The organism is Pedobacter cryoconitis, assembly GCF_003259615.1.
Lineage (GTDB): Bacteria > Bacteroidota > Bacteroidia > Sphingobacteriales > Sphingobacteriaceae > Pedobacter > Pedobacter cryoconitis.
Genome location: NZ_QLLR01000016.1, coordinates 1 through 115343 on the forward strand (window position 1 = coordinate 1; position 115343 = coordinate 115343).

At 39.3% G+C, this 115343-nt stretch carries 118 protein-coding genes and 1 tRNA gene (1 of these 119 running past the window's edge); 28 read left to right on the plus strand and 91 right to left on the minus strand.

The window, feature by feature from the left end; all coding sequences use genetic code 11:
• Positions 1-173: 173 nt before the first annotated feature.
• The 6 genes from LY11_RS15135 to LY11_RS15160 all read right to left on the minus strand — a co-directional run bounded on the left by LY11_RS15135 (position 174) and on the right by LY11_RS15160 (position 6402).
• Positions 174-953 (minus strand): DUF1963 domain-containing protein, encoded by a 780-nt coding sequence (locus LY11_RS15135; protein ID WP_111634512.1) that lies wholly within the window; start codon positions 951-953, stop codon positions 174-176.
• A gap of 469 nt (positions 954-1422) precedes the next feature.
• A complete protein-coding gene (rfbB, locus tag LY11_RS15140) occupies positions 1423-2472 on the minus strand; it encodes a dTDP-glucose 4,6-dehydratase (protein WP_111634513.1) in 1050 nt (349 codons plus the stop codon).
• Between the two features lie 34 nt (positions 2473-2506).
• Positions 2507-3073, minus strand: coding sequence for a hypothetical protein (locus tag LY11_RS15145; RefSeq protein ID WP_111634514.1), 567 nt, complete (start codon positions 3071-3073; stop codon positions 2507-2509).
• A complete protein-coding gene (gene galE / locus LY11_RS15150) occupies positions 3074-4096 on the minus strand; it encodes a UDP-glucose 4-epimerase GalE (protein WP_111634515.1) in 1023 nt (340 codons plus the stop codon).
• Between the two features lie 6 nt (positions 4097-4102).
• Complete coding sequence (locus LY11_RS15155; protein WP_111634516.1) at positions 4103-5092, minus strand: UDP-glucuronic acid decarboxylase family protein; 990 nt, start codon at positions 5090-5092, stop codon at positions 4103-4105.
• Complete coding sequence (locus tag LY11_RS15160) at positions 5092-6402, minus strand: UDP-glucose dehydrogenase family protein (RefSeq protein ID WP_111634517.1); 1311 nt, start codon at positions 6400-6402, stop codon at positions 5092-5094. Before LY11_RS15160 ends, LY11_RS15155 begins: the two co-directional genes overlap by 1 nt.
• Positions 6403-6582: 180 nt before the next feature.
• Here LY11_RS15160 and LY11_RS15165 point away from each other — a divergent pair, with 180 nt between their 5' ends.
• Complete coding sequence (locus LY11_RS15165; RefSeq protein ID WP_111634518.1) at positions 6583-7803, plus strand: 3-deoxy-D-manno-octulosonic acid transferase; 1221 nt, start codon at positions 6583-6585, stop codon at positions 7801-7803.
• 2 nt (positions 7804-7805) lie between these two features.
• Here the strand turns inward: LY11_RS15165 and hemH are convergent, their stop codons facing one another.
• The 4 genes from hemH to LY11_RS15185 all read right to left on the minus strand — a co-directional run bounded on the left by hemH (position 7806) and on the right by LY11_RS15185 (position 11415).
• Positions 7806-8831, minus strand: coding sequence for a ferrochelatase (gene hemH, locus LY11_RS15170; protein ID WP_111634519.1), 1026 nt, complete (start codon positions 8829-8831; stop codon positions 7806-7808).
• A gap of 123 nt (positions 8832-8954) precedes the next feature.
• Positions 8955-9803, minus strand: coding sequence for a 4-hydroxy-3-methylbut-2-enyl diphosphate reductase (locus LY11_RS15175; RefSeq protein WP_111634520.1), 849 nt, complete (start codon positions 9801-9803; stop codon positions 8955-8957).
• Between the two features lie 60 nt (positions 9804-9863).
• Entirely contained in the window at positions 9864-10904 is a 1041-nt protein-coding gene (locus tag LY11_RS15180; protein WP_111634521.1) for a glycosyltransferase family A protein, read from the minus strand.
• A 1-nt stretch (position 10905) separates the two neighbouring features.
• The gene (locus LY11_RS15185; RefSeq protein WP_111634522.1) at positions 10906-11415 is read right to left on the minus strand and encodes a phosphoribosyltransferase family protein; all 510 of its coding nucleotides are present in this window, start codon (positions 11413-11415) and stop codon (positions 10906-10908) included.
• A 132-nt stretch (positions 11416-11547) separates the two neighbouring features.
• On the opposite strand from LY11_RS15185, the gene LY11_RS15190 reads away from it, so the two are divergent.
• Entirely contained in the window at positions 11548-12261 is a 714-nt protein-coding gene (locus LY11_RS15190; RefSeq protein ID WP_111634523.1) for a head GIN domain-containing protein, read from the plus strand.
• Positions 12262-12319: 58 nt separating this feature from the next.
• Here the strand turns inward: LY11_RS15190 and LY11_RS15195 are convergent, their stop codons facing one another.
• The 7 genes from LY11_RS15195 to kbl form a co-directional block, all read right to left on the minus strand.
• On the minus strand, positions 12320-12718 hold the full coding sequence (locus LY11_RS15195; protein WP_111634524.1) for a hypothetical protein: 399 nt from the start codon (positions 12716-12718) through the stop codon (positions 12320-12322).
• 10 nt (positions 12719-12728) lie between these two features.
• Positions 12729-14144, minus strand: a complete 1416-nt coding sequence (rlmD, locus tag LY11_RS15200; protein ID WP_111634525.1) for a 23S rRNA (uracil(1939)-C(5))-methyltransferase RlmD — start codon at positions 14142-14144, stop codon at positions 12729-12731.
• A 147-nt stretch (positions 14145-14291) separates the two neighbouring features.
• Positions 14292-14408 carry a phenylalanyl-tRNA synthetase subunit alpha gene (locus LY11_RS15205; protein WP_068406897.1) on the minus strand — a complete coding sequence of 39 codons (117 nt, stop codon included), beginning with the start codon at positions 14406-14408 and terminating at the stop codon, positions 14292-14294.
• 102 nt (positions 14409-14510) lie between these two features.
• Positions 14511-15086, minus strand: coding sequence for a TetR/AcrR family transcriptional regulator (locus tag LY11_RS15210; protein ID WP_068406893.1), 576 nt, complete (start codon positions 15084-15086; stop codon positions 14511-14513).
• Positions 15086-15511, minus strand: a complete 426-nt coding sequence (locus LY11_RS15215) for a Rieske (2Fe-2S) protein (protein WP_111634526.1) — start codon at positions 15509-15511, stop codon at positions 15086-15088. Before LY11_RS15215 ends, LY11_RS15210 begins: the two co-directional genes overlap by 1 nt.
• A 9-nt stretch (positions 15512-15520) precedes the next feature.
• Complete coding sequence (gene pheS, locus LY11_RS15220; protein ID WP_111634527.1) at positions 15521-16558, minus strand: phenylalanine--tRNA ligase subunit alpha; 1038 nt, start codon at positions 16556-16558, stop codon at positions 15521-15523.
• Between the two features lie 132 nt (positions 16559-16690).
• Positions 16691-17881: a glycine C-acetyltransferase gene (gene kbl, locus LY11_RS15225; protein ID WP_111634528.1), complete on the minus strand. Its 1191-nt coding sequence runs from the start codon at positions 17879-17881 to the stop codon at positions 16691-16693.
• 276 nt (positions 17882-18157) lie between these two features.
• Between kbl and LY11_RS15230 the strand changes: the two genes are divergently transcribed.
• The 3 genes from LY11_RS15230 to LY11_RS15240 all read left to right on the plus strand — a co-directional run bounded on the left by LY11_RS15230 (position 18158) and on the right by LY11_RS15240 (position 20292).
• The gene (locus LY11_RS15230) at positions 18158-18844 is read left to right on the plus strand and encodes a S24 family peptidase (RefSeq protein ID WP_111634529.1); all 687 of its coding nucleotides are present in this window, start codon (positions 18158-18160) and stop codon (positions 18842-18844) included.
• A gap of 105 nt (positions 18845-18949) precedes the next feature.
• Positions 18950-19708, plus strand: coding sequence for a type I methionyl aminopeptidase (map, locus tag LY11_RS15235; protein ID WP_111634530.1), 759 nt, complete (start codon positions 18950-18952; stop codon positions 19706-19708).
• A gap of 131 nt (positions 19709-19839) precedes the next feature.
• Positions 19840-20292: a nuclear transport factor 2 family protein gene (locus LY11_RS15240; protein ID WP_245952789.1), complete on the plus strand. Its 453-nt coding sequence runs from the start codon at positions 19840-19842 to the stop codon at positions 20290-20292.
• A 431-nt stretch (positions 20293-20723) separates the two neighbouring features.
• Here LY11_RS15240 and LY11_RS15245 read toward each other — a convergent pair whose 3' ends face one another.
• The 8 genes from LY11_RS15245 to LY11_RS15270 form a co-directional block, all read right to left on the minus strand.
• Positions 20724-21638 (minus strand): bestrophin family protein, encoded by a 915-nt coding sequence (locus LY11_RS15245; RefSeq protein ID WP_111634531.1) that lies wholly within the window; start codon positions 21636-21638, stop codon positions 20724-20726.
• A gap of 20 nt (positions 21639-21658) precedes the next feature.
• On the minus strand, positions 21659-23197 hold the full coding sequence (locus LY11_RS15250; protein ID WP_111634532.1) for a SulP family inorganic anion transporter: 1539 nt from the start codon (positions 23195-23197) through the stop codon (positions 21659-21661).
• Positions 23198-23368: 171 nt separating this feature from the next.
• Complete coding sequence (locus LY11_RS27185; RefSeq protein WP_262510930.1) at positions 23369-23503, minus strand: hypothetical protein; 135 nt, start codon at positions 23501-23503, stop codon at positions 23369-23371.
• Between the two features lie 180 nt (positions 23504-23683).
• A complete protein-coding gene (obgE, locus tag LY11_RS15255) occupies positions 23684-24706 on the minus strand; it encodes a GTPase ObgE (RefSeq protein ID WP_068406814.1) in 1023 nt (340 codons plus the stop codon).
• Between the two features lie 77 nt (positions 24707-24783).
• Positions 24784-25353, minus strand: a complete 570-nt coding sequence (locus LY11_RS15260) for an adenylate kinase (protein WP_111634533.1) — start codon at positions 25351-25353, stop codon at positions 24784-24786.
• Positions 25354-25777: 424 nt separating this feature from the next.
• Complete coding sequence (locus tag LY11_RS26920; RefSeq protein WP_211321563.1) at positions 25778-26029, minus strand: hypothetical protein; 252 nt, start codon at positions 26027-26029, stop codon at positions 25778-25780.
• On the minus strand, positions 26026-26952 hold the full coding sequence (locus LY11_RS15265) for an MFS transporter (RefSeq protein ID WP_211321564.1): 927 nt from the start codon (positions 26950-26952) through the stop codon (positions 26026-26028). Before LY11_RS15265 ends, LY11_RS26920 begins: the two co-directional genes overlap by 4 nt.
• Before the next feature lie 44 nt (positions 26953-26996).
• Positions 26997-27554 (minus strand): TetR/AcrR family transcriptional regulator, encoded by a 558-nt coding sequence (locus LY11_RS15270; protein ID WP_111634534.1) that lies wholly within the window; start codon positions 27552-27554, stop codon positions 26997-26999.
• A 102-nt stretch (positions 27555-27656) separates the two neighbouring features.
• Between LY11_RS15270 and LY11_RS15275 the strand changes: the two genes are divergently transcribed.
• Positions 27657-27833 (plus strand): DUF1348 family protein, encoded by a 177-nt coding sequence (locus LY11_RS15275; RefSeq protein ID WP_245952790.1) that lies wholly within the window; start codon positions 27657-27659, stop codon positions 27831-27833.
• Between the two features lie 4 nt (positions 27834-27837).
• Here the strand turns inward: LY11_RS15275 and LY11_RS15280 are convergent, their stop codons facing one another.
• The 12 genes from LY11_RS15280 to LY11_RS15335 all read right to left on the minus strand — a co-directional run bounded on the left by LY11_RS15280 (position 27838) and on the right by LY11_RS15335 (position 44924).
• On the minus strand, positions 27838-28344 hold the full coding sequence (locus LY11_RS15280) for a PPC domain-containing DNA-binding protein (RefSeq protein WP_111634535.1): 507 nt from the start codon (positions 28342-28344) through the stop codon (positions 27838-27840).
• Between the two features lie 144 nt (positions 28345-28488).
• On the minus strand, positions 28489-29334 hold the full coding sequence (locus tag LY11_RS15285; protein WP_111634536.1) for an endo alpha-1,4 polygalactosaminidase: 846 nt from the start codon (positions 29332-29334) through the stop codon (positions 28489-28491).
• Positions 29335-29369: 35 nt separating this feature from the next.
• On the minus strand, positions 29370-30719 hold the full coding sequence (locus tag LY11_RS15290; RefSeq protein WP_111634537.1) for a Gfo/Idh/MocA family protein: 1350 nt from the start codon (positions 30717-30719) through the stop codon (positions 29370-29372).
• 4 nt (positions 30720-30723) lie between these two features.
• Positions 30724-31851 carry a phosphotransferase enzyme family protein gene (locus LY11_RS15295; RefSeq protein ID WP_111634538.1) on the minus strand — a complete coding sequence of 376 codons (1128 nt, stop codon included), beginning with the start codon at positions 31849-31851 and terminating at the stop codon, positions 30724-30726.
• 30 nt (positions 31852-31881) lie between these two features.
• Positions 31882-33435 (minus strand): right-handed parallel beta-helix repeat-containing protein, encoded by a 1554-nt coding sequence (locus LY11_RS15300; protein ID WP_111634539.1) that lies wholly within the window; start codon positions 33433-33435, stop codon positions 31882-31884.
• Between the two features lie 16 nt (positions 33436-33451).
• Positions 33452-34561 (minus strand): acyltransferase family protein, encoded by a 1110-nt coding sequence (locus tag LY11_RS15305; RefSeq protein ID WP_245952791.1) that lies wholly within the window; start codon positions 34559-34561, stop codon positions 33452-33454.
• 30 nt (positions 34562-34591) lie between these two features.
• Positions 34592-35446 (minus strand): PKD domain-containing protein, encoded by an 855-nt coding sequence (locus tag LY11_RS15310; RefSeq protein ID WP_111634623.1) that lies wholly within the window; start codon positions 35444-35446, stop codon positions 34592-34594.
• A gap of 13 nt (positions 35447-35459) precedes the next feature.
• On the minus strand, positions 35460-36968 hold the full coding sequence (locus tag LY11_RS15315) for a RagB/SusD family nutrient uptake outer membrane protein (protein WP_111634540.1): 1509 nt from the start codon (positions 36966-36968) through the stop codon (positions 35460-35462).
• A gap of 4 nt (positions 36969-36972) precedes the next feature.
• A complete protein-coding gene (locus LY11_RS15320; protein ID WP_111634624.1) occupies positions 36973-40242 on the minus strand; it encodes a SusC/RagA family TonB-linked outer membrane protein in 3270 nt (1089 codons plus the stop codon).
• 333 nt (positions 40243-40575) lie between these two features.
• Entirely contained in the window at positions 40576-41703 is a 1128-nt protein-coding gene (locus LY11_RS15325; protein WP_111634541.1) for a FecR family protein, read from the minus strand.
• 109 nt (positions 41704-41812) lie between these two features.
• Complete coding sequence (locus LY11_RS15330; protein ID WP_111634542.1) at positions 41813-42391, minus strand: RNA polymerase sigma-70 factor; 579 nt, start codon at positions 42389-42391, stop codon at positions 41813-41815.
• Positions 42392-42518: 127 nt separating this feature from the next.
• A complete protein-coding gene (locus LY11_RS15335; RefSeq protein WP_111634543.1) occupies positions 42519-44924 on the minus strand; it encodes an outer membrane beta-barrel family protein in 2406 nt (801 codons plus the stop codon).
• A gap of 109 nt (positions 44925-45033) precedes the next feature.
• On the opposite strand from LY11_RS15335, the gene LY11_RS15340 reads away from it, so the two are divergent.
• Positions 45034-46701 carry a histidine kinase gene (locus LY11_RS15340; protein WP_111634544.1) on the plus strand — a complete coding sequence of 556 codons (1668 nt, stop codon included), beginning with the start codon at positions 45034-45036 and terminating at the stop codon, positions 46699-46701.
• Positions 46698-47399: a LytR/AlgR family response regulator transcription factor gene (locus LY11_RS15345; protein ID WP_211321565.1), complete on the plus strand. Its 702-nt coding sequence runs from the start codon at positions 46698-46700 to the stop codon at positions 47397-47399. Before LY11_RS15340 ends, LY11_RS15345 begins: the two co-directional genes overlap by 4 nt.
• Before the next feature lie 5 nt (positions 47400-47404).
• On the opposite strand, the gene LY11_RS15350 is transcribed toward LY11_RS15345, so the two are convergent.
• From LY11_RS15350 to LY11_RS15390, 9 genes are all read right to left on the minus strand, one after another.
• Entirely contained in the window at positions 47405-49111 is a 1707-nt protein-coding gene (locus LY11_RS15350; RefSeq protein WP_111634545.1) for a hypothetical protein, read from the minus strand.
• 25 nt (positions 49112-49136) lie between these two features.
• Entirely contained in the window at positions 49137-50432 is a 1296-nt protein-coding gene (locus LY11_RS15355; protein ID WP_111634546.1) for an MFS transporter, read from the minus strand.
• Positions 50425-51474, minus strand: a complete 1050-nt coding sequence (locus LY11_RS15360; protein WP_111634547.1) for a glycoside hydrolase family 130 protein — start codon at positions 51472-51474, stop codon at positions 50425-50427. The genes LY11_RS15355 and LY11_RS15360 overlap by 8 nt, the downstream gene beginning before the upstream one ends.
• A gap of 27 nt (positions 51475-51501) precedes the next feature.
• Positions 51502-52986 carry a RagB/SusD family nutrient uptake outer membrane protein gene (locus LY11_RS15365; RefSeq protein WP_111634548.1) on the minus strand — a complete coding sequence of 495 codons (1485 nt, stop codon included), beginning with the start codon at positions 52984-52986 and terminating at the stop codon, positions 51502-51504.
• A gap of 11 nt (positions 52987-52997) precedes the next feature.
• The gene (locus LY11_RS15370; RefSeq protein WP_245952794.1) at positions 52998-56102 is read right to left on the minus strand and encodes a SusC/RagA family TonB-linked outer membrane protein; all 3105 of its coding nucleotides are present in this window, start codon (positions 56100-56102) and stop codon (positions 52998-53000) included.
• Between the two features lie 82 nt (positions 56103-56184).
• Positions 56185-60285 carry a hybrid sensor histidine kinase/response regulator transcription factor gene (locus LY11_RS15375; protein WP_111634549.1) on the minus strand — a complete coding sequence of 1367 codons (4101 nt, stop codon included), beginning with the start codon at positions 60283-60285 and terminating at the stop codon, positions 56185-56187.
• 289 nt (positions 60286-60574) lie between these two features.
• Positions 60575-60648 (minus strand) — tRNA-Arg (locus LY11_RS15380).
• 106 nt (positions 60649-60754) lie between these two features.
• Positions 60755-61219, minus strand: a complete 465-nt coding sequence (locus LY11_RS15385; protein ID WP_111634550.1) for a redoxin domain-containing protein — start codon at positions 61217-61219, stop codon at positions 60755-60757.
• A gap of 31 nt (positions 61220-61250) precedes the next feature.
• Positions 61251-62183, minus strand: a complete 933-nt coding sequence (locus LY11_RS15390) for an SDR family oxidoreductase (RefSeq protein WP_111634627.1) — start codon at positions 62181-62183, stop codon at positions 61251-61253.
• 150 nt (positions 62184-62333) lie between these two features.
• On the opposite strand from LY11_RS15390, the gene atpD reads away from it, so the two are divergent.
• From atpD to ilvA, 13 genes are all read left to right on the plus strand, one after another.
• The gene (gene atpD / locus LY11_RS15395) at positions 62334-63839 is read left to right on the plus strand and encodes a F0F1 ATP synthase subunit beta (protein WP_068406747.1); all 1506 of its coding nucleotides are present in this window, start codon (positions 62334-62336) and stop codon (positions 63837-63839) included.
• A gap of 22 nt (positions 63840-63861) precedes the next feature.
• The gene (atpC, locus tag LY11_RS15400) at positions 63862-64104 is read left to right on the plus strand and encodes an ATP synthase F1 subunit epsilon (protein ID WP_111634551.1); all 243 of its coding nucleotides are present in this window, start codon (positions 63862-63864) and stop codon (positions 64102-64104) included.
• Between the two features lie 610 nt (positions 64105-64714).
• Positions 64715-65605 (plus strand): branched-chain amino acid transaminase, encoded by an 891-nt coding sequence (locus LY11_RS15410; RefSeq protein ID WP_111634553.1) that lies wholly within the window; start codon positions 64715-64717, stop codon positions 65603-65605.
• Between the two features lie 18 nt (positions 65606-65623).
• Entirely contained in the window at positions 65624-67324 is a 1701-nt protein-coding gene (gene ilvD, locus LY11_RS15415) for a dihydroxy-acid dehydratase (RefSeq protein ID WP_111634554.1), read from the plus strand.
• A gap of 32 nt (positions 67325-67356) precedes the next feature.
• The gene (gene ilvB / locus LY11_RS15420) at positions 67357-69096 is read left to right on the plus strand and encodes a biosynthetic-type acetolactate synthase large subunit (protein WP_111634555.1); all 1740 of its coding nucleotides are present in this window, start codon (positions 67357-67359) and stop codon (positions 69094-69096) included.
• Between the two features lie 9 nt (positions 69097-69105).
• On the plus strand, positions 69106-69726 hold the full coding sequence (gene ilvN / locus LY11_RS15425) for an acetolactate synthase small subunit (protein ID WP_111634556.1): 621 nt from the start codon (positions 69106-69108) through the stop codon (positions 69724-69726).
• 71 nt (positions 69727-69797) lie between these two features.
• Entirely contained in the window at positions 69798-71279 is a 1482-nt protein-coding gene (gene ilvC, locus LY11_RS15430; RefSeq protein ID WP_111634557.1) for a ketol-acid reductoisomerase, read from the plus strand.
• Positions 71280-71336: 57 nt separating this feature from the next.
• Positions 71337-72743, plus strand: a complete 1407-nt coding sequence (gene leuC / locus LY11_RS15435) for a 3-isopropylmalate dehydratase large subunit (RefSeq protein ID WP_111634558.1) — start codon at positions 71337-71339, stop codon at positions 72741-72743.
• Between the two features lie 19 nt (positions 72744-72762).
• Positions 72763-73347 (plus strand): 3-isopropylmalate dehydratase small subunit, encoded by a 585-nt coding sequence (leuD, locus tag LY11_RS15440; protein ID WP_111634559.1) that lies wholly within the window; start codon positions 72763-72765, stop codon positions 73345-73347.
• The gene (locus LY11_RS15445) at positions 73347-74819 is read left to right on the plus strand and encodes an ATP-binding cassette domain-containing protein (RefSeq protein WP_211321566.1); all 1473 of its coding nucleotides are present in this window, start codon (positions 73347-73349) and stop codon (positions 74817-74819) included. Before leuD ends, LY11_RS15445 begins: the two co-directional genes overlap by 1 nt.
• Positions 74816-75907, plus strand: coding sequence for a 3-isopropylmalate dehydrogenase (gene leuB / locus LY11_RS15450; protein ID WP_111634561.1), 1092 nt, complete (start codon positions 74816-74818; stop codon positions 75905-75907). Before LY11_RS15445 ends, leuB begins: the two co-directional genes overlap by 4 nt.
• 9 nt (positions 75908-75916) lie before the next feature.
• Entirely contained in the window at positions 75917-77425 is a 1509-nt protein-coding gene (locus tag LY11_RS15455) for a 2-isopropylmalate synthase (RefSeq protein ID WP_111634628.1), read from the plus strand.
• Position 77426: 1 nt separating this feature from the next.
• On the plus strand, positions 77427-78677 hold the full coding sequence (gene ilvA, locus LY11_RS15460) for a threonine ammonia-lyase IlvA (protein ID WP_111634562.1): 1251 nt from the start codon (positions 77427-77429) through the stop codon (positions 78675-78677).
• A gap of 208 nt (positions 78678-78885) precedes the next feature.
• On the opposite strand, the gene LY11_RS15465 is transcribed toward ilvA, so the two are convergent.
• Both LY11_RS15465 and LY11_RS15470 read right to left on the minus strand, forming a co-directional pair.
• On the minus strand, positions 78886-79737 hold the full coding sequence (locus LY11_RS15465; RefSeq protein WP_111634563.1) for a cupin-like domain-containing protein: 852 nt from the start codon (positions 79735-79737) through the stop codon (positions 78886-78888).
• Between the two features lie 167 nt (positions 79738-79904).
• A complete protein-coding gene (locus LY11_RS15470) occupies positions 79905-80786 on the minus strand; it encodes a M12 family metallopeptidase (RefSeq protein ID WP_111634564.1) in 882 nt (293 codons plus the stop codon).
• 514 nt (positions 80787-81300) lie between these two features.
• Between LY11_RS15470 and LY11_RS15475 the strand changes: the two genes are divergently transcribed.
• Complete coding sequence (locus tag LY11_RS15475; protein WP_111634565.1) at positions 81301-81717, plus strand: hypothetical protein; 417 nt, start codon at positions 81301-81303, stop codon at positions 81715-81717.
• A 3-nt stretch (positions 81718-81720) separates the two neighbouring features.
• On the opposite strand, the gene LY11_RS15480 is transcribed toward LY11_RS15475, so the two are convergent.
• From LY11_RS15480 to LY11_RS26715, 12 genes are all read right to left on the minus strand, one after another.
• Positions 81721-82713 (minus strand): ABC transporter ATP-binding protein, encoded by a 993-nt coding sequence (locus LY11_RS15480; RefSeq protein WP_111634566.1) that lies wholly within the window; start codon positions 82711-82713, stop codon positions 81721-81723.
• Between the two features lie 121 nt (positions 82714-82834).
• A complete protein-coding gene (locus tag LY11_RS15485; RefSeq protein ID WP_111634567.1) occupies positions 82835-83659 on the minus strand; it encodes an outer membrane beta-barrel protein in 825 nt (274 codons plus the stop codon).
• A 238-nt stretch (positions 83660-83897) separates the two neighbouring features.
• Positions 83898-84071, minus strand: coding sequence for a hypothetical protein (locus LY11_RS26710; RefSeq protein ID WP_170132698.1), 174 nt, complete (start codon positions 84069-84071; stop codon positions 83898-83900).
• Positions 84059-84253 carry a hypothetical protein gene (locus LY11_RS15490; RefSeq protein ID WP_146610856.1) on the minus strand — a complete coding sequence of 65 codons (195 nt, stop codon included), beginning with the start codon at positions 84251-84253 and terminating at the stop codon, positions 84059-84061. Before LY11_RS15490 ends, LY11_RS26710 begins: the two co-directional genes overlap by 13 nt.
• A gap of 311 nt (positions 84254-84564) precedes the next feature.
• On the minus strand, positions 84565-85113 hold the full coding sequence (locus LY11_RS15495; RefSeq protein ID WP_111634569.1) for a CopD family protein: 549 nt from the start codon (positions 85111-85113) through the stop codon (positions 84565-84567).
• A gap of 85 nt (positions 85114-85198) precedes the next feature.
• A complete protein-coding gene (locus LY11_RS15500) occupies positions 85199-85765 on the minus strand; it encodes a hypothetical protein (RefSeq protein ID WP_111634570.1) in 567 nt (188 codons plus the stop codon).
• Between the two features lie 180 nt (positions 85766-85945).
• A complete protein-coding gene (locus LY11_RS15510; protein ID WP_111634572.1) occupies positions 85946-86290 on the minus strand; it encodes a hypothetical protein in 345 nt (114 codons plus the stop codon).
• Positions 86291-86827 carry a TIGR02594 family protein gene (locus LY11_RS15515; RefSeq protein ID WP_111634573.1) on the minus strand — a complete coding sequence of 179 codons (537 nt, stop codon included), beginning with the start codon at positions 86825-86827 and terminating at the stop codon, positions 86291-86293.
• A gap of 53 nt (positions 86828-86880) precedes the next feature.
• On the minus strand, positions 86881-87261 hold the full coding sequence (locus tag LY11_RS15520; RefSeq protein ID WP_146610857.1) for a hypothetical protein: 381 nt from the start codon (positions 87259-87261) through the stop codon (positions 86881-86883).
• A 2-nt stretch (positions 87262-87263) separates the two neighbouring features.
• Positions 87264-87644: a hypothetical protein gene (locus LY11_RS15525; RefSeq protein WP_111634575.1), complete on the minus strand. Its 381-nt coding sequence runs from the start codon at positions 87642-87644 to the stop codon at positions 87264-87266.
• 19 nt (positions 87645-87663) lie between these two features.
• Positions 87664-88845, minus strand: coding sequence for a hypothetical protein (locus tag LY11_RS15530; RefSeq protein WP_111634576.1), 1182 nt, complete (start codon positions 88843-88845; stop codon positions 87664-87666).
• A gap of 1 nt (position 88846) precedes the next feature.
• Positions 88847-92947 carry an autotransporter outer membrane beta-barrel domain-containing protein gene (locus LY11_RS26715; protein WP_170132699.1) on the minus strand — a complete coding sequence of 1367 codons (4101 nt, stop codon included), beginning with the start codon at positions 92945-92947 and terminating at the stop codon, positions 88847-88849.
• Positions 92948-93051: 104 nt separating this feature from the next.
• Here LY11_RS26715 and LY11_RS15540 point away from each other — a divergent pair, with 104 nt between their 5' ends.
• Entirely contained in the window at positions 93052-93501 is a 450-nt protein-coding gene (locus LY11_RS15540) for a hypothetical protein (RefSeq protein ID WP_111634577.1), read from the plus strand.
• A gap of 50 nt (positions 93502-93551) precedes the next feature.
• Here LY11_RS15540 and LY11_RS15545 read toward each other — a convergent pair whose 3' ends face one another.
• The 14 genes from LY11_RS15545 to LY11_RS15615 form a co-directional block, all read right to left on the minus strand.
• On the minus strand, positions 93552-97070 hold the full coding sequence (locus tag LY11_RS15545) for a phage tail tape measure protein (protein ID WP_111634578.1): 3519 nt from the start codon (positions 97068-97070) through the stop codon (positions 93552-93554).
• A gap of 301 nt (positions 97071-97371) precedes the next feature.
• Positions 97372-97743, minus strand: coding sequence for a hypothetical protein (locus LY11_RS15555; protein ID WP_111634580.1), 372 nt, complete (start codon positions 97741-97743; stop codon positions 97372-97374).
• Between the two features lie 2 nt (positions 97744-97745).
• Positions 97746-98195, minus strand: a complete 450-nt coding sequence (locus tag LY11_RS15560) for a phage tail tube protein (protein WP_111634581.1) — start codon at positions 98193-98195, stop codon at positions 97746-97748.
• 76 nt (positions 98196-98271) lie between these two features.
• Complete coding sequence (locus tag LY11_RS15565) at positions 98272-98715, minus strand: hypothetical protein (protein WP_111634582.1); 444 nt, start codon at positions 98713-98715, stop codon at positions 98272-98274.
• Positions 98716-98722: 7 nt separating this feature from the next.
• Positions 98723-99169, minus strand: a complete 447-nt coding sequence (locus tag LY11_RS15570) for a hypothetical protein (RefSeq protein ID WP_111634583.1) — start codon at positions 99167-99169, stop codon at positions 98723-98725.
• Positions 99166-99489: a phage head closure protein gene (locus LY11_RS15575; protein WP_111634584.1), complete on the minus strand. Its 324-nt coding sequence runs from the start codon at positions 99487-99489 to the stop codon at positions 99166-99168. The genes LY11_RS15570 and LY11_RS15575 overlap by 4 nt, the downstream gene beginning before the upstream one ends.
• Complete coding sequence (locus tag LY11_RS15580) at positions 99486-99971, minus strand: head-tail connector protein (protein ID WP_111634585.1); 486 nt, start codon at positions 99969-99971, stop codon at positions 99486-99488. The genes LY11_RS15575 and LY11_RS15580 overlap by 4 nt, the downstream gene beginning before the upstream one ends.
• Positions 99971-100171, minus strand: coding sequence for a hypothetical protein (locus LY11_RS15585; RefSeq protein ID WP_111634586.1), 201 nt, complete (start codon positions 100169-100171; stop codon positions 99971-99973). Before LY11_RS15585 ends, LY11_RS15580 begins: the two co-directional genes overlap by 1 nt.
• 48 nt (positions 100172-100219) lie before the next feature.
• Positions 100220-100453, minus strand: a complete 234-nt coding sequence (locus LY11_RS15590; RefSeq protein WP_111634587.1) for a hypothetical protein — start codon at positions 100451-100453, stop codon at positions 100220-100222.
• A gap of 55 nt (positions 100454-100508) precedes the next feature.
• Positions 100509-101774 carry a phage major capsid protein gene (locus LY11_RS15595; protein ID WP_111634588.1) on the minus strand — a complete coding sequence of 422 codons (1266 nt, stop codon included), beginning with the start codon at positions 101772-101774 and terminating at the stop codon, positions 100509-100511.
• A gap of 12 nt (positions 101775-101786) precedes the next feature.
• Positions 101787-102428: an HK97 family phage prohead protease gene (locus tag LY11_RS15600; RefSeq protein WP_111634589.1), complete on the minus strand. Its 642-nt coding sequence runs from the start codon at positions 102426-102428 to the stop codon at positions 101787-101789.
• Between the two features lie 232 nt (positions 102429-102660).
• Entirely contained in the window at positions 102661-104103 is a 1443-nt protein-coding gene (locus LY11_RS15605) for a phage portal protein (RefSeq protein ID WP_111634590.1), read from the minus strand.
• Between the two features lie 30 nt (positions 104104-104133).
• The gene (locus LY11_RS15610; protein WP_111634591.1) at positions 104134-105648 is read right to left on the minus strand and encodes a terminase large subunit domain-containing protein; all 1515 of its coding nucleotides are present in this window, start codon (positions 105646-105648) and stop codon (positions 104134-104136) included.
• The gene (locus LY11_RS15615; protein WP_211321567.1) at positions 105629-106129 is read right to left on the minus strand and encodes a hypothetical protein; all 501 of its coding nucleotides are present in this window, start codon (positions 106127-106129) and stop codon (positions 105629-105631) included. Before LY11_RS15615 ends, LY11_RS15610 begins: the two co-directional genes overlap by 20 nt.
• Positions 106130-106375: 246 nt before the next feature.
• Between LY11_RS15615 and LY11_RS15620 the strand changes: the two genes are divergently transcribed.
• Positions 106376-106735 (plus strand): hypothetical protein, encoded by a 360-nt coding sequence (locus LY11_RS15620; protein ID WP_111634592.1) that lies wholly within the window; start codon positions 106376-106378, stop codon positions 106733-106735.
• A gap of 22 nt (positions 106736-106757) precedes the next feature.
• Positions 106758-106979 carry a hypothetical protein gene (locus LY11_RS15625; RefSeq protein WP_111634593.1) on the plus strand — a complete coding sequence of 74 codons (222 nt, stop codon included), beginning with the start codon at positions 106758-106760 and terminating at the stop codon, positions 106977-106979.
• A 53-nt stretch (positions 106980-107032) separates the two neighbouring features.
• On the opposite strand, the gene LY11_RS15630 is transcribed toward LY11_RS15625, so the two are convergent.
• A complete protein-coding gene (locus tag LY11_RS15630) occupies positions 107033-107344 on the minus strand; it encodes a hypothetical protein (RefSeq protein WP_111634594.1) in 312 nt (103 codons plus the stop codon).
• A gap of 89 nt (positions 107345-107433) precedes the next feature.
• Between LY11_RS15630 and LY11_RS15635 the strand changes: the two genes are divergently transcribed.
• The gene (locus tag LY11_RS15635) at positions 107434-107673 is read left to right on the plus strand and encodes a helix-turn-helix domain-containing protein (RefSeq protein WP_211321568.1); all 240 of its coding nucleotides are present in this window, start codon (positions 107434-107436) and stop codon (positions 107671-107673) included.
• 129 nt (positions 107674-107802) lie between these two features.
• Positions 107803-108324 (plus strand): hypothetical protein, encoded by a 522-nt coding sequence (locus LY11_RS15640; RefSeq protein WP_111634595.1) that lies wholly within the window; start codon positions 107803-107805, stop codon positions 108322-108324.
• Between the two features lie 114 nt (positions 108325-108438).
• Here the strand turns inward: LY11_RS15640 and LY11_RS15645 are convergent, their stop codons facing one another.
• The 15 genes from LY11_RS15645 to LY11_RS15720 all read right to left on the minus strand — a co-directional run bounded on the left by LY11_RS15645 (position 108439) and on the right by LY11_RS15720 (position 114722).
• Positions 108439-108831, minus strand: a complete 393-nt coding sequence (locus tag LY11_RS15645) for an HNH endonuclease (RefSeq protein ID WP_111634596.1) — start codon at positions 108829-108831, stop codon at positions 108439-108441.
• A 144-nt stretch (positions 108832-108975) separates the two neighbouring features.
• Positions 108976-109305, minus strand: coding sequence for a DUF551 domain-containing protein (locus tag LY11_RS15650; protein WP_111634597.1), 330 nt, complete (start codon positions 109303-109305; stop codon positions 108976-108978).
• A complete protein-coding gene (locus tag LY11_RS15655) occupies positions 109302-109532 on the minus strand; it encodes a hypothetical protein (protein WP_111634598.1) in 231 nt (76 codons plus the stop codon). Before LY11_RS15655 ends, LY11_RS15650 begins: the two co-directional genes overlap by 4 nt.
• Position 109533: 1 nt before the next feature.
• Positions 109534-109707 (minus strand): hypothetical protein, encoded by a 174-nt coding sequence (locus LY11_RS26720; protein ID WP_170132700.1) that lies wholly within the window; start codon positions 109705-109707, stop codon positions 109534-109536.
• A gap of 273 nt (positions 109708-109980) precedes the next feature.
• The gene (locus LY11_RS15665; RefSeq protein WP_111634600.1) at positions 109981-110307 is read right to left on the minus strand and encodes a hypothetical protein; all 327 of its coding nucleotides are present in this window, start codon (positions 110305-110307) and stop codon (positions 109981-109983) included.
• A 34-nt stretch (positions 110308-110341) separates the two neighbouring features.
• Positions 110342-110542 carry a hypothetical protein gene (locus LY11_RS15670; RefSeq protein WP_111634601.1) on the minus strand — a complete coding sequence of 67 codons (201 nt, stop codon included), beginning with the start codon at positions 110540-110542 and terminating at the stop codon, positions 110342-110344.
• Between the two features lie 31 nt (positions 110543-110573).
• Positions 110574-110849, minus strand: a complete 276-nt coding sequence (locus tag LY11_RS15675) for a hypothetical protein (protein WP_111634602.1) — start codon at positions 110847-110849, stop codon at positions 110574-110576.
• Between the two features lie 28 nt (positions 110850-110877).
• Positions 110878-111675 carry a hypothetical protein gene (locus tag LY11_RS15680; RefSeq protein WP_146610858.1) on the minus strand — a complete coding sequence of 266 codons (798 nt, stop codon included), beginning with the start codon at positions 111673-111675 and terminating at the stop codon, positions 110878-110880.
• Between the two features lie 85 nt (positions 111676-111760).
• Positions 111761-111901, minus strand: a complete 141-nt coding sequence (locus LY11_RS26725; protein ID WP_170132701.1) for a hypothetical protein — start codon at positions 111899-111901, stop codon at positions 111761-111763.
• Complete coding sequence (locus LY11_RS26925) at positions 111894-112367, minus strand: hypothetical protein (protein WP_211321569.1); 474 nt, start codon at positions 112365-112367, stop codon at positions 111894-111896. Before LY11_RS26925 ends, LY11_RS26725 begins: the two co-directional genes overlap by 8 nt.
• A gap of 101 nt (positions 112368-112468) precedes the next feature.
• Positions 112469-112888 carry a hypothetical protein gene (locus tag LY11_RS15690; protein ID WP_111634604.1) on the minus strand — a complete coding sequence of 140 codons (420 nt, stop codon included), beginning with the start codon at positions 112886-112888 and terminating at the stop codon, positions 112469-112471.
• 44 nt (positions 112889-112932) lie between these two features.
• A complete protein-coding gene (locus LY11_RS15695) occupies positions 112933-113292 on the minus strand; it encodes a VRR-NUC domain-containing protein (protein ID WP_170132702.1) in 360 nt (119 codons plus the stop codon).
• A 356-nt stretch (positions 113293-113648) separates the two neighbouring features.
• Positions 113649-113948, minus strand: a complete 300-nt coding sequence (locus LY11_RS26730) for a hypothetical protein (RefSeq protein WP_111634607.1) — start codon at positions 113946-113948, stop codon at positions 113649-113651.
• Positions 113949-114204: 256 nt separating this feature from the next.
• A complete protein-coding gene (locus LY11_RS15715; protein ID WP_111634609.1) occupies positions 114205-114417 on the minus strand; it encodes a hypothetical protein in 213 nt (70 codons plus the stop codon).
• A gap of 77 nt (positions 114418-114494) precedes the next feature.
• Positions 114495-114722 carry a hypothetical protein gene (locus LY11_RS15720; protein ID WP_111634610.1) on the minus strand — a complete coding sequence of 76 codons (228 nt, stop codon included), beginning with the start codon at positions 114720-114722 and terminating at the stop codon, positions 114495-114497.
• Positions 114723-114835: 113 nt separating this feature from the next.
• On the opposite strand from LY11_RS15720, the gene LY11_RS15725 reads away from it, so the two are divergent.
• Positions 114836-115063, plus strand: coding sequence for a hypothetical protein (locus LY11_RS15725; RefSeq protein WP_111634611.1), 228 nt, complete (start codon positions 114836-114838; stop codon positions 115061-115063).
• Positions 115064-115068: 5 nt separating this feature from the next.
• Here LY11_RS15725 and LY11_RS15730 read toward each other — a convergent pair whose 3' ends face one another.
• Positions 115069-115343: the 3' end of a hypothetical protein gene (locus LY11_RS15730; protein ID WP_111634612.1), read on the minus strand. 289 nt of this gene lie beyond the right edge of the window; the window shows 275 of its 564 coding nt (coding positions 290-564); its start codon lies beyond the right edge, outside the window; its stop codon occupies positions 115069-115071.

Below are 115343 nucleotides of genomic sequence, written 5' to 3' on the forward strand. Positions count from 1 at the left end.
GCTAATTGTTAGGTGGCAATAATTGTTAGTTGTTGATGTTAGATGCTAATTGTTAGGTGGCAATCGTTAGTAGCCAGGATGTTATTATTAAATCGTAATTAAATCTGTTTAACAGCTAGTTTTTATGCTAAAATATTGTTGATCTGGTAAAAAGACAGCTGATTATATAACTGTTAGTGGCACTGTAAAGTGAATTCTATTTTTTCAGAAGCTTCGTCATAAAACACATAGATTAATCCAACATCACCCCACATGAGTCCAGCATGCTCTTCCGAGTCAATTTGAAACAACAGTTTCATCGGTTTATTATCATGATCTGGTGTGCCCTCACCCTGAACCCAGTTAGGATAACCACCTATCTGACTTCTATACACCTGTTCACCCGCTAATTTTTCAGCTGCTTTCTGATAACTATCCCACGGTTCATCTTCATTTAGGACACAAGATAATTTCGAAGCATTTTTACTATAGATTTCAATCCCTTCCCAATCCGGTAATGATTGCACTGCTTTAAATGTTACCTCACAAAACTTAGTGAGTTCTGATTCAGTTGATTTATTAAGTTTTATAACCTGGTCAATATTTAATGTTTTATATATTCTCACCAGCCAGCCATCATTTTCAGTATCCCACGGAGACTCTTCCCAATCATAAAAAAACTGAACTAACTGAATATTATCCGGCAGGTTAACCTCACCATTATTAAAAACCTGAAAAATAAAGTCTAATTCCTGACCATCTTTCGTTTTCGGCCATTCTTCCTCCTTTTCAAAATAAGGCTGCCCACCAAAATGAGAAATCAGCTGTGTATTTTCTTTTAATTCTGAAGGTTTTGAAACGTTAATTTTTGTCGCTGACCTAATCAATGGTTTAATCAGATCTTCCAGATCTTTAAACGAAGTCAGGTTGTCCTTACTTAATTCTTCCCTGTATTTATCAAAATGCGAATCCATTTGTCTTTTTCTATTTCTTTTATAATCCCAGCTTTTGCAGCTTATTATTTCTCCTGTTTTTCAATCTAAGAGAACATTTACAAGGGTATAACTCTCGTTTTTACACTTAATTATTTCTCCTGTTTTTCAATCTAAGAGAACATTTACAAGGGTATAACTCTTGTTTTTGCACTTAATTATTTCTCCTGTTTTCCAATCCAACAAAACATTTACAAGGGTATAACTCTAGTTTGCATCATATAGATTATAACTTTTTTTGCATCATATAATTTATCCCGTCTTCCAGGAACACTCCAAATGTACTGAGGGAAATTTCAAAAGGCTATCATCCCGGTATAAAACAGGCTATGTGTGGGGGAACTCTTTGAGCACAAAAAAAAGCAACTACAGTTTCCGGACATTGATCCCGTTTGGGGATCGTCGACCGGAAACTGTAGTTGCTTTTTTTTGTGCCCTATTTCCCTGGTACTTACCTGTTATACTGAGTTTGATAGTACTTTTGATAGTTTCCTGAAGTAACATCACTTAACCAAGTTTCATTCTCCAAATACCACTCCACCGTCTTCTCTAACCCCTCTTCAAACTGCAAACTCGGTACCCAGTTCAACTTCTCCTGTAACTTCGTAGAATCAATCGCATACCTTAAATCATGACCCGCGCGATCCGTCACAAACGTAATCAGCTTTGCCGACTCACCCTCTGCCCTGCCTAACTTCTGATCCATAATCTTGCACAACAAATGTATCAGATCAATATTTTTCCACTCATTATGTCCGCCGATATTATAAGTTTCCCCGGTTTTAGCCTCATGGAAAATAACATCAATTGCACGTGCATGATCCTCTACCCATAACCAGTCGCGGATATTCTCTCCCTTACCATATACTGGTACGGGAAGGTTATTCTTAATATTATTGATAGCTAAGGGGATCAGTTTCTCAGGGAAATGGTGGGAGCCATAATTATTTGAACAGTTTGAGATTACTATATCAATACCATAAGTATCATGATAAGCTCTTACAAAGTGATCTGAAGAAGCTTTAGAAGCTGAGTAAGGACTATGAGGATCATATCCAGTGCTTTCAGTAAACATACCTGTATCACCTAATGCACCATATACTTCATCTGTTGAGACATGATAAAAACGTTTTGTGTTATAATCGCCTTTCCAGTATTCTCTGGCTGCATTTAACAGGTTAACAGTACCAATTACATTGGTCATTACAAATGCTGTAGGGTCAGTGATTGATCTGTCCACATGAGATTCTGCAGCAAGGTGAATCACCGCATCAAAGTTTTCCTTTTGGAATAGGGCATTGATCTCTTCTGCATCTGTAATGTCAGCTTTAACAAAACTGTAATTTGGGTTTGCCTCTATATCAGTTAAGTTAGCAAGGTTTCCTGCGTAAGTTAATTTATCCAGGTTTACGATTTGATAATCAGGATATTTATTAACGAACCTTCTCACCACGTGAGAACCGATAAATCCTGCGCCTCCTGTTATTAAAATTTTCTTCATTGTCTTATTTATACTTTTTTTTCTAGGTATGTCTTTATAATTCTTTTGGCAAGCCCAGCTCTGAAGCTGCCCTTGTCAAGTCGTACTGATCGAGTTTCTTTAAAACGATATTGAATTCTTCCTTCAGATCGTATTGCAAATCTTCGTGCAGCTTTATGTATTTTTTGTACAGTGCCAGTGTTGTTCTTAAAAAGTAGGTTTTCAGCCGGTCATTAAATTTTGCCATCGGTGAAAGCACACTCTCATTATATCCTGCTGGTATAGTCTTCAGTAAGTACAGTCTCAGTTCCGCTTCTGTATTAAGGTCTTTCGTCACTTTATAGTGATGGTTGACCCTGCCATTCAGCTTCCGGAGAATGAGCAGTGCATCTTTGGAAGTTGCCTTTCTCAGTTCGTTCAGCCACGCTACAGATTCATCAATTTCCTCTTGAAGTAATTGATGTCTTTCTTCCAGATCAGACTCATCTTCCAGGAGTTTAAAGTGGAGGTGCTCTGTCAGTACTTTATCTTTTGCGATCAGACGCAGCAGTAACTTATCCTTTTCTTTATCAGGAATAGCTGTTATTGCTGCTTTAAGGTCTTTATGATCTTTTAATAGCATTTAAAATGGGTTATCTTTGATGTAATTTTCCCAGGCCCATGCTGATGACATCATTTGATTAATGTCGAGTTCTGCTTTCCAGCCCAGTTGTTCGCTGGATTTAGTCACATCACCCCAAACCTGTTCAATATCGCCTTCTCTTCTTGCGCCTATGGTATAGTTCAATTGAGCGCCTGTAGATTTTTCAAAAGCACCGATGATTTCCAGTACCGAAGTACCTTTTCCTGTGCCCAGATTGAATACTTCATAGTTACTTTCTGCTTTACCGCTTTCCATGCGCTTAATTGCTGCAACGTGCGCTTTTGCAAGATCCACTACGTGGATGTAATCTCTGATTGCACTCCCGTCCGGGGTATTGTAATCGTTTCCGTAAACGGTAATCGGGCCGCGCTTACCTATAGCAGATTGTGTGATAAATGGAATCAGATTTTGAGGTACACCAATCGGCAATTCACCAATCAGCGACGTTTCATGCGCACCAACCGGGTTAAAATAACGCAAAGAGGTCACTTTTAAGCCTGGGGTAACGGCACAGGTTTCAGTCAGGATTTCTTCTGCGATCTGTTTGGTATTTCCGTAAGGTGATTCAGCTCTTTTAACAGGGGCATCTTCAGTTACAGGCAATTGATCGGGCTGTCCGTATACGGTGCAGGATGAAGAGAATACCAGGTCTATTTTACTATCAAATGCGTTAATCAGATTGATCAGTGAATAGAAGTTGTTTCTGTAGTATTTAAGTGGCTGTTGTACGGACTCTCCTACTGCTTTATAGGCCGCAAAGTGAATCACACCTGTAATATCAGGATGCTGGTCAACAAATTCCTTAACTTTCGCTTCATCACAAAGATCAAGTTCTACAAATTCTGGCTGCTGACCAAGGATAGTTTCCAGTTGTGTGAGAATCCTCCGGTTGGAGTTAGAAAAATTATCTACCAGGATGATTTCATAGCCTGCGTTGATCAATTCTACTGCGGTGTGAGAACCTATAAATCCTGTTCCTCCTGTAACTAATATTTTTCCCATTTCTAATTAGCGGTTGTATGTTGTAAAATCTTTATGTTCTTTATTTATCAATGCTTCAGCTGGCAGGCTTTTGAAATAAGCATAAGTAATTTTCAAACCTTCTGCACGGCTTATTTTTGGCTCCCAGTTCAGTAAGGCTCTCGCTTTAGTAATATCCGGTCTGCGTTGTTTAGGGTCATCCACCGGCAAGTCTTTGTAAATAACTTTTTGGGTAGTCCCGGTCAGCTTAATAATTTCTTCAGCAAACTGGCTGATCGTAATTTCATCAGGATTCCCAATGTTTACGGGCTGTGCGTAATCACTTAAAAGTAAGCGGTAAATACCTTCTACCAGATCGTCTACGTAACAGAAAGAGCGGGTTTGTGAACCATCACCGAAAACGGTAAGATCTTCTCCTCTTAGTGCCTGGCCAATAAAAGCTGGCAATACACGGCCGTCATTCAGACGCATCCTTGGCCCGTAAGTATTAAAGATACGAACGATACGTGTTTCAAGTCCGTGGAAGGTATGGTAAGCCATAGTCATCGCCTCCTGGAAACGTTTAGCTTCATCGTATACACCTCTCGGGCCTACAGGATTTACATTTCCCCAGTACTCCTCAGGCTGAGGGTTAACGCTTGGGTCACCATATACTTCTGAAGTAGAAGCAATAATCATCCTTGCTTTTTTATTTTTTGCCAGTCCCAGCAGATTATGTGTTCCTAATGAACCCACTTTCAGGGTCTGTATAGGAATTTTAAGATAATCTATCGGACTTGCAGGGGAAGCAAAGTGCAGGATATAATCCAGTTTGCCGGGTACATATACGAATTTAGAAACATCGTGATGAGAGAACTCGAAGTTCTCCAGGGCGAACAGATGTTCTATGTTCTGAAGGTCACCTGTAATCAGGTTATCCATCGCAATCACATGATAGTCTTCTTTAATAAACCGGTCACATAAATGCGAACCCAAAAATCCGGCTGCACCGGTAATCAATACTCTTTTACGCTCCATTAATCTATTAGTTTACGGCCTATGCTGTTGTAATAATATCCCAAATCAATCATCTTCTGTAAATCGTATAAGTTACGACCGTCAAAAATGACTTTGTTCGCTAATTTCTCTTCCATTCTTTCGAAGTCAGGATTACGGAAAACTGACCACTCTGTAGCAATCAGCAGGGCATCTGCACCTGTCAATGCTTCATATTGGTTAGGGGCATACTTCACTTTATCCCCAATCTGAGCTTTCACATTTTCCATTCCTTCAGGATCAAAAACGGTAACTGTAGCGCCGTGTTTAACCAGTTCATCGATAATGTATAAGGCTGGTGCTTCACGTATGTCATCAGTCTCCGGTTTAAAAGCAAGCCCCCACAATGCGAAATGCTTTCCTTTTAAATCGTCTTTGTAATAACGCAGCAATTTATCAACAAGTACAGTTTTTTGCTTTTCATTAATCTCCATAACTGCTTTCAGAATCTGGAAATCATATTTATTCTCTTCGGCCGATTTAGCCAAAGCCTGCACGTCTTTTGGAAAGCAAGAACCTCCGTAACCAATACCGGGAAACAGAAAACGTTTACCAATCCTGCCGTCAGAGCCTATTCCTTTACGGACAGCATCCACATCAGCCCCTACCAGTTCACAAAGGTTAGCCACTTCATTCATGAAAGTGATCTTTGTAGCCAGGAACGAGTTTGCGGCATACTTAGTCAGTTCTGAGGAACGTTCATCCATAAATAGAATCGGATTTCCCTGACGTACATAAGGTCCGTATAACTCGGACATTAGTTTCTGTGCACGTTCACTTCTTGTACCGATCACTACACGATCTGGTTTCATAAAATCTTCCACTGCCACGCCTTCACGCAGGAATTCAGGATTCGAAACCACATCAATCTGGATAGAAGTGTGTTCAGCGAATACAGCCTGTACTTTATCTGCTGTCCCAACAGGAACGGTAGATTTATTGACAATGACTTTGTATTCAGTTACCAGTTTGGCGATGTCTTTTGCTGCACCAAGAATGTAGGAAAGATCAGCTGCACCGTCTCCTCCGGGAGGCGTAGGCAAAGCCATAAAGATAATCTGCGCAGAAGCTACTGCCACTGCAAGATCAGTGGTAAAGGTTAATCTTTTTTGCTCAATATTTCTAAGGAATAACACGTCTAATCCTGGTTCATAAATAGGTATTTCCCCATTTTGCATTTTCAGAACCTTTGCTTCATTGATGTCAACACAAATCACAGTATTACCTGTTTCAGCAAGACAAGTCCCTGTTACAAGCCCTACGTACCCTGTTCCGATTACGGCAATTTTCATATAGATGTTTTAAAATATATTTAACTCGTTCAAATTAACTTAATGCCTGTCCCATTTGATCATACAAATTTCAACAGGCTCCCAGATACATCACACTAAAGCCTAACGACTTAACATATAATCAGAAAATTTTAAATTTTAATCAAGTATCTTCGGCTAAGATAATAAATAAACAACAAAATGCTTTTGCTTTATAATTTTGGTATCTCGCTTTACAGAGCGGTTATTTTCATCGCTTCATTCTTTAACCAGAAGGCTCAATTATTTCGGAAAGGCAGACAAAATATCTTTGATTTTATCGAAACAAAGGTAGATGGCAAACACAAACATGTCTGGTTTCATTTTGCATCGCTGGGCGAATTTGAACAGGGAAGAACTGTTCTGGAACAGCTGAAGAAAAACTATCCGGATAAAAAAATCATCGTTACTTTCTTCTCTCCTTCGGGTTACGAAATCCGTAAAAATTATGCGCTGGCGGATGGTGTTTTCTACCTGCCACTGGACACCAGAAAGAATGCAAGACAATTTATAGAGCTTATTCAGCCTGAGATTGCCATTTTCACAAAGTATGAGTTTTGGTTCCATTATTTTCAATTGCTTCACGAAAGAAAGGTACCGCTTTTGATTATCTCAGGAATCTTCAGACCTGACCAGTTATTTTTTAAATGGTATGGTGGTTTTTACCGCAGTATGCTTGATTGTGTAACTCATTTTTTTGTACAGAATACCGAGAGTGTGGAACTCCTGAGTGGGTTAAATTATCAAAATGTAAGTTTAAGCGGGGATACGCGTTTTGACAGGGTAGCGGAAAATGTATTAACGGTAAAATCTTTACCCTTGATTGAAAAGTTTTGCGGACAGGCCCCTGTTTTTATTGCGGGCAGCACGTGGCCTCAGGATGAGCAATTAGTAACTGCTTTAATTGCTGCTTATCCGCAATGGAAGTTCATTATTGCACCGCATGAGATTGATTCTGCCCATGTAGAGCAGCTGCTCAGATTAGTACCGGGAGCGTTACGTTATACGCAGTTGAATGCTCAGCTCCCTCAACCAGACAGCCAGGTGATGGTCATTGACAATATTGGCCTGCTTTCTTCGATTTACCAGTATGGAAAGATTGTTTATATCGGGGGTGGCTTCGGGGTGAGCATCCACAATACGCTGGAAGCCGCGGCTTTTGGTTTACCGGTGATCTTTGGCCCTAAGTACGATAAGTTTCATGAAGCAAAGGATTTACTGCGTTTGAATGCGGCGATTACCATCAAGTCGATGGATGAACTTTCTGCAGCTTTTGAAAAGCTACAGAAAGATACCAATGCCGGGCCTGCGGCGAAAAAATATGTGCAGGATAAAACTGGTTCTACCAAACAGATTTTAAGCTATCTGGAACAGTATGTTTAAGATTATTTCGAGTGATGGTCTTTAACCATTTTCACCAGGGCAGCAATCCATTGAGGATGATCGTTTAAGCTGGAAACCAACTGTACTTCTTCTCCTCCTAATTTCTTGAATTCTTCCCCGTATTCTACCGTTACTTCGTAAAGCGTTTCCAAACAATCTGCAACGAAAGCCGGACAGAAAACCAACAGTCTTTTTTTGCCTTTTGCGGCTAATTCTTTAAGGGTATCAGAAGTATAAGGTTGTACCCATGGTTCTTTTCCTAACCGGGATTGAAAACACACAGAGTACTGTGTAGCCGGGATATTCAGTTCGGCAGCAATCAGCCTTGCGGTATCATGGCATTGTGCAGAGTAACAGAATTTATTCACATCTGTTAGCGTAGCACAGCAATCGGCGCTTTTAAGACAGTGCTGACCGGAGTGATCACATTTTTTAAGCTGACGTTCTGGTAAACCGTGGAAACTGAATAAGATCTGATCGTAAGTTTCCGGCTGATATTTCTTTGCATTGTCAGCAAATGTACTGATCATCATTTCGTTATCATGGAAAGAGTTTACGAACGATACCGGCGGAATAGTTTGCCATTTACCGACGATCTCCATGACTTTCTGAATGACTGATCCGGTACTCGCTGAAGCGTATTGAGGGAATAAAGGGATAACCTGGATGCTTTCTACCAGTCCTGCTTTCATGCGCTCTAATGCCGCTTCAATGGATGGGCTTTGATAACGCATAGCCAGTTCTACGTGATAGTCTGAGCCTAGTTGTTCCTGAACTAATGCGGCTTGTATTTTACTGTAATATAAAAGGGGTGAGCCATTTTCATCCCAGATTTCTTTATAAAGTTTAGCAGTTTTTGGACTACGGAAAGGCACAATAACTCCTTTTACTAATAATGTCCTGCTAAATGTGCTAATGTCAATTACGCGTTCATCCATCAAAAACTGATCAAGATATTTACGCACATCTTTTACTTCCGGACTATCCGGAGTTCCCAAATTCACTAATAATACACCCTTTTTTCCCATAGTTTATGTAAAGAATCAGCACTGATATAAATCAGAAGTTGATTTCTGCAGCAAATATACATTATGCCTGATTTGCCTTAGAACGGCTTTTGAATAATTACTTTTTAATGATGAACAATTTAGTTAAAAAGACTCCAGTTTGGCTTTTACCTGCTCCATCAGCCACATCGGGGTTGAGGTAGCTCCGCAAATACCAATTTTATCGTTTACACTAAACCAGCTCATATCCAGTTCTTCTATATTAGAAATGAAGTAAGAGTGTTCATTGTATTTTTTACAAACATCGTAAAGGACTTTTCCGTTAGATGATTTTTTACCGGATACAAAAATTATCCTGTCATAGTTGACTACAAAATTCTCCAGGTCTTCGTAACGGTTAGAGACTTGCCTGCAAATCGTATCATTGGCTTTCACTTCATATCCGCGGCTTAATAGCTGTTCTTTGATGTAATAGAATTTATCTGTGCTTTTAGTAGTCTGACTGTAAAGGGTAAATTTACCGGGTAAATCTACATGATCGAGTTCGGCAAGATCCTGGAAAACGATGGCATTACCATCTGTTTGTCCTTGTAGTCCGATCACTTCTGCATGACCATGTTTCCCGAAGATCAGAATCTGCTCTTTATCGTCATAGGAGTTTTTAATCCTGTTTTGCAGTTTCAAAACAACCGGACAGGAAGCATCAATTAAAATCAGGTCATTTTCCAGTGCCAGCTGATAGGTAGAAGGTGCTTCTCCATGTGCCCTGATCAGTACCTTTTCATTGCGGAGCTGCTGTAATTGTTCGTGGTCAATGATCCGCAGGCCTTTATCGGTTAAACGCTTTACTTCTTCATCGTTGTGAACAATATCACCAAGGCAGTATAAGTAGTCTTCTTCAGCCAAAATATCTTCAGCCATTTCTATAGCATATACTACCCCGAAACAGAATCCTGAGGCTTTATCTATGGTAACGGCTAAATCGTATTTCATGTTCTTTGTTTTCAATTGATACTACAAAATTACACAAAAAGAGTTTCATATCAATGTCAGTTATTTTTTGCGTGGCTGAAAGATCCTGATCGAGATCGCCTTCAGCAAGGAAATGACCAGAAAAATCATTTGTATGGGATGAAGCAAAACATTCCACAGCGCATTTTGGCCGGACAGGAAAGAAATCATAATCCTGCTCAGGAAAATAAGCCCAACCGGAAGGATCAGTAATCTGTAATCATAATCAGCCAGAATATAAAGCGGCCCACCTATAAGCAGCAGCAGGTACAAAAGGGCTACCAAGCTATTATTCCCGAAGTTCCTTAACAGGCGCTGGCCTGTTTTATGAATTAAATCGTTTTGGTTCTCGGACACATAACTATATATCAATTGATTACCAACCAGGGTTTCTGCTTTAAGTTTTTCTTGTTTAACGGCTTTAACGATTTCCAGTGCTTCGGGTATCTCCCCTTTCATCCGGCGGTGCCATTCGTATTTTTTATAGATGGCAGCATCAAAAAACATGCACTGGTTTGTGCCTGCGGAAAATGCCGGGCTGGAAAAAAGACGGATGAGCCTGAGGGGAATTAAATTCAACAGCACAAAGTTATGGAGTGGCAGTAAACAGTAATTGAAGAATCCGCTGATAGATTGGGTAGGAATGATGTTGAGCAGCGTCAGGTTAAAAACTTTAGTCCGGTAAATCAAACTATTGATCAATCCATCGCAAATGATGGTATGAGTACCTAAAAACAAGAAATAATCTCCGGTGGCTTCATCTTCGACTGCACCTGTTTTCTGCTTTCTGAAATTAAAGCGGCGGTCGGCTGCACAAAAACTGGCCAGTGCTGCAGATTGATCTGCATTTTCATGGCGCTGAATAATAACTTCAATGTCGTAGTAGTCTTGTGCTTTAATGGTGTTAAGCAGTTCCAGTAAAACCGCAGTATCGGGTGTAGCTTCAATCAATATCGAAACCTTGTCATCGAAATGCCTGCCATAAATGCCCAGTTTAGGATTAGACAGGAAATTAAATACAGTGACAGAGAACCGAAGGACAAGAAAAATAAGGATGATATAGATCGTGGTGAGAATAAGCATACTAGCTTAAATAAACACCATCCTCCTGCCCTGCTACGTCAAGAACGACATCTACATGCTCTTTTAACACAGTAGCCATCTGCAGACCTACGAAATCGGTCGCTACCGGGTATATTTTATGACTTCTGTCGACGAGCACAACTGTACGGATCTTTTTATGGGGGGTATTCAGGAATACACCAAAGCCATAAGCCAGGGTTTTACCGCTGTTCAGCACATCATCAACAAGGATAATTACTTTATTTTTCACTTTAGCCGGCTCCAGGTCAGTAGTTGCTTTAAGGCAGCTGTTCTCTTTTTCCAGGTCAATTTTAAGCATAGTCACCGTCAGGTCAGAGATTTCCAGTAAAACTGTTTTTAGCCTGAGGGCAAGTTTATATCCTCTGTCCCATATTCCTGCAAGCACAATTTCCTTCTCATTTAAATTGTCCTCCAGGATCTGATAAGCCATACGGTTAATTTTCTGCTGAATTTGTTTTTTATCTAGAATAAGTAATTGTGAATCGGCCATCTAAATTATGATTGTTTTAAGGGACAAAAAGAAGGATTTATTATCTCAACCAAATATCAGAAAAATAATTTCAAATTGTTGCAACGTTTACAAGGTCTGTGCGTCTAATTTGTATAAACTAATAAAACCAAGATGATGAAGTCGAATTTTTTACTCAAACCAACACTGCTTTTACTGATCACTGCTTCTTTCAGTGCATTTACTTTAAAAGCTCAGGATACTAAAAACATAGCTTTAAGTAATGTTTCTGGGGTAAGTGTCCATGCAGGCATTGACTTATTTATTACACAGGGCAATACGGAATCTGCTAAAATCGTAGCCAATAAAGATTTTATCAACGAAGTCGTTGTAGAAAACAATGGCGGAAATGTAAAAGTGTCCTGGAAAGAAAATCGTGGTTCAGATTTTATGAAAAATAAAAGTGCCAAGGTCTATCTTACTTATAAAACACTAAATAGTATAGCTGCAAGCAGCGGAAGCTCTTTAAAGACCGAAAACACTTTAAAAACTGGTTCACTTGATGCTAAGGTTTCTTCTGGTGCAAGTATGACAGCGAGTATCGTTTGTAAGGATCTTCAGATAAAATCGAGCAGCGGGGCTTCCTCTTCTTTTTCCGGAACAGCGTCTAATCTGGATGTTAAAGCAAGTTCTGGTGCTAATGTAAAAGCTTTAGACCTAAAAACTGACTACGCAAATGCAACGGCCAGTTCTGGTGGAGATATTGAAATCAATGTAGCAAAAGCATTGGAAACTACTTCAAGCAGTGGTGGTAGTATCAATTATAAAGGAGGGGCAAGTTTAAAAAACAACTCTTCCAGAAGTGGTAATGTGAACAGGATAAATTAATTTTTGAGTTTTTAAACAGAAAACCCTGACCTATTTGCCATTGGTCAGGGTTTTTTTATTACTTTTTATAAGGGTAAAATATAAAATTGGCTCCTTCGGGAACAATAACAAAGACACACATAAAGTCTTCTGGCTTTTTATAATTCTTCAGAAAGAGTTCTTTAAGCTCAGGTTTTATGATCCCTTTTTCTATAAATTCTTCAAACATCGAAGCCTGGATATTCCAGTTGGTATTCAGTTCTTCTTTGTTTAAAATCATTTCCCCTATAGATACGGTATGCTGGTGTGCTACAAATATCGGATTCTGAGATACTCCTTCAGCAATAATTTCCAATGCAATCTCTCTGATAGATTCTGCGTAAAGTTCCAGATCTTTTTCCAGGCTAACTAACGGGCTAACCTTTTTTTCAGTTTTCCCTTCTTCAGGCTGTTGAGGCAATAACTCTTCTATATCCATCTGTGCTAATTTATTTGATTAGATTTAATAAAACAACGTTTTCTACGTGTTGTGTGTGCGGAAACATGTCAACCGGTTTAATACGGCTTACTTCATATTTCTCTTTCAGTAAAGCCAGATCCCTTGCTTGTGTGGCTGCATTACAGCTTACATAAACAATTTTCTCTGCTTCCATTTCTAATAGTCTTTCGACTACATCGGTGTGCATTCCTGCGCGTGGCGGGTCAGTAATGACCACATCTGGTTTACCGTGTGCTGCAATAAAGTCTGTAGTCAGAATATCCTTCATGTCACCTGCATAGAAAACAGTGTTTTCAATGCCGTTCAATTCTGAGTTGAATTTAGCATCTTCTATAGCTGTTGGCACATATTCTACACCGATAACCTGTTTTACACTGCCTGCAATAAAATTGGCGATTGTTCCTGCTCCTGTATAAAGGTCATAAACCAATTCGTCGCCTTTAAAACCTGCAAATTCTTTAGTGATTTTATAAAGTTCGTGTGCTTGCAGTGAGTTGGTCTGATAGAATGACTTCGCTCCGATCTTAAATTTAAGCCCATTCATTTCTTCGAAGATATAATCTCTTCCTGCATAGGTAATTACCTCCTGATCAAAGATAGTATCGTTCTTTTTCTGATTAAGAATGTAAAGCAGGGAAGTTATTTCAGGGAAATTAACTTTCAGGTGTTCCATTAAACCGTTCACCTGCTCTGGTTCTGCATAAGCAAAAACAACCACAACCATCACTTCTCCTGTAGAAGAGGTACGGATAATCAGGTTTCTCAGGCTTCCTTCGTGGTTACGAAGATCATAAAAGCTTAAATCATTTTTAAGCGCATAAGCTCTTACTTCATTCCTTAAAGTGTTTGATGGTTCTGCTTGCAGGTAGCAATGCTGAATATCAAGGATCTTATCAAAACGCAACGGAACGTGAAAACCGAGTGCATTCATTTCCAGATCATCACGATCTGTCATATCCTGCGCGTTTAACCAGCGTTTGTTGGAAAAAGTATATTCGAGTTTATTACGGTAGTATTTGTTTTCAGCAGAACCTAAAATTGGCTCCATAGAAGAGGTGTCTACTTTTGCAAGACGCTGTAGTGCTGCTTCAACATTTTTTTGTTTGAAGTGCAGTTGCGCGTCATATTGCATGTGCTGCCATTTGCAACCGCCGCAAGTACCAAAATGCTCACAGAATGGATCTGTCCGCAGGTCTGAAGCTGTATGCAGTGTTTCAATAACTGCTTCTGCAAAATTCTTTTTCTTTTTTACGATTTTGACATCAACGATATCACCTGGTACGGCTTTATCTACAAACACAACTAATTCATCTGCTTTGGCTACTCCTTTGCCTTCTTCAGCAATATCAATTATACTTAAATTGGGCAGGATGGTAACCGTTCCAGCTTTTCTATTTCTACTCATTCTGCTGCAAAGCTAAAACTTGTATTTAACAGTTCCTATTTTTTTTAGCTTCCTGAATAGTAAGATGATAAATTTACAACGGATAATCAGGGCACAATGATTTTATCTGGCTATAATTATACCCATCAGCGTGGTGAAATCGACTGGTTAGCTCCCAATTCCGAAAACCTTCAGGATAATTCCTAAAAGGCCTCCGTCAAGGTTAAAGCTAACATCGAACTTCTCTTCTACCAGGATTGAAATCTCTAAAACCTCTTTGCTCATTGTAAATGATGTTACAAAGTAAATATAGAGGTTTATATACCGAAAACCAAATTGGTATATATGCTTGATATTAACAAATTATGAACAGTTTATACCCTGATCCTAAAGTGCTGCTTTAACGAGAAAAGGCAGCATTTCTTTTTGGAAGCTGACAAAGTTCTTACGAACGTCTGAATCGCTTACAGAAGTAAAGGCGAAGGAGAAGACTATACTTTTACTTGCTTTCAATAAAAATGCAAGCCCTTCTCTTCTGGATGGATTATTCTTAAAATGATCCAGGCCAAGGTAGGCGGAAAGCAGTAAGGATTCCAGCTGGTCTGAAAGATGTTTAAGGAACTCTTGTGAATTGGCATTTTCCCTGACAAAATCCCACCCGATAAATTCGTTGCAAACGGTATAGGTGAGCCTGCAGGTTTTCATAACCAATGCTTTAAGGTGTTCTTCTTCATCAACAAACTGTGCTTTGTTTTTTAATATTTCATGCAAATTAAGGTCAAGATAGTCCATCAGAATAGCATCTAATACTTGTTCCTTGCTTTCAAAATATTTATAAATGGTTGCTTTGGCTATTCTTGCTTTTTTTGCAATCTCATTTACGCTGGTTTTATGATACCCGTATTTCCTGAATAGTTCTTTGGCAGCTCTAATGATGCTCTCTTTTATTTTTTCTGGTTCCATCAATTAGTGACTCGGTAACTGTTATTTCCTGAAATAGTTATATTATATGTTCTCAACGCTGCTTTAGCAGGTGCTTTTGTTGGCGTACCGTCTATCAGGGAGTATTTAGCGCCCGAACATGGATCAACCACATTATAAGGATTTTCGATAGTCACTGCGCACCTGTTTTCCGGATTTACAGTACTGCAACGGTCATAAGCTTTATAACTATACCCCCCGCTACCATCAAGACTTACATTGTACGCAATAATCACTCCTGCAACCCCACCATCGATTAAAATTGCACCCTTTGCTTTCAGATCTGATAATTGCCCGGGGGTAAAAAAACCAATAATATCGACACCTACATTAGGCACCAGGTTGGTTTGCTTTCCACATGCGGAAAATAAAAAAAGTACTAAAAGAAGGCCTGCAATTTTTCTCATAGATTGGTTTTAAATCAACGAAGTTTTAAATTGTTTCAGGAAACGCTGATCGTTTTCTGAGAATAAGCGTAAGTCTTTGATCTCAAATTTTAAGTTCGCAATACGCTCGATACCCATACCGAATGCAAATCCACTATATTTTTCACTGTCAATACCACAGTTTTCCAATACATTCGGATCTACCATACCACAGCCTAATATCTCTACCCAGCCGCTATATTTACACAACTGACAGCCTGCTCCTTTACAAATGGTACAGGAAATGTCCATTTCTGCAGATGGTTCTGTGAAAGGGAAATAGGAAGGGCGGAAACGTACTTTAGTACCTTCACCGTATAGTTCCTGCACGAAATAGAAAAGGGTTTGTTTTAAATCTGCAAATGATACATTCTCATCTACGTACAAGCCTTCTACCTGGTGGAAGAAACAATGTGCTCTTGCAGAGATTGCTTCATTACGGTAAACGCGTCCTGGCATTAATGCTCTGAAAGGTGGTTTCCCGGCTTCCATCATCCTTACCTGCACAGAAGAAGTATGTGTCCTTAAGGCAATATCCCCATGCTCTCCGCCTTTTTTTATGAAAAAAGTGTCCTGCATATCTCTTGCCGGGTGTTCTTCTGGAAAGTTTAAGGCAGAAAAGTTGTGCCAGTCGTCTTCTATTTCAGGTCCCTCAGCTACAATAAATCCAAGTTTACTGAAAATATCTACAATCTCTCTTCTAACCAAAGCCAGCGGGTGACGGGCACCTACTTCAAAACCTGCACCAGGAAGTGTTAAGTCCAGGCCAGCGTCCTTTCTGGTCAGTTCTGCTGAGTCTTGTTCTTTAAGTGCCTGGTATTTTGCTTCTGCAAGTTGTTTAAACTCATTCAGAACTTTTCCAAGTGTTCTCTTTTCTTCCGGAGATACGGCTTTAAATTCATCAAAAATATCTTTTATAATTCCTTTAGTGCCAAGGAATTTTATTCTGAACTGTTCTAATTCGTCTGCATTTTCCGTAGAAAAAGCATTTATTTCCGTAGTATATTCTGTAATCTTAGCTTGCAACATGATGCCAAATATACAGCTATTTCATTAATATATTAATAACCGGCAAATGCGAATTATTTTTGACGTTAAAACAAGAAACCGCCATTCCTGCTGAGGGAATGGCGGCTGGTCTTTAGTTTATATAGAATAGACTTAAGAGATTACTTTCAATTCTTTTCCTACTTTAATGAAAGCGGCGATAGCTTTATCTAAATGATGTTGTTCATGACCTGCAGAAAGCTGTACTCTGATACGTGCTTTCCCCTGAGGAACAACAGGATAATAGAATCCAATCACATAAATACCTTCTTCCAGCATTTTTGCTGCAAATTCCTGTGCAAGTTTAGCGTCGTATAACATCACCGGCACAATCGGGTGAATACCTTCTTTAATATCAAATCCGGCTGCTGTCATTTCCTGACGGAAATAAAGTGTATTGTGTTCTAATTTATCTCTTAGTGCTGTACTTTCATTTAAGAGTTCCAATACGGCAACTGAAGCACCGGCAATTGCAGGAGCCAGTGTATTAGAGAATAAATAAGGTCTTGAACGCTGACGAAGCATGTCAATAATTTCTTTTTTCCCTGCTGTAAAACCGCCGGAAGCACCACCTAGTGCTTTACCTAAAGTACCTGTAATAATATCAATTCTATCAATTACGCCACAGTGTTCATGTGTTCCTCTGCCTGTTTTCCCCATAAATCCGGAACAGTGAGATTCATCAATCATAACCAGTGCTTCATATTTATCTGCTAAATCACAGATTTTATCCAATTGTGCAATGGTTCCATCCATAGAGAATGCGCCGTCTGTAACGATAATACGGTGACGGCAGGAAGCTGCTGCTTTAAGCTGCTCTTCCAGGTCTGCCATATCGCTATGTTTATAACGGAAACGTTTTGCTTTACACAAACGTACACCGTCAATGATAGAAGCGTGGTTCAGTTCGTCAGAGATAATGGCATCCTGATCGTTGAACAAGGGTTCAAATACTCCTCCATTGGCATCAAAGGCTGCTGCATATAGTATAGTATCTTCTGTACCCAAGAATTCAGATAGTTTTTGCTCTAATTCTTTATGTACATCCTGAGTTCCACAGATAAAGCGGACAGATGACATTCCATAACCATATTTATCAATTGCAGCTTTCGCAGCAGCAGTTACTCTTGGATCTGAAGACAAGCCCAGGTAGTTATTAGCGCAAAAATTCACCACTTCCTGACCAGTACTTACTTTGATATCAGCTCCCTGAGGTGTGATGATTACTCTTTCCCGTTTGTATAATCCGTCTTTTTCTATTTGTTCTAATTCCTGTTGAAGAACAGGTTGCAGTGTTTTATACATATATGCTAGTTATTTGATGCTTCCAAAGTTATAAAAATATCAATTTAGAAGCCTTTTAATTTTAGCCTTCTCCTATAATCACTAATTAAATTTCCAATTGATCAGGCTTAATGGTTATTTCGGACACTAATTCTTAAGAATGTCCGAATAATAATTCAGGCAGCATACTTTAAAAGAATTTTATTTCGTATCTTGCAATAAATTATAAAGTAAGGATAATTTAGCTTAACTTTATAATCTGCATTAAATTAACAATTAATTATCCCAATTAGATAAATGACTGATAATCAAAGACAATATTTCGGACCCAGATTGAAAGAAATCCGGTTAGCAAAGAAAATGACGCTTCAGGAATTCTATAGCCCGATAGCTAAACACGTAAACAACTTCTCGCCTATAGAAAATGGCTCGAGAATGATAGGTAAAAGGCTGTCAGAGGATGTGATAAAACATTATCATATCAATGAAAACTGGCTGGCCACTGGTGTGGGGAAAATATATTCAATAGACGAACTGCTTAAAGAAACCAATAGCTTAAACACAGCACCAGAAGAAGGTGTTCCTTTTATTAATGTAAATCCTTCAGATTTTGCCTCCGGGGAACTTAATTTTTTAAAGGAGAAGCCCGAATATTATGTGAACTTCCGTCCTTTTAATGATTGTGATGCTTATCTTCCGGTCTATGGAGACAGTATGTACCCAAAGTATTCAAGCGGGGAAATAATAGCCATCAGAGAGGTTGTGAACAAAGACATTATCCAATGGGGAGAAGCCTATTTGATCATGGCAGACGAAAGTGCGAACAATATTACAACTGTAAAATTACTGTTTGAGCACGCTATTCCGGGTAAGATTGTACTGCGCGCAGCGAACACAGACTATAAAGGAGATACGATTCTGGATAAGCAGTCGATTAACCGGTTATTCATTGTCAAAGGGAAGATTACCAGAAATCAGCTATAGGATGAATCATGGCTGTATTTGAGATTAAGGGACAGTTGTCTCCCAACCGTTCGCAGAGAATTATTGTATCTTTGTCTGTATATTTTTAACTAAAAAAAAGACTATATGTCAATCACATCAGCAGATGAATTATTAGGGATGCAGCGGGTAAGTGATGCTGTTGCAAACACACTCAGACAAATGCGTGAATTCGCTCAACCCGGCATATCAACTAAAGAACTGGATGAATTCGGAGGAAAAATACTAGCTGGTTATGGCGCGAAGTCCGCTCCAAAACTAACTTATGGATTTCCGGGATGGACTTGTATCAGTATTAATAACGAGGCTGCGCATGGTATTCCTTCTGAGGAAAAGATACTTGCAGATGGCGACCTGGTTAATATAGATGTCTCAGCTGAACTGAATGGGTTTTGGGCAGACAATGGAGGTTCTTTTGTATTGGGAGACGATATAAATAATCATCAGCCATTAGTGGATGCTTCGAAAGACATCCTTTATAAAGCAATCAGCAAGATTAAAGGTGGGGTTAAGATTGCCGATATTGGCAGGTTGATAGAAACTGAGGCAAGGAAACATGGTTTTACTGTAATCCGTAATTTAGCTGGTCATGGTGTTGGCCGTAGTCTGCATGAATCTCCGGACTGCATTTTGAACTGCTACGATAAATACAATACCCAGAGGTTTAAGAAAAACTCAACGGTAGCTATAGAAACTTTTATCGCCACAACCTCCAACATGGCTATTGAGCAGGCAGACGGCTGGACATTAAAAGGAAATAAAGGCGGCTTTGTAGCGCAGCATGAGCATACGATATTAGTAACTGATGGGGTCCCTGAAATTCTGACCAGCGCTAATAAAATATAATTAAATTATTCAGGAGAAAAGAGGGGCACTTCAGCAGGGGTGCCCCTCTTTTTTTTGTGAAATTCAGTATTAATTAACTAAATTAATGGCACTAAAATAAAATTACTCTTATCAATCTCATACAAGGGCTTATGGTAGCGAAACATGTCATCCTGGTTTTCTTAACAACATTCACATTAATTTCCTGTCACAGTGCAAATCATAAAAATATGGAGCCCATTAACAATGAAAAACTTGTAAGAGTTTATTTTGAACATTTCAATAAGCATGACTGGGTAAAAATGGCCGATATATATGCTGAAACTGCATTGTTCAAAGACCCCTCTTTAGGAAAAGGAGTTGTAACACAAAAAAGAGAACAGACTGTAAAAAAATATAGTGAGCTAAGTCAGCAGTTTCCGGATGTCAAAGACAGCATATTGAATATTTATCCTTCAGGAGATAAAAATATAATTGTAGAATTTGTTTCAAGCGGAACAGCACCCGATAATTCTAAATTTGAATTGCCAATTTGTACGATCTTCACAATTGAAAATGGGTTAATTACCAAGGATTTCACTTATTATGATAATTCTCAGGAATAATAGCTAATTCCCGGGAGTAATAGTTTAATTAAGAACAGACCAAAAACAAGAAAGGGATGTTCCATCCAGACACATCCCTTTTCTAACCAAATATAAACCTGTATGAACGGGTTTTTCTTTTCTGTATCTGAAACAGATACACAGTATTATCTATCTAAAAATTGAGCCAGTTTAAGAAAAGACTTATTTCTTATATATTATAGGGGAAACATCCACTAACTGACCTGATTATGAACATATTCGTATGATTATGAAGTCTAAATGACCTGTTTACTACTCAAATATCACGAAAACAATCAGTTCCTATCTAATAATTAACAATTTTTAACAATAGCCTGATACCAATTGCAATTACTATAGGAAATCGAAGAATTAAACGCTGCTCAAAACCAATTATTGTGATTATTATACAGAAATAGCACGTAATGACACTAATTCAATATATAATCCTTTTCAGGTATTGGTGTTTTAAGTTCACGCTCAGAAAGTTCCAGTAAAGTATTTTCTATCATCCTGCAAAGTGAGTTTAAAGCAAGATCGTTGGGTTCTAATCCAAAAGGGTCTTCCAGTTCATCTGCTACCGCTTCTAAAGCCACAAAAGTATAGGCTATAAAAGAAACAATAACGGGCATCATCCAGCCTAAACTATCTACAAAACCAAATGGCAGTAAGAAACAGTAGATGTAAACAGTGCGGTGGAGCAATACTTTATAAGTGTAGGGGATTGGGGTACTGGCAATCCGCTCGCATCCACCAAGAATATTTGATAGTTCACTTAAATTCTGGTCAAAACTGACTGTAAGAATAGAATCAAGATCACCCTTTAGTCTATGCTTCCTGATCCAAAACCCCATTTCCTTAATCAACATAGCAGGTTTGTATATTGCAGGTTTCAATTTATCAGCTAAGCCTGCTCCCGAGATTTCAGCAATATCATTTGTAGCATCTGTATGACGTAATTGATGCTTCAGCGCATAAGTAAATGAAATCATCAAATCGACAAAGGTGTTGACTTCCTCTGTATTTGCTGTTTGAGACAGGGTCTGCGCTTGCCTGGTCAGGGAACGCGTAGTATTCAATAAAGAACCCCACAATTTTCTGCCTTCCCAAAACCGATCATAACTCACATTATTTCTAAAACCAAAGAAAATAGCCAGTGCAATTCCAAAAAGTGTGAACGGGCCCGGATTCAACTGTATTTTATAGTTAAAGAATGAGCCTCGAAAATAGACGATGACAATAGAGATCAGCAACAAAAGCAATAATCGAAAGAGAATCTGAGGTAAGACAGATCCTTTCCAGATGAAAAGCATTCTTAGCCAGTTTTCCTTTTTCCTGATGATCATAAGTTCCGGTTTTAATTTTTCTATTTTCTATCTGTTGCAATGAGGTAATTTGGGTCTTCCAGAATATTAACTTCAATTACTGCGGCTGCATCTTGTAACAAACGTCTGCAATCTGCACTTAAGTGTCGCAATTGCAAAGTTTTGTTGGCTTCAAAGTACCTTTTTGTTAATTTATGAATAGCATCTATGGCCGACATATCAGCTATTCTGCTTTCTTTAAAATCTATAATGATATGCGCCGGATCTGAAGAAATATCAAACTGTTCATTGAATGTACTCACCGATCCGAAAAATAAAGGACCAAATAGCTCATAATGAACCGCCCCGTTTTGATCTGTATATTTATTGACACGCATACGTTTTGAACTCTCCCAGGCGAAAACGAGTGCTGAAATGATTACCCCAATCAACACGGCCAATGCCAGGTTGTGCAGCCAAACTGTAATCCCGGCAACCAGTATCCCTACAAAAATATCCTGTTTGGGCATTTTGTTTATAATCCTGAAACTCATCCATTCAAAGGTGCCTATTGCAACCATAATCATCACCCCTACCAGTGCTGCCATAGGTACTCTTTCAATAATTGGTGCTCCCCAGATAATGATGACAAGAATAGTAAGCGCAGCAACAATACCCGACAAACGTGCCCTTGATCCTGCCGAAAGATTAACCAGGGTTTGGGCAATCATCGGGCAACCGCCCATTCCAAAAAAGAAGCCGTTTAGCATATTAGCCCCGCCCTGAGCGATACATTCCTTACTGCTGTTCCCTTTTGTTTCAGTAATTTCATCTACCAGGTTCAGTGTAAGCAGCCCCTCTGTTAGTCCTACACCTGCCATAATCAGTGCAAATGGAAAGATTATACTTAGCGTATGCAGATTGAAGGGAACCGAAGGAATATGAAAAGGAGGAAAACCACCACTTACTGCAGCAATATTTCTTACAATTTTAGTGTCAATACCTAATGTCAATACGATAATAAATACAACAATTATAGCGACAAGTGAGGAAGGAACAGCTTTGGTAAGTTTAGGTAATAAAACTACAATAGCTATAGTCAAAGCAACCAAACCAAGCATAATCCAAAGTGGATTACCAGAGAGCCATGCTGAATGTCCATTGACTACAGTTTTGAACTGCTCTATCTGCGACATAAAAATAATAATAGCCAGACCGTTTACAAAACCAAACATGACGGGCTGAGGAACAAGCCTGATAAATTTACCCAGCTTAAAAATCCCTACCAATATTTGAAATACTCCAGCCAATGCAACCGCAGCAAAAACATATTCTATACCCTGAGATTTCATCAGCGCAATCAACACAATTACTGTAGCACCTGCACCTCCTGAAACCATTCCCGGCCTGCCGCCAAAAACAGCTGTAACCAATCCCATAATAAAGGCAGCATATAAGCCTGCCAGGGGAGGAAATCCACCAAGAATAGCAAAGGACAGGGATTCGGGTATCATGGTCATAGCGACCGTTAAACCAGCAAGAATTTCTACTTTATAATCAATCTTTTGGGTAAAGTCGAAAAGATTTAGTTTTGACATCATTATAGGTCAAAGCTAATCAATAAAATTAAAATGAACAGGCGATAGCCTTTCAAGATTAAGGAAAGCAGGAAAAATTATAGAAGACAATTGTATTGCTCAGAAATGAGTTTTTTGTCTTGCAAGAGCGATATGCTGCGTGTAGTAAAACCTGCCATTAAAAAATGGCAGGTTTTACTTAATGACTTTAGTAGCCTGATTATGTGTATTCGGGTTGTGATTTTTTTTCTTGGTGATTTTGTAAGTTCCTAAAATAAGCATCGAAGCTGCTACAACAGTAAAAAGGAAATAAAATGATCTCTTATCCATACATTAAAAATTTAAATTGAAGATGTGCAAAACCTGTGCCTATAATTATTTGCAGGAGAAATTCTATTCTGAATGAGAAGCGGAAGAATTTAGAAGAGCAAATGGTAAGGCACTGATTGTTAACCCTAATTTAAAAATAATTAAGAATAATAACAAATAATTCAACAAAAATCAGAAAATTTATTTTGGTAAAGGAGAGGTCTGATCAGCATCAATCGCTTGCCAAATCATATCCTTTAACTCTACAAGCCCTTTTTGTGCAACTGAAGAAATAAATACTGAAGGAATATTTGCAGGAAGATCTTTCTTAATTTCTGCGACCAGCTCATCATCCAGCATATCAGATTTAGTGATCGCCAGTAAATGAGGTTTTTGCATTAACTCCGGATTATAGTCAAGCAATTCTGATTTAAGAATTTCGTACTCTTCTGTGATCGTTCTGTTGGTATCTGCAGGAACCATAAATAAAAGGACAGAGTTACGCTCAATATGACGTAAGAAACGGTATCCTAAACCTTTTCCTTTAGATGCACCTTCAATAATACCTGGAATATCAGCCATCACGAATGATTTATTCGCACGGTAAGATACAATGCCCAGGTTAGGGACAAGCGTTGTAAAAGGATAGTCAGCAATTTCAGGCTTAGCAGCTGAAACCACAGAAAGTAATGTAGATTTTCCAGCATTAGGAAATCCTACTAAACCAACGTCAGCTAAAACTTTTAATTCAAGTACAACCCATTGTTCGGTACCTGATTCTCCAGGTTGTGCGAAACGTGGTGTTTGTAAGGTAGAAGTTTTAAAATGCCAGTTTCCAAGACCTCCCCTGCCTCCTGCAGTCAGGATTTCAGTTTGTCCGTCTTCGGTAATTTCAAAAAGATCTTCTCCGGTTTCAGCATCTTTAGCGATAGTCCCCAGGGGAACATCAAGATATTCGTCTTTACCAGATTTACCTGTACTGGTAGAACTTGAACCAGGTCCGCCATCGGTAGCAAGAATGTGCTTGCGGTATTTTAAGTGTAAAAGGGTCCAGAACTGGGCGTTGCCTCTCAGGATAATATGTCCGCCTCTACCACCATCACCACCATCCGGACCACCTGTTGAGGTCATCTTATCACGGTGTAAATGCGAAGATCCTGACCCTCCTTTTCCTGAACGGCAGCATATCTTAACATAATCTACAAAATTCGAACCCTGTGACATAACCTTTTATTTTTTCTTACCAATAAAAATAGCGGGAAGAACTTACATCCGTCCCGCTATTCATTATATTATTTTAATTAATATTTATCAAGCACCCCGCACAATTCAGCAAAGATTTCATCAATCTTACCGATGCCGTTCACTTTTCTTAACTTGTTCTGTGCTTCATAATAAGGCAAAACATGAATTGTTTTGCTAAAATACTCATCAATACGCTTTTGTAATTTGTCTGCATGATCGTCAACTCTGTTAGTTAATTTCTGACGTTCGGCAATCCGTTTTGTCAGTTCAACCTGGTCAACGTCTAATGCAATTACAACTGCGATAGAACTTCCTTTACTCACTAAAAACTCATCTAATGCTGCTGCCTGAGCTACTGTTCTCGGGAAACCGTCAAAGATAAATCCCTTAGCTTCAGGATTTTTATCTACTTCTTCTTCCAGCATAGCAATCGTAATCTCATCGGGAACAAGCTGTCCGTCTGCGATAAGCGCGCTTACTTGTTGACCAAGCGGGCTTTGATTTGTGATATGTGCTCTGAAAAGATCACCTGTAGAAATATGTATCAATTGATAACGATCAATCAATTTTTGTGATTGGGTGCCTTTACCTGCACCCGGTGGGCCAAAGAGAACAAAATTTAGCATTTGGGTTGTCTTTAAAATTTTAAAAGCCTTTCCGCAATTGACAGTAAGGCTTTTCAGTTGATTATATTAGCTTCTAAAAAAAGGAGATTTAACCACTGAAAACAATTTATTTATTTTTGTTAATTTAAATCACATTAATCCCTGACTATATCCTCAGCAAATTGTACTGAACAAACAAGAAAAGGTTTAAGTTATAAATCAGCCTTAGCCAAAAAGACGAGCCTTTTGTTCCGATTGACCATTTTCCTTCAGAAGAATTCAGTGCTATTAACAAGAAAATTTCTTCTCTTTATTACAGCTAACTGTAAATCTTTTCAAGGCTGCAAATATATAATTATTAATTTACTATAGTTACTTTTTTTCAAAATACTGCTGTGTATTAGCCCTCTGTTTGTCTTCATTGTTTGTGTTTTATTATATACTATCAGACCTGAAATATTTGCTTATTTTGTGGCTTAGGAGATTCCAGCATTCTTTTAATCAACATCATCACCAATGCTGCTGCGCCAAAAGCAAACATGACCCACGGAGTACTGTGTATACCATGAGCGGCAATAGAGAATCCGCCTACCGCTGTTCCAATTGAAATGCCAAGGTTCCCAAAAGAAATGGAGATACTATTCGCAAATTCAGGTGCTTCTGGTGCAGTCTCTATCATATAAGCCTGGGAGGTCAAAAAACATGGGTTTGAATGAATCCCCATACCGCTATAATCAGTACTGTAGCAACAGACATGGGGCCCGAAAAGTAAATAGGCACAGCAACGACCGTCAATGCAATCAGAAAAATTGCAGTGATCTTTGTGATATTCTTCGTTAATAATTTACCTGCAATATAATTTCCTAAAACACCTGTCAATCCAAATAGTAAAAGCATCAGACTTATTGTTTGTTCATCCATTCCATTGACCTTGCTCAGGTAATCAGCAAAATAACTATAAGTGCTGAAAATTGACCCGATCATTAAAAATGCAAATAGAGAACTGGCAATAAAAACAGGCTTTTTTAATATCCGCAGCTGCGAACTATAAGATTTTTTTTCTGTAACCGGCATCGAGGGAAGAAGCGCTATGATCGCTATAAGCACAGTTAAACTAATCACGGCCTGTACCATAAAGGAAGATTGCCAGTTATTAAAAAACCCTGCAATATAAGTTGCAAATGGTACGGTAGTGATCGTTGCAATTCCGATCCCTCCTATCACAATGGCCATCATTTTATGGGCATCTTTCCGGTCTGCGTTAGTGGTTGCTGCTGCAACGGCAGTGGAAACTAATACCGGATGAAGAAAAGCCGGTAAAACTCTGACAAGCATCAATAGCCAGAATGGAGGTGCAAGGGATGATATAACTCCGGTAAATAAGAATATGGCCATGGTTAAAGCCATCAGGTATTTCCGGTTATAACCAGACGCGAACATTGTCATGAAAGGGCCTGCCAAAGCTACAACCATGGCATAGGCACTGAGTAACATACCCGCTTTATCGATACTGATCTGATAATAATCAGCGACCTGGGGAAGTATTCCAATTACCCCAAATTCTGTTGTAATCATGCCGATCAGGCTGAGACACCCAATATAAGCTATTTTATTTTTCATGATCAATTACTTACAATGGAATAAACATTCCTTTTTTGACAGACTTAGTTTTTTACTGCATCCCAGGCTGCCTGGATATACTTATTGATAGTTTCTTCCTGGATTGAGATATAATTACTATGATGCAATTTAACCAGCGACACGAGAGATCCACTGGTAAAGCCTATCCATTCTTTTATATCCCCATCTTTCATAAGTTGTTGTGTTTGACCGTCCAGATATACTTCATCAAGGTCTTTGAGATATAAACTTCCATGATGTTTGGCTTTCGGATTAATGGCAGGAGAATAATAGAATTGTTCTAAAAACATGAAATCCAAGGGCTCAGACAGGAAATATGTGATCATTTTCTTCCATAAATAAACAAACCGCTGTTTAACAGACAGCTCTTTATCATATCCCTGGGCAATAATGGCCGACTCTTTTGTCTTTAAATAAAAATATAATTCATTTACCAGAGCTTCCTTATTCGGGAAGTAATTATATATCGCACCCATACCGGTGTCTGCCGCTTTAGCTATTTCTGACATGGGGGTTGATTCAATACCTTTCTGAACTATTAATTTCAATGTGGCATTTAATATTTGCTCTCTTTTATTCATAGGAAATTCTCAATTGAGATTACAAATGTATTAAAAATGGAATATATATTCCATTTTTAATACATTTTATTCCTATACCAATAGTTTATATTTTTGTGAGCATTGAGGCGAGTCTTCTTAATTACGAATAATAAAGAGCCTGAACGGGTATGCCAGGTATATACACTGGATACTGAATGGAGAAAGTGCGATCAATTTATAAATGGACGTGAGGAAGTGTGGCCTGATGCAAAAGAGATTCGCTTCTATCAACAATATTCAAAATCAGGAGGAAGATAGAAAACTATTCTAACCTCAATATATTAGCGCCCAAATCCTCATCAAAAACACGTTCAAATTTCTTGTCATGCGTAATCACCATAATCTCCAGTGAGCCGGTCCCTACAGTACCGGACAAGATATGTCCGCCATAAGCCAGAAAATCATTTCCAGCAACAACTCCATGCAGATGGATACTTGGTTTTCCTTTCTGCCAGGCAATGGAACCGTTCATACTTGCAAGTTCAACATCTTTGAATTCACTGGGATTAAATTTTTTTGCTTTTGAATCGAAAAATCCAAATACTACATTGACAAATCCCATACCTGTAAAATTTGCAGAAAGTATCTTTTCATCTTTAGCAAATGCCTCCAATTGTTCGACAATATTATCTCCTTTTTGAAGTACCAGAAGATAACCAGCCGGTACTTTAGCATAGCGCTTATGCGATTCTGCTTTCTGAGCAAAGGTTACATCTGTAAATCCCAGGAGTAAAATTAATATGCACAAAACTTTTAAAGTATTTTTCATCTTTTTTTTCAAAAATACCCTAAAGATCAAAGTTGTCAAAATCAGTTAGCTGATAGCTAAACCTCATTGAGCTAATAAGGGCAATCATTGCTGTAGCATAAAAAAGGTAATCTGGTGCTTTCGATAGAAAACACCAGATTATACCTATTTACATTTGTAAACCCATTTATCGAGATCTCTTTTCTTAAGAATAGCGGAGTATTTTAAATTCTGAGCTTTGGGACATACATTATTCTGAAAGGAACTTTGTGACATGTTATCAGTATACTCAACTGCAAATACAGGCTTATTTTGTGTAATATAAGGTTTTACATCATTCTCCCATTTTTGATCAAAAGCATCTTCAGTCAATACCCAATCAAATTTCTTACTGTATTCTGCAGACAGCTCAGGTACATTTTTCTGGCCAATGCCCAGACCTTTATCATGAGCCAGTTTAATCAAAAAGTCGCAATATAATTTAGTATCATTAATACTAATATCAAACCCGGTTTCATTGCTGTAACTATCCAGGTTATCTGGCTCTATGGCATCAAATCCTTTACTGATAATTCTATCAATCCGGGAATTAAGCCATGGCCTTAGTTTTTCCCGTTGCCTGATATCAAGCCAGCGCTCCTTTGGCCACTCTGGATACACCTGGCCAATAACTTCTTTTGGAAGCAGGTTAATATCTGGTCTGTCGTCTTCAATTGTTCCTGCAGAAATGTATGCAATCACCTTTTTCCCCTGGGCATGCAGCGCCGCTACCTGCTGAGCTGTCGTCGTAAACGCATCTACATCGACTACTTCTGCTGTAAATGTATCACTGTTTTTCAGGTCATCCAGACACCAGTCAAATGTTACACCTGCTTTGGGTTGCCACCAGGATACTTTACTGGCTTCATTTTGATTACCATCTGCAACATTATTGTCGCTATTATCCTTACTTTCTTTTTGACAGGCAGTCAAAGAAAGAATCAGAATTGATACTAGAATCGTGTTTTTCATAATTTATTTTTAAAGGTTAGATTTTTAAACATGGATTAAAAGTCACTGTTGTCCAGTGCAAATGTATTTTTGGAATCTTTCCACTTGCCTTTAGTAAAATCAGGAAACTGTTGTGGCATATTCCCTTCTTGTATTGACTTTTCGGAAAGCGGGGTAATGACGCTCATCGTTAATGAATCATAAATATCTATCGGTGTCTGCTTCCGCTGTTTAACAGACTCTACAAAAGCATTAAACACAAACCAATCCATACCACCATGACCTGCTCCATCGGCCTGATGTTCATATTTTTTCCATAATGGATGGTCATATTTATCCAGCCATACTTTCGCTTTATCCCATTCGTCATAAGTTTTAGACTTGTCCTCTATGTAGATCGAATCTGCAACATCCATCCATAAACCCTGAGTTCCCTGTACTCTGAACCCTAAAGAATAGGGTCTGGGTAAATGAGTATCATGTGTTAAAGTGACCGTTTCTCCGTTTGCACAGTTCAGCATAGTGGTCACCAAATCACCATTTTTGAATTTTACAGCAAGATTTTTACTTCCAGGAGATGCTTTCTCTATATACTGGTGCAACCCCCTCGATTTGGAGGCAAACGAAACCAGGTTTGTAAACTGATTTCCTCTATTAATATTGATATAGTTCATAATCGGGCCAGCACCATGCGTGGGATAAATATCTCCATTCCGGTCTGCGTTCCATTGTGTACGCCATTGGGCTTCTCCAACTGTGTCTGGCCCAAACTCCCCGCCCTTTGCGTCAAAAGATTTTCCATCATTAAACAAAACACCTCTGAGATCATGTTGGTATCCCCCTTCTAAATGTATCAGCTCTCCGAAAACATTATTCCGGACCATGTTTAATACAGCGAGTACATCCCGGCGGTAACAAACATTTTCCAGCGTCATGTAAGGGATTTTTGTCTCTTCATAAACTTTTAAGATCTCCCAGTGGTCTTCTACCGTAATACCCGCAATCACTTCACAACCCACATATTTTCCAGCTCTCATTGAATCAATGGCCTGTTCTTTATGAAACTCCCATGGTGTTGCAATGATCACCGCGTCTATATCTTTTCGTTCCAGTAGTTTTTTATAGGCATCAATTCCTCCGGTATATTCTGCAGGAAGTTTCTTGCCCGCCTTTACAAACTGTGCACGGCAGTATTTTAAAGAACTCTCCTGTGTATCACATATTGCAGTGATTTCCACATCAGAACGAAGAAGCCCTTCACTGATATGGTTCCTGCCCCTTAAGCCCACACCGATATAACCTAATCTGATTTTGTCTTTTGCATTCGCAAATAATACTCCGGAGGGCATTAAAGTAAGTCCCGCCAATCCAACTAATCCGTTGGCACAAAAATGTCTTCTATCCATGATTCTAGCTGTTAATTAACTGATGATGTTTTCCCGCTTCTTTAAATATTACTTTTTCCAGAACCGGAGAATGGGTGCACAATTCCTTTAGCAGTTGTAGTTGCGCCCTGGTACGTTGAAGATTATGAGCTGGAGATTCGATCTTATAATAAGTATCTCCGTTGAGGTAGTCTGTTAAAAATCTTACCGCCTGCATATAAGGCAGCAAAAGGACACCTTTGATTAAGGATCTTAACTCCCACTCATTCAGGAATTGCCCGGCTTCTTTCATATATCCTTTGGTATAGGCTCCAAATAGTGGAAGATTCAATTTAATCTTCGACAATTCCGGTTCATCCTCCGCAGCTGTATTAATAATAGTGCGGATAGCATCCCCAAAATCATAAGCGATATAATCGGCCATTACAGTATCCAGGTCTATGATACACTGTGCCTTGCCTTTTAAATTCAATAGTACATTATTAAACTTAGTATCGTTATGGGTCACTCTCAAAGGCAAAGTGAGCCGCTGTTCATCCTCCTGAAAAAACAACATAGATTTAGCGCTGTCCTGTATCGTTTTTATCTCAGGCCATGCCTGTTGAACACGGTCAAAAGAATCTGTGTTTATGGCCTGTGCCAACTGCCCCAGTCTTTTTTCGATATTATGAAAATCAGGGATCACCTCATACATGGCTTCCGGAGAAAGATCATAAAGCATAGCCTGAAATTTACCGAAAGCTTTTCCACCCTCATAAGCCTGCTTTTCTGTTTCAACCACATCATAGGTTTTAGTATGCTTCAGAAAATGACACATCCGCCAATATTCCCCATTACTGTCCTGGTAAAAATAAGGGCCGGATTTAGTGGCAACCATGGTCATGACTTCTTTGTCAGGATTACCTTTGCCGGCGATGATCATTTTATTTTTAAGATGTGCAATAACTCTGCACATATTTTCCGTAAGCCTGGGAACATCTTTAAACACGTGATGGTTGATCTTTTGAAGCAAATAGTCATGTTCTTCACTCACCAGGTTCTTTAGCCGATAAGTATCATTGATATGCCCTGTCCCATAAGATTTAAGAGAAGAAATATCAACATGACATTTAAACTGCGAAGTGATTTCAAATAAATTCTTAATTCTTTTCAAAATATAACTTTAAGATGAATGGATAATTATTTAATAAGCTGATTCGTCCGCGCCAATATCTACGCGGCCATTTCTCACTCTCGCTTCTTTATCGATGTCAAATTCTCCGGGTTGAGCCACAAATGAAGGCAGGCCCCTGTTAACACATAAAGACGTGTTGCTTAAATGAAGATTTGGGTTAGGCAAGGCGGCAGAAATAAAAGAAGGTGTACTGTAGTTTGAATTTGCATCTAAACCAGTTCCGGCTTTAAATGCGGCAAAAGAGGGATAGGTAATACCGTTAATCCCGCCCCAGTCAAAAGTAACAGTGGCTGCAGAGCCTGAGACAGAGAAATAATTGTTATAATCAAATACCAGGTTGGTTGAGTTATATCCGGAAGAAGCAACAATCACAATATTACTGGCAGATTGAATAATATTGTTTTTGATAGTCAGATGATCTGTATTTTGAAGATGGATTTCTCCTCCCCAACCAGTTTTTGAGTAGTTTTTAAATAAAGTGTTATTGGTAATCGTGGAATTAATGACTTTACTGTTTGCTGCATTCGAGCCCATTATTATTCCAGCCTCCACATTATTATAGATAAAATTGCTTCTGATATTGATTCCATCTGTGCTATTGTTATTGTTCTCACAACCAGCACTGATCCCTGTTGAGTTCTCGTAACAAGTATTTCCTTCAATATTGATCCATTTTGCCCCGTCTACATAAATACCAGCAGAAGTTGCTACGGGTGAAACGCAACGGTATACTTTATTGTATTTCACATTGCCATTGCGTGCGAAATTTACGTTTGCAGGTGCGCCTGTCCAGGAATAATTGCCTGTCATATCAATTCCAATATTGGTGATGTCATGCACAGTATTATTCTCTATCAGGAAATTTTCTACATTACCCGCTACAGTTAATCCTTCGCTGAAACCGGTAGTACAGTTATAAATTTCATTATTCCCGATATAGATCTGGTTATAGGAATTCGCAGTTGTTCCCACGATAACCAAAGGATTGGCATTATCACTTGAAGAAGGAACAGTAGCGGCATTTGATGTCCACCCAACATTGTATATTTTACAATCTGTAAAATGGACATCTGTTCCTGAACCAGACATATAGATGCCGGAAGCAAAACTCCGGATATTATTCGCAATCCGGATAGATTGTACCCGGATATGACTTTTACTTGAAATGGCAATCATCGCGTTTTGTGCTGCATTGGTTGCATTCGCTCCGTCAAGAATCACCGTCCCGCTGTTGTAATTAGTCAGGGTAATAGGTTCAGTTGCGGAAGCTCCCGAATTGGGCCAGGTTAATCTTTCTTTATAGGTTCCTGCTGCCACGAAAATTGTGCTGCCTGCTCCTTCTGTTGTTTTATTCAATGCAGCCTGAATTGTTTTTAATGCCACAGCTGCCGATGTACCAGTATTGGTGTCATTTCCGGTTGTGCCATTGACATAATAGCTGGTCAGAGCAAGCAGCGTGGTCTTATCTTTTGAAGTTTCGGGCTGCCCCAAATTTCCATTGTTTACTTTGGAACAGGCACTAAAAAGCCCTGTCAGGAGGATAAAAATGATTACTTTTTTCATATAGGTTCAGGTTAATTTATAGTTTAAAGAAGATTTTGTTTTTATAGAGCCAGTAACAGAGTGAACATTCTGCAAACCATACCGCTAAAGCAGAGATCAGCCCGGTAAAATTGACAGGCAGATTAAAAAGAAGGTGCAGCATATCTCCGGTAAAAATCCCAACAGCGCCATTGAGCCATTCATGCCCAACAGTTTCAAAAAAGACGTAAATAAAAATGGCATTCATCCCTACTACGGTAAAAAACCAGGCATACTTTATATTTTGCCTGACATCAACCAACCAGTAAATCGCAGCTAACATCAACAGTACCCAACCTCCCGATGCGAAAACAAAGGAACTTGTACTGATTCGTTTAATAATCAGCGTAATCCCACTCAGATCCATGCCAAAACCAATCAATAATCCAATACTGCCTGCAAATACCAGCGCTTTGATTTTCTCTGCCGCCGTTTGCTTTGAGATTAAGAGTTTGCCGGCCAGCACTCCCCAAATAGTATGTGCAGCAGTAGGAATGGCATTAATTGCCACCCAGCCATCAGTGTTGATTTTACCCATAAGCAGGGTATCCACATAGGCCCCAAAATTATGGTACTCCGTAAAGGGCTGATCAAATCCCGGCACATGCACATAGCGGTATAAAGTTTCAGTCAGGATCAATAGTGCTATGGAAAACAGGAACTGGAATACGGGATCCCTGTTAATAATGAGGTAAGCAACAAGGCTGGTAAAAGCAAGCTGGGTCAGTACATTCCAAAGTTCAAAAACAGGTTTTCCTGCATAGACACAATGCAGCCCCACACCAAAAAGGAAGAGTTTAAAACTCCTGATTAAAACATGCTTGAGATTACGCTGCCATGTGATTCCCTTTTCCAGCTTTCTGCTGTAGGAAATATATAACGCGGCACCTGCCATAAACATAAATGCCGGCTGTACAAGATCCCAAAAACGAAGTCCATGCCATGGGTGATGAAAAAGCTGATCAATTATAAAGGAATTTTCATTCAGCCTTTTCAAAGACACAAAAACTAAACAACTTTCTGCACAAAGCAAGATCATGATCATTCCACGCATCACGTCTAAAGACATAAGTCTCCCCGCTACAGTCTGATTATCTGTATTTTTCATCGATATAATTTTAAATGGTATTTTTTGAACTTACTCTAACATTTCCAGAAGAAATCCGGGTTGCCCTTCATCAGGTGCATAACCAAGTGATACAGACCAGTCACTTTTAGTGGCGATAATGCCTATTCTTGCTCCTGAACCTGTGAGACTTTTTAACTTACCGCGTACCAGCCGCATTTCAAACTTCAAAAGTCCGCCTTCTTCTACAACTGTTCCAATTTGATAAGCCTCTGTGATTGATTGCTGCTGAAAGGAAAAACTGGTTTGAGGACCATTATGATAAAAAACATCCATATTCCCGGTAAGCAGAGGTCCTTCAAGTAAAATATCATAACCGCCGCCGGGAAAACCACCGAGTAGCCCCGTTGCACTGCTGTTGTCGGAGTCTATATAAAAATCAAAAATATCAGCATTAGATTTTCCAGAAGCCATTTCCATATAGATGTAGATATAATTTCCATCGTAGTCGTATTTAACTTTCCTAAAAACCCCTCCTTTAGCACCAGAAGTAATGACATTTGCTGTAATTGTATTCCAGTCATCCAGTGTCTGGTCATTCAATTTCACAGGACTGCTTTTCGCAATCCGGATAACCGTCGAAGCCTCTGCAGGCTGCCCGTTAACTGTTGCATAAAGTGTAGGTACGTATTTCCCTTTGCCAGGATAAGTATGTACAGGACTGGCTTCTGTTGAAGATTGCCCATCACCAAAATCCCATTTATAGCTGGATATTCCGGTAGTAACTGGTTTAAATTTCACCTGGTTCCCCTCTACTTCCAGTGTGTATGACAGGTCGGTAAATTTTTCATTTTTATCCTTTTTACAAGAACTCCATACTGACCCCGCCAGAATCAGTACAAAACCTAATTTTTTTATAGTTTTCATGTCTGTATACGGTTTATGGGTTTTGAATAGCCTTTGGATTACTAAGTACCTCATCTACTGGAATAAAATAAATAATCCTTGGATTGGTAAAATCTATACTCAAATTCGGATAACCGGAAGGAGTTTTAGAGAGATCTATATCTGTTTCCTTTAATCCCTGTATATGATAACCCCAATAGGTTTTATTCATTTTTCTTTTATTCCTGTATACATCGTATGAACGGTGGCCTTCAAAAGCCATTTCTATTCTTTTTTCATCCAGAACCACATCCATCGCTGTTGCGCCTGATGGGAGTGTTTTATTGTAAAGCGATGCTTCTAAACCACGGTTAGCACGAATTTGATCTACATCATCCAGCGCAGCATTTGTATTGCCTGTTTTTGCTTCTGCTTCTGCCCTGTTTAAATACATTTCACTCAGTCTGAATAGAATCGGTGAGCTCAGGTTAGGTGAGCCATCCTGAAAAGAAAATTTACTGATATAATAAACTTCAATCCCATTCTTCTTTTGAACAGCTCCGTCTCCATCTTTAAGTGGTTTGATATAGGACCATCTGACATCTTCAGGATGTTTAGACATCAGGTTTCGCAGTGACGAAGAGGCATATTCTTCTCCCCATCCGGAATTACCGTCAGAAAATACCATAGAAGCTATAGATCCGAATTTACCATAATCATCAACGGCTGTAAATGCAACGCATAAAATAGTTTCATTACCAGCTTTTGCATTGGCAAACAAAGCGGGATAACTAGTTTTGGTTTCCAGTTTAAAACGGTTGGAAGCAATAACTTTGTTAGCATAGTCAATGGTTTTAGCATGATCTTCTTTATAAAGATTCACCCTGGACAAAAGTGCCCAGGCAGCCTCTTTTGAAGCATATTGAACGCCCCTGGAAAGACTCATCAGCGAAGCACCTTTTTCTGCGTCGGCAATAACCGCCTCATAAACTTCAGCCACTGTAGACCGGGCTTTTTTTGCTTCACCGGTCAACGAAGTCCGGAGAATAATACCAGGTGAACTGGAGTCAATAGTATAAGGTTTACCGAATAAACGTACGAGGTTAAAGTGACAATAAGCTCTCAGAAAGTAACATTCTCCTAGTAATTGCTGCGTTTTAACATCATTCTTACCAGATTTCTCTACAGCATCAATTATAGTATTTACCCCGGTTATGATTTTATAAGATACATACCAGAAATAACGGGTGTTACTTTGACCGGGAGAATGTAAAAGATTGAAACTGTAAAATAAAGGATCTTCAGTGACCTGTCCGCAAACAATATCATCACTTGCAAAATCAGACAACTGATAAAACTGCCGCAGATACATATTGTTCTGATCTACGATACCGTTAAAAGTTATATGGTCTTTAAATAAAGCATATGCTCCGTTTAAAGCATTGGTTAAGCCTTCTTCTGTGGTGACCAGATCTGTTGTATTAATGGCATCGCTTGGTGAGATCTCTGCATTTTTACAACTGCTTACTGCAATAAAAAATAGAATAAATATAATTTTCTTCATTTCCTTAAAAATTAAAATTGACAGTGAACAAGTATTGCCTGTTATTCGGATATTTAAAATCAGATACACCTGGTGTAGCATTCCCGGGTGTAATCGTAGTTTGAGGGTCCTGACCTAAGAAATTTGAAAAAGTGGCCACATTATCTGCTGTTACCCCTACGGTAATCCGCTCCATGTTTAATTTCTTCGCCAAATTTTGAGGTAGTGTATAATTCAAAGCAATATTTCTGATGGTCAGATAACTTCCATTTTTTAAATAACGGGTAGAAGTTTCAGTAGAATTGGCCGAATTCTGAGGGCTTGGTTCCGTTGCTCCGGTATCACCGGGGAAACTCCATATTCTTGATCCGGATGGCATTTGAATCTGGTTATAATAAGGCTCATGACCATCATTCATCATAAAGCGCAGGTTATTACTAAAAACCTTATTACCGTAGTTGAAATAAGTACTGATTCTCAGGCTGAAGTCTTTGTATTTAAAACTGTTGTTAAATCCACCCTGATATTTTGGAAGTGCACTTCCTGCTTTTTGGTTTGTCGCTTCTGAATAGTTCAAGGTCCGTTCACTTCCTACAGCCTTTCCATTTTCATCATTGATGATCTTCTCCCAGACAGGTGCCCCGGTCTGGCTGTCTACACCAAGCCATTTGGGCATATAAAATTCATATAAATTCCCTCCATTACTATAGATCTGCGAGATATTCCAGGAGCCGGTTTTAACAATATCGGAAGGCAAACCATATAACTTATTATCATTAAAGTTGATGGTAAAATCTGTTGCCCACTCAAAGTTTTTTGTTTTGATATTGATAGTGTTTATACCCAGTTCTATTCCCCGGTTAATCACATTCCCTGAATTCTCCCACCTTGTTTCAAAGCCAACTGACAGTGGCTGGGAAACTTGCAATAAAAGATTTTTAGTGTTGTTCCGGTAGGCATCTAAAGTCAGGTTAACTCTTTTGAACAAGCCGATGTCAATACCTGCATTAACCTGGTGTTTACTTTCCCAGGTGAGCAGCGGATTTGCCAGCTGAAAAGGTACAGCCCCGATTAAGCCGTTGTATTGTGTGGTTAAAGAATACAGGCCCAGGTATCTGGAGGACCCAATATCCTGAGTACCGGTCACCCCATAACTAAATCTTAATTTCAAATTATCGATTGCGGCATGGTCTTTCATGAAATCCTCATTACTGATCAGCCAGCTTCCTGATAAGGCAGGAAACGAGGCATATCGGTTTGCTTTGGGAAAAGCTGAAGAACCATCTACACGAAAGGAGGCGGTCAGAAAGTAGCGGCTTTTATAATTATAATTAACTTGAGAAATTATAGACTGAAGGTATTTCTTATCATTTAACCCAGTTACAAGCTGACCGTTTGATACTACATTCAATACTTTCAAGCCTGCAGGTAAACCTTTTCCGGAACCACCTGAAAGTTCAGTCTGTGATCCTTCTAAAGCTACTCCTGCAAAACCACTCATGGTATGGTCTGATAGTCTGAAGTTAAATTTCAAGAGGTTATTTGAAATCCCGCCATAATTAAAGGTATTCAATTCACTCAGAAATCCTTGTCCATGGTAAGTACCAGCAGTTAATGGGGAATAGTAATTGGCTACTTTATTAAATGACGCAGAACCCCGGTTTGTACTGGAGAATATCAGCCAATCGTTAATATGATAGTTTACCGCAAAATCATAATTCACATCAAAGCCCTTAGTAGGATGGTCAGAATTTTCAACGGAATGGATAGGATTTACTTTATCCCTTGACCACCACTTAAAAGTAGAATTTCCGTCTACATATACAGGTGAGCCATTTTCATCATATGGATTATCCCATGGTAAATTCAGAAAGGCGTAATAGACATCATTGTAATCATAACTGTGACCGTCTTGCGCACTAATGTTTATATTGTTAGTGATGCTGAGGTTTTTTGAAAAGTTATAAGTTGAATTTGCCCTTAGATTTATCCTTTGAAAATCTGTGTTCAGAAAAGTGCCTTTTTCTTTATAATAGGACGCGCCAATGTAATAACTGTTTTTCTCTGTCCTGCCACTGGCAGATAGATAAACGCTATTTATAGGAGCTGGTTTAAAGGATTCATTCGACCAGTCATAATCCTGGTTCCTTAAACTCAATGGCCGCTCCTGATAGAATTTGGTCAAATCTATTTTGTATGAGTTATCTGTTGCACCCACAATATAATCCCGGTAAAATTCCTTTTGATGGTCATAAAGTTCATTACTGTTCATCAATTTCATTTTCCCAAAGTCCGGTGTCTTAAATCCGGAGGAGACTTTAACTTCAAAATTGATTTTGTCGGTTTTAGCACTCTTTGTGGTGACGATAATGACTCCTGCATTTGCTTGTGAGCCGTATAAAGCAGTCGCTCCTGCATCCTTAAGGACAGTGATACTTTCTACATCATTAGGATCATAATTTCCACCAATAATTCCATCTACTACTACCAGCGGACTTTGGCTGGCATTTACAGAAGAAACTCCCCGAAGCCTGATTTCAGGGGCAGATCCTGGTGCGCCAGAACTGTTGATCACCTGTAAGCCGGCTACTTTCCCTTGTAACATGGCTCCAATATTATTGGAAGTTACATCCTTTAATTTTTCTGATGAAACAACAGATACAGCACTCGTCAGCTCACTTTGTTTTTTGGAGTCATAACCAACTACAATTACATTGTTTAGCTGGCTAACATCTTCATCAAGGATGATATTGAGTAACTGCCCTGGAACTACCTTCACCTCTTTACTTAAATATCCAATAAAAGAAACGGTCAATATTGCCTGATCATTGACCCCCTTTAACAGAAAACCTCCTTCTGCGTCTGTGCTAACGACTCTTTTTTGTCCCTTTATGCTGACCGATGCGCCAGGTAAAGGGCGGCCATCTTTATCTATGACTTTTCCTTTTACATCAACATCTTTAATAGCGATGATTTCAGGATGTACCGGAATGAAGGATTTCACCTTAATCAATATGGTTTTCCGGTCGATTTTATAGGTCAGGTTCTGGTCTTTCAACAAAGTTTCCATAACCTGGTCAAGCGCTGAATTTTTGAAGTCTACATTAATTTTCAACTGACCGTTTACATTCTGGTCTGAATATAAAACTCTGAATCCTGCTTGCTTTTTGATTTCCAGGAAAACCTGCTGAAGCGTCGTATTCTGTTTGGTATAACTGATGCGCTGTGCAAAACTGGCCGCACTAACTTGCAACAAGCAGCTTGTAATGATGGCGACAATCAGGTTAATTCTCATTAATAATTTTCTTTTATTCTTTGTTAAGGCTTGCTGAATAACAAATTTCAGGATAAATAAAAGTTTAGGAAATAGCCATATGCGTAGCATACCTAGGTTAAAAGCATTTAATTTCATACTTTCGTAAGCTTGGGTTAATACATGAACGGATCTCAATTTTGTTTTTTGGGTTAACTCAGATCTTTGCCATGGAAGTGCTGATACACTTTCATGGCTTTCTCTTGAAAACCGGAAGTATTAACTTGCTTTTCCCTTGATTCTTTTCATTTTGTTTTGGTTTTATGGTTGATAGGTTGGTTTTTACCGGATTGGTCAGATCCTCTTTTATTCTTTTTATTTAGTAATTACACTGATTTTTCTTCCTTCAATAGTGAAGCGTACATTACTGGTTTCCTCCAGCATTTTTAAAACACTTGATATATTTTCAGCCCGGGAAACAGAGCCAGTAAATGTGGGTATGTCCACCGGAGTATGCACATACCTGATCTCTACATCATACCACCGGGAAACTTTCTTCAGAATACTGGTTAAGGATTCATTCGTAAATACAAATTCCCCATTTTTCCAGTCCACGGCATCATTAACATTCACTTCTTTCACACTGAATTTTTCGCCTGCCATTGAAGATTGTTCTCCTGGTTTTAAAGTGATTTGTTGATTCAACTTTACTGAGCCTTCTAATAAGGTTGTTTTAATCAGCTGTTCATCAGGATAAGCACTCACATCAAAGTGAGTTCCCAAAACCCGGATTTCTTGTCTTCCGCTTTTCACAATAAAAGGATGTGTTTTATCTTTGGCAACTTCAAAATAAGCCTCTCCGCTTAGTTCAACTCTGCGTTCTTTTAATGCGGCAAAAGACGACGGATATTTTAAAGAAGAAGCTGAGTTCAGCCAGATCCTGGTGCCATCGGGCAAATTCAGCTGGTACTGCCCTGCGCGAGGAGTTTCAATCCTGTTATATCCAGCAATGCCTTTTTTCCCCTGATCAGTAATGGTATAAACTAATTGCCCGTCTGCAGTTTTAGTAATCTTTATCCCTGCTTCTTCTGCAAGTATACCATTAACTGAATTTGTCAATGCGAGTTTTTTCCCACTGGCCAGGGTCAGATAAGCTTTATTCATCCCTGCAGGAATGTCATTTGTATAAGCTTTAAACCGGGTTGATTCAGGTGAAGAGTGCTGCTGATTATAGTACAGGCTAATTCCTGCAACCAGGGCTATGGATGCTGCAGCTGCCAGTGAGATCACTGATTTCTTGTATTGATTAAGCCAATGTTGTTTTTTATTCCGTTCCAGTGATGCCCACATCTGGTTACTGGCTTCATGAAGTTCTTCTTCAGAAAGTCCAGCCTCTTCCTGCTGGTGAAGTTGATGTAACCAAAGTTTAGCGATAGTTTCTTCCTCCGGGTTATAATTGCCCGAACTGATCTTATCCAATACATCTTTTACATCCTTCTTCATTGAAATGTTTTTTGTTATTGCTCAACAAGATTAAAGACGATTTAGCAGGAGAGATTAGGTACACCTCTTAAAAATAAAATTACAAACAACTGATATTCAGCTAAATAATTTAAATTTTAAAGATCCACAAAAGATAAACTACCAGTCCGAGTTTTATTCGCAGATGTTTCATAGCTCTTTTGAGTTGTGTGGACACGGTATGTTCGGAGACACCCAATTGCAGGGCAATTTCTTTGGTACTTAAATAGTTTTTTCTTTTTAGAATATAGATCTCCCTCATTTTAGGGGGCATTGCGGCAATTTCCCGTTCAATTAAAGCCTTAATATCTTTTTCCCGAATCAGATAATCGGTTTCTGCAGAATTGAGCTCGACATAATGCTCCCCGCTTTCAGCATATTTTTTTATAATACCTTTATGTTTGAAAATATCGAATATTTTATGAAGGACTGCTTTATATAGATAACCAGACAGCGATACCTTCAAATGAATTTCATTCCGATTATTTAACAACCAGGTAAAAACATCCTGAACAACATCTTTAGCCTCCTCTTTGTTCCTCAGTTTCTTATAGGCATATAAGTATAACAGTTTATCATACCGGAGATAAATTTCCCTGAAAGCAGCGTCATTATCCTCTTTCAACAAAAGGATCAATTCACTGTCAGTAAAGGCATTATAGTTGGCCATAAAGAATACAAGTTATTCATTTTATTAAGAAAAGGAAATCGTAAAATTATATTTCTTATCCTTTTTCAAAGAAAACGATTTTTATGCGTTACCAGCTATATCCTGAAAACTAAGTTTAAAGACGTAACTAATTCCTATTACCGCTTTTTGCCTGTCTGACAGACTGATTCTCTTTGAGGTTAAGACGGTATACAAAGGTTAAACGATAACGTGCCGCATTTGGAATACTGGTTTGCGCGAGTATATAATCATTTCCGGTTGTGGTGGTCTGATACTTATGAAGGTTGAACAAATTGGTAATATCAAGTAATAGTGTGGCCTTATCTTTCAGCAAATTCTTACTTGCTCCAAGATCAATATAATTCATTGCTGCTGAGTAGCTCTGCGCATTACTTTGTGCGCCAGTGAAGTTATAGCGGCACTGCAAACTTAATTTATTTTTAAATTTCACCTGCGTACTTAGACGGCTGGTGAAAACATTACCGGAATAATTGAAATTATGCGCTTGATACCAACCGGTTTGCTTAAAACTGTAAGCATTAAATTCTGTGTTCAGCTGCAACCATTGCAGTGGATTATATATGGCAGACAGCTCTATTCCACGCCGTATCTCTCCATCTATATTTACAGGGGTTGTGATAAAAATACCATCCTGATTTCTGAAAGTATAATTTTGAATGGTTCCTTTATTATTTTGATAATATACGGATGGATTAAGCGTAAAAGTATTCCAGCGCTGTAAGAAACCGACTTCAAAAACATTCGCATAGGAAGGATTTAATTCCGGATTACCAATAAACATGGCATTATAGTCTGTGAGCTCATTAAAAGGATATAAAAGATTTAGTGACGGGCGATTAATCCGCTTACTGTAACTTCCCTGTATAGCGCCACCTTTAGCTAACTGATAAGTGAGGCTAAGCGTTGGAAATAACCGGACATAATTTTTATTATTGTTATAAGTTCCAGCCCTGTCTTCAACTCTGACCCTGGTTAGCTCTGTTCTTAAACCCAGCTGGTAAGCTAACTTCCCAATTTTGCTGCCCAACTGAGCATAGCCGCCACCTATCAATTCATTATAGTTAAGTTGATTATTGATATTATCAATGATACTCCAATCTCCTGCCATCTGTTGTTCAGCTTTGAATTCACTGGTCACCCTGCGGTTTTCAGCTTTCAACCCAAATTCAAGCGTAGTATTACTATCCAGGGGCTGAGTGAAATCTGTTTGCGCCATAAAATCTTTACTTGTTCCAATAGAACTGGTTCTGATGGCAGGTAAAATCTCTATAACCGGCAACAGTTTTTTCGTCCCCAGGTTCCAGTCCTTATCACTGTTCCAGAAATCATATTGTATGTCAATGGTATGTTTTTTACCCGGTTGTTTAAATTTGCGGGTATAATTGAATTCCAACTGGTTATAACTCCGTCTTTCCCACGATTCACCGTTACGCAACAGGCTGCTGTCAGCTGCATTACCTGTATTCATATACTTATAATTCAGTGCTGTTTTATCATGGTCATGAGTTGAATTTTTCAGAAAAGCTACCGTAACAGTCTGCTGATCATTGAGCTGATAATCTGCACCAACATATAATAATTTAGCATCATCATGCCGGTTTTCATCCTGCTGCTGATTCAGAAAAGTGATAGCCCCGTTATTGGAAACGGACTGATTAGTTGTATATAAACCTACATAATCAGATAACCGGATTCCAAAAGTTGAAAATACATTCAGTTTATCAGATTTATAACTCAGGCTTGGTGTAATCCTGGTTTCATTTGGAATACCGCCTACCAGCCTGAGCTGCCCATTAAATCCACCCTTTTTATTTTTCTTCAAAATGATATTAATAATGCCTGATGAACCGGCAGCGTCATATCTGGAGGAAGGATTGGTGATGACTTCCACACGTTCTACCTGATCAGCGGGTATTTGCTCCAGTGCATTTCCCTGGGTAAGCCCGGAGCGACGACCGTTGATTAAAACCAGTACATTACTGCTTCCTCTTAAGCTAACAGTTCCTGAGGGGCCTACGCTGACCGCAGGAACGCCATTTAAGAGTTCAACTGCCGAACCAGTCTGCGATAAGATGTCCTTTCCTGTTTCAAATACTTTTTTATCCAGTTTCAGGGTAATTGCTGGCTGATCACTGGTTATCGAAATTTCTTTTAGCAGTCTTGAATCAGCGTTCAGAAATGTCGTTCCGGTATTGATATGATCCATAGCAGCAGTTATCAATAAAGGCTTTGTTATTATAAGATACCCCATCATCGTAAATTCAATAGTCAGCTTACCCGGGGGAATATCATTGAACTTAAATGCTCCCTTTTCATCAGTGATCCCCGCAGCAATCAGTTTCATTGACTGGTCTTTTATACTTACGGTAGCATAAACAACCGGCATTTTAGCTTGCTGTTCCTGCACTATACCATAGACTGTTTTCTTCTTCGGATCAGAAGAACCTGATGGCTGAGCCAAAATACTTGTGCAGTAAAACACTGCTATAAAAATAATTAAGAGTCGTTTCATAACACAAGAATAATTTGCAGGAATAATTAAGTGGTAGAAAAACATGTCAACAGCTCTATCTCCTTTTGAAATGCGCTTTTTTGACTTATCTTAACCCTAACTTTATTCCATGCAGCGCCTCTTAATTATCTTTACCGTTTTATTATTACTTTCTTCCTGTAAATCAACTGTGGTTTATGAAGAATATCCTACTGTTTATCAAACGGGCGACAATAAAAATTGGGCAGAAAAAAACTTCAATGCTGCTCAGTGGACAACTGAAAGAGGAAACACAGCCAAGGGAATCTTCTGGTCACGGTCACCAGTAAAACTGATCAGGTCTTCTGCTGTTCCAATGGGCCTGCATATTGAAGCTTTCGGCGCTTTCGAAGTCTATTGGGATGGGATACTGCTTGGTCATAATGGGCAGATCACACAAAAGGATAAACCTGAAGTAGCTGGTTATACCACAAGTTATTTCCAGATACCCGATTCTTTAGCGCATATGGGTACGCATATTTTAGCCCTTCGTACCTCACAATCCTACTTAAATGGAGTAAAGCGACCTGTTGGGATAGAATTAAATCAATATCCAGCGCTATTAAGAAATCCGCTGATCATCACATCATTCATGAATTTGATGGCAGGGGCTTTCCTGATTGCTGCAGTTTATTATTTTTTCCTGTACCTCAACAGCAGGCGCAAAGAATACAGTATCCTGATTTTTGCAGTCATTTGTTCACTATTTTTTTCTTTACTGATTGCAGAATATATCAAATTCTACATCGCTATACCGTATACCCATTTTTTTATACGGCTTGAAATTATTGGCTGGCTGACTTTTGCAATCGCTATACTGGTTCCCCTATATTTCAGCATACAGTTCCACTTCAACAGGAAAAAGATATTGTTGATCACCCTGTTCATGATTCTGATCAGTGTATACCTTGTAAATTATGATCATTTTGATCTGACCGCCATAGTGTATAGCCGGGTAATGTGGTTTACAGCTGTGATCATTGTACTGAACGCCATTGTTCAAAAGGAAAAAGGCGGATTCATCGTGCTTATGGGTTTACTGGCCAGCGCCATAGTTAATCATTTTCTGCTTTATGATTTCGGCTTATTCATCAGCTTTACCCTGATCATTTTATGTATGCTATACCTGCATGCTTTACGCGCCAGAATAATAGAAGATGAATTTCAATCTTCCTTACTTCTTTCTTCCAGATTACAATTAGAGCTGATTAAAAAGAATATCCAACCTCACTTCCTTAGGAATACACTGACCTCGCTGATGGACTGGGTAGAAGAATCTCCAAAACAAGGTGCTGAATTTATCCAGGCACTGGCAGGTGAATTTGACATTATGAATTACATAGCCGAAGCCGTGTTAATTCCAATAAGACAAGAAATAGAACTTTGTAAAACTCATCTTAAAGTGATGCATTTCAGGAAAGAAATATGTTATGAGTGGGAGGAATCCGGAATTGATGAAGCTGAATACCTTCCTCCTGCACTGATACACACGCTGCTTGAAAACGGGATAACCCATAGTATTCCAATTGCCAATAGCCTCATTACTTTTAAATTGACTTATTTACGTACAGCTGTTTACAAGCAATATACTTTTGAAACGCATGCGCTGAACCGGGAAGTATCAAAAAAAAGAAATGGAGGCAATGGTTTTCGCTACATCCAGGCCCGTTTAACAGAAAGTTATGGAGATCGCTGGAAATTCATTTCAGCAGCAATTCCAGGGGGCTGGTTAACTACGATACAGATTTACGACAAATGATGAGAATATTAATTATTGAAGATGAGGCAAGGATAGCTAAAAGAATCGAGCGGATGACCCGCAATCATTTTGAACAGAATATAGCTGCTATTGCAATTTGTGATTCCTTACAAAAAGGTTTAGTTTATATAGCAAATCATCCTATTGATATTTTATTATTAGATCTGAATTTAAATGGTGAAAATGGCTTTGACATCTTGGAGTCGATGGTAGCGGGCTCATTCCATACGATCATTGTTTCTGCCTATACAGATAAAGCAATCGACGCATTTACTTATGGCGTACTTGATTTTGTCCCTAAACCATTTGATCAGGCAAGGCTGTCGATGGCTTTCAGAAGGATTACCAACAGTGGAAAAACAACTGAAAGTACAATGAAATATCTGGCTGTAAAAAAAGCTGGTATTACCCGTTTGATAGCCATTAAGGATGTCCTTTACATTAAAGGGGCAGGAATTTATAGCGAATTGTATTTACAGGATGGTAAACAGGAACTACATGACAAATCAATGGAAATGCTGGAACAGCTGCTGCCGGGTTCATTTGAGCGTATTCACAAATCGTATCTGATTTCTTTAGATCAGGCAGAAAAAATTATTATACGCCCGGGAAGCAGTTATAGCCTTTTACTTAAGAATGGTGAAATACTGCCTATTGGCAGATCCAGGTACAAAGAGCTAAAACGAAAGATGATTTAACTAAATTATTTGTAATTGTAATCAACGATTACTCCATTGATAGCTAAACGTTTATTTTTAACCTGCATTTTACCCTGAGCAGGAACACTCACCAAAACAACTGATTTTAGTGCTGGAATAGTCACATTAACCGCTTTAGACACATTGCGGGCCACATAGCGTTGCGCAACCAGATCGTAAATATCTGATTTTGCCTGGGTAACTTTGAACGAAATGTTTTTAGGTACAGGGTAAGGATTATAAAATAAATGTGTCGGATAGGCATCTTGTTTAAAGAAGTCGGTAGCCAGTAAATCCAAACCTAAAATACCTTTCACTTCTGTCTCTTTGACGATGCTGCCAAAAATCCCGGCATGCCCGCTTCCATATACACTAAATTGCGAAACATCCGGATTTTGACCAGGAACCCATTTAGGGCCGTCACCCTGTGCTACCGGAGCTTTCAAAGTCTGGTATAAAGTGTCAAAAGTAGAAGCCTTTGCAAAGCCTTCATAAGCAATTACCCCTTTGGTCACATCGGCTAAATCAGGGATGGTTTGATGTTCCCCCGGCATGTACTGGGGATAGAAAAGCCGCGACGCATTTACGGCATTCAACATCCATTTCCCGATTGCATCCGCATATTCAGGTTTATACCTCACCAAAGGGACTAATGGCCATGCCGCATCAAAAGTATTCATTAAAAAGGCATATCCATCATGATCTACAGTGCTGCCCACAGTTCCGGAAATGTCAAAACCATTCCAGTTCCCAACCAAAAATCCCCAGCCCTCTCTACAAACTGCAGTACCATCAAACGTCCAGTCCAGCATTTTAGCCGTATCAAAATTTGTTCCTTGTTCTGCATTCATCCTGGCCGCTACATAAGCACCAAAAGGCATCAGCAGTTCATAAGTAGGATTGATCTTTTCACTTTCCAAGGCCTTCATGGCACTGATTGCACCTTTGAGATAACGTGGATCACCAAACTTTTTATAGGCTGAATACAAAACGTATGCATGTCCGGCAGCTGCGTCCGGTTGGGCACAAATGTGTGTAGACATGGGTTTCATTTGCCCATAATCGAAATAGGAATATTTGTAATTGCCGTTCAAAATGGAATCGGCCTTGTAAAATTTCTCTGCGATGCTTCTGGCCATCATTTCAAAACCAGGCTCTGCAGGGTATTTGTCGTAAACCGCATAAAACAAGACATTGGGATACACATCGTACCACCAATCGCGACCGTAACCACCGCCCAATAAGGCAACTTCAGGCGCAGTATTGTTCATCATGATGTCCCATCCAGTATCCTTATTGAAATAATTCCGTAGCATCCCTACATAGTTTAAACCCTGTTGTTTGCTTTTATCGAGTCCGACCAGGGTAGCACCTAAAACAGCGCCCATATTGGCCACCGCTTCATGAAACATGCCTTTATTATGTTGTAAGCCTTGTCTCACATCTCCAATAGCGGTATACATCCCTAAAGTCGGTTCCTTAAAGTTTTTGCCCGTACTGTCTATCCAAACCATTGGCCAGTATTTCCCTTTAGCGTTGAAATCATATACAGTGCGGTCAAATTTAAGCGCCATAGCTTTCCAATCTATGATTTGAAGTGGTTGAGGCAGATCGGCCATCGCGTCAACACGACTGATATTAACTTGTTTAACCTGAGCCTGGGAAAGCGTAAATAGAAATAAGATAAGGAAGGTGATCAGTTTAAATTTCATAGTATCGGGTTATTTAATGTATTTACTAAACTACAGAATGATTTGGATTGACAACGCTGCTCAAACTTTCAGCCTCAAGTTCCAACTCCTGGTTCATAATTTTTCCTTTTTTAATGATGCCTTTAGCCACCCAGTACGAACTGAGCTGTAAAACGGCAACAATAATAATGGCATAACGCAAAGCGATTTCAGTAGAGAAATAGTAAGCAAGCAATAAAAATGTCCCGGCACCAGTTAAACGACCAACGTATAAACCAGCCTCGTGATTCAAAATATAGGCAAATTCACTTCGTTTTTCCTTTTTTGTAAGAATATCAATCACGCTAAACTGGATCGGGAAATAAGCCAGATCCAATAAAGGCTTGGCCAGTAATAAAAACAACATAAACAGAATCACTCCAGTTTCATTAAACAGGATTCCGTTGATAAGTGCTGCGATGGTAAACAAAGCCAGTCCAATTCCAAATACATATACCCGGTGTTGTGGCCCTGTTTTACGCCCGATGATGTACATCAGCACAGCGGCAAATATAGCACCAACCGATTGAGCGGTACCCAATGCGCCTTCTTTACCCAATAAAAGCATAATCAGCATCGCCGGAGCTGTAACCAGGAAGCCTTGCACCAAACCTTTCAATACCGCCAGAAACAGCAATTTATTCCAATAAGGATCAAACTTAAAGTAAATGAATTTTTTATTGATTGGATTGATAAACTTACCAGTAAAACACATGATGGATGCACCAATGGTGACGATAAACACAATGCCTGTTACAATTTTATAGGCAAGCTTAGCATCGCCGGTACCTGCATAAAACTCGATAAACCAACCGATCAAAACTGGAATGACCACCGCGATAATGGTATAAAAGAAAGTTTCCAGTCCATAATAGTAATTTCGGTTCTCATCATTTGTGGTCGCCAGCGCCAGAAAATCCCGGTTTGCCCAGTAAAATCCAAAGGACATGCCCATCACAATTCCCGCAATGGCAATTCCGGTAATGTCCAGGGTAGTCAGCGACATCATAATCATCATGGAAATGCCGCTCAGTACCATCCCAAAGGAATAGAGTACCTTAATGGGAAAACGATTCAACAACCACCCATTGATTAAAAAAGTTAAGGGTATACCCGTATAAATTGTTAATTGATACACCACCACTTTAACCGGATCGTTGGAACTGCGCATCACATAAGCCGCAACAAAAATATCAATAACCGGCAAGACCAGGCTATAGATTAAATTGGTTAAGGTAAGCACCTTAAAGTTATGCGACTGGCTTTTGAAATGTGCAATTTCAGATTTGAGTTTGCTAATCATAGGTTAAGGCGTTTAATATTTCAGTGATTGAAAACTTAGCCCCGCAAACAAATTCATCTGCAGCACCATAATAAATGGTCAGTTCATCCCCATGAACCACATGGCCATTGGTAAATACCACATGACCAAAAAAGCCGGTCAGCTCATATTCTGCGGTAGGTACCATAATAGGATCTGCTGTTCTGGCCAACACCACAGTCGGGTCGTTCAGATCAAGCAGGAAAGCGCCCAGGCAATACCGTTGCCCGGCATTGGCACCGTGGTAAATTTCCAGCCAGCCTTTTTCCGTTTTAATGGGTGCTGCCCCGGCTCCTACTCTCTTGCTGTCCCAACTTCCTTTACGGGTCTGGATGATGCACTTATGCCTGCCCCAGTGGATACCATCCGGAGATTCGGCAATCCAGATGTAGTTACCCCCCAGATCCACACTGCTTGGGCGGTGCAAGGCATAGAACTTCCCATTGATTTTTTCTTCAAATATGGCACAGTCCTTATTGTGAGGCGGGATAATCATGCCTTCCGATTCAAAAGTCTTCCAGTCTTTGGTAGTGCGTAAACCAACACCAACACCCTGACCGGAAACGGCAGTATAGCTGAGGTAATACGTTCCATCCAATAAAGCCACCCGGCAATCTTCTATACCAAATGCTTCCTGATCAGTTTCACCCTTTAACAAGGGATAACCTTCAGGTTGATAAAAGTCAATGCCATCATCACTGCAAAGCAGGCGCAAATGAGACAAAGTGGTTAGGTAATCTAAACCTTTATAATTGATCACCCTTGGATCACTGGCGTTCAGTTCCGGGTCATTGGCCTGAATTTCTATAATTTCAATTCCGTCACCTTTCAATACCGGGAAAGAGATCAGTCCTTGCTGCTGTTCAGGTCTTTCTGCTACTCGTACCAATAACCAGGTTTTGCCCTCGAAAGTAAAAACCCCTGGGTTTAGCAGGCAGGTAATTTCTAAGCCTGGCCTGCTTGGTTGAAGGTCAATAGGAGATAATACAGGATTTTGTGTAAAACGTTTTGCAATGTCTGTCATGCCGTAAGAAATAAATGATTATAATAATTAGTAACCTGGGTTTTGAGTGATCACACCAGCAGTTTTATCAACCTCTCCTTGTGGGATCGGATACACGTAATTTTTATCCTGAAAGTTTTTACCCTGTGCAGTCAATACAGTTTTAGCTGTTTTCCATCGCTTTAAATCCAGAAAGCGTTCACCTTCCAGCCCCAGCTCTACTCTTCTTTCCTGCATCAACCAGGTTTTCACCAAGGCCTTATCCGCAGAAGCAGGACGATCAGGAAGTGTACCCGCCGGAGCAGTTGTTCCGGTAATGGTCACTGTATTTCTGGCACGTTGTCTAACCTGATTGATAATTGAAATGGCACCAGCCTGATCGTTCATTTCATTTAAAGCTTCCGCTTTCCATAAGATCACATCTGCATATCTGATGTAAACTTTGTTGTTTGGTGCATCATCATTCCCTTTATTTGAACCCGTTTTCTCGCCTAACAATTTGTAGATAGTTTGCTTGCTGACATCAACTGTATAACCTAACCTGGGATCATTTGCTTCAAAAGCATTCACAAAATTTGTGGTCACGGCGAAGAAACCCCAACCCAGTGGCGCGCAATAACCATTGCCGTTTGAAGGGGTTTGCCCGGTAGTATGATTGTAAGCAAAGATCACTTCGTTGTCGGTGAATTCTTTGGTCTGATCAAAACTGTCAAAGTAGTTTGTATTTAAACTATAAAAACTCAAAGCCTGTAATTCATTGATTAATGTAATCACCTCTGAATATTTTTCATTGAATAAGGCAACCTTGGCCTGCAAAGCGATAACAGCACCTTTTGACACTCTCCAGGGCTCAGCCGAATTGGAGAACTTTGTTGAAGGCATTGCAGTTTTAGCAGCTGCGAGATCGGCAGTAATTTGTGCATAGACCTCTGCTTTGGGAATTCTTCTTGCTACTGCATAAGCCTCATTAAAGTTTTCCAAAGGTTTTAAAACTACAGGTACATCGCCAAAGTTATTCACCAGATCAAAGTAATAATAAGCTCTCAAAAAATAAGCTTCGCCCAGAGAACGGGTTTTTAAATCGGCACTGATCCCAGTCTTGGCGATAATGGTTTCATTGGTTAAATAGCTAATGGCTGTATTTGCCCTGGCAATTCCCTCATAATCATAAGACCAGATTCCTTTAAAAGCCTGGTTACCGGAAGTAAATTGAAAATTATCTACCTCATCCATCCAGGTCTGATCTCCATCCATGATCCATTTTTTCATGGCATCATCAGAAGCGATGTCCTGTACAATAAAGTCATTTCTGAAAACCGTTCCGTTCGTCCAATCCCATTGTCCCAAAAGGTTAAGAGTGTTTGAAAGCATTCTGTAAGATGAATTCACAGAACTGGTCAGTAGATTTACGGTTGGGTTTGCAGTCGCATCAATATTGGTAACCAAACCTACAGGGTCCAGATTTAATTCTTTTTTGCAGCCCCACATCAGGAACAATGCTGCGGTGAATATTGAAATGTATGTCTTTTTCATCTTCGATTTAATTAAAATTTGATATTAACGCCAAACAAGTAAGCTTTGGATTGCGGATACGTACCATAGTCGATCAGATCCACAGTCTCGGGATCAAGTCCTGTATATTTGGTACGTGTATAAAGATTTTGACCAGAAACATATAGCCGAATATCCTGAACACCCATTTTAAGTTTTTTGATTACGTTTCCGAAAGAATACCCTAGTTCCACATTTTTAATACGCAGATACGAAGCGTCTTCCACAAAAATACTGGAGATTTTTTCTCCGCCGGTTGCATTTTGACTTAGTCTGGGGGTGGTATTTGAAGTACCTTCTCCATGCCAGGCATCTAAAACTGCCGTGGTATGATTAAATGGCCTGGTATCATAGTCTATGATCTGCTTCAATTGGTTGTATCGGTCAACTCCCTGAACACCTTGCAGCAATACAGACAAATCAAAACCACGATAAGAACCAGACAAATTTAGTCCGTAAGTGAATTTAGGGATGTTGCTACCCAAAAACGTACGGTCCTTGTCGTCAATAATACCATCGTTATTCAAATCTGCAAATTTAATATCTCCCGGTTTTTGCGCATAGCCTGGCGTGCCATGCAAATAACTGGCAATCTCAGCTGCGTTTTGGTAAATACCGACCATTTTGTAGCCGTAGTAGGCATTTATAGGCTGTCCCACTACAGTTCTGTAGGGTGAATTGTCAGCACCCACCAGTGGTAAGTTTGGATGCAGCTTCGTGACCTGATTGGAAAGTGTAGCAAAGTTTCCATTGACACGGTATTTGAAGGCATGGTCATTGTTCGCATAAGTTAAACCAAATTCAAAACCTTTATTTTTAACCTCACCTGCATTTACCCTGGTAGGCTGTAAATCACCGATAAAACCCGGCAACTGCAAGGGCAATAAAATATCAGAAGTAACTTTCTGAAAATAATCCATACTGATATACAAGCTATTTTTAATCAAGCCTAAATCAAGCCCGATATTTGCCTGTGTCACTCTTTCCCATTTCAAATCAGGATTGCCATATCTTAATTTCTTATATTCTTCACCATCCTTTGTAAAAAGAGTCTGATAATCATAATCCCCGATGGCATACTGATTACCTAAAGAACCATAACTCGCCCTTAGTTTCAAATCAGAAATCCATTCCATAGGTTTCATGAAATTTTCTTCTGATATTTTCCATCCTGCAGAGAAGGAAGGGAAATAGCCCCATTTGTTATTTTCACCAAACCTGGAAGATGCGTCGGCACGCATATTTGCAGTTACAAAGTATTTATTGTCGTAGCTATAAGTTACGGTTCCAAATACAGAAAACAGGTTGTTCTCTGTACCGCTTCCACCATTAAACAAATTCAATGCAGTACCTCCTAAATCTATATACTGAAAAGAGGGCGAGGTATAATCGTATCTTCTTCTGGAAGCAGAAATGGCATCAGATTTATTGCTGATGTATTCAGACCCCACCAATGCGTTGAATACATTTTTCCCTATAATTTTATCATAAGACACCGTATTGGTCCAGGTAATATTGGTTTGTTGCCCTCTTTCCTCATTTAATCCGTTCGGACGGTTTTGTCTGCCGGCTCCCGGATCGATAAAGTTCCCGCTGGCATCCTTGGCACCTTCTCCATTATCATCGCCAAAATTCACAAGAAAAGCTTTGTTATGTCTGAACAATAAATCCATACCCAGGTTTGTCCTGACTTTTAAGCTCTTATCTTTTAAAAATGCGTATTCTCCATAAGCATTTCCAAATGTTCTGAAACTGGTACGCTTATCGTTACTAAAATTGGCCAGCGCAATGGGATTTGAGGTCAATTCAAAGCTTTTATCCCAACCATTTACCTGATTATTGTTCTTATAAAAAGGAAGATCAGTAAAAGGATTTGCAGCAGACCAGGTTAGGTCAGACGGATCTTTGTAAACACTCAAAACAGGTGGTCTTAAAAAAGCATGGCGAATGATACCAGGCGCATCTCCTTTCGAAGATAAAGCATCCTGTGTCTCATTAGAAATCTGCAGATTGGTTCCGACTTTAAAACGATCTGTCACATTTGCATTTACATTTGCCCTAAAGTTCAGCCTTTTATAACCGTCATTGCCATAAATGACAATGCCGTCTTGTTTATAATAACCACCAGCCAACAGATAAGTGATTTTATCAGAGCCTCCGCTAATCGACAATTGTGCGCTTTGCGAACGGCCAGTTTCAAAAAGTTCTTTCAGCCAATCGGTATTGGCAAGATCAGTTCTTGATTTTGCAGTAGTATAAGGATTGGTACCGGAAAGGCCAGTTGTATTATTCCAGGCTTGTTCCTGGACATTCAAGTACTGCTGGGTATTCAACATCTTCGGCAAATTGGAAACTTTCTGAATCCCGTTGAAATAGGTAAAATCAATTTTGGAGAGTCCTGAAGCACCCTGGTTCGTTGTAATGACAATCACTCCGCCCGAAGCTCTTGAACCATACATGGCCGCAGCTGAAGCATCTTTCAATACAGTCATTGTTTTGATGTCCCCAGGATTTAAGAAGGAAATGTCATAAGTGGATACCCCATCCACAATAAACAAAGGATTATTGCCATTGATGGTACCCTGCCCGCGAATAGTGATGTTAATCGGATCACCAGGGGCACCTGTACTTTGGGTAACCTGCACCCCGGCAACCTGACCTTGCAGTACCTGGGATACATCAGAAACACGTCGTTTTTCGGCATCAGCCATATTGACCAAACCAGTAGCACCTGTTAATGCTGACTTTTTCTGACTGGTATACCCCAATACAACCACTTCATCTAAATCTGAAGTACCCGGCTTAAGCGAAACATTTAAAGGTCCGCTGCCAGAATAAGGCAAGGTAAGCGCGGTATAGCCCAGATAATTAAAAACGAGTGATTTAGCACCTGCCTCTGATAAGGTAATGGTGTAATTACCATTCGCATCTGTAGCGGTTTTGTTTTGTGTATTGAGTTGCTGAACAATAACACCCGGAAAGGGGACATTATACTCGTTAGTAACTTTTCCACTAATTTTGACCTGGGCCAGGGCTGCAAAACCTGAAAGTACCATTAATAGTACCATACCCAGAGAGAAATATAGATTTCTTTTCATCTGTGATATATTTGGTTAAAGCAAATTTATCACAGTGGTACTGTTCAGAGGTGTACTATAGTTACAAATTAGTTCACTATAGTTACGAAACGGGGTTATTTTCTTCGTATTGCTGTTGACGGTACTCATTTGGAGCACAGTTATAGATTTTTTTAAATTCCCTGAAGAAATAAGATTTGTTATTGAATCCGGTCCGGTAAAAGATTTCTGAAACGGTATATTGCGATACGATCAGCATATCTGCAGCGTGTTTCAGGCGGATTCTTTTGATGAATTCTGAAGGGGTCATTCCCGCCAGGTTCTTCAGCCTGCGGTACAATTGCATTTTACTGATGGCTAACGCATCTTCAATCGTTGCAGCATTCAGGTCCGGCTCGTTTAAGTTTTCTTCAATAACTTTCAACAACGATTCTAAAAATTTCTTATCTGTGTCGGCAATATCCGCGTCCATAAACTGCGTAGTGATGTGCTGATCTTTAATCAGGCTCGCCATCCGTTCCTGGTAATCGAGTAGTTTCCGAATCCTAACCAATAAATAGTTGATCTGAAAAGGTTTAGGGATATAGGCATCGGCACCTAGTTCATAACCTTCGGCCTTATGGTCTTCAGAGCCCCTTGCTGATAAAATAACAAAAGGAATATGGGCCATTGCAGGTGTTTGTTTAAGCGTTCTGCACAATTTCAGCCCGTTCATACCTGGCATCATCACATCACTAATAATGATATTGGGAAGAGTTTTATTTAAAAAAGCCAGTGCTTCTATCCCGTTAGCCGCTTCATAAACCACATACTGGTCTTTCAATACATTTTTGATCAGATAGCGAAGGTCCGGCTCATCCTCAACCAATAATACACTCTGTTTGTTCCCTTGCTGCAAATCGTGAATCAAACTGTTTTTGTTTTCCTCCTCAGCCGAAAGTAGTTCTGGTTGTTCATACACTTGCACCAGTGATTCATATAATGCAGACGGAGCTGAAGTAATCACTTTTCCCTCATTTTCATCAGCAACCTTATTCAATTGAATACTTACACTAAAGTCTATCCAACCGTTGTCCAGGCTAACCTGAATATCCGCGTTAATCAAGTCAGCGAGCTCTTTGGTAAAGGCTAAGCCAATTCCAGTACTGAACTTCTCGGTTTGTTGTTCGTTGCTGACGTAGAATTTATTGAAAATCACCTCCAGGTGCTCCGGCTTCAGGGTACAGCCGGAGTTTGAAACCCGTATTTCCAATAAACCGGCCGGACTGTAAGCAATGTTTAATTTTACAGTTTCTCCTTTGCCAGAATGTTTAAAGGCATTCGACAATAAGTTAAACATGATTTTCTCAAATTTGTCTTTATCTATAAGTCCGGCAATATCTTCGGGAATGGTCCGGATATAGACTTGCTTATTTCGTTCGCTTAATGGAATAAATAAAAAGGAAAGGCTATCCAGCATTTTGCTGATGTCCACATAGTCCTCATTCTTTTTCAGATAACCAGCCTCAGATTTTCTGAATTCCAGCAGTTGCTGCACCAGGTAAGTTAACCTGGCCGTATGCTGGTGGATCATGGAAATGAAGTAATTGCTATCCTTCTTTTGAAGTCGCTCTACAGACCCCATGATCATAGTTAATGGAGTCTGGATTTCATGCGCAATATTGGTGAAGAAATTCAGGCGCTGCAGGTGCTCCTCTTCCTCTTTTTCTCTCAACAGATGTTCCATCCTGAGCTGGTACTTCATTTGAAGTTTATTTTTCCGGTAAACATGAAAAGCATACCCAGAAGCGATCAGGATTATAAAGTAGCAAAATAAGACCGGATAGGTTAGCCAGAAATACTGCTCAACATCCAGCTTAAAAACACTTACACCTTCAGTCCAAGTACCTTCACCATTACTCCACCTTACTTGCAGCGTATACTGACCCGGAGGTACATTATTATACACAATATTGCCAATAGCACCAGAGTAGTTCCAATTTTTATCAAGTCCGGCAAGTTTAAAAGCGAATTCAGTCTTTGCTTCATTTAAATAACTCATCGGCTTCAGGCTCAATTGGAAGAAATTGCTTTTTCTGGCCAGGATATATTCAGGAACAGCAGCTCCTCCAAGTTTCAATACCTGCAGCCTGTTTTCATCCAAATTCTTACCCCCCATCTGAATGCCCGAGATCAGCAAATTCGGTTGTAATTTATTGCTGGCAATTTGCTCCGGGACAAAATAATTGAAACCATAAATCCCCCCAAAGAACAATGTCCCTGAAGCCGACTTCCAAACTGCGCCGTCGCTGAATTCATTACTCTGCAAGCCATCACTCGCCCTGAAATTAGCAAAAGCACCATTGGTTGTATTTAATTTAGCCAACCCCTTATTCGTACTTAACCAAATATTGCCCGATTTATCTCCTTCAATTCCATGGATGGTATTGTTCGGCAGGCCGTCATTAATAGTAAATCGTTTAAATTCAGGCTTATCTTTTAAGGATTCGGAATGAACCAGCATATTTAAACCATAACTGGTTCCTATCCATAATCTCTTTTGAGGATCATGGTATAGCGACAGCACGTCATTGTTGGAAAGACTGTTTGCAGCAGTGGAAGCTTTAAACGTTTTGAATTGTTCTGTCTTCTTATCGAGTACGCTCAGTCCTCCATATCGGCAGGCAATCCAGAGCCGGCCCTGATCATCAGCGCTCAGTGCATAAATAATATCATTGGCCGGACCTTTCCCGTTGCTCGAAAGAAACTGTCTGAAATAGTTTAAACGGAGTACCCCATTGCTATTTTTGGTCAGTTTTAAATGGATCAAACCACTTCCGCTCGTACCCAGCCACAGGGAACTGTCAGGATCAGTTACAATCGCATAAACAGAACCAAAACCGGGCACTGCTGATGTTCCGGCCACTTGCGACCAATTGATCACCTTTTTCGCTTTTAAATCGTAAATATCGATGCCCTTTCCATCTGTTCCGATATATAGATAAGGCTCAGCACCTTTTTTTAAAGCATATACGGCATCATTTGTTAAACCATTGCTGGTATTTACACTTTGTCTCTCAATTTGATTAAAAGCTTGCTTCCGCAAGTTCTTCAGGATCACGATACCTTTTCCCTTGGTTCCTACCCATAAATTACCCGCTACCTCTACAAAAGCACGTACGGGCTTAATTAAATCGGCAACATTGTTTTTATTGACCAGTCCAAAGTGATTGATCTTCGGATAAATTTTGATGAGCCCGTTTCCATCCGTCCCGATCCACAAAACGTCATCTTTTGCAACTTCAACAGCCGTTATTTTGGTATTGGTAAATTGTCCAGCTTCATGCTGCAGTAATAATGCCGGCTTAAAGGCTTCATCATAAACGCCAATGCCAAGCCCTTCCCAGGCTGCAATATAGTGGGAGCGGTAAAAATTGAGTGATTTAATACCTGAGGGAATTTCAGTGAGTTTAACCGCCTGAAACTGATCATTCAAAGACCATAATCCATTTTTTTCGTCCGTAAAAAGGACCTTATTGTTAACAAGAAAAAAATTATCGATCCGGATATTGGCTTTTATGGTTCGAACCCGGTTCATACCACTACCCTCTGCTTTAAATAAGGACAATTGCCCATCATTTTGCAGTGTCCAAATGAGATTACCTTTTCCACTTTCGATTTTGACAACTGCTTTAAACCCATCGGCAGATTTCATTTGCTTAAACTGATTGGTTTGCCTGTCAAACCTGCTTAAACCATATGTTTTACTATAGCAGAGAACAGTTCCATCTTCTGAAACGACCAATTTATATTCCTTTTCGGTTATGCTCCGTTTGATATTGAGATTGTAAAAATATTGATAAAATTTGCCTGTAGCCTTTTCAAATCGGGTAATTCCACCAACCGTACTGATCCAGATGTTAGCATTTTCATCTTCTTTAATATCCTGGATTACATTGTTACCAATTCCGTTACCGTGATTTTCGGTATTGTGATTGAAGATCCGGAAATCTGTACCATCATACATATTTAAACCGTCCCAGGTTCCGACCCATAACAATTGATCTTTATCCTGAAATACCCTGTTAACAGCACTGTTTGATAAACCATTCCGGTTATCAAACTGCTGAAAGTAATATGCGTTAGTTTCTTGCCCCAATACAGGGCTCTGCCTGGCAATACAAATAAAAAAGACTGCGAAATAGACCTTTAAAAAGTGATTCATCGATAAGTATTGGGATTGCAGATTAACACGTACAATATACGACAATTCTTCCGCACGAACTTTAACAACACTGTCCGAATGACATTAAAAGCCTTTTTAGGTGTTCAAGCTTGTTCGTACATTTTTGCGACGATGAAACCAGTTTACGAACTCAAAAGTCCACGAAGCAGTTACAAGAAAATCAGGAGTTCGAGAATGCAAAATGTAAAGTATTCACATTTTGGGAATATCATGAACTATAGAACCTCCCCGAAACAAGAAAAGCCTTAGATTTCTCTAAGGCTTTCAGTGCACTTGTAGGGATTCGAACCCCAAACCTTCTCATCCGTAGTGAGATGCTCTATCCAATTGAGCTACAAATGCGTTTCCCAATTCTGTATCGCTTTGGGATTGCAAAAGTAGTATTTCTATTTGAAATTCAAAACTTTTTTCAAATAAATATTCAAATAAATAAAGCACCTTAGCCTGACTATCCCTCTACAACTTTCTTAATTGCATCGAAATCAGGAAGATCACCTGCCGATTCTAAAACTTCAGCATAAATAATTTTTCCTTCTTCGTCGATCACAAAAGCAGCTCTTTTGGATACACCTTTCAAATTATAGACAAATTCTTCATAAATTGACTGATAAGCTCTGGACGTTTCTTTGTTAAAATCCGATAATAAAGGGAACTGATAGAACTGCTCTTCTTTAAATTTTGCCAATGTAAAAGGCGAATCCACAGAAATACCCAATACTTCAGCATTCATTCCCTGGTAAAAACCAAAACTATCTCTCATGGTACAAAGCTGAGTAGTGCATGTACCAGTAAAAGCCATTGGGAAAAACTGTAATACTAATTTCTTTCCTTTGAAATCAGCTAATGATGTCTCTTTTAAATCTGAGCTGAATAATTTAAAATCCGGAGCCTGATCGCCTATTTGTAATCCCATTTTAATATATGTTAGTTGTATGTATAATTATCTATTTCGCTTCCTGTTCAGTCAGCCGTTCTCTTTCTTTTAATTGTTCATCCAGCAAAGCCAGCCCCTGCTCAAAACTGCGTGGCGCATAACCAAGCTCTTGAATAGCTTTATCTAATATAAAACCAGTCCTTGCTGGTCTTGGTGCCGGCTGATTAAGAGAAGCTGCGCTAATCTCTGTAATCAATTCCTTATTTAAATTCCAAAAATCAGCAACCCTGAATACCAATTCTGAAACACCCATCATATCTTTCCCTGAAATATTAAACACACCATGCGCATCCTTCTCTACAACTAAAAGGCAGGCATCTGCCAGATCCTCTGCCAGAGTTGGCATCCGCCACTGATCATTGACTACATTAATAGGAATCCCTTTCTCCAGCGCCCCCTTAGCCCACAGTACAATGTTACTTCTGCTTTCATCACTGATAATTCCATATACAATGATAGTACGTAAAATAGCCCACTTACAAGAAGCACTTTGAATCAGTTCCTCTGCTTCTAATTTTGTCTTTCCATAATAGCTTAAAGGATTCGGAACATCCGATTCAAGATATGGGCCATTCAATCCATCAAAAATAAAATCCGTAGACAAATGAACCAATTGTATATTGTATTCCTCACAAATCGTGATTAATGTTTTTACCGCTTCCACATTCAGTGCATATGCCAGCTCTTTTTCCGTCTCGCATTTATCAACATTTGTTAGTGCAGCCGTATGGATAATTGCATCAGGCCTGTAACGCTCCAGAACGTCTCTGACATTTACAGGATCAAGAATATCCATTTCCGCATAGACATAGCCCTGAGTAATCTTAAAACGATTTTCACCTTTCGAAGTTGCCACCAGGTTAAACTGCTTTGCTGACAATATTGCGGAGGTAATTTTCTGTCCGAGAAGCCCGTTACTGCCCGTAACTAATACTGTTTTCATGCCCACTAAATTATTGATAAAAAAACTGTGGAAAAACTTTTTATTTATATACAAAAATTATATCGAAAATCCTTAGCTTTGCAAACCGAATTGAAGCCTTTAAAACGGCCTTTAACAATTTGATATTTATAATTTTACCAAAAACAATATATGCCTAACATTGGAAAAATAGCGCAGATTATAGGACCGGTAGTAGACGTGAGTTTTGCTGACGATGCTCATTTACCTCAAATCTTCTCTGCATTAGAGATTGAAAAAGAAAACGGACAGAAGATCGTTTTAGAAGTTCAACAACATCTTGGTGAAGACCGCGTCCGTGCAATTGCAATGGACTCGACTGATGGTTTAGTACGTGGAATGGCCGCAGTTGATACTGGCTCTCCTATTAAAATGCCTATTGGTGATCAAATCAAGGGTCGTTTATTCAATGTTGTAGGTGAAGCTATTGATGGAATTAACGCAGTTGATAAAACTGGCGGTAAATCTATTCACAACGCCCCTCCACGTTTCGACGAACTGTCAACAGAATCAGAAGTACTTTATACAGGTATCAAAGTAATCGATTTATTAGAACCTTACGTTAAAGGTGGTAAAATTGGATTATTTGGTGGTGCAGGTGTAGGTAAAACTGTATTGATCATGGAATTGGTAAACAACATTGCGAAAGCATATGCTGGTTTATCAGTATTCGCAGGTGTTGGTGAGCGTACACGTGAAGGAAATGACCTTTTACGTGAATTCATCGAATCTGGTGTAATCAACTATGGTGATGAATTCCTTCATTCAATGGAAAAAGGTGGATGGGACTTAAGCAAAGTTGATACAGAGAAATTAAAAGAATCTAAAGCAACATTGGTGTTCGGTCAAATGAACGAGCCTCCTGGAGCACGTGCGCGTGTAGCTTTATCAGGATTAACTGTAGCTGAATACTTCCGTGATGGTGATGGAGAAGGCGCTGGAAAAGACATTCTTTTCTTCGTGGATAACATCTTCCGTTTCACTCAGGCTGGTTCTGAAGTATCGGCACTTTTAGGTCGTATGCCTTCTGCAGTAGGTTACCAACCAACTCTGGCAACAGAAATGGGATTAATGCAAGAACGTATTACTTCAACTAAACGTGGATCAATTACTTCCGTACAAGCAGTTTATGTACCTGCGGATGATTTAACTGACCCGGCTCCGGCTACAACGTTTGCCCACTTAGATGCAACAACAGTATTATCACGTAAAATTTCTGAGCTGGGTATCTATCCTGCTGTAGATCCACTGGATTCTACATCACGTATCCTTTCTCCGGCTATTTTAGGAGACGAACACTATAACACTGCACAACGTGTGAAAGAAATTTTACAACGTTACAAAGAGTTACAGGATATTATTGCGATTTTAGGTATGGATGAATTATCTGAAGAAGATAAATTAATCGTTCACCGTGCACGTCGTGTTCAACGTTTCTTATCACAACCTTTCCACGTAGCTGAGCAATTTACAGGCTTAAAAGGTGTATTGGTTGACATTAAAGAAACCATCAAAGCATTCAACATGATTATGGATGGTGAAGTTGATGAATACCCTGAAGCTGCATTTAACTTAGTAGGTGGCATCGATGATGCAATTGAAAAAGGAAAGAAACTATTAGCTGAAGCAAACGCTTAATTAAAGCGTATACACTCAACATATGACATTAGAAATATTAACACCAGATAAAAAAGTCTTCGAAGGCGAAGTAACAGCAGTTACTGTACCAGGAACGATGGGATCTTTTCAGATTTTGAGAGATCATGCACCTATTATTTCAACTTTAGAAGATGGACCAGTAATTATTAAAAGCAAGACTGACGAACAGATCTTTATTATTAAAGGTGGCGTTGTAGAGGTTTTAAAGAACAAGATTATTGTTTTAGCTGAGGGTGTAGCTTAATATTTAATCATAAATTATCAAAAGAGAGTGCTCCAAAAGGGTACTCTCTTTTTTTATGCGCTATTTTTTCTGCCTAACAAAGGATCATAACTCCCCAAGATTATCATTCCAATAAAACAGTAGTAAATCCATTTTTCTACCCCATTAATTTGAGCAGTTTTTATAAATTTCTCAGCACTTTTCCAGATTTTAAGCAGAATTTCTCTAAAATTATAATGCAAGCATAAAACCTATACCGAATACCAATATCATATTTGGTATAGTAGACACCAGTTTTAGAAAGGTTAATCCTATTTCATGGCAAATTTTATATTGAATTTACATCTATTTTATACATTATATTTTTTTTCATTTATTTTCATTCTGCTATTGACAGTTTGTAAAGCAAAAACTAAATTGTATTTATATAAAGCAAACATAAAATACAAGAAAATGCAAGGTTTATTCAAAGCGCAAATTAATGTCATTATTAACCTAATTATTCTGCTGATTCTTCAGGAGAGTAAGGCGCTGTAAATGAATATTTAACCTAGAAAAATATCAGAAAGCGCCTCCCAACAGAGGCGCTTTTTTAGTAAGAGCAAAACCAAACCACCGAAACCAAGAAAAAATGCAATACTACGATTCAGCCACAGTACTTTACCTAAACGGGAAGTTCATCAAAGCCCCGGAAGCCAAGACAAGCTTGTATAGTCAATCTTTACATTATGGCTATGCAGTGTTTGAAGGTATCCGTGCGTACAATACACATAACGGAACCAGGATATTTAAAGCTAAAGAGCACTACGAGCGCCTGAAGCGTTCTGCTGAACTGATGCACATCCCATTTCCGTATGATATTAATGAACTGATCAAACAGACCTATAAATTACTGGAAAAGAATAAATTAAAAGACGCTTATATCCGTCCATTAGTGTATTGCGCACCTAATATGACCTTATCACCAGCAACAGAAGTCTCGATTATGATCTGTGCCTGGGAATGGGGAGCATATCTTGGAACACAATTACAAAAAGTTTGTATTTCCAGCTACCAAAGACCAAATCCTAAATCTACACACGTAGAAGCTAAAGCAAGCGGACATTATATCAATTCAATATTGGCGACTACCGAAGCAAAAAGCAAAGGTTTTGACGAAGCTATCTTACTGGATATGAATAATAATATCGCTGAGGCCCCGGGAGCTAATATTTTCATCGAGAAAAACGGGAAACTGTATACTCCCCCACTAGGAAATATCCTTGCAGGAATTACCAGGGCAACTGTGATCAGATTATGTAAAACACTGGATATAGAATGTATTGAAAAACACTTATCAGTGGATGACCTGAAAAATGCAGACAGCGCTTTCTTCTGCGGAACAGCAGCAGAAGTTATCGGTATTGCCTCTGTAGATGAAGCCATTTTCCCTGCAACATGGACAGAAACCTTAGGTGCAACCATACAGCGCACTTATAAAGCATTAGTATTAGAAAAACAAAACTACGAAGTAATCATATAAAACCTATAAAAAGATAAGATGTCACAAGAAGCACCAGAACTGAACCGATACAGCAAAGTTTTCACACAAGATCCTACCCAACCAGGCGCACAAGCAATGTTGTATGGTATTGGTTTGACCACAGAAGATATGCAAAAAGCACAGGTGGGTATTGCCAGCATGGGATATGATGGAAACACCTGTAATATGCACTTAAATGATTTGGCTAAAATCGTTAAAGACGGCGTGTGGAAAAATGATATGGTCGGTTTAACCTTCGGTACAATTGGTGTCAGTGATGGGATGTCAAACGGCACAGACGGTATGCGTTACTCCCTGGTTTCCAGAGACGTAATTGCAGACTCTATTGAAACAATCTGTGGCGGACAATACTACGACGGCCTGATTACTATTCCAGGCTGTGATAAAAACATGCCAGGTTCAATCATGGCCATGGGGCGCTTAAACAGACCTTCGATTATGGTTTACGGTGGTAGTATCCATTCAGGAAAATACAAAGGAAAATCATTAAATATAGTCTCTGCTTTTGAAGCATTAGGAGAAAAATTAGCTGGTAACTTATCAGAAGAAGATTATCAAGGTATCATCCGTCATACCTGTCCCGGTGCGGGGGCTTGTGGCGGTATGTATACCGCGAATACCATGGCCTCAGCAATTGAGGCTTTAGGAATGAGCTTGCCATACAGCTCATCTTATCCGGCACTGAGTGACGAGAAAAAAGATGAATGTTTCCGCGCAGGAAAAGCAATCAGAGTACTATTGGAGCGCAACATCCTTCCCTCAGATATTATGACTGACAAAGCATTTCACAATGCAATTGTAACAGTAATGGTGCTAGGCGGATCAACAAATGCCGTACTGCATTTAATCGCGATGGCAAAATCGGTAGGCCTTAGCTTAAAATTAGAAGACTTCCAGAATATCAGTGACAATACGCCTGTTTTAGCCGATCTGAAACCAAGCGGTCAATACCTAATGGAAGATGTCCATGAAATAGGTGGTATACCAGCAGTTTTAAAATACCTGTTAAAAGTTGGATTGATCCACGGAGATTGCATCACTGTTACTGGTAAAACCATCGCAGAAAACGTAGCCGATGCAGTAGACCTTAATTTCGACGAACAGAAAATCATTTTCCCGGTAACCAGTCCGTTAAAAGCTACCGGTCACTTACAAATGCTTTATGGCAACCTGGCCGAAAAAGGTGCAGTAGCTAAAATCAGCGGTAAAGAAGGAGAAAAATTTGAAGGCCCTGCCCGCGTCTTCGAAGGAGAGCAAAAACTGATCGCAGGAATTCAAAGCGGAAAAGTACAACGCGGAGACGTAGTTGTTATCACTAATGTAGGTCCAAAAGGAGCACCTGGGATGCCAGAAATGTTAAAACCAACTTCTGCAATTATTGGTGCAGGCTTGGGGAAATCAGTGGCATTAATTACTGACGGACGTTTTTCAGGAGGTACGCATGGTTTTGTAGTAGGTCATATTACACCAGAAGCCTGGGATGGAGGAAACATCGGATTGGTTAGAGACAATGACATTATCACGATAGATGCAGTTAACAACACCCTGCAATTAAACATATCTGACGAGGAACTTGCACAAAGAAGAGCCGAATGGAAACAGTTACCACCACCCGTCAAAAGCGGAGTCCTTTATAAATACCTGAAACAAGTAAGTAATGCGAGCGAAGGCTGTGTTACTGATGCTTACACTGATTAATTAACCTAAGCCCCAATTTAAACGCGAACAAAATGGACACTACACAAGAGGTAACGACCAAGCTGGCAGAACCTAAAAAGACCACGCAGGTAACAGGCTCGGTAGCCTTGCTGGAAGGATTAATTGCCGAAGGAACTGAAACTATTTTCGGTTATCCCGGCGGAGCGATCATGCCTATCTATGACGCTATTTACGACTATAAAGAAAAGTTAAACCACATATTAGTAAGACATGAGCAAGGCGCTACACACGCCGCTCAGGGTTTTGCCCGTACTTCGGGTAAAGTCGGCGTAGTCTTCGCAACCAGCGGCCCAGGTGCCACTAACCTGGTTACCGGATTAGCTGATGCACAAATAGACAGTACCCCCTTAGTTTGTATTACAGGACAAGTATTTGCACACCTTTTAGGAACAGATGCTTTTCAGGAAACTGATGTAATCAATATCACTACCCCTGTTACTAAATGGAATTACCAGGTAACAGATGCCAATGAAATTCCTGCTGCACTGGCTAAAGCATTTTACATTGCCAGAAGCGGAAGACCAGGCCCGGTATTAATTGATATTACCAAAAATGCGCAGATGCAATTATTTGATTACGAAGGCTATGTCCCTTGTACGCATATCAGAAGTTATCGCCCAAAACCAATTATCAGAAACGAATATATTGAGCAGGCAGCTGCTTTAATTAATAACGCTAAAAAACCATTTATCCTTTTCGGACAAGGTGTATCATTAGGAAATGCAGAAGAAGAATTCAAAGCTTTTGTAGAAAAAAGTGGTATCCCTGCAGCCTGGACAATCCTTGGTGCGGGTGCAATTCCAACAGATCACCCACTGAATGTAGGAATGCTGGGCATGCACGGTAACTATGGCCCTAACGTACAAACCAATTCATGTGACGTACTGATTGCTATCGGAATGCGTTTTGATGACCGGGTAACAGGCCGTCTGGATAAATATGCAAAACAGGCCAAAGTTGTCCACTTAGATATTGACCCTGCAGAAATTGATAAAAACGTAAAAGCAGATGTACCCGTTTGGGGAGACTGTAAAGAGACACTTCCTTTATTAACAAACCTGATTACTGAAAAAACGCATGCAGGCTGGTTAGCAGAATTCAAGGCTTACGAGAAAATTGAACAGGAAGAGCTGATCGAACCAGAATTAAACCCGCAAAGCGGAGAGCTGACCATGGGTGAAGTTATTCATCAATTGAATATCCTGACCAAAGGCGAAGCAGTCATTGTAAGTGATGTTGGCCAGCACCAGATGGTAGCCTGCAGATACGGAAAACTGAATGCAACCCGCCTTACAGTAACCAGTGGCGGATTAGGAACCATGGGTTTTGGTTTACCAGCAGCTATAGGTGCTAAATTCGGTGCACCAAACCGTACAGTTGTTGCCGTAATTGGTGACGGAGGATTTCAGATGACACTACAGGAATTAGGTACGATTATGCAATTCGGTGTAGACGTTAAAATCCTGATCCTGAATAACCAGTTTTTAGGTATGGTTCGTCAATGGCAGCAATTATTTAATGAGAAGCGTTACTCTTTCGTAGATATTACCAGTCCTGATTTCGTGAAACTTGCTGAATCGTATTATATCGCCGGCAAAAAAGTTACTGAACGGGCTGATCTTGTTGGTTCCCTGGAACAAATGCTGCAGCATCCCGGATCATTCCTTTTAGAGGTGATGGTAAGCAAAGAACATAATGTATTCCCTATGGTTCCTCAGGGCTGTAGTGTAAGTGAAATCAGACTTAAATAATTAACGATTATGAGCAATTCTCAGGATATAGAGTTAGCAAATGCTAAACAAGAATTTACCATTACGGTATATACTGAAAATCAGATCGGTATACTTAACCGTATTGCGATTATATTTTCAAGACGGAAGATTAATATTGAAAGTCTGAATGTTTCGCCTTCTGAAATTGAACACATCCACCGTTTCAATATCTTAATTACTGAAACCGAAGAAGTAGTTCGCAAACTGGCCAGACAAATTGAAAAACAGGTAGAAGTTCTCAAAGTATATTTTAATACGAATGAAGATATTATCTGGCAGGAACTAGCCCTGTATAAAGTACCTACTGATACTATTGTAGAGAAAGTAGTGGTTGAACGCTTACTTCGTGAAAACGGAGCCAGAGCTGTGGTGATCCGTAAAGATTACACCGTATTTGAAACCACAGGTCACCGTACCGAAACAGATAAACTGATCGAAGTATTACAACCTTACGGACTGATTGAATTTGTGCGCAGTGCACGTGTTGCCATTATCAAAGACAGTAAAGGCTTCAACAGCAAACTGAGAGAATTTGAACGCCTTGATCCGGGTCAGGATGTCATTGAAAACGAGTTCCTCGACAAAGAAAAGAACGTATTTACAATGTAAACCATTGTGAACCAATAAAATTAGCCAATAAAACAATTAAAAGAACCTTAAAAATCAAAAAACAATAAACGATGTCAAATTATTTTAACACACTTCCTCTTAGAGAAAAATTAAACCAATTAGGTGTTTGTGATTTCATGGACAGTTCAGAATTCCTGGATGATGTAAACGCATTAAAAGGGGAAAAACTGGTAATTGTAGGCTGCGGCGCACAAGGACTAAACCAAGGTTTAAACTTAAGAGATAGTGGTTTAAATGTTTCTTATACTTTACGTAAAGAAGCTATTGAAGGCAAAAGAGATTCCTGGAAAAATGCGACAGAGAACAATTTCACTGTAGGCACTTACGAAGAATTAATTCCTGAAGCTGATGTTGTCATCAACCTGACCCCTGATAAACAACATACTGCGGTGGTTACTGCAATTATGCCATTAATGAAAAAAGGCGCTACTTTATTATACTCACACGGTTTTAACATCGTAGAAGAAGGCATGCAGATCCGTAAAGATATTACGGTAATCATGGTAGCTCCTAAATGTCCTGGAAGTGAAGTAAGAGCAGAATATGTAAGAGGTTTCGGTGTACCAACCCTGATCGCTGTACACCCTGAAAATGATCCTGAAGGAAAAGGTCTGGTACAGGCAAAAGCATATTGCGTTGGAACAGGCGGACACAGAGCTGGTGTATTGAAATCATCTTTCGTTGCCGAAGTGAAATCAGATTTAATGGGTGAGCAAACTATCCTTTGCGGATTATTGCAAACAGGCTCTATCCTGTCTTTTGATAAAATGGTTGAAAAAGGAGTGGATGCAGGTTACGCTTCTAAACTTGTTCAATATGGTGTTGAAGTGATCACTGAAGCCTTAAAACAAGGTGGAATCACTGCAATGATGGACAGATTAAGTAACGTGGCAAAGATCAAAGCTTTTGAAATCTCAGAAGAACTGAAAACAATTATGCGCCCATTGTTCCAGAAACATCAGGATGACATTATGAGTGGTGAATTTAGCCGTACCATGATGGAAGACTGGGCAGCGGGAGATAAAAACTTATTGGCATGGCGTGCAGCTACTGGTGAAACAGCATTTGAAAAAACACCAGCAGGTAACGTTAAAATCGGAGAACAAGAATACTTTGACAACGCTTTATTGATGGTTGCTTTTATCAGAGCAGGTGTTGAATTAGCTTTTGAAACTATGGTAGAAGCAGGTATTAAACCTGAATCTGCATACTATGAGTCTTTACACGAAACTCCGCTGATTGCTAATACCATTGCACGTAAAAAGTTATTTGAAATGAACAGAGTGATTTCTGATACTGCAGAATATGGTTGTTATTTATTTGATCATGCTTGTAAACCTTTACTGGCAGATTTCATGAAACAAGTAGATACTGATCTGATTGGTAAAAATTTTAACGAAGGCAAAGATGGTTCAGTAGATAACAGAGCACTGATCGCAGTAAACGAAGTTATCCGTTCTCATCAGGTTGAAACTATCGGTGCAGAACTGAGAAAAGCAATGACCGCAATGAAATCAATTAAAACAGCATAAGAATAATATAAAACCTCTCAGGTCAATAGCCTGAGAGGTTTACAAAACAAGCATAAGATGTCAAAAACATTAGTAGAAAAAATATGGGATGCACACGTTGTAAAAAGCGAAACAGGATTTCCTGATATTCTATATATTGATACGCACTTAATCCACGAGGTAACCTCTCCGCAAGCTTTCGATGGCTTACGCAAAAGAGGTTTGCCCGTTTTCCGTCCGCAGCAAACGGTAGCTACTGCCGACCATAATGTACCTACAATCGATCAGCTGCTGCCGATCAAGGAAGAACTATCACGTTATCAGGTTGATATGCTGACTAAAAACTGTGCAGAATTCGGTATCGAACTGTATGGTCTGGGTCATCCATTTCAGGGAATCGTTCACGTAATCGGCCCTGAACTGGGAATTACGTTACCAGGAAAAACAATGGTTTGTGGTGACAGTCACACTTCTACACATGGCGCTTTTGGTGCAATTGCATTCGGTATTGGTACCTCACAAGTGGAACAGGTTTTTGCGACACAATGTTTATTGCAGCAGAAACCGAAGACCATGAAAATCGAGGTGAACGGTACTTTAGGAAAAGGCGTGTCTGCTAAAGACATTATTTTATACATTATCTCTAAAATATCTGCCGCAGGTGGTACTGGTTATTTTATAGAATATGCAGGTTCGGCAATTGAGGCTTTAAGTATGGAAGCCCGGATGACGATCTGTAATATGAGTATAGAAATGGGTGCCAGAGGCGGATTAATTGCACCTGACCAAACCACTTTCGATTATATCAAAGGCAGAGAATTTGCCCCTGCAGGTGCAGCATGGGATAAAGCCCTTGCCTATTGGAAAACTTTATACAGCGATGCTGATGCTAAATTTGATAGCGTATTAACGTTCAAAGCTGAAGACATTGCCCCAATGATTACTTACGGAACAAATCCGGGTATGGGTATGGGCATTCAGGAAAACATTCCAGCTACAAGTTCACAACCAGGCAAAGAACAATTGTCTTATCAAAAGGCATTGGATTATATGGGGTTTGATGATGATTCTTCATTAATCGGAAAACCTGTTGATTATGTATTTATTGGAAGCTGCACCAATTCCCGTATCGAAGACTTGCGTGAAGTCGCAGAATTTGTAAAAGGAAAACAAAAAGCAGAAAATGTAACGGTATGGATTGTTCCGGGTTCAAAACAAGTGGAACAACAGGCCATCAATGAAGGTCTTGACCAGATATTTGAAAAAGCAGGCTTTCAGCTTCGTGAACCAGGATGCAGTGCATGTTTGGGGATGAATGAAGATAAAATACCTGCTGGAAAATACTGCGTTTCTACTTCAAACAGAAACTTTGAAGGTCGCCAGGGTCCTGATGCAAGAACTTTACTGGTAAGCCCGCTAACAGCAGCAGCAGCGGCAGTTACAGGAAAAATTACAGATGTAAGAGAAATGTTGACCAAGGCTTAGAAAAACAAGTAATATACTGATGAAAAAATTCGAGAAACTAACATCGGCAATTGTGCCTTTAAACATAGAAAATATTGATACTGACCAGATCATTCCGGCCAGGTTCCTGAAAGCGACAACCCGTGAAGGTTTCGGTGAGAACCTGTTCCGCGACTGGCGTTACAATGGGGACCATACTTTAAAACCAGATTTCGTATTGAATGATGCTACTTATAGCGGGCAGATTTTAGTTGCAGGAAAGAACTTTGGTTGCGGCAGTAGCCGTGAACACGCAGCATGGGCAATTCAGGATGCAGGTTTTGACGTAGTGATCAGCAGCTTTTTTGCAGACATCTTCAAAGGAAACGCTTTAAACAATGGTCTGTTACCCATCCAGGTCAGTGAAGACTTCTTATCCGCAATTTATACTGCGGTAGGTAAAAATCACAAAGCACAGCTCGATGTCGATCTGGAAAAGCAGACTGTCACGATCGTGGATAGCAGAGAGCAAGCTGATTTTGAGATCAATGCCTATAAAAAATCATGTCTGATTAACGGCTATGATGACATCGACTTTATCTTAAACCAAAAACATTTGATCGCAGCATTCGAACAAGCAAAATAATGGCGCAACCCATCGTACATATCACAAATCTGAATCTGAAGTATCACCAAAAAACGGTACTTCAGGATTTGAGCTGGACAATAGACCGCCATGAAAACTGGTTGTTACGTGGGATTAGCGGCAGCGGAAAAACATCAATGGCGAAGGCAATTGCTGGTCTGATCAAATTTCAGGGCGATATTGAAATTAATTTTGATGCAAAAAGCAACTTAGCTCCCGTAGTACATTATGTAGCCAACTGGTATCAATTTAAAGACCTGGAAGGACAATCTAATTTCTATTATCAGCAGCGTTATAATAAACAAGCAACCGAAACTACTGCAACTGTGCGCGCAGAACTGGAAAACTATGGCAAAAAACATCAGCTTCAATTCAGCGAAGCAGAGAAACTTTTAACCGCTTTAGGCTTTTCAGATTTAATAAACGCTACACTGATCCAGTTATCAAGTGGTGAACATAAAAAATTACAACTGGTCTGCGCTTTATGGCTTAAACCACAACTATTAATTATAGATCAGCCCTATAACGGATTGGATAAACTTTCCCGTCGTCATTTGAACGTGCTGTTTGAAGAGATTACCGCAACAGGAACACAATTGATTTTAATCAGTAATGATAAAGAATTACCTCCTTGCGTTCATCGTTTTGCTGCATTAAGCGGAGGTCAGTTAATTGAAATCTCAGCCAATGAACATATGCAGGAATTTGACGAAGAGGAAGAAAGCAAACCAATTCCTGATTTTTTAAAAGAAGCTCCAGTTTCCTCTGCTGACAGCGTGGTCAAAATGATCGGTGTGAATATCAGTTACGGTGAAAAACAAGTCTTAAAGAATATCAACTGGGAAGTTAAAGCAGGAGAAAAATGGTTGCTGCAAGGCCCTAACGGCTCTGGCAAATCAACCTTATTGAGCTTAATCACTGGTGATCATCCCCAGGCTTATGCAAACAATCTTTACCTGTTTGGTCATAAAAGAGGCAGTGGCGAAAGTATCTGGGATATTAAAAAACGTATCGGTCTGATCTCACCAGAATTACACTGGTACTTTGATCCTCTGGCAACTGTCAAACAAAGTATCATTTCTGGATTCTTTGATAGTTCAGGCTTATTTCGTGAAGCGGATTATACTAAAAAAACACAGGCAGCAGAATTAATTGATTACTTCGGCCTTACCGAATACCAGGATACCCTGCTCAACCAGCTTCCTTTAGGGAAACAAAGGCTGGCCTTTTTAGCCCGTACCCTTATCAAGAACCCTGAACTGCTTATCCTGGATGAACCATGTCAGGGCTTAGACCAGCAACAAACACAATATTTTAACAAGCTCGTAGATGAATTGTGTAAAAATGGAACCACCTTAATTTATGTTGGCCACTTTGAAACACAACTGCCTGCTTGTATAGAGAACAGAATTTTATTGGAAAACGGCGAAGTAAAATCCGTCGGAAAAATATTAGAACCCATATTAAAATGAAGAAAAACATATTAGTTATACCAGGGGATGGCATTGGACCAGAAGTAACCCAATGGGGGAAAGCCGTATTAGAACAAATCGCAATCAGCTTTGATCATGAGTTTACTTTTGACGAAGCCTTAATGGGACATGCAGCTATTGAAGCTACTGGTAATCCATTACCTGATGAAACCTTAGAAAAAGCAAGAAAAAGTGATGCGATCCTGTTTGGAGCAGTGGGCCATGCAAAATATGACAATGATCCTTCTTTAAAAGTACGTCCGGAACAAGGGCTGCTTAAAATCCGTAAAGAACTCGGACTTTATGCCAACCTGCGCCCTATTCTATTATTTGATGAATTGTTAAACGCATCAAGTATCAAAGCACATATTCTGCGCGGTACAGACATCCTGTTTTTCAGAGAGCTTACAGGCGATGTTTACTTCGGTGAGAAGACAAGATCAGAAGATAAAAACACCGCATCAGATTTGATGATCTATCACAAATATGAAGTAGAACGAATTGCCCATAAAGCTTACGAAGCAGCTATGCAGCGTGGCAGAAAGCTATGTTCTGTAGACAAAGCAAACGTGCTTGAAAGTTCAAGATTATGGAGAGAAACCGTTCAGGAAATCGCTAAACAATACCCGGAAGTGGAAACACAACATTTATTTGTTGACAACGCGGCGATGCAATTGATTAAAGATCCTAAGCAATTTGATGTGGTCTTAACAGCAAACCTGTTCGGTGATATTTTAACTGACGAAGCCTCACAAATTGCAGGCTCCATGGGTATGCTTGCTTCTGCCTCAATTGGAGACGGAACTGGCTTTTTTGAACCAATTCACGGCTCTGCACACGATATTACAGGTAAAGATCTGGCTAACCCGTTAGCCTCTATCCTATCCGTTGCCCTGATGCTGGAAATCAGCTTTGGCTTAAAAGAAGAAGCACAACTCATCATTTCTACTATTGACAGGGTATTAAAAGACGGTTACAGAACCAGTGACATCGCAGATGACGCTACCAGCCCGTACAAAGTATTAGGTACTCAGGATATGGGTAAACTCGTCTTAAAATTCATTACACAACAAACTTACACTAACTAAACCATGACTATGCTACACGATCCTAATAGAGTTTACGTATTTGACACGACCCTTCGTGATGGAGAACAAGTTCCAGGCTGCCAGCTTTCTACCCCAGAAAAAATAGAAATTGCACTGGCACTGGAGGCGCTCGGCGTAGACGTAATTGAAGCTGGTTTCCCAATATCCAGTCCTGGTGATTTCCAAAGTGTAGTTGAGTTATCCAAAGCAGTAAGAGAGCCAATTATTTGTGCATTGACCAGGGCAAACAGGAAGGATATTGATTCAGCCGTAGCTGCTTTACAATATGCTAAACGCCCAAGGATACATACTGGAATAGGTTCTTCCGATATGCACATCAAATATAAATTCAACAGTACACGCGAAGAAATTCTGCAGCGTGCTGTAGAAGCTGTGAAGTACGCCAAACAATTTGTAGAAGACATCGAGTTTTTTGCAGAGGATGCCGGCCGCGCAGACAATGCGTTTCTGGCCCAGATGATTGAGGCTGTAATTGCAGCAGGAGCCACTGTAGTCAATATTCCTGACACCAATGGCTATTGCCTTCCGGAACAATACGGTTCAAAAATCCTTTACCTGAAACAAAATGTTCAGAATATAGACCAGGCCATTATCTCTGTGCATTGCCACAATGACTTAGGTTTGGCGACAGCCAATACTTTGGCCGGTGTGATCAATGGTGCACGTCAGGTAGAGTGTACCATTAATGGTATCGGTGAGCGTGCAGGTAATACTGCATTGGAAGAAGTGGCTATGGTTTTAAAAACACACCATGCCCTGAACCTTAAAACCAATATCAATACCAAACACTTCAGCGAGATCAGTGCTAAAGTGAGCCGTATGATGAGAATGCCGGTACAGCCGAACAAGGCCATCATCGGACAAAATGCCTTTGCACACAGCTCAGGTATCCATCAGGACGGTTTCCTTAAACACAGAGAGAATTACGAAATCATCAACCCTGAGGACGTGGGGATCGATGCAGCAGGAATTATCCTGACCGCGAGAAGTGGTCGTCATGCCTTGAAACATCACCTGGAAAGACTAGGTTATGTGATTGAAAAAATCAATCTGGACCAGGTTTATGAGAAATTCCTTTTGCTGGCCGATCAGAAATTGGAGATCTCAGATGATGATTTATTATCATTGATGAGTGATGGAGAAGAACATACTTATAAAAACGGTTATAAACTGAACTCTTTACATGTAGTTTGCGGAGATTCAGCACTACCGGTAGCGGTTGTAAAATTAGAGCACGAAGGCATAGAAAAAGAAGCAAAAGCTGAAGGTAATGGCCCTGTGAATGCAACAATTAAAGCTATAGAAAGCATCATTGGTAAAAATATTCAGCTAAAAGAATTTACCATTCAGGCGATGCACGGCGGTAGCGACGACACCAGTAAAGTGAATATGAGAGTGATTTTCGAAGAACGTTCTTACTTAGGTTATGGCTTCAGCACTGATATTGTTAAGGCATCAGCCGATGCTTACCTGGACGCATTAAATAAATTCTTATAACATGGAGTTGGAAAAGGAAGTAGAACTGGATTTTGAAGCTGCGGCCGCACGTATTGCTGATACCGTTAAGCGTACTCAATTAGAATATAACGAAGGACTATCCCTAAAATACAATGCAAAAATCTATCTGAAAAGAGAAGATCTGCAGGTGGTGCGTTCCTATAAATTGCGTGGTGCTTATAATATGATCAGCACGCTTGATCCGACGCAGACCAGCCGTGGTGTAGTTTGTGCAAGTGCAGGAAACCATGCTCAGGGTGTTGCCTACTCTTGTAAAAAGCTAGGCATCAAGGGTGTCATTTTTATGCCGGAGATTACCCCCAGACAGAAAATCAAACAAACTGAAATGTTTGGTGGAGACAACATCAAAATTATACTTGTCGGTGATACTTTTGATGACTGTATGAAGGAAGCACTCGTTTATACTACGGAACATCAGATGGTCTTCGTTCCTCCTTTTGATAACATTAAAGTGATAGAAGGTCAGGGAACTGTGGGTGTTGAAATTTATCAGGATCTTCCGGAAACAGAGGTTATCGTGATGCCAATTGGCGGCGGCGGTCTGGCTTCTGGTGTAGGCAGCTACTTCAAAAACATCAATCCGCAGATTAAGCTGATTGGTGTAGAACCTGAAGGTGCACCTTCCATGAATCAGGCTTTAAAGAACGGCAGTCCGGTTACACTTGATTATATTGATCGTTTTGTAGACGGTGCAGCTGTAAAACGTGTGGGTAACCTCAATTTTAAGTATTGCAGTGATTTACTGGATCAGATGTTATTAATTCCTGAAGGAAAAATCTGTACCACTATCTTAAAATTATACAACGAAGATGCGATTGTCGTGGAACCAGCAGGAGCGCTTGCTGTAGCTGCACTAGATCAGCTAAAGGATACAATTGCAGGTAAAACAGTAGTTTGTATTGTGAGCGGCGGTAACAACGATATTGAGAGAATGCAGGAAATTAAAGAGAAGTCTTTACTTTTCGAAGGACTGAAGCATTATTTCATTGTTCGTTTTCCACAAAGACCGGGTGCATTGAAGTCCTTCGTAAATAATGTATTAGGGCCTCACGATGACATTACCCGTTTTGAATTTATCAAAAAGACAAACCGCGAGAATGGCCCTGCACTGGTCGGTATTGAATTACAGGAAAGCTCCGATTATACTTCTTTGAAAGAGAGAATGGCAGAATTTAAGTTTGAAGTTATTGATCTGAATGATGATCAGACTTTATTTGAATACCTGGTATAACAGATTTAACAACTGGTATAATAATCTTCCGCTTCAACAAAAAAGACCTTAGCTGACCGAATAGCTAAGGTCTTTTTTGATTCCATTGGTATCAATTTTTTATACCTGATATTATCTTTCAGCTGTTACAATTCACCTGTTATACTTCACCTGTTATCTTTTATATATTATCTTTCAACTTATTTATATATTAACTCTCAACTTGCGCTTAGATATTCTCTTTTAAGCGGCATCCCATTCCAGAGGCAAGTGCATACAAATAAGCCGCAACAGCTTTTACCTTACTGCCCTCCTTCTTAAAATTCCACACATCATTCATAAATAAAGGAAAGTTTTTACTATTCAACTGATCAAAGGCCACTGATATTGTAGGCGACAAGGAATGCGCCGTATGCCAGATCCCAAAAGGGATATACAGTGTTTCGCCAGCACTTACTTTAAAACTAATTGGCGTAGCATGTTTAAACTCCGGATGTTTCTCTAAATCAGGATTAAAAACATTCACTTCAGAGCGCCATTGATTCTTTTCGGTGGCGTATAAAAACTTCTCCTGCCCACGTGGAAAAACTGTAAACATTTTCTCCCCATACAGTTGATTGATCCATGCACTCAAATGATAATAATCTTTATGTACATAAGGAAATTTGCCACCCGGGCCGCCAACAAAAAGCTCGATGATCCCGCCCCAATTTCCACGTTTAAATGAGGATGATTCTAACCAGTTCGGTTTTGCATATCCTAAATTAAGCGGCAGCATTAAATCCAGCATTTCGGGAATTTCCTTACTGATATTAAAAGTAAGCGGATAAGGCGCAAGCTTCTCTTCAGAACTATGCTCAGCAAGATCCATTACCTCTTTCATGCGATAAGGCTTTCCGGTTTCCTTATTGATGACATCACTTTCTTTTTCCGGATAATTCTCGCGAAACCAATCCGGCGTAAACAAACCATTTGCCTTCCAGACCTTGGTTGCATCAGTTAAAATCACAGGGATTCCAGGATTATGATGCTCATCCATAAATTCCTGATAACTAAGGTTTGACTTCCGTTGAATTTCCATAAACAAGAATTATAAAATGATAACAATTATAGTGTAAATATTACCAAGTCTTCAAGAAATATTAAAGGCAGCCCTTAAAGCTGCCTTCTTGTTATAAAAATTTTTATCAATGATAATCATAACTACTTAAAGTTATCAGATAGACTACGGTTATTTAGCTCCGGAAACTACAGCGCATAATTCGGATATAAATATTTGAATCCTACCAGATCACCTGCAGATAAAGCAGTTCTTTGTGATCCAAAAGTGGACCCGTCAAGTTTTGTAATCGTTGGTTCACCATTACTGGAGAAAGCACTGGAAGGATACATCATGATCGATCCAAAATCAAAGGCACCAGTTTGTCCGCCAGTATAACCACGGTCTGCCCAGGTATCGAAATTATGCTCATAACCGGCCTCAATATTGTCCTTATTAATAATTACATAATCATCACGGTCAGTTCTGCTTTGCTCATGGAGTAAACCCAGCGCATGTCCAATCTCATGAATCGCATTACCGGTTGAACAACCTGATGCTAAGTTTAGTTTCTGAGCTCCTCCAATCATCCCTAAGGAAGAAGAGCAGCCAGTTCCAACCACAAACCTGATATAATTTGCCTGATTGGTACGCAATGTAAAAGTTAATTTAGTTTTCGCTTTCCAATGCGCAATGGCATCAGTAATTCTGGCCTGATTTGGAACATTAGTATCAATAGCATAATACACAATTCCATTCGTCCATCTTTTATTCAGATAATCGACAAAAGTACTTTCTGTAGCTGGTGCCGAAGGATCAGCCTTCTGCTTCAGAAAGGAAACCTGATCATTACTGAGCAGGATGTCACCACCCAGAACAAACTGATCATTCTTTTTGGTGAGGCTGATTTTATTAGCTCCATTACCAAAAGAAACTACTTGTCCTTTGATCTCAGGAAAAGCCTGTTCAACTGCACAATTGCAATCATTTTGTTTAGTGTCTGCTAATGGAGACTCTTGTCCGCTTTGTTTCTTGCAGGAGGTAGTGAAAGCTGCGAAGGCAAGCGCAACTAATAATGTTTTGTTTTTCATAGGTTAGGTATTTAGGTAAGAAAATTATTACATAGCAATTTAATAAACTTAGTAGCTTTTAATAGCATACAATATCGTTAAATGCAAAATGGTATAAAAAAGATAGTCTATTGTCAGCGAACAATACTTAATTCCGAACGAGCTCACTCCTGAAAATCATGCTTTATTGTATTAAAGAGATCCATTTAACCGGCATGGAACCAAATGCTGATTATTTCGGCAAAAATAATTTTGGTGTCCGGAAATTGCATCTTAAAAGCACGTACCCAATTGATTTGTTTTTACAAATAGCAGAAACCAATTCGGCAAAGGGCTATTTTTGAGTTGTAAATTACTGTTGATCACGATTATAAAGACAGCAACGTGGTTATAATAATAAATATAATCTTATATTTATCCACATAAAGTTATATTTTAACATCTATTCTTTGTAGAAAACGTTAAAACCAGCTAAATTAGTTTACCCATAAAAACTTGGCAGCACATTTGCTAAGTAAACAAGAAACACACAAATATGAAAAAATACCTACTATTACTCTTAACAATAACGGCAATTGGATTGTCATCGTGTAAAAAAGAAGTCATTGCACCTAACAACAATGGTATTCCTAACCTGACCTTATTAAAATATATAAATCCAGGTGATTGGGTCCAGAGTGCAAACAAAGAAACCTATAGCGTAACTATTCCGGTTTCTGAAATTGACAGAGGTACATTTGAGAATGATGAAGTTGCATTAAGCATAGCCAGATCAGACGTTGATTTTTATGATAAAATGCCATTTGTTGATAATGCAGTGAGCTATACCTACAGTTATACTACAGGATCTGTAACATTATACTTGCAAAAAACCAATGATGCAAATGTATTTCCTGACAGACCAACAACTAAAACAAGAGTTAAGATCGTACTGATTACATCGAATTTATAATATTTAAAACTCAAGAAAACGACCAATGTTCGCCTGAACGTGGTCGTTTTTTTTATGCTCTCCCCTGTTCAGCTGTATAGCCCTGATAATTACACCATTTCGCTCCAGCAGCAGCTCTTCATAAAAGCCCTTATAATACACATCCTTCACCTCATACCTTTTACTATTCCAGCCGCCCTTTAGCTCTACCCATTCAGGATAAAACACTACAGCTTCTTTACTTACCTGAAGCCCAAGTTTTACCGCGTCCTGCGGATTCAAAACTACCGCATTCCCCAGCAACTGTGCCGTATAAATATGTTCAGGATGATTATAAACATGAGCAGGTCTGCCCTTTTGGATCAGCATACCATCCTTCATTAATATCAATTCATCCGCCAAAAACAGCCCATCAGCAGGATCATGAGATACAATAATCACCGTAACTCCCGTTTCAGCAGCAATACGTTTAATATCCGCACGCAATTGATTCTTTAACAACGCATCCACCTGGCTAAAAGGCTCATCCAGCAACAGAACACTCGTATCGGTGACCAAAGCCCTCGCAATAGCCACGCGCTGCTGCTCCCCTCCACTCAATTCAGTTATCTTTTTATTCCTCAGATGATCAATATGCAAATGCTCCATCATCTTCACCGTCTTCTCCTGCTTGCCCTTTACATCCGTATTAGAAAGCACCGAAGCAATATTATCATACACCTTCGCATAAATATTCAGTGAGAAATCCTGGGTCACGATCTTCATTTCCTTGTGTCCGGGAATAAGCTGTTCATGTGGCCCCAGCACACGCTTACCATTCAGCAGAACCTCCCCCTCATCAACCTTCAGCAAACCAAAAATGGACTTTAATAAAGTGGACTTCCCACTACCACTCTCTCCGATCACCGCAATGATGTCTCCCCGTTTAATATCGAAAGTGATATTTCTGATTCCTGAAGCCTGTTCAGTTTGATATTGTTTAGTTAGTTGTCTAACGCTGATGATAATTTCGTCCACACCGTAAAGATACGTTTCAGAGAGAAATTACCTAATATAAGCACCGAATTGAACCCCATATGACATAAAAAAAGCCTCAGGACAATAATATCCTGAGGCTGCTCACGCTAACAAATACCGTCTAATGAATCCCGAAGGTAATACCGAAAGCTAAATTCTTAAGTCCCTTTTGCGCCTCAGTATCAAACATATCATTAAAGTAGTACTTCGTAAACAAACCAATTCCTGAATATCCGACTCTCAAAGTACCGCCTAAACGAACCTTTTGAAAATCATAATCCTTCCTGAACTTCTGCTTACCACGCTCCTCACTAATCTGCTTAACCTTTCCATTCAGCAAAAAGCTCACTTCAGGCCCAACAACAAAATAAAATCTCTTTCCCCTTTGATTCTCGTTTGTTCTAAACTCAAAATTCAACGGAATATGCACATAACTACTCGAAAACCTATTTTTACTAAAATCAATCGATTCATCCACATAAGTAAGATCCGGCGTATTCTTTTGAATAGTAATATTCTTTTCCAATCTTATCAAAGTCCAATCAAAACCAGCTGCTGCATAAATCCTGAAATTAGGATTAAAACGATACCCAAAGTACGCCAAATCAAAAGATACCGTGCTCGTCTTGCTCCCCCTGTAATCCAGAAAATCATTTTTAGGAGAAAGCTTAAAACTTCCATTGTCAATTAACCTTGAAAAACCAATATCCAATCTCGTAAAAGTAAGTCCATAACCAAAACGTCCTGTAGGAGCAGAAACATTTTTCACACTATCCTCATTACGTCCAAAAGACACATTTAAATTATATTTCCGGCCCTTTACCGAAGTTTTAGCAGTCTGCACCACTGTTGTATCTACATGATCACCCGATTGCGCAGCAGCCGTTAAACAAGCCGCTCCCACCAATCCTGTCAGCATTAAAGTCTTTAGTAAATTATTATTCATATTATAATTTCAGTTTCAATATCTTATTCAATAACCCCGTCTCTATCTATACTAATAACCGGTTTCTATACATTATTGTTCTTCAAAAAGATCATTCTCCTATGATCCCCACATCAAACTATATCATTATCGTTTCCAGCGGTTAAATTTAAGCATTCCTCAATTTAATACAATCATAGAAAAATAATCAAATTATATCTTGTTGATACCTAATAGATCCACAAACCCACCATAAGTTTCACACCAGAAAAAATAAATATTTAACCAATGTATCTTCTACACCTCGTTTCTCCAACCAATCTTTCCACCTAGTTTCTCCACCCAGTCTTTCCATCCAGTTTCTCCACCCAGTTTCTCCACCTAGTCTTTCCACCCAGTCTTTCCACCCAGTTTTTCTACCTAGTTTCTCCACCTAGTCTTTCCATCCAGTTTCTCCACCCAGTCTTTCCACCCAGTTTCTCCACCCAGTCTTTCCACCCAGTTTCTCCACCTAGTCTTTCCACCCAGTCTTTCCACCCAGTTTCGCCACCCAGTTTCTCCACCCAGTTTCTCCACCCAGTTTCTCCACCCAGTTTCTCCACCTAGTCTTTCCACCCAGTTTTTCTACCTAGTCTTTCCATCCAGTTTCTCCATCCAGTTTCGCTGCCCAGTCTTTCCAACCGGTTTCTCCACCCAGTTTCGCCGCCCAGTCTTTCCACCCAGTTTCTCCACCTAGTCTTTCCACCTAACTTCTCCAACCAACAAACCAAACAAGCAATTCTCGCGGTAAACATCCTGCATGTAAAAAACCCCTTCAGAGAAATAAAAAAACACCATGTAGTATTTCGAGCCTTATTCATCCCTTCAGATGAATTCCAGCCGAAATACTACATGGTGTTTTTTTATTTCCCTCTTACAGTACCCTTTTACTCTCCCCGTTTCTGACGATAATTCTTGTACAACTTAACAGCTGTCATAATCCCCCCAGAAAACACGATCAATCCGATCAACCCATAAACCCAGTCAACCGCACTCTTCAGCACTACCGTAAAAACAATCGCTACCAATAAAACCGTGGCCACCTCATTCCATAACCTTAACTTAAAAGAACTCAGTTTAAAAACCCCGTTCTTCATCTGTTTCATTAACCGCTGACAAATAAAATGGTAAACCAGCAATAACAAAACAAAACCAAGCTTCACATGTAACCACGGCGTGCTTAACAAACCCGGTCTGATACAAATCATACCGATCCCAGCAAGCACAGCGAAAGTCATTGCCGGGTTCGTAATAATATGCCACAACTTGTGCTCTATCTTAATAAACTCCTTCTGAAGAATCTCTTTCTCAACCTCAGGGCGGTCATTCGCTTCCGTATGGTAAATAAACAACCTTACACTATAAAATAACCCCGCCATCCAGCTCACCACAAAGATGATATGGACAGAAAGTACATATGGATAATAAGAATCCATAACCTAACAACTTAAATGACTAATAAACAAACACTTATGGTAATTAATTTTCATTTACTAAAGTTTTAATAAAGTATATACAGTCTCACTTGACCCCTCGCTTAAATAGCCAGGCGGCAAATATAAACAAACAAATAATGAAGATTATTATAAAAATCACCTTATAATCTGCTTTCCTTTCTACGATCGCATCAGATTTTTTAATTAGTTTCTTATCCTCTTCTTTGCTTTCTTTATTTTCAGCTTTGGTGGTTTTAATATTATTTCGGATCTCAGTTTTCCTTTGTTTAGGAACATTTACTTTTTGCGGCTTTAATGTGTATTTAGAATACAAAGTGCTGTCGACCGGATTATAAATCTGCTCCAGATTAATAAACTCGTCGTCAATTGTATTCAGGCCATTTTTAATAGTTTCAAGATTGACCTTTCGTTTTCCTTGGCCATTAACAACAGGTGTTTTAACGGCAGTATCTAAACTCTCTGTAATTGTGATTATAGAATTATCATCGGCTACAAACTGACTAGATATTTTTTCAGAATGACTTGATTCTGTCAACTCGCTTGAGGAAGTTTTGTGTTTAAATACTTTATTAAACACACCGCAGCCATTCAATAGAATGACCGCAGTTAGAATTATAAAAACCTTCTTCATGGTAATTGATCCAATTTATTACTCAATCCCTCTAAGCTCATCGCTAAGCTATCGTAAACTACATTTACCTGTCTAATGTGGTATGCTGGCGTAAAATCGTTGTACGGCCTTTTGCGCTCCATTGGTATTGCAGAAGAAAATAGCAATACTATAGCTGATACTGTGATTAACTTTTTCATTTTACCTTTTCTTTAAGTTAAGTGCCTTTTCAACTTTACCAGCAACCGCCCGCACTATCCCGGTTGTAGATTGTATGTCTCGTTTTGAACTATCATTAGTCAATTTTATCGTGTCAAGCTTGTTTTCCATTGCCTTAAATCTTGGATCTTGACGTTTTTCAACCTCTGCGATTACCCTTTCAAGACCTTTCTCAGTTATTACATTGATTTGCTTGTTTAGCGATTGGTTTTCCTGGAAGAGAAATACGCAAAGCAAGGTCAATAAGACCATGCAGGTAGTTTTTACATCCTTACTAAACCAAGCAAACAATTTATCAGCCCACCCCATTTTTGTGTTTTCGTTCATTTAGGCTTCATTTTTTGAGATTTCGCCAGATTCTGACAATAGTACTTTTCTAATGTTCGCAGGTTGGCCGCTTTTAAACGGGCTACGCCTGGCTCCAAGAAGTCTTGTTTTTAAGATTCGAGTGAACCCGGTATCGTCTGATTGGTTTGCTCCATATACATGAAATGTGGATTGATCCTCTCCTATGTATAAGCCAACGTGTCCTCCGCCTATACGTCCAAACACTAAAACGTCTCCGAGCATTTCTTTCCCTGTAGCAACAGGGATTCCCCATTCAAGCCAGCTCTTAGCGGCAAGCAATTTGTTTTTATCAAAAGGATACCCCGCATTTTTCGCCCATATCCCCATCCCCAAACCGCAGAATGGTACAGAGTCAGCGGTATACCATGATATATTCAACGATTTTGCCCATCCCATGATTACAGGATTACTTTCTTTGCCTGGCACCTCTTTAGTGCCATACCATTTTAAAGCTTCTACTAATAATTTCGGCGCTTCTTCTTTGCTTAACCAACTGTATTTACTTGGTAATCCCATCTTACTCTCCCTCACTTAAAACTGCATAAGCCCATCCTATGCAGAGTGTTTTTTTATTTTTTAACTAATAACTCCATCAATGCCTTGCGTTCGGCATAATTGATATTTACACCTTCAGTAAGGCTATTCAGATGATCCATCCCAAAAACAGCAATATCTTCACTCGTTAATTGGCTGTCTGCTTGCATTATCTCATTGTTGATATTAATAAACTCCGGATGACTCCCGTTAACATTAGCACCTTCGGTAATTCCGTACTTATCAAAAATAGATTTAACAATTACAGACTTATCCGTCGATTCAATGGTTTTCAGTACTCCTTCAATAATTTTCATATCTGCATACGTAGGTGTTTTAAATGCTGGCAACAGTCTTTCTAACATCATTAGAATGCCAAATTGTAATTTTGGTGAATCTTGTATTTCCGTGTTCATATTTATACTGTTGTGTTTTCTAGAATGTACTGATCCTTCATTAATTTTGTAATCGCAGCCCGAATAGTGGTATTACACTTATCAAAATTTGCCAACTTGGCCTGAGCTTTCGTTTTTTCATTACCATCTGGTAATACAAGAATTTGTTTCTCCAACTCGTCGCCAATTATCGACATGGTGGGCATTGTGGTTGTTTGATTTGTGCCGTCTCTTAAAACCGATGTCAATTTAGCTTCAATCCGAAAATTTGTAACATCTAAATTTCCAATTGTAGGGACACCCCCGGGCATTGGGTAAGTACCGTTTATAGCTAAAACAACGTCCGTTGCTGTAAGGATAGCTCCCTGAGCATCTTCCTTTAATATTACTTTGAATTTTTCCATTTTTATATTTATTAATTAATTAACTACAAACTCCTGATCCAGTTATTACTCCGGATGTTATGATTCTATAAGCTGAATTTTGGCCGACAAACGTCCAGTAATACCCATCAAGTGCATAATTGTAATCTTTACCCTCCTGAGCTGCTGCTGCTGAACTATAATATTTATCATTGTATATATTTCTGTAAAGAGTAACTGGTGAAGAATTTCCACCGCCAGCGTATAAACAGCCAGATTCAAGGTCTGATTCGTACAATTTAAAGGTGTCCGCTACCCATCGAATCATTGCCGGATCATCTGGAGGATAAGAGCCACCACAAATACCAACGTACTCCACAGATCCGTCACCTTTAGTTTTTATCCATTGCCCATCCCACGCTAATCCTCTGTAAAATCTATATTCATCACCCGCCTCACAAGTTTTCTTTGTATAAACAAAATCACCTGTCTGAACCGGGAGCCGCTTAACAAATACTGTAGTTGATACTGCATCGTTAGTTCTGGAACATGCCCAACTTGCGTGTGTCGCACTCCAAGCATTTAATTTCGCACCAGCATTTACGGTAAAGGAATTATTACCGCTCTGCATTTCCCCCTCTTCATTACGTGCATAGGCCCGAAGCACACCGTAATCGCCAAACTTCAATTCTGGTATCGAAGTTGCCCCGTTATACAAGATCTGCTGTTTTGCAGGTAGTGAGCTGATAGGATGTTTTGTGAAATCTCCATTATTCACTGAAAGGTAAAATCCGTAGTCGTTTGTGATAGTATAGTAAGAAGAGCGGTAATTCACTGAAAGGAATACTTGCCCAGCAAAATTGTCCTGGCCGTTGGTTCCGGTTGTATCTGGCTCACCAACTGAAGGCACACCGACGTAAGGCAAGGTATTTAACCCAGAATCATTCATCACAATAAATCGCTGGCCATTGGCATCTTCCAATCTTGCTTTAAACACCCTCGGTGCGGCGTGCATCTTATAATTTTGGGAGTCAGGGATATCTTTGACAATCCCAACGAACCCGGATTTCCCCAACCCGTCATCGACCATTATCCATGCATCGATGTAGAATAGATCTTTAATGGTATTGCCATACTCAGCAAGTTTTAAAGCAGGATAAGCATCAAGCTTTATCTCTCCTTCAATATGAATAGGAACTCTTGTTGCTCCACCATCCAGGTATACAGTATTTGGTGCTGCCATGTTAGTTGTCTTGTACGTAAAGTTTCCAGAGTTTTCCTGATGTGGAAGGGATGTATAATGCTGACGTAGCTTTCACGACCGGAGCGGTTAGTTCTCCGTTCTGTTTAAATGTAAATTGGGGAGTAGCTCTATTTCCAAAATGAAAACCAATATAATCATTACCGCTATTGCCCCCCTGGTAATACCCAATTCCATATTCCCCGGCATTCGCCAGCCTCCAAATATTATTATGACCTGGGTTATAAGCGTTATTCTGGAAACCTCCATTTGTACCTGTACCTGCCGAAATAGTTCCTTCTGCAATAATATAACCGTCCATCCCTAAGGATAAGTTTTGAGTTCCTGCTTGCGAAATAACTACCTGGTGCGCTCCACTCCTTAATCTACCATTGTACGAATAACCTAACCCGTACATCGTTCCTATCTCATTCCATTGATCACCGATTGTCCAAATAATTTTGTTGGCTGTATCAGTCTGGTCATAGCTCCCTACCATGCCACGGTGGTTAGTAGACTTAAATCCATATCCATTACTTTCAAAACTAGCAGAGGTTTGAATTATATTATCACAGTAGAACTTCTTGCCTCCATATGTTCTAATATAGACTGCATCCTGCATATAAATACCTCCAGAAAATGTCTCATTAAACCATCCAGAAGAACCAGTACTTCTAAACCAATTATCAGTTATGTATGAGTTTGCATACCAATAGCCATTATTTATGTCGCGTCTTAATGACCAGCTACCATCTTTATCAAGAAATCCAAAATTTCCAGCGTAATCCCCATGTATACTTCCTTTTGATATTCCTTGAGCTGTTAAGTTAATTACAACATTATTTACTGTATCCGTATAAAAGCTCCATTGATTGGCACTAATTGGTTTTAAGCCGACTCGATAGGTTCCAGAATAAATACCGCATTGACCAGAAGTGTAAAACCAATCTCCTGATGTTACACTGCCAGATCCTTCAATATTTTTAGCGATTAAATCCTCGAATCCTGTTCCGGGGTTATTTGTAATTGCAATTCGTCCACTTGGTTGTATTGAGATATTTGAAGCCACCTTGCCTGCCCAATGAAATGATAATACAGGAGGTGTATCACCGCCTCTCATAATCTGCAATTCTGAACTATTATAACCTGTGCCTGATCCGCCGGAAAATACTACAGTAGCATTATTGTAACCATTGTAAAGTAAATTTCTCCAACTTCCCCATGTATTGTTGTCACCATTTCTATTTCTGAAAGCTATATCACCTGTGTTGCCATAAAAGCTATTGATTTGTAAATCATAACTGCCATTTTGGAAGCCTCCCATTGACCATAATGAGCCATTATAAGGTGTGCCTGATCCAGTATAGGCAAAAGTCACAAGATTACCTCTTTGCCCATCTGCTTGTCCAGCACTATTTATGCTATCAACATTTTTTCGGACAAAATCACTTCCAGAAGATAAGCCTAAGAAAGTTCTGACTGCTGCTTGATTCCATGAATAATGATATCCATTTGCACTGTCATTACCATACATAGATTGTAGGGATGCGTCTCCTCTTGGATTACCAGCTGATTCAGGAGTCCTAATGTAATTCGCATGAAGATAACCCGAGGAGTCTCTGCGAGGGATAGTGTTTGGCAAAGGTTCAATAACTCCTAAAAAGGCAGTTAAATTACCCTTACCAATTGGATGCCAGTTACCATCAGCACCTAATCCCATCAAATAGGTATTTACTGCAACATCTGTATTAATATATGATCCAGCATTTGCCCATGAGATAGAATTTACAGCAGTCCCTCCAATAGCTAAAAATCTGGAGTCAGATACTCCTTTAGTATAGTAATTCGAAAGATCAGTAACTACACTCTTATTTACCCATTTAAACCCATCCCATGTTAATGCCTGGCCTATTGCAAGGTTTGATAATGCCACATCAGTTAAACCTGCTAGAGTAGCAGATCCGCCTCCAGGCAATGGACTTGCACCGCCGCCTAAACCAGAAGAATCAACATAAATTTTCCAAAGCTTGAAGTCAGTTGAAGGAATGAACAGTTTGTCTTTAAAAGTTCCCTGAGAAACATTAAATACCGCATCTGTTTGATAAACTGCCTTATTGTGAATAAAATCCTCAACGTTAATATTCCCCGGTACGGCCGGGATGTTTACGCCGTTTGGAGAGCCTACGGCATTACCTTTGGAATCTTTGAAATCTCCATAGTCTTCAAACTTCTCCTCAGTGATAAACTGCAATCCAGGTTCAATTACCTCTGAAAGCACTAGCTTGTGTCTCCCAGATTTAACGGCAAATGTTCCGCTTACAAACATGAATTTTCCTTGCGTAAGAGGAAGTGTAAATATATCTAAAGGAGAAAAGTCCCCCATAAAACTACCTTCAGAACGCCTTGATACCCGCTTGTATTGAGTCAGAATATTTCTGGTGGCAATCTGTTGGAGTAGTAAAATTTCTCCGTTGCTTCTCCAGCCAGTAGTTGGCTGTCCATTTGCCAACCGCATCCATGATGTACGACTAGGATTGTCATCGTCACCAAATAACAGCACTGTCGTGTCTGGAGCTTCCGTATAAGATCCAAACTGAGTTAATCTATTTACGAACCCAATTGAAGATTTGTAAAATGGATTTTGATCCAATTTCAAATTGACATTATCAATCCTAACTCTTAATGGACTTGAAGTGTCTTCGTGCCTAACCCCGCAGATCCAGATTGAAATAAAACCGTCTGACCCGGTAAAAGGTAAATTGAAACTTAAATTCTGATCATCATTTAGCTCTTTACGTTTTTTATAAGTCTTGATAGCAGCCGGATACTCTGTCCAGCTTGGTGCCCAACTCGCATCTGTGTCAAGATTACAGTACCTTATATAACCATCCGGACGTGTAAATATCGCCCGTAAGTAAATTCCAATTTGGCGTTTGCTATCTGAATTTCCATCGTCTGCTCCTAAAGTTAGGGATAGTACAATGGTATTAGTTTGCAATATCGGAACTGGATCAGAATAAAATCCTTGACCTTCAGCATTGAAACTATTGAAAAACTTCACGTAATAATCTCCCGTAGGCACTTCTCCTGTTGGAAGTGTTGCCATTTTTTGGCCTACACTGACATCTATACCGCCGCCAACATGCCAACCTGCAAACCTTTCTATTATTGGTATCGGATTAATTGTATTGAAATCTCCGTTTACGAGTTTATTAGAAAGATATCCCGCTTGATAGTAGGTTGCAGCTGACTTGTAAGCAGGTTGATTTTCAGTAAACAGGTCATTATCGGTTAACTCATCTGGCTGAACATTTCTGTTTTTATTTACTAGTTCTGATGAAATAAAAGTTCCATCTGGAGCGAACCTACGAGCATTAAACCCATTGCCTGCAAGCTGACTTACATCAACAAACCACCATTCTCCATCAACCTGTTTTATATTGGCCGTAAACTGTGAGCAAATGGATTTTATGATTTCATATACTGAATAAGGTTTATTATTTGTATCAATAAACCTGTTTGTATCTACGTAAGTCTGAGACAACGGACAACTGTTAATATCATTAGCCATTGTTTGCTCATAGGTATTAACACCGATCAATACGTTTAAATCTAGCTTTGTAGATCGTAGGCATTCGCAAAGGATATTTTTTAAGTTATCAACCTTCTTTATTAGAGCGCCGTACTCAGTTACATATGGCGTATTTTTAAGCGAAACAATTACATCGGTTGCCTTTAATTCAAATTCATAAGGATAGGACTTAAACGGTTCCTTTGAGCTGTCAGGCACAATAAACCAAGATCCTTTTAGCTTGAAATCGTCCCCAGAATAATGGTTAATTTTCCATTGTCTTTCGTCTCCAGTATAAAAACTCTGCAAGCCGTAAGCATCAGAAGTAGCCAACAATGAGGTTACAGACGAGCTGCCTGTCAATTGATTTAGTTTATCATCAGCTTCATTTTTATAAGTTATTTTAATTGGTTCAGAGCCTCCGGATACTGAAATCACTTCCCCGGTATAATCCATCTTTAGGAGATCAATTCTTTTTTTGACTGCCCCTCTTCCGCAAAAATCTAACCTATATTTTACACCGTAATTCGCCATTTATCCCCCTCACTATATCTATGTTAAAGGTAAATCAACATTCACGAACAAAAAAAAATAATTACTCTGGTTTGAATAGTTATATTTGAGTTTAATTTTACACAATGAAGAAATTACTTTACATAATCCTACTACTGTTGCCTATAGCGTCATTTGGACAGAAGATATCATCAAGCCCTTTCCGTGGTGCAGGTAAAATAATTATAAATACGAGTCTGTCTGCAAAAGAGGGATATTTGAAAGCTGCAAACATGCTTTTAGATTCTGGATATGAAATTAGCGCTAAGGATAATGATTTATTCTTTATTGAGTCAAAAGATTTTGAAATTGAAGATACGGTGCCGTATGGCGCAACTGTAATAAAAGGGAAATCTAAGGTAAGAATAAATGTAAGGGCAAAGGATGGTGAGTTAATAGTAATATTAAAGATTCGGCACGAAAACAACAGTTATGGTACAGTGCATTACCTCATTGATCCTCCTAGGCCACTGATATTTGATATTATATCAGACTTCTCCAATAAATTTAAAATGCCATTTTCGTATTCTGAATAACCATCAACTAGGATTACAAAAGTACTTCTAGTTGATGGTAATATTAATTGTTATCCTCTATTATTGATCTTCTCTGTTCTTTTAAATGAAACATAAATATCCTGTCCGCTTAGTCGAACCTCTGGAATCATTACCTGAACATTCGCGTTACCGTTTATTGAGCGCATTACATCATGATTCGGCACGACTTGAGACCCCATTGGCAAATTAACTAATTCGGGTCCTTGTTCTCCTACTAATGCTACACCTCCTGGTGCATAATTTGTTCCCATTGCGTAGTGCGCAACTCCGTATTGCGGCGATTGCTGTTGTTTGCCTCCTGATCCTCCGCTCCCTCCATTTATAAGCCCGCTAAATGCACCGGCCGCAATTTTCAAAGCAATACCAGCAGCAATTGCCGCCGCTCCAGCAATAAAACCTCCTAATGGTACGAGCAAAGCCTTATCTAGGGCGGCTTTTATTTGAGCAGCAATCCCGTATTGTATCAATAAGTCTCCCATTTTTCCTAAGAATCCGCCAAAGGCTGAAAGTACTTCATTGCCAAATCCAGACATATCACCACTTGCCATCATCTGGCCAATGCCTTCAGCAAATTTCCCAACTGTATCTACAGTAAATGACTCAACCGCAGACTTCATATTTTCGGCAAACGCCTGAGTATTTATGAGGGCTTCTGTATTTTTTGATAACTCAGCAGATTTGGATTCATATTCTGCCTGGTTAATAAGTGCATCAGACCTAAGTTTTTTAAGATCCTCTAGCGCTCTCCTTTGTGCTTCTATCTGCGCTCCATAAGGGTCAAGGCCATTTTTTGATGCGTCAAACATTGCCATTTGCGTATTCCTATGCTCTTTTACAATTTCTGCTATCTGTAGCGCAGATATCTGCTGATCTTTAATCCCCTTATCAACATTAACCTTATTGATTTCGTCAGCCTCCTGTTTTTTGAGTGCAATTATAGCAGATTTATTCCCTTCAGAAAGTCTAATCTTTTCTGCGAACTCATTTTTCAAGTTCTGAATTGTCCTGGCTGTCCCGTCTAACTCTATCAGTTCAGTAGCATCATTCCTTTTTTTAACAAAGTCTGCAATCTGCTTTGAATTATCAGCTATGATATTGGTTTTTCCTTCAGTATAGTTTGTTTCAAGCGTCGCAGAGGCTTTTGCCTTCTTTTCTCCGGCAGGTAGTTTTTCAATTACTGCCTTTATCTTGTTGTACTTGTCATCCCATTCCTGAAGATCCTTACTAAGCCCCTCCTTGGTGATTATATTAGACTTGTTATAAAAGTCTTGGAGTTGCTTTTCTACTGTATCAAAAGCATGTGCAGACTTCTTATTTTCTTTCCCTGGTAGATCAACTCCCTCTCCCTTTACAACTGTAGGTGGGTAGAGTTTTTTATAGGTGTCCTTTAGTCGATTTACAGTGGCTTCCTGTTGGAATGTAGCCAGTCTAAGCTTGTTTGTTTTAGCTATTTGGTCATCAAGAGGCTTTCCGACATTATTTGGATCTTTAATATAGGCAAGGTTATAGTTTAGCCTGCCAATTGCCTCTGTTTGTTTTTTTGTTTCAATTGTGATTAACTTACGTAACTCAATTTCTGATTTACCCGAAGCCATTAAATCTGCCTTTGTTGACCCGGTGCCAGTCAGCCTGTCTTTTAGATCGTCCGTGGATCTATCTCTACGTCTTTTAAAAGCAGCGTCAATTTCTTCCTTGCTGGAAACTGGAGTGCCGCCATTCATCACCTTTGTAATAATCATCTTATCACTTGCGGCTTGAATTCTATCAGCTAAAGTATCAATCCATTTTATCGAAGTAGTAGCTCCTTCAATAACTCTTTTAAAGAAATTTCCTGTACTTGAATTCGGATCAGTAGTGATATTGGTAATTGTATTCCCAAGCTTTGACAAACTAGCAGCCAGGTTATCATTTTTAATCTCAAACTGCTCAGCGCTTAGTTTACCTTCTTTATATTGGACTGTAGACTCGGAAATGTGCTTATTTAAATCTTGCTGATGTAAGGCTAAGGCTGAAATTGCCTGTCCTGCTCGTGCCGCATCCATACCAGCAGACTTCATTAAATCTTGAAACTGTGTGGTTTTTTGTCCGCCTTTCGCTAACCCATTAAAGAATAACTCTAGTGCTTTTTGAGTATCGGTATTAATAATATTAGTAAACTCTTTTAAAGTTAAACTCGCATCAGCAATCTGAGCTACCGCTAAGAATTTCTCCCGTTTAGTTGCTATACTTCCTATCAACTTTTTAAATGCTGTACCCGCAACCTCTGCCGATACTCCGTTTTCTTGTAAAACTGCCCCATAAGAAAGTAACACAGGTAAAGACAACCCGGCTTGCGCCGCCACCCCACCAACTCGCTCTCCAAAATCGGTAAGAAAATCACCTGTGGCTAGGCCAGATTGCCCGAGGCCAAGTATTACTGATCCAATCTGATTAAATGCCTTTTCAACGTCGCCTCCTTCGGCTTTTGAAACCCCAAATACATTATTTAATACTCCTAAAGACTTTGCAACTCCTTCAGCTCCACCTTGTAACTCTCCGGATAACGATACAGATAACTGATCTACCGCAGTTGTAAACCCGCCTAGTTGCTCTTTAGCGATACCTAATTGACCCCCAATGATAGCGATGTCAAGTAACCCTTTTAATGAGGTTCTGGTGTCGATCTTCTTTAATGTTTCAACAAGCGCATTAACTTCAACGGTTGTTAAACCAGCGGTACGCTGAACATCGGACATGCTATCAGATATTTCAGCATTATTTGCAATGATTTGCTTTCCGAGCGAAACAACTGTATAAAATGAAATATAAGATTCGGCCATTGCCGCAAGGCTTTTAATTGCCGCCGAAGCATAGTCACCAACATTCCGCTGATGATTCCCCATCGCAGCATCAACTTTCTTTAATGAGTCATTGAGTTTGTCATACTGGATAATCATAGCCTTTACAGCCGGGTTCATTTTACCCGTCATAACATCTCCAGCCGCCCTGATTTCCTTGCCTAATGCGGTTAATTTCTGTTGTGCCTCTGCGTAACTTCCCGCTGCTGCAACTACCGCTACCTTGTTTTGCATGTTAGCTAGACGGAGCTGGTTGATAGCCACAGTTGCTGCTGCGCTGGCAGTTCTATTTTGTTCAGTAGTTAACTTCTGTTGAATAAGAGTCGCTGTATATTGGAGCGTTGCCTCCTTTGCTCTTTCTACAGAGGATCTATTTGTTTCTGTAACTACTTTTTGCTCTTGAACTGCTGTAGTTGCATCAATAGTGGCTTTCTTAAGCTCCTCATTAGCCGCCTTAGTCTTCATAAAGGCTACTCGGCTATCTTCAGCTTTTACCTTCAAATCCTTCATTTCATTGCCGAAGGACTTAAGTCCCTGAGAAGACATACCTATACCTAAGTCGCTTAAAGTCTTTTCAAGGCTTTTTAATGCGGTGTTTCCGTTACTAACAAAATCTATTATATCTTTTTCGCCTGTTTTAAGCCCCGCCGAGAGGCTATCCATTTTCGCAATTACCTCTAACGATAACATTGCGTCACTTCCTGCGCCCATATCTACCTCCCTATTTCCTTTTGTATCCGTTCAGCAATTCGTTTCCTCTCCGCTGGTGTTATTTTAAATCTTTCCTTTTTAGGTATTGAATCCCCCTCTAAAGGCCACCAAACCATCTGATTTTCAGGCATTTTTTCAGGATCAGCATACCCACATTGAATTATCCACCCCAGTGATCTAACGCGCTTCCATTCTCGTAAATCTTTATCAAAAAAGCCCTGACTCATTAGGGTGTACTCCAAATGCGTCAGGGCATAAAACTCTATCGGCTTCAATCCGAGTTCTCCGAATGCAAAGCGTTTTATTTTGTTCCAGTCTGTTTTTTGAGTGTTCTTTTGGGTTTTACTGGTTCTTCCTTTTTTTTTACGACCCCAAGCAATTCAGCACCCGCCTTACTGTTTTCGAAGCAGGCAAACACATCCGACAGAATTGTGTCTTTATCAATAATTAATTGATCTAAGCTCTCTGCAATATCTCTGTAGGTTAAGGCAGGGTTACGCCCGCTTACCACTTCTTCATTGCAGTATCCTGAGTACACTAAATCAGTAATTAGTTTACTCCATCCGGTATTACCGATTGCTTGTCTATTTCCAAACTCCTCTACGGCTAACATGCCGAAAGTTAATGGGGTTCTAACCCCCGCTAACTCAATTGTAATTCTCCCGTTATTCATGCTTATGGTGCTTCAGGGGTTAAAAAATATTCACCCACACCCTGGAATGTTGACGAGAATCCAACTGCCTCATTACGTCCGGCGCTCTTAGAAATGGAAGTAATGAACACATTACCTCTGATCACATCTGTAGGGTCGTCAACCCCGACCATTTTCATAGGAAAGGTAGTTCCTGCTTTCTGCAAACCCGCCAACACATTGAATGACGCCTGGCTTACTGCTACAGTATCGTCAATAGCATTGCCATCCCCTTTGAATGACCAGGAGATATCTCCCGGTAAGGATGTTTTGTATCTACCTGAACATTTAGTTGTTGTATCGATCTGATCCGTACTTGAATCCCAACTGTTTGTTTTTAAACAGGCCAGCGTTACCCACGCGGCTGGCGTTCCTAATTTCACGAATAAAAGAACTTTCGTTCCGTTTTTAAAGCCTAATGCTTCCTCTGCCATAATCTCTCTCCTCCTTTATCGTTTTCTATTTATTAATCATTATGGTTGTTATTATGCTCAATTATGAGCAAGAAAACTACCTTAGTTGTTGTATTTCGTGCTTATAAATGTTGATTCTCCTGAAAATATTCTCTGTTTTGGAAAGCTCTTCTATCTGTCTGCTTAGCGTCCTAATGCTGTTCATTACATTAAAATCAGGCAATAGATTAAGCCTCAGCGAATAATTTTCTGTACAAATCAGACTGTTAATCTTACTTGATATTGCATCTCGTACAATCCCAGACCCTGCTCCTGGCGGGAACTTAGTTACGACATCTAATGTTACATGGACATCAGTATTAAACCCGCATTTCAGGCTGTGATCAGCTTCATTCTGATCTCTTATCACGACAAAATAACTAGGAGCAGTTTCCGGTACGATTGAATCGTAAATAGGAACCGTAACCTCATTATATTTTAATCCAGCTAATTTTGCTATGTAAGCGACCCTTAATGGGTAGGTTATGTCTTTTAAATCCATTTCGCTTTTAATAGGGGTTATTCATTCTTTTTCTCAGGTTATCTGTTAATCCTGTTGTATTTTTCACCCATGCCGGATACATGTAGGGTCTTGCTGGTAATCTGCCTTTACCATTTACATAAAACTGACGGGCTAACTCTCTCCATTCCTGATTGTAGGCTGCTAAGGTTCCGGAGGCGTACTCTCCTGTTCCAAACTCTACATACGCACCCATTTTACCAGCGTCAACCCAAATTCGATAGCCTTGACCTTTATTAGTCGCTCCTCCTTTTATCGCTCCATTCAGCTCAACCCAATTGCCATCATTGTCAAAGAATCCAATTGCGCTGGCGTAAGAACTTGCATCGGCTTTAATAGCCTCCCCTACACTGGTAATGCCATCAAGGATTGCGTTTTCAACTCTAACAAACTTTGTTGTGAGCCTGCTAAGGGCTTTATCAAGTCCCGTTATCATTTCCTTGTTAATCCAATTATTGTTAATTCCCGCATACGTTCATCTACGTTAATATTACTTTGAATTGTGTACTTAGCGCTACGGTATTCAATAATCATATTTTTAGTCAGCTGCTTATCTGGCCTGTAGCGAATTGCAAACTCTTTCGGTTCCTCTAAATCCGTTTGGTATGCTTGCGCATTCCTCTGGTTCTTTATGGTAGTTACGTTTGCCCATGTTTCCCAGTAAACAACTCGCTGACCTGGTGTAACTCCTCCGCCCGGGTCTTTTAAATCTTCAAATGTTACTATTGTTACCCGCTCACGCTTATTCCCTATCATAAAAAAAGTCCTCCGACACGAGAATAAGGACGTAATAAGGTTGTAACATTGAATGGTACATCAACCATAGTCAACCCTCTTTCCCCAACTATAAAGGATTCTCGGTTCTCCGAAAGGGTTGCAGTCATCATTTTGATTGCAGACCTAATTGGTTCAGGTAAATTTTCAGGAGTATATCCAGTTTTATAAGAGATCAATGCAGTTTCACCACACGTATAGACAACATTATCAGAATACAAATACTCAACTACCTGCCCATTGACGCTTAACACAGAAGTAATACTAATTACAGGAGCAACTAACTCAGTACGCTTACGTCCTGTAGCTCTGGTTAAATCCTTGACCGAAAAGCTCAATCCGGTATACTCTTCACACCAGGAAATAGACGTTTTGATCATATCCACAAGGACGGAATCCTCTAGATTATATGAATCGTCAATACGCATGTATAGTTTTGCTGCTTCAGGTGTCAATACTGCCATTATTTCGTTTTTACTTCGCTCTTTAATTCTTTTGTTTCTTTGCCTGTTTTATCTTCCTTTTCGTCAGGCAGAATCTGCACCAGACCTAAAGCTTCTTTCTCCTTTGCCTGAGAGTCCGGAAGATTAAAAACATCCCCCAAGTGCTTAAATCCGTTTGATCCGTAGCTAATGGTTGAGGCTATTGCTCTTACTTTTGCCATAATATTAAGTTTAGATTACCCTACCTGGCTATAGGTAGGGTAACTGTATTATTTAATTCCTTTTTTACTTTTACTCTGTTCCGGATCTTCAGCGTTTGCTGCTATATCCTCGGTAATAACCGACTCATCAACTGGCGGATCAATATGGTCTAAGCCTGGAGCAGCTTCAATATGCTCAGATAAATATCCCTGTTCTATAAGCGGAGACGCTAAATCCTTTGGGAGATCCAATGGCGTGCCCTCTTCAATTCCGCAGAAACTTTCAATTACTGTTACTTTCATTTTTTAAAAATTAGATGAGCAGAGTCGAAATTTATACTTTGCTCATTGTGAATAATTAAGAAGCTGGCTTATTTAATGCTGCAAGTGCGGTGGCAAATGTTCCTTTGACAATTACTTGAGTGTCGTTTGCAGACACAAACTGCACAAGTCTCTGCTCAAGCAAGATTGTTTTCTTGTTGTTTGTAAAGTCATTGCCATCAAGTCCGATCTGAATATTAAGTTTTTCCCTGAATAGCACATTTACCGCTGTCATATCTCCTCCTAAAAACTCTCCCACTGGAACAAGTGTTGTAGGTAAAATTTTCATATTATGAACCATTAAACCACCTCCGTTAAGATCTAAATAGTCTTTATAAACTAATTCACCAGTAGTCGTCTTAATAGCCCTCATTTTCTGAAGAGTTGTCGGGTGAATGTAGACCGCATTGGGATTTCCGAATGCCAAGTCTACCTGAGTACCTACAGCATCCAGTACATCGAACTCATTAACAAAAGCGATACTTGCAGCCGCTCCGCCTGCAACAAAAGGCGTAGCAAAGTTCTTGACTCCGTTTAAATTATCCCCAACGTTATCCCCAGCGAACAGCCCATCTTCTTTTTTTAATTCCAGACGCTTAGCTAAATTGTTTTGGATATAAGATATTAGCTGTGGCAAGTCGGCAAGCATTTCTGTAGTAACCTTACCATAAACAGCTAGTTTTTTAACTACTGCTGTTTTTTCAACGTAACGAACTGATGCAGCTGGCTTCCCTGTGCCTTCCCCGATAAACAGTGGATTTCCCTGCTCGTCTGTTTCTTCGATCCACATTGCACGGTTGCCGGCTGTAGATCCAACAGTTACAGACGCAAGATAAGACTCAGTTCTGCGACGAATTGTGCTGATTATATTTGTATTATCAGTAATAGAAACCTGAGTAGTCCCAGATCCGATTGTATTACCTACGCCCATATCTATTGCGGCCTTAACCTCAATAACCAATGAAGCTGATTGCACCCCATCGGCATCTACAATAGCTTTGATTTCTTTTTCTTGAGCCTTGAAAGCGTCAATTAGTGCCTCATTAAGAGATTTAAACCCTTCTTTTTCCTTTTTCAAGCCTCCTTGTAGCCTTGCGTCAAGATCATTTGCATGGTCTTGAGTTTCTTTGTTTGCTTTTTCGAGTGCGGCTACCTTCTTGTCAAATTCGGCCTTTTGTTCTGCTAAAGCCTTTTCGCCGTCCTCTTTGACTTTTTTTACAGCGGATTCCGCCTCTTTCTTTGCTGCCGCTTTCACTTTATCTAGCGCCTCATTTTCTGCTTTTACTTTTTCCTCTTCAGTCATTCCCGTCCCTTCTTAAAAGTTTGTATTTATTAATTCGTAAATTGATTTATGCTCTGCTGTTTTAATCTCTGGTGTCTCATTATTTGATAATGTTTTCAAGATATCTTCTAGCGCAATCAGCCTTGCGTCAGAATAAGGCAGATTATACGCCTTAACCAGGAATGCTATAAACTCCTGTGGATCTTTAGCGTTTTTAATTGATGTTGCTATAGCCCTATCATTTGCGCCCCAGCTTGTTAGAAAAGAATACTCTTTCAACTTATACTCAGTAATGATTCGGCGGTCTTTCTGATCCCTTTCCATTACACGATATCCTATGGATAAATCTGCGTTCTGGTTGTTATCATGGATTAGCTTAACGTCCCAAAACATGTTCTTTCCGTCATCAGTATTCATATTAAACTGAGTTCCCGTTTTAAGCCCGTAAGGATCTTTAGGATCTAATAGCTTTGGTACACCAACAAGGATAGTTTGATTGTGATTTTTGTAAACCCGAATACGTTTAAAATCCTCCTTAACAGTCTTTACGAATGAATCCTGATGTGATATGTCTTTATCACTGTCCTCATTGCCATAAGCATTCGCATATGCTTCAACATACCCCAGAGTGTCATCGACTTCTTTGACCTCAGTACTTAATTTCTTCGTTTCCATTTATCCCCCCTCACTAATCCATCACACAAAGAAAAAGGGCATACAGCGGTGCAAATCTCTCTCACTAATCTCTCTCTATTGCCCTTCCGTATACCCTTCTATCTTAACCTAAAACCACCAACCTCAACAAATCCCGACCCTTCGTCACTAACCTCTCTCACTAATCTTCCACTAAGGTAAATCAACAGCTGCGAACAAAAAAAAATAATTACTCTGAATTGTATTTCGCTCATTAAACTACCGGAATAACAGGTTCTAAGGGAGGTTTCTCATTTTGATTACTTCTGCTTCTGTTGATATCTAGTTCTTTAATCCTGCTTAATGGGATTAGGTTGGCTTCAATGTAGATTTCATTCATTTCTGGCATTGGATCATCGTCCCATCCAAAAACACCACGTTTCTCATTCTCTCTTAAACGTGGTTTACCGTATATCTCCATTAACAACTTGTAATCTGGTTTTAATTCCGGATAACATTCGGTATCGAAGCACAGATGTAAGTTTTCATCTTCATATTGTGGTAATATCCAGGTTGATAGTTTGCTTGTAAACTCCATTTGATCCGGCAAGATGACATTTGTCACCAACGCTTTATAAGCTTGCTCCTGGTTATTGAAACTACTACCGCTTTTATCGCCGACAAGTAACGGATCAACCCCAAATAAAGAGGCTGTCTTGCCTCTATCTGCTACGTCGCCAGCCAATAACTCAAGATCAACAGGACTTTCCCCTATTTTGGTAGCCTTTACATTTCCATTTGTAGCAGTAATGTTCATAAAGTTCTCTTCACCACGGATATTTTCAATTATCCTTTCATTGATTAAATCAATCTGTGTCTGAGTCAATGGCTCGTTGTTGCCGCTTGAATCACCGCTCAACAAATAAGCACTTCCACCGTTCTTATATGCTTTTGTTTGGGCTGTTTGGTTTGCTTCGTTCCTTGTTAATGTTTTAGTGCCTGGTTTTAACGGACTGAACCCTCTTAACTGAGTTCCGTTATGATCCCAATGAGGATTCCAGGTCTTCATGTGCATAATGTTTTCAGCGGGTATCTCGATTGAATAATCGCCCATCATGAACTTGTAACCTCTTATCGGCTTCAGGTAATTACCAGAAAAGACCGGAACAACTAAATGTGCTGGTAACACGTGAAGCTCTGTAAATCTTCCAGCATCCCTTCCGGATAATGGAGCAATGCCATAAATGAACGTTTCGCCAAGTAGTTTGTAAAACCCAAATGCAGCTTCAATAAACTCTGTTCTGGTTTGGTAAGAGTTTGGGTTTTCAAGCAAGTCTAATAACGGGTGGCTATCTAATTCCTCTAAAGCCAGCGCTTTATACCTTAGCGCCTCAATTCGGTGAGAATCATCCTTTGATCTAATAAACTGGTCAAACCGAGTAAACGCCTTTTTATCCTTCTTCTTACTTAGAATATAATTTGGAATCTTCGCCTTATTCAGGTACACACGCATAACAGAAAAAACATGCTCGTTACCGCTATACCCTTTATCCACATAGGTCTCTCCAGTTTGATCAAACCAATTGACTGCTCCAGCACCCATGTACTTATAAAACGCTTTAAATAACTCGTTGTCAACAACTGCATGACCTACCGCACTTTGACTTGCGTCCTTTAAGACCGAAGTCTTTTTGCTTTTAAAATTAAACCATCCCATCTAAATATCCCCCTCTTCTATTTAATTTTTCTATTTTACGTATAGTGTAAAGGCCGCCTTTAAGTTAAACCGCTCCCTCATCATAAATTGATCAAGCAAATCGGGAGACTGCCCATTAAGCTTAACCTTCATTTCTGCTTTTTTGATGATCTTTAACTTACCGTCTGCATCCGCATTAGCTCGCTTAATTGCCTTTCTTTCGTACATAAACCTCTGTCTTACAGTCATTTTATCATCATACATCATGTTAGCTACTTTCTCAGATATCTTATAGTTGCCAGCTAATACATTTGCCCCACTCCGGTAGTAGCATTGAGTCTTTAGGTTCTCATAATTCTCAGGAGTCTTACGCTCTGCTGATGTTGTTGCATCTGGATTAGGTAGTGGTGTACCATTGTTTATGAAAGGTATTGCCCCAACAATAAAGCCATCTACAAAGCCACCCACACCGTCATTGTCATATGTGATGTGCTGGTTTTGAACCTTGTTTTCAACTGCCAGCTTCTTTATCCCTTCAATGACCTCTTTGCCGTCACTCTTATTCATTATTAATAAGTCTATCAGCTCCATTCCCTCCCACGCTCCTGCTATAAACTTATCAGATCCTTTAAGAGCAATGTCAGCAGTTATGTACCTACCAGTTTTGTCAACTTCATACATGTTATTAAACATACCGCAGAACGCACTATAGTCATATACGTCATTATCTGATATGACAATCTTCCAATTACCATACAATAGTGCGCTTTGTGTTTCCTTATCCTGCGAAATCAAGTTACCCAGGTAAGCCGGGTTTGTTTTTAATAGCTCTTTATTATCATATATATCGCCAAATACATAAGTAACCGATTTAATAAACTCCCTAGGGTCTATGCCCGACCTTGATACGATTGGTTCAAGTATATGCCAGGCTTTTTCGATAACCTCCTGCTCTGTGTCTCCCCATATATAATCATTCCCGTCAACAACCAGATAGCGAACTACAGCATCCCGTTCCGGAATAGGGAACCCGGTCTCTTGATCAATCCACCATGATATTAACTCTGCAACCCAACTTTCAGGGTCAGGATTGCACGTGGCTCTAACCCTTGGCTTAACTCCGCACACGGAACGATTACGGGTTAACAGGTAGAAGAACATCTTTTTTGTAAAGTGCGTTAACTCATCAAAACCAATAAATGGAATTTGAGATCCTTGCCAGTCTAAAACATTCTTCTCATATTCAATATGGGAAAACTTAATCTTTGCGCCTTTTGGAAACACCCATTCAAGATTACTCTCTCTTGGCACAGCCTTAAGGTGTGGAAACAACAACATACTAGTGTCCCATAGACCGCCCTCATTCCTTATTTGTGGGCTTGTTCTTCTGAAGATCACCCCACCGAACCCTTTTACATCGATGTCAGGAATAGGGTCTAACAGCAAACAGAAAGTCTTGCCTGAACCTGCGCTTCCACCACCAATAACAATATCAGCCGAAGAGCTAAGCGCTTTCATTTGATACCCTTCTTGAGGTTCTATAACATTATACTCTACTGCGGCCATTGTCTGGCAATCTGAATACCGTTACTAAAGGCACATCTTTGTTGTCCTCGTCTGTCACCCCTATTTCTTGCTTATCTCTCCATTTTTTAGGCTGACGGTTCTTTAACCAAAATATAGCAGCAGTCGTATCAGGAGGATAGTGCTTAGTCAGCTTAGTTTCAATAATTTCCCCCTCAAACATCTTTATATCGACATCCGGGTGCTGGTATCCATTAGCCCGTTGAAAGAGCTTTGAAGCTACTGTTGCGTCAGCAGTTTCCTTCCCCTTTTTTATGGACTCCATAAATGAAGGGAATTCCTTCTTCCATACATTCAACGCAGACTCTGAAATCTCAAAGTATTTAGCAAGCTCGGCATCAACCGCTCCTAATAGACAATAATTATAGGCAAGCTTGTTATAAGCTACCTTGTATTTTGTCGGTCTGCCCGCTTTCAGCTTCTTAGGCGGTATTGATTTACTTTTGTCGATTGTTTTCCCCATCACTTCTCCTTGTCACTAATCTCAGCTGTAAAAATACCCGTACCCGATCAGACTAAAAAAAATAATTACTCTGACTTTTATATCACTCATAGTTAAAGATCTAACGAAAGCAGTGCGGAGCTTAGAATCTATGGGATATATTCTGAAATTATAATATGTGAGCTAAAACGATAATCTGCAAATTACCTTAGTTTAATTACTAATAATATTAGCATTTTACACTTATTTGTGTATAGCTTTGAGATTATGGGGGTTAGTCACTACGGAAGACAGAAAGGAGATAATGTAAGGTTAAGGCCACTTGTTAAGGACGCATTGACAACTAAGTGCTGGCTATTTGATAAAGTGACTAGCGAATGGTGGTTGCCGTGGGAATTTGAAGACCGTTATTTTGATAAGGAGCTTTGTAATCATGATATTGATGAATTGCTTGAAAACGTTGTCGTCCGCCCTTTTGATTCTGGAGTTAAAGCTGCTGAAAAACAGATTATAAACGCCGGAATAGAGTATTCAAGAATGATCATCGATTTAAAAAACAAGCTGGAGGCTTTTAAACTGAAAGATCAGGCATACCGGGAAGGATTAAAACAAAGGGGGTTCAAATAATGTTATCTTACAAACAACTATCATGGAGCCATTTATCATTAATCTAGCCAATAATGTTCAGTACTCGGTTACTCCTGTTTATCAGGATGGGGCAGAGCTTTCTTATCAACTATCAATAGACGGCAAACCTCAGGGTTCTATTACGCCATTTTTAGAAGATATTGGCCTAACCTGGCGATCAGACGATATAGATCCGCTAATCGTAGATGAAATTGGAGAACTCATTGAAGATCATGAAGAATAAAAAAGCCCCGAACTGCTAGGTATCGAGGCTCCAATTATGGTGCGTCATTATCGTTAATTCGGTGTCTTTTTTTTATTGTGTAACCTTGACCAAGCGGCGACCAACTCCAACTCTCCGGCAGTAATATTTCGCCAATGAACAGGCTGATTTTCATCACCAGGCAGCCACCTAACCACGTCAGCCATGATACAATGAATTATAACACTCTCCCCATTCACGTCATCATTTACCTGTTCATAAACAGCTTGCTCAATCGCATTATAATATCCATTACGCCATTTTCCGTATAATTCCTCAACTGAAATCTGAAATTGTATGAACTGTTTATCAGCTGGTAGACAGTCTGGATCAGGGTTTATTTCCATAATTCTGAATTTAGTAGGCTAAAAATAATAAATTATGTATTTAAACACATAACAATTCCAAAATAATTTACATTCTTTAGTACCCTCCGATGAAAAAAGAAGGGTTAAAAACAGAAGAAGTAGACGGGACGATGATCATCGTCGGGAAGAATATTGTTAAATTTCGAAAACTAAAAGGATTATCTGCTGAAAGGCTTGGAATATTGTGTGATGTTGAGCAGGCATCAATTAGTAAATATGAAAACGGGAAAGTTTGGCCGAATTTAAAAACACTCTCCAAGATTGCCTCTGCACTAGGAATTAAAATTGTTCAACTCTTTGAAGATTAATTGAACATTGAAAAAAGGCCTTTATTTGGAGTTGGTGCATATTAATTAACAGAAAGCATATACATTTAGGTTATTCACAACGTAATACTCATAATTAAATTATATTTGAGCAAAACTAAATAACCAAATATGAATGAAATTCTACTATCAATTCTAACAGGACTCATTTCAGGAGTAATCTCATCCTTATTATTTTTCTGGATCATCTCTCGGATGAGGCCTAAAATGAGCATATCCACGGCTATCTGCAAGGGAGTAGATTCAGTCGGCACATTTTATGGCTTTAAAATACTGAACAATTCTAAGTACAATGTACTAGATTTAAAGATAGAAGTAATTTTAAAAAAGCCATTCAATTCTAATGGTGGCGCAAACCATAGCAATGTTTGGATAGAATTAAAAAGAGATGGTATAATTCAGTTTCCAAGATACAGAAAAGATGACAAGTCAGCAGGTTATGCTCTTATTGTAGCCACAAGAGACAACCTTGATGCTTTATGGTGTGATGACGCTCAGTCATTAGAGGTGATCGTTCATGGGAAACACTCATTTAGCGGAATATCCAAATCTTTTACTCAAAATTATTACACTAAAAAGAGCTGTATTAAAGAGGGAATTTTTAATTTTGGCCAGACATTTGAGATATCTTAAATATAATTGATATATTTAATAACAATCAAAACATGCAGTTATGAAAAGTAAAGACACGGTTTTAATCTAAACAACGGCTAACAAAAATTTAAGCCCACCTTGTGTGGGCTTTTTTTATACCTCACAAGAAACAATTTCAAAATAAAATTTAATCGGTTTTTCATACTCTTGAATCATGCCGTATCGCTTAGCAAACTTATATTGAGTTGAATATAAGTTCAAAGAGGCCACAAAGCCGGAAACTACTTTCCGGAATGACTCCAAAGGCAAGGAACTCTTTACTATATTACAACTGGCACAGGATGGCATATAATTATCCATTGTGTTATTTTCTGGCCTCTCCTGTGTTCCGTCATGAATGTATGACCTCTTCTCATTATCATACTTAAAGCCTCTTACTATTGGCTCAAAATGATCTACATGCCACCCTTTCACAAGGTCAGTTCCGCAATAAGCGCATTTACCAGAAAACTTATTGAATATGATTTCTCTATCCGATTTTTTCATAACTCCCCCTCCTTCTTTATTTCCTCATCTCTAAGCATAGTTAAATACACAGCAGCCATTCTAACAAACAGACCGATTACATAAGCCAGGCATAAGGATACCACAGACACCGCAGCGAATATTAAGATTTCCAATGATATGTTGTTATACATGTTTATCTGTTTTAGGTGGTTCAGGTAATTCTAAAGGCTCAGTCCAGTGCGTAGGTTTATTAGGCCAAGCATCATGGTCTAGTGAATTAACCCATCTTTCCCCGTTATGGAACATAGTTCCTTGCCATTTATCTGATATGTGGCACACAATTACGTCTCTGAATATATCAGGCAATCGTTCGGTTACTTTTATCCATTCCGGCTGAAGCAACTCAATAGCCTTTTTCATGCCCATTACGTAGTGGAATCCACAATCTTTTACTTGTTTATGTACCGGAATATACTCCTCAGCAGCCCTATTTATTTGTTTTTCTGTGATCATGATTTCTCTGTTAATTGTTCACGATACCAATCAATAGCGTATTTAAAAGCTACATCCGGAGATAGTCTTTTAGCCAGGCATTTTAGCGACTCATGTGATATGTCTGCTCCGTCTACTATTTTCCCAGATTGAGATTCTAGGAACGATATACGTCCCTTCTGAATTTCAACTTGTCGTTCAAGGCTTGATATCTTGTTTTTCAATTTATTAATATCCTCTTGTTTCATCTTACTGAGTATTTGATTCATACAATTTTTGAAATTCCTTCTGTATTCTGTTCATTTCGTCAATGCCAATTTGATCTTCTATAAATTCAACAAAATCTGTTAAATGTTGGGCTTGATAAAACCATTGTCTATAATCGTCTACTTTTTGATCACTAAACATACTTTGACTATCCATAACATTATTTTAATTGTGGCTGAATTGCCGGGGGTTAATAAACTTCTTTGACTCGTTGTTTTCGGTACATATCACCGTCATATGTTTCATCAATGCAAACCCACCTATTTTTAATCTTATCCATCAGCACATAAAAATAACCGTGCGTATTGCAGTCGGAGCAAGCGATCTGCCCCCATTGACCACTATAGTACCCTTTACCGAAGCATCTTCTACAGTGTATCTTTCTCTTTTCTGCCATCTTCCTTGTTGTTATCCCCTCTTATGGGGTGGTTAAATAATTTCAGCGTAAAACTGATCGTCGGCATTGCCAGCATGAAAATTTTTAACTACTTCATAATAAAGCACTTCGCTTCCTGTCCCTTCACTAGCTCTAAAATGTTTTTCGCTCTCTCTCATCTTATATTCGTCATTCTCCCTGTCTACCATTATAGGAACGCTTACCTTTTTAGAATTATAGGCCGTTAGAGTCCCGTAATTGTCCCAGAAATGAACCCCCAATTTGGACGCATTTTTCATGGCTTTAAAAACAGCCTTAGCAGACTTTAACTGTGCATCAGTTAACTTTAGTTTTTCAACTTCATCGTATGTGATTTCCATTCTTTATGTGTTTACCCCCTTTGCAGGGAGTGAGTTAAAACTGAGCGTCTGAAAGCTCTTTAAATTCAATTTCTGTCAAATACAGTGGAGTAACAGTATAAAAAACACGCACTCTTTCCTTAGGATCTATATCTCCCAAGTCTATATCTATCAAATCTGCTACCTCTCTTAAAGTAGCACATACACAACTCATATCAGCGTTATCTGACAATGCGTAATAAAGTTCCTTTTCCATATTCTTTTATTTTAGCCCTTCTGGGAGTGAGTTAAAAATCTTCATATAGATAAACATACCCTTTCGGGATTATCTTATTAAAGTCACTATCAACAGGTTCACCGTCATAGTCTTCTGGTTCATACTGAGATACCGGGAAAGCTCCGTCTTCACCATCACCTGGAGCAACCCAATCCTCTTCAGTAATTACAGCACTATCAATTGGAGTGAAGTCTTCCTCACCTGCAACTAAAGCTCTTTGAGATAGCTGAGTATCGTTTAATGTGTTTAAGAAATCCCGTAGATCTCTAAGGCTTTTAATTTCCATATTTGTTTATGTTATGCCCTATGGGCGGTTAGTTACCTATTGAATTTCGTTTTATTAGCGCTTGAATTTTGTGCGCCTTCAGGAAATCACCTCCTTCAACATGCTGATTCATAACATGAGTAAGACTAACCTGCTTTTTCTGTCTTCTTTTTAGTTTGGGATCATAGTCAAATAGATCTGAAGACTGAACATAAGACATTGTATTTCCGTGTAACACGTACCAACTTGAATTAGCAGAATGCCAAACTTCCCCGCAGCATAGGCGGCAATGCGGATAAGGATAGAAATATTTGATCTCGCCACACTTAACTCGTTTACCATTGCGATCTTTGTTGTTGTAACTGTAGAACCTTTCTGGCCTGATTTCCATGTCTGTTTTAATATCTTCCAAACAGTTTATTACACCGTGGAAATGGGCGTTAATCCCTAATGTTTTTAAAATACTTTCTACAGGCGTAAGCTCACGATCATTAATTTTCAACTTACAACCCAGTGATTTAAAGAAATTAATAATCTTAAGTTTTTCAAGATCCACAGCCTTGTATTGGAGGTATGAAAGATTCGTATGTCTGTCGTCCCTTTGATCATCCCAAAACGACTGTGCGTGACCAGTCCATAAGTTTGCAACATCTCCGAACTTAATTTCAATACCACGGCCAGTAATTTCCATTAGGCATCTGACATTACCTTTGCACCCAATTTTATGGTATTTCGATAAGCAGTTGTAATGCTCCTTGTAAGATAGATTTTCACTAATCGTCCACCCTCTTGATTTAAGGAATTTAATTGTTTGAATCCAGCGACTGTAATGATGTGCTTTTTTCATTGCTTTAAACAGTTCAGAATATCTTTCGGATTCGATATGCACCGTATCTTTATAGTGTCTTATTTCCCATTTTCCCCTCATTTCCTTATTTGTTAGCCCTGTTAATGATCCTTACTGATTTTTTAACATCCTTCAATCTTTGACGCTCAATTTCACGTCTTTGTCTTCTGGTTAACCCTATTTCCTCTATGAGTTTAGAGAGATCACAAAATTCTCTTTCAAACATTCCCTTGTTGTTTATCCGCTTTATCAGTGGTAGGTGAACGTAAATACCCTAACTCTACAGCTTTCTCTTGAATAGCTCTCATATCTTCAGCCGAATACCCCCAATGCTGACAATACAGGCCGCCGTATCCTTGATTGTGGTTAGAATATTCACCAGTTCTGACGAAGTCGCAGAAGTCGCGGATTAAAGACTCCAGTGTGCCGCCGTGAAACCAATTTGCCATACGACCATTTTTTTTAACGGAAAAGCATATTTCCTCAACAGGACGATGATCAGATACCCATTCACATTTGTACCAAATCTTATTGTTGCGCAGAAACAAATAAGCTACCTGGTCTTTATTATGAAAGAACCTTCTCCCTCTGCTCGCTATTTCAGCGATAATTTGATTTACTATTTTAACCCTCGCCTCTTTATCAAATTGCTTCTGCCTCTCTATACAGACCTCTGGTAGTACTATTCCCATTGTTGTTTTCTCCTTATTTGTCTTAGTGTTTGTTCTATTAGAATTGAATAATTAAGTTGTTTGCTTTCCCATTATTTAGAATAGGACTTATTAAATATAATTTAAATAACAAAGGTTCTATTGATGGAAAAACCCTTTTCTTTCGCCATCGTGTGGTTGCCGCCTATCACATCGTGACAATGACGGCACACTGCGAGAAAATGCTCCACCATGTTAAGCCTTTCATTCTCCTTGCCCCACTTGTGATGTACGTCGGTGGTCATAACTGTACAGCCTGGTAGCTTTGCTTGGCACTCTGGATTCGCTTTTTTAAAAGCGGGGCAAATCTTTGCGTATACCCTCAGCTCTTTCGCTCTTCTATCGCTTACAAGTTTGATTGCTGGACGTTTAACAGCGGCAACCGCAGCCATCTGCTTTCTGGCAATCGGCTTAGGATTTAGCTGGCTTGGCATTTTATAATGGATCTTACAGAATCCTTTTGCGTAGGGGGCGCCGCCGCAGGTTGTACAGGTTTTAGCCATGATAAATTATTTTAAATTGGTTATTATGGTTAGCATTACACTCATTAAATCGCATCAGACATATATTCTTTTACTGTTTGCATGAAAATATCCATCTTGCGAATTACAATACAATACCAACCATTTGCTGTTAATTCGGCTAGGAATAGATCTTGATTTTCGGTAGTTCCATTAGTCCCCACCTTTAACTCAATAGCTAACCCAGCGTATTGTTTTGACTTTTTATAGATCATCAGATCCGGACAGCCAGCCCGTGTACCCATTTTCTTAAACTTTAGCGCCTCTCTTGCGTTCCGCTTCCCGCCATTCGGACTATGATGTACCAATAATTTCGGGTATTGTAGTTCAATCCACCTGACACATTCTTTCTGAAAATCATCCTCACTTTGCTTTTTCTCTCTCACGGACACAAGTTACCGGAAGTGGTTTGGAGCGAAAAAAATAATTAGCATCTCTTACTTAACGCCTCAGTTTGAGGCATTTAGTTAATAATATATTTTGTTTTTAGAAACATAAGAGTCTTAGCAAGCAATGGCGATACTCCAGAAATGTGATTTTCTATCAGAACCTTGCCCTCTCTGTCTAAATAAAGGTGAATCATATTGTTTCGTTTATTTTCAAAACCTTGAAGATTCGCAACTTTAATTAAGTCTTTTTTTGTAATGCTAGATATTTGTTTCATTTCCTTATTTGTTAGCCGCTTTAGCGGGGGTTAGTTACCGCCAAATCCCCGCATATTTCTATGCGAGGCGGTTATTAATCAATTAAGCGGTATTCTTCTTGCGGGCCTTAGATTAGCCTTACCATTTTCAGATGGCCTAAAATTAATTTTCTTGTTTTTTTTAAGTAGTTCTTCAGCAGACTTTATAACGAAGTCTAATATTGATATATGACGTAATATTCCTATTTGCAGTAGTCCAATACAATCATCAGATATTATTTTATATCTGTTAGTCTTTAAAGTATGCTCAACACATTTGCAATGGTAATTCTGACAAATAACATGAACCTGCTCAATTGATATTTCTGCGGTAAACTTAACGTGAAGTTGGTATTTCATCTTTTATCTGTTTAGTTATTATATACCATTTGTTAATTAGTGTATTATACTTCTTATCCTTATGGTTAATCAGCTTATTCATTGTTTTTACAGGGAAGTATATGCTCCCTGTTTTTAGCAGCTCTTCTGATGTAACGTTATCCATAACTAGCCGTCTACCTTTAGTCGCATTAAAGAAAACGGAATACAGATGCGTCTCTATTTTTTTACTCATAATTCAATTTATTTACCCCCCCCCCCAAATGAGCTGGTTTGATTAGTTAAATACTTTAGTTATATACTCTCCTGTGTTATTGAACCAGTATCTTGCAGACATGTTGCTTTTTGTCGAGGGATGATTAAAAGTAACATCTGCAACAACCACAAGATCTTCTCCTGTATTAACGCTTTTGCTGGTAACAGAAGTAAGATTAACAGCGTAAAGATCTTTTAGACCTTGTTCAACTAAAATTTCTATTTGAGTTTTCATAATTGAGTTTTTATGCCCCCGGTTAAGGACTGGTTTGCACCTAAAAACCCCGCCTTTATCTCAGGGCGGGGTGGTAGTTAAAATGAGCAGTAGAGTTTATCAAGTATCTCCTTCGTTTCTTCGTGCGTGAAGGGTTTTTCCTGATCAATCAATACATGTGTGCTTCCTGGATTATTGACCGCTTCAAGAGCTTTGTATGTGTCGGAGAACAATGATAGCAGAAACGCTTTCTCTCTGTCAGATTCAATATTGATCATCAGCAAGCTTTCGTCTGATTTCTGATTTTTTAAATGTGTAGCTTTCATATTCGATTGATTTGTTGATTCAAATATAATACGATCGTATTATACATTTGTCATACAACTGTAATGTTGTATAATTCATTTGTATTATATTTTAATTAGCTATATTTGTTACTATGGACTTAAAGCAATTTCTAATAGACAACCCATTGATCAGTCAGACTGACTTAGCGCACGCTATGTACCCTGATACCCCTAAATCTGCTAAATCGAAACTTTCAAATAAACTGAACAACGCAAAAGCAGGCAACGGTAAGCAGCGAATAACTCCAGAGGATGAAAGACTCGCTTTAGAGGCACTAACCAAGCTCGGGACTAATATAGAAACGTTGAAAGGCGGCTAACCATCCTACTCGACTTTCGCCGCCCGAACTAATAGCCATTGTTCCAACTTGCTTAAGTCATCGGTACTTCTAATTGGTACTTTATTTTCTTGTGAGTATTTCCAGAGCAAATCAGTTAACTTTTCCGCAGCAATTGCTGATTTTTTGGCAAGTTGCCCTATAACCCATCCGTCTGCACTGGCTTGACTGATGAATCCTTTCGATTGATTAGGCGTACGGCATATAGCGTGATTAGCTTCTAGGTTTTCAACCAGCTTAGGGGGAGTCCAAGTCCCATGAT

Excerpts from the sequence above, each read along its gene's own strand:
- LY11_RS15135 (WP_111634512.1), bottom strand. The coding sequence starts at position 953 with ATGGATTCGCATTTTGATAAATACAGGGAAGAATTAAGTAAGGACAAC.
- rfbB (WP_111634513.1), bottom strand. The coding sequence starts at position 2,472 with ATGAAGAAAATTTTAATAACAGGAGGCGCAGGATTTATCGGTTCTCAC.
- LY11_RS15145 (WP_111634514.1), bottom strand. The coding sequence starts at position 3,073 with ATGCTATTAAAAGATCATAAAGACCTTAAAGCAGCAATAACAGCTATT.
- galE (WP_111634515.1), bottom strand. The coding sequence starts at position 4,096 with ATGGGAAAAATATTAGTTACAGGAGGAACAGGATTTATAGGTTCTCAC.
- LY11_RS15155 (WP_111634516.1), bottom strand. The coding sequence starts at position 5,092 with ATGGAGCGTAAAAGAGTATTGATTACCGGTGCAGCCGGATTTTTGGGT.
- LY11_RS15160 (WP_111634517.1), bottom strand. The coding sequence starts at position 6,402 with ATGAAAATTGCCGTAATCGGAACAGGGTACGTAGGGCTTGTAACAGGG.
- LY11_RS15165 (WP_111634518.1), top strand. The coding sequence starts at position 6,583 with ATGCTTTTGCTTTATAATTTTGGTATCTCGCTTTACAGAGCGGTTATT.
- hemH (WP_111634519.1), bottom strand. The coding sequence starts at position 8,831 with ATGGGAAAAAAGGGTGTATTATTAGTGAATTTGGGAACTCCGGATAGT.
- LY11_RS15175 (WP_111634520.1), bottom strand. The coding sequence starts at position 9,803 with ATGAAATACGATTTAGCCGTTACCATAGATAAAGCCTCAGGATTCTGT.
- LY11_RS15180 (WP_111634521.1), bottom strand. The coding sequence starts at position 10,904 with ATGCTTATTCTCACCACGATCTATATCATCCTTATTTTTCTTGTCCTT.
- LY11_RS15185 (WP_111634522.1), bottom strand. The coding sequence starts at position 11,415 with ATGGCCGATTCACAATTACTTATTCTAGATAAAAAACAAATTCAGCAG.
- LY11_RS15190 (WP_111634523.1), top strand. The coding sequence starts at position 11,548 with ATGATGAAGTCGAATTTTTTACTCAAACCAACACTGCTTTTACTGATC.
- LY11_RS15195 (WP_111634524.1), bottom strand. The coding sequence starts at position 12,718 with ATGGATATAGAAGAGTTATTGCCTCAACAGCCTGAAGAAGGGAAAACT.
- rlmD (WP_111634525.1), bottom strand. The coding sequence starts at position 14,144 with ATGAGTAGAAATAGAAAAGCTGGAACGGTTACCATCCTGCCCAATTTA.
- LY11_RS15205 (WP_068406897.1), bottom strand. The coding sequence starts at position 14,408 with ATGAGCAAAGAGGTTTTAGAGATTTCAATCCTGGTAGAAGAGAAGTTC.
- LY11_RS15210 (WP_068406893.1), bottom strand. The coding sequence starts at position 15,086 with ATGGAACCAGAAAAAATAAAAGAGAGCATCATTAGAGCTGCCAAAGAA.
- LY11_RS15215 (WP_111634526.1), bottom strand. The coding sequence starts at position 15,511 with ATGAGAAAAATTGCAGGCCTTCTTTTAGTACTTTTTTTATTTTCCGCA.
- pheS (WP_111634527.1), bottom strand. The coding sequence starts at position 16,558 with ATGTTGCAAGCTAAGATTACAGAATATACTACGGAAATAAATGCTTTT.
- kbl (WP_111634528.1), bottom strand. The coding sequence starts at position 17,881 with ATGTATAAAACACTGCAACCTGTTCTTCAACAGGAATTAGAACAAATA.
- LY11_RS15230 (WP_111634529.1), top strand. The coding sequence starts at position 18,158 with ATGACTGATAATCAAAGACAATATTTCGGACCCAGATTGAAAGAAATC.
- map (WP_111634530.1), top strand. The coding sequence starts at position 18,950 with ATGTCAATCACATCAGCAGATGAATTATTAGGGATGCAGCGGGTAAGT.
- LY11_RS15240 (WP_245952789.1), top strand. The coding sequence starts at position 19,840 with ATGGTAGCGAAACATGTCATCCTGGTTTTCTTAACAACATTCACATTA.
- LY11_RS15245 (WP_111634531.1), bottom strand. The coding sequence starts at position 21,638 with ATGATCATCAGGAAAAAGGAAAACTGGCTAAGAATGCTTTTCATCTGG.
- LY11_RS15250 (WP_111634532.1), bottom strand. The coding sequence starts at position 23,197 with ATGATGTCAAAACTAAATCTTTTCGACTTTACCCAAAAGATTGATTAT.
- LY11_RS27185 (WP_262510930.1), bottom strand. The coding sequence starts at position 23,503 with ATGGATAAGAGATCATTTTATTTCCTTTTTACTGTTGTAGCAGCTTCG.
- obgE (WP_068406814.1), bottom strand. The coding sequence starts at position 24,706 with ATGTCACAGGGTTCGAATTTTGTAGATTATGTTAAGATATGCTGCCGT.
- LY11_RS15260 (WP_111634533.1), bottom strand. The coding sequence starts at position 25,353 with ATGCTAAATTTTGTTCTCTTTGGCCCACCGGGTGCAGGTAAAGGCACC.
- LY11_RS15265 (WP_211321564.1), bottom strand. The coding sequence starts at position 26,952 with ATGAAAAATAAAATAGCTTATATTGGGTGTCTCAGCCTGATCGGCATG.
- LY11_RS15270 (WP_111634534.1), bottom strand. The coding sequence starts at position 27,554 with ATGAATAAAAGAGAGCAAATATTAAATGCCACATTGAAATTAATAGTT.
- LY11_RS15280 (WP_111634535.1), bottom strand. The coding sequence starts at position 28,344 with ATGAAAAATACTTTAAAAGTTTTGTGCATATTAATTTTACTCCTGGGA.
- LY11_RS15285 (WP_111634536.1), bottom strand. The coding sequence starts at position 29,334 with ATGAAAAACACGATTCTAGTATCAATTCTGATTCTTTCTTTGACTGCC.
- LY11_RS15290 (WP_111634537.1), bottom strand. The coding sequence starts at position 30,719 with ATGGATAGAAGACATTTTTGTGCCAACGGATTAGTTGGATTGGCGGGA.
- LY11_RS15300 (WP_111634539.1), bottom strand. The coding sequence starts at position 33,435 with ATGAAAAAAGTAATCATTTTTATCCTCCTGACAGGGCTTTTTAGTGCC.
- LY11_RS15305 (WP_245952791.1), bottom strand. The coding sequence starts at position 34,561 with ATGAAAAATACAGATAATCAGACTGTAGCGGGGAGACTTATGTCTTTA.
- LY11_RS15310 (WP_111634623.1), bottom strand. The coding sequence starts at position 35,446 with ATGAAAACTATAAAAAAATTAGGTTTTGTACTGATTCTGGCGGGGTCA.
- LY11_RS15315 (WP_111634540.1), bottom strand. The coding sequence starts at position 36,968 with ATGAAGAAAATTATATTTATTCTATTTTTTATTGCAGTAAGCAGTTGT.
- LY11_RS15320 (WP_111634624.1), bottom strand. The coding sequence starts at position 40,242 with ATGAGAATTAACCTGATTGTCGCCATCATTACAAGCTGCTTGTTGCAA.
- LY11_RS15325 (WP_111634541.1), bottom strand. The coding sequence starts at position 41,703 with ATGAAGAAGGATGTAAAAGATGTATTGGATAAGATCAGTTCGGGCAAT.
- LY11_RS15330 (WP_111634542.1), bottom strand. The coding sequence starts at position 42,391 with ATGGCCAACTATAATGCCTTTACTGACAGTGAATTGATCCTTTTGTTG.
- LY11_RS15335 (WP_111634543.1), bottom strand. The coding sequence starts at position 44,924 with ATGAAACGACTCTTAATTATTTTTATAGCAGTGTTTTACTGCACAAGT.
- LY11_RS15340 (WP_111634544.1), top strand. The coding sequence starts at position 45,034 with ATGCAGCGCCTCTTAATTATCTTTACCGTTTTATTATTACTTTCTTCC.
- LY11_RS15345 (WP_211321565.1), top strand. The coding sequence starts at position 46,698 with ATGATGAGAATATTAATTATTGAAGATGAGGCAAGGATAGCTAAAAGA.
- LY11_RS15350 (WP_111634545.1), bottom strand. The coding sequence starts at position 49,111 with ATGAAATTTAAACTGATCACCTTCCTTATCTTATTTCTATTTACGCTT.
- LY11_RS15355 (WP_111634546.1), bottom strand. The coding sequence starts at position 50,432 with ATGATTAGCAAACTCAAATCTGAAATTGCACATTTCAAAAGCCAGTCG.
- LY11_RS15360 (WP_111634547.1), bottom strand. The coding sequence starts at position 51,474 with ATGACAGACATTGCAAAACGTTTTACACAAAATCCTGTATTATCTCCT.
- LY11_RS15365 (WP_111634548.1), bottom strand. The coding sequence starts at position 52,986 with ATGAAAAAGACATACATTTCAATATTCACCGCAGCATTGTTCCTGATG.
- LY11_RS15370 (WP_245952794.1), bottom strand. The coding sequence starts at position 56,102 with ATGAAAAGAAATCTATATTTCTCTCTGGGTATGGTACTATTAATGGTA.
- LY11_RS15375 (WP_111634549.1), bottom strand. The coding sequence starts at position 60,285 with ATGAATCACTTTTTAAAGGTCTATTTCGCAGTCTTTTTTATTTGTATT.
- LY11_RS15385 (WP_111634550.1), bottom strand. The coding sequence starts at position 61,219 with ATGGGATTACAAATAGGCGATCAGGCTCCGGATTTTAAATTATTCAGC.
- LY11_RS15390 (WP_111634627.1), bottom strand. The coding sequence starts at position 62,183 with ATGAAAACAGTATTAGTTACGGGCAGTAACGGGCTTCTCGGACAGAAA.
- atpD (WP_068406747.1), top strand. The coding sequence starts at position 62,334 with ATGCCTAACATTGGAAAAATAGCGCAGATTATAGGACCGGTAGTAGAC.
- atpC (WP_111634551.1), top strand. The coding sequence starts at position 63,862 with ATGACATTAGAAATATTAACACCAGATAAAAAAGTCTTCGAAGGCGAA.
- LY11_RS15410 (WP_111634553.1), top strand. The coding sequence starts at position 64,715 with ATGCAATACTACGATTCAGCCACAGTACTTTACCTAAACGGGAAGTTC.
- ilvD (WP_111634554.1), top strand. The coding sequence starts at position 65,624 with ATGTCACAAGAAGCACCAGAACTGAACCGATACAGCAAAGTTTTCACA.
- ilvB (WP_111634555.1), top strand. The coding sequence starts at position 67,357 with ATGGACACTACACAAGAGGTAACGACCAAGCTGGCAGAACCTAAAAAG.
- ilvN (WP_111634556.1), top strand. The coding sequence starts at position 69,106 with ATGAGCAATTCTCAGGATATAGAGTTAGCAAATGCTAAACAAGAATTT.
- ilvC (WP_111634557.1), top strand. The coding sequence starts at position 69,798 with ATGTCAAATTATTTTAACACACTTCCTCTTAGAGAAAAATTAAACCAA.
- leuC (WP_111634558.1), top strand. The coding sequence starts at position 71,337 with ATGTCAAAAACATTAGTAGAAAAAATATGGGATGCACACGTTGTAAAA.
- leuD (WP_111634559.1), top strand. The coding sequence starts at position 72,763 with ATGAAAAAATTCGAGAAACTAACATCGGCAATTGTGCCTTTAAACATA.
- LY11_RS15445 (WP_211321566.1), top strand. The coding sequence starts at position 73,347 with ATGGCGCAACCCATCGTACATATCACAAATCTGAATCTGAAGTATCAC.
- leuB (WP_111634561.1), top strand. The coding sequence starts at position 74,816 with ATGAAGAAAAACATATTAGTTATACCAGGGGATGGCATTGGACCAGAA.
- LY11_RS15455 (WP_111634628.1), top strand. The coding sequence starts at position 75,917 with ATGCTACACGATCCTAATAGAGTTTACGTATTTGACACGACCCTTCGT.
- ilvA (WP_111634562.1), top strand. The coding sequence starts at position 77,427 with ATGGAGTTGGAAAAGGAAGTAGAACTGGATTTTGAAGCTGCGGCCGCA.
- LY11_RS15465 (WP_111634563.1), bottom strand. The coding sequence starts at position 79,737 with ATGGAAATTCAACGGAAGTCAAACCTTAGTTATCAGGAATTTATGGAT.
- LY11_RS15470 (WP_111634564.1), bottom strand. The coding sequence starts at position 80,786 with ATGAAAAACAAAACATTATTAGTTGCGCTTGCCTTCGCAGCTTTCACT.
- LY11_RS15475 (WP_111634565.1), top strand. The coding sequence starts at position 81,301 with ATGAAAAAATACCTACTATTACTCTTAACAATAACGGCAATTGGATTG.
- LY11_RS15485 (WP_111634567.1), bottom strand. The coding sequence starts at position 83,659 with ATGAATAATAATTTACTAAAGACTTTAATGCTGACAGGATTGGTGGGA.
- LY11_RS15495 (WP_111634569.1), bottom strand. The coding sequence starts at position 85,113 with ATGGATTCTTATTATCCATATGTACTTTCTGTCCATATCATCTTTGTG.
- LY11_RS15500 (WP_111634570.1), bottom strand. The coding sequence starts at position 85,765 with ATGAAGAAGGTTTTTATAATTCTAACTGCGGTCATTCTATTGAATGGC.
- LY11_RS15510 (WP_111634572.1), bottom strand. The coding sequence starts at position 86,290 with ATGAACGAAAACACAAAAATGGGGTGGGCTGATAAATTGTTTGCTTGG.
- LY11_RS15515 (WP_111634573.1), bottom strand. The coding sequence starts at position 86,827 with ATGGGATTACCAAGTAAATACAGTTGGTTAAGCAAAGAAGAAGCGCCG.
- LY11_RS15520 (WP_146610857.1), bottom strand. The coding sequence starts at position 87,261 with ATGAACACGGAAATACAAGATTCACCAAAATTACAATTTGGCATTCTA.
- LY11_RS15525 (WP_111634575.1), bottom strand. The coding sequence starts at position 87,644 with ATGGAAAAATTCAAAGTAATATTAAAGGAAGATGCTCAGGGAGCTATC.
- LY11_RS15530 (WP_111634576.1), bottom strand. The coding sequence starts at position 88,845 with ATGGCAGCACCAAATACTGTATACCTGGATGGTGGAGCAACAAGAGTT.
- LY11_RS26715 (WP_170132699.1), bottom strand. The coding sequence starts at position 92,947 with ATGGCGAATTACGGTGTAAAATATAGGTTAGATTTTTGCGGAAGAGGG.
- LY11_RS15540 (WP_111634577.1), top strand. The coding sequence starts at position 93,052 with ATGAAGAAATTACTTTACATAATCCTACTACTGTTGCCTATAGCGTCA.
- LY11_RS15545 (WP_111634578.1), bottom strand. The coding sequence starts at position 97,070 with ATGGGCGCAGGAAGTGACGCAATGTTATCGTTAGAGGTAATTGCGAAA.
- LY11_RS15555 (WP_111634580.1), bottom strand. The coding sequence starts at position 97,743 with ATGAATAACGGGAGAATTACAATTGAGTTAGCGGGGGTTAGAACCCCA.
- LY11_RS15560 (WP_111634581.1), bottom strand. The coding sequence starts at position 98,195 with ATGGCAGAGGAAGCATTAGGCTTTAAAAACGGAACGAAAGTTCTTTTA.
- LY11_RS15565 (WP_111634582.1), bottom strand. The coding sequence starts at position 98,715 with ATGGATTTAAAAGACATAACCTACCCATTAAGGGTCGCTTACATAGCA.
- LY11_RS15570 (WP_111634583.1), bottom strand. The coding sequence starts at position 99,169 with ATGATAACGGGACTTGATAAAGCCCTTAGCAGGCTCACAACAAAGTTT.
- LY11_RS15575 (WP_111634584.1), bottom strand. The coding sequence starts at position 99,489 with ATGATAGGGAATAAGCGTGAGCGGGTAACAATAGTAACATTTGAAGAT.
- LY11_RS15580 (WP_111634585.1), bottom strand. The coding sequence starts at position 99,971 with ATGGCAGTATTGACACCTGAAGCAGCAAAACTATACATGCGTATTGAC.
- LY11_RS15585 (WP_111634586.1), bottom strand. The coding sequence starts at position 100,171 with ATGGCAAAAGTAAGAGCAATAGCCTCAACCATTAGCTACGGATCAAAC.
- LY11_RS15590 (WP_111634587.1), bottom strand. The coding sequence starts at position 100,453 with ATGAAAGTAACAGTAATTGAAAGTTTCTGCGGAATTGAAGAGGGCACG.
- LY11_RS15595 (WP_111634588.1), bottom strand. The coding sequence starts at position 101,774 with ATGACTGAAGAGGAAAAAGTAAAAGCAGAAAATGAGGCGCTAGATAAA.
- LY11_RS15600 (WP_111634589.1), bottom strand. The coding sequence starts at position 102,428 with ATGGAAACGAAGAAATTAAGTACTGAGGTCAAAGAAGTCGATGACACT.
- LY11_RS15605 (WP_111634590.1), bottom strand. The coding sequence starts at position 104,103 with ATGGGATGGTTTAATTTTAAAAGCAAAAAGACTTCGGTCTTAAAGGAC.
- LY11_RS15610 (WP_111634591.1), bottom strand. The coding sequence starts at position 105,648 with ATGGCCGCAGTAGAGTATAATGTTATAGAACCTCAAGAAGGGTATCAA.
- LY11_RS15615 (WP_211321567.1), bottom strand. The coding sequence starts at position 106,129 with ATGGGGAAAACAATCGACAAAAGTAAATCAATACCGCCTAAGAAGCTG.
- LY11_RS15620 (WP_111634592.1), top strand. The coding sequence starts at position 106,376 with ATGGGGGTTAGTCACTACGGAAGACAGAAAGGAGATAATGTAAGGTTA.
- LY11_RS15625 (WP_111634593.1), top strand. The coding sequence starts at position 106,758 with ATGGAGCCATTTATCATTAATCTAGCCAATAATGTTCAGTACTCGGTT.
- LY11_RS15630 (WP_111634594.1), bottom strand. The coding sequence starts at position 107,344 with ATGGAAATAAACCCTGATCCAGACTGTCTACCAGCTGATAAACAGTTC.
- LY11_RS15635 (WP_211321568.1), top strand. The coding sequence starts at position 107,434 with ATGAAAAAAGAAGGGTTAAAAACAGAAGAAGTAGACGGGACGATGATC.
- LY11_RS15640 (WP_111634595.1), top strand. The coding sequence starts at position 107,803 with ATGAATGAAATTCTACTATCAATTCTAACAGGACTCATTTCAGGAGTA.
- LY11_RS15645 (WP_111634596.1), bottom strand. The coding sequence starts at position 108,831 with ATGAAAAAATCGGATAGAGAAATCATATTCAATAAGTTTTCTGGTAAA.
- LY11_RS15650 (WP_111634597.1), bottom strand. The coding sequence starts at position 109,305 with ATGATCACAGAAAAACAAATAAATAGGGCTGCTGAGGAGTATATTCCG.
- LY11_RS15655 (WP_111634598.1), bottom strand. The coding sequence starts at position 109,532 with ATGAAACAAGAGGATATTAATAAATTGAAAAACAAGATATCAAGCCTT.
- LY11_RS26720 (WP_170132700.1), bottom strand. The coding sequence starts at position 109,707 with ATGGATAGTCAAAGTATGTTTAGTGATCAAAAAGTAGACGATTATAGA.
- LY11_RS15665 (WP_111634600.1), bottom strand. The coding sequence starts at position 110,307 with ATGGAAATCACATACGATGAAGTTGAAAAACTAAAGTTAACTGATGCA.
- LY11_RS15670 (WP_111634601.1), bottom strand. The coding sequence starts at position 110,542 with ATGGAAAAGGAACTTTATTACGCATTGTCAGATAACGCTGATATGAGT.
- LY11_RS15675 (WP_111634602.1), bottom strand. The coding sequence starts at position 110,849 with ATGGAAATTAAAAGCCTTAGAGATCTACGGGATTTCTTAAACACATTA.
- LY11_RS15680 (WP_146610858.1), bottom strand. The coding sequence starts at position 111,675 with ATGAAAAAAGCACATCATTACAGTCGCTGGATTCAAACAATTAAATTC.
- LY11_RS26725 (WP_170132701.1), bottom strand. The coding sequence starts at position 111,901 with ATGTTTGAAAGAGAATTTTGTGATCTCTCTAAACTCATAGAGGAAATA.
- LY11_RS26925 (WP_211321569.1), bottom strand. The coding sequence starts at position 112,367 with ATGGGAATAGTACTACCAGAGGTCTGTATAGAGAGGCAGAAGCAATTT.
- LY11_RS15690 (WP_111634604.1), bottom strand. The coding sequence starts at position 112,888 with ATGGCTAAAACCTGTACAACCTGCGGCGGCGCCCCCTACGCAAAAGGA.
- LY11_RS26730 (WP_111634607.1), bottom strand. The coding sequence starts at position 113,948 with ATGAAATACCAACTTCACGTTAAGTTTACCGCAGAAATATCAATTGAG.
- LY11_RS15715 (WP_111634609.1), bottom strand. The coding sequence starts at position 114,417 with ATGAAAACTCAAATAGAAATTTTAGTTGAACAAGGTCTAAAAGATCTT.
- LY11_RS15720 (WP_111634610.1), bottom strand. The coding sequence starts at position 114,722 with ATGAAAGCTACACATTTAAAAAATCAGAAATCAGACGAAAGCTTGCTG.
- LY11_RS15725 (WP_111634611.1), top strand. The coding sequence starts at position 114,836 with ATGGACTTAAAGCAATTTCTAATAGACAACCCATTGATCAGTCAGACT.